Origin of the sequence: Croceitalea marina, from assembly GCF_042684265.1 — a bacterium.
Lineage (GTDB): Bacteria > Bacteroidota > Bacteroidia > Flavobacteriales > Flavobacteriaceae > Croceitalea > Croceitalea marina.
This window is the reverse complement of record NZ_JBHULB010000016.1, coordinates 1-115,343: the sequence shown is the minus strand read 5'-3', so window position 1 is coordinate 115,343 and position 115,343 is coordinate 1. Positions and strand designations below refer to the sequence as shown.

The window sequence follows — 115,343 nt, the reverse complement described above, 5'->3', positions numbered from 1 at the left end:
TGGGGTGTGGTGGTGACCGTGATAAGTCTAAGCGTCCGGTTATGGGTCATATCGCTTCAGAAATGAGCAATCAAGCCATCTTTACTTCAGACAACCCAAGAACTGAATCACCAGAAGTAATCATTGAAGAGATGGAAGCTGGGGTAGAACCTCAGAATATAAAAAAGATTTTAGCAATTGAGAATAGAAAACAGGCTATAAAAACGGCTTGTAAATTGGCTTCGGCCAACGATATCATACTTGTGGCTGGCAAGGGTCATGAGAATTATCAAGAAACCAATGGAAAGCGCATTGACTTTGACGACTTTAAAGAAGTTAAGGCTGCGCTCAACAGTTTAAATAAATAATGTAGTAATGCTATACTACCTTTTTGAATTTTTAGAACAACAATATCAATTGCCTGGGGCTTCCTTATTTCAGTTTCAGACTTTTAGGGCAGGTATGGCTGTGCTGTTGTCATTGCTTATTGCTATGATTTATGGTAAGCGCATTATTGTTTTTCTACAGGCAAAACAAATAGGTGAAAGTGTTCGTGATTTAGGTTTAGAAGGTCAAAAAGAAAAAGCGGGTACACCTACCATGGGTGGTTTGATTATCATTATGTCTACATTGATTCCAGTTATTCTATTTGCTGATATAAAGAACATCTATATCATTTTGTTGATTGTTACTACCGTATGGATGGGAATCATTGGGTTTATCGATGATTATATTAAAATCTTCAAGAAAAATAAAAAAGGTTTAAAAGGTAGGTTTAAAGTTTTAGGCCAAGTAGTTCTAGGATTGATAGTAGGAGCCACACTTTATTTTCACCCAGGGGTCACCATGAAAGAGAAAGATGGTACCATGATTACTAAAGACTTTAAAGTAGAAAAGGTAATTGGCAAAGAGAAAAAATCAACAAAAACCAATGTTCCCTTTTTTAAGAATAACGAATTGGATTATGCAGACTTTATCTCGTGGGCCGGTGAAGGAATGAAAGATTATGCTTGGTTAATATTTATTCCTGTAGTGATTTTAATAGTGACGGCGGTTTCTAATGGCGCAAACCTTACAGATGGTATTGATGGACTTGCAGCGGGTTCTTCGGCGATAATAGTGCTTACACTTGGCATTTTTACATTGGTATCCGGTAATATAGAATTCTCCTCTTATCTCGATATTTTTTATATCCCAAAGGTTGGCGAGTTACTAGTTTTTATTGCGGCTTTTGTGGGAGCCTTAGTTGGTTTTTTATGGTATAATACCTTTCCTGCGCAGGTTTTTATGGGAGATACGGGTAGTTTGACCATTGGTGGGGTAATCGCAGTGATTGCCATAATCGTAAGAAAAGAATTGCTTATTCCAATATTATGCGGAATCTTCTTTGCAGAATCACTTTCAGTGATGTTACAAGTAGGATACTTTAAGCATACAAAGAAAAAACATGGCGAGGGTAAAAGGATATTCTTAATGGCACCCTTACACCATCATTATCAAAAGAAATCTTATCACGAAAGCAAAATAGTAACCCGCTTTTGGATTATTGGGATTATGCTCGCAATTGTGAGTATTGTCACATTAAAAATACGATAAGATGCAACGATTGGTGGTTCTTGGTGGAGGAGAAAGTGGAGTAGGTACGGCCATCTTGGGGAAACAAAAAGGCTTTGAGGTTTTTGTTTCCGATAAAGGAGAGATAAAAGAAGAATACAAAAAAGTTCTTGAACATTTTGAGATTGAATGGGAAGAAAATCAGCATACGGAAGCTGAAGTTTTAAAGGCCGATGTGGTAATGAAAAGCCCTGGTATACCCGATAAGGTTGCTTTAGTGAAACAATTGGTAAATAATGGTATCCCCGTTATTTCTGAAATCGAGTTTGCATCAAAATACACCGATGCAATAATCATCGGAATTACTGGGAGTAATGGCAAGACCACTACGACAATGCTGGCTAATCACCTTTTGAAAGAAGGTGGTTTACATGTTGGAATGGCCGGTAATATTGGTGATAGTTATGCTAAAATGGTTGCCGAAAATGATTTTAGCCACTACGTGTTGGAAATAAGCAGCTTTCAATTAGATGGGGTTCTGGGATTTAAACCTAAAGTCGCCATTATAACCAACATTACACCAGATCATTTAGATCGATATGAATATCAATTTGAAAACTATATCGCCTCTAAATTTCGTATTGCAATGAATCAAGATGAAACAGATTATCTGATTTATGATGCTGATGATGAAGTTATAGTTGATTGGTTAAAAGAACATCCTGTTAAATCCAAATTAGTCCCTTTTTCGCTCAAAATAGAACAAGCGTATGGGGCTTGGTTAGATAAAAATATAATTAGAATAAACATAGAACATAATACTTTGAAAATGAGCACAGATTTTTTAGCCTTAGAAGGGCAACACAATGTAAAAAACGCTATGGCTGCAGGTCTTGCTTCACTTTTGGTGAATGTTCGTAAAGAGACTATTCTACAAAGCATACAAAATTTTCAGGGAGCGCCACACCGTTTGGAAAAGGTATTGAAAATCAACCACGTTGAATACATAAACGATTCAAAGGCAACCAATATTAACGCAACATATTACGCACTAGAGGGCATTAAAAAACCTATTGTTTGGATTGTTGGTGGTGTGGATAAAGGAAACGATTATAGCGAGTTAATGCCCATGGTCCGTGAAAAGGTTAAGGCAATTATTTGTCTGGGGGTAGATAATTCAAAATTGATTGAGGCCTTTGGTAATGTCGTTGAGCCATTGGTAGAAACTTTTTCAATGGAAGAGGCTATTAAAGTAGCATATAAAATCTCGGAGCGCGGAGATACTGTGCTGTTATCACCTGCTTGCGCAAGTTTTGACCTTTTCGAAAATTATGAGGATAGAGGCAATCAGTTTAAAGCAGCAATTAAAAAATTATAAGGAGTAATGTTGGCACTTTTGAAAAACTTAAGGGGAGATAAAGCGATTTGGGCAATTGTTGCTCTTTTGGCTTTGTTTTCATTCTTGCCGGTTTACAGTGCCAGTACCAATTTGGTCTATGTAAAAGACAGTGGGACTACTATAAGCCATTTAATAAAACATGGTGTATTACTTTTCTTAGGTTTCATGATCGTATATGCGGTACATCGTATACCTACGCATTATTTCAAGGGGTTGGTATTGATTGCAATGCCAATAATCTTGGTGCTTTTAGGCTATACTTTAACCGTAGAGACCAATATTGGTGGGGTTAGTGCCAATCGATGGATACCTATACCTTTTGTGGGGGTCAAATTTCAAACTTCGACTTTGGCTACGGTAGTATTAATGATTTGGATTGCCAGATACCTTAGTAAAATACGTGAAACTGAAATCACATTTACAGAAAGCATCCTACCCTTATGGTTGCCCGTTTGTTTAGTAGTAGGCTTAATACTTCCTGCCAATTTTTCTACCGCGGCTATTGTTGGTTTTTTGGCGCTGTTGATGTGCTTTTTAGGCGGGTATCCTCTAAAATATCTTTTTGTAATTACAGGTACGGGTATCGTAATGGCCAGTATGTTTCTATTCGTATTGTTCAATGCTACAGAAGCTTTGCCTGATAGGGCCGGTACTTGGAAAACAAGAATAGAGACGTTTATGCATCCAGAAGATGCGAGTGCCGATGCAACCCGACAAGCTAATGATGCAAAAATGGCCGTGGCTCAAGGCGGACTCTTCGGAAAGGGTGCGGGTAAAAGTGTGATGAAGAATAGTCTATCCCAAAGCGAGTCAGATTTCATATTTGCCATAATTATAGAAGAATATGGATTGATTGGAGGATTGGGATTGTTGTTTTTCTATTTGCTCTTGCTATTTAGAATTGTGGTGGTCGCGAATTCTGCAAAAACGGTTTTTGCAAAACTATTGGTCATAGGTGTTGGTTTGCCTATTGTATTTCAGGCCTTTATAAATATGGCGGTAGTAGTACAATTATTTCCTACTACGGGCCAACCCTTGCCATTAATTAGTATGGGAGGCACATCAATTTGGATGACCTGTTTGGCAATAGGTATTGTATTAAGTGCAAGCGATAAAAAACAAGAGGAAATTATGTCCTCTGAAATTGATGATACAAATCCTTTAGAAGTTCTAAGTGGGCAATTATAGGTTCATACTTTCTGGAGGTGGAACAGGCGGACATATTTATCCTGCCATTGCGATAGCAAATGAATTAAAGCAAAGATATCCTGATGCTGAGTTTTTGTTTGTTGGGGCAAAAGATAAAATGGAGATGGAAAAAGTACCTCAAGCTGGGTATAAGATTGAAGGACTTTGGATAAGCGGAATACAAAGAAGGCTGACAGTAAAAAACGTACTGTTTCCTTTAAAATTGATAAGTAGTTTGTTGAGAGCACGTAAAATAGTAAAACAGTTTCAACCTCATGTTGCTATAGGTACTGGGGGGTTTGCAAGTGGCGCATTATTAAAAATGGCCGCAAGTGCCAATGTACCATGTGTTTTACAGGAACAAAACTCATTTGCGGGTATAACCAATAAAGTTTTGGCCAAAAACGCCAAAGTTATTTGCGTCGCTTATGATAACATGGAACGCTTTTTCCCGAAAGGAACCGTAGTTGCAAAAACAGGAAACCCAGTACGTTCTGATTTGATAGACATTAAAGTTGGTAAGGATGAAGCATCTGCCTTTTTTGGACTCCAAGCTAGTCAACCAATCCTATTGGTTTTAGGGGGCAGTTTGGGTGCAAGGCGTATCAACCAATTAATAGAAAAAGAGCTCGATTTTTTCAAAGAATTGGGTATTCAAGTATTGTGGCAATGTGGTAAACTCTATTACGAGGAATATAAAAAATATGATTCTGAAAATGTAAAAGTAAAAGCCTTTTTAAATAAAATGGATTTTGCCTATGCCGCAGCTGATATCATCATTTCTAGGGCAGGTGCAGGTTCTGTATCGGAATTATGTTTGGTAGGCAAACCAACTGTTTTTATACCATCGCCTAATGTGGCGGAAGACCATCAAACAAAAAATGCAGAAGCGCTAGTAAAAGATGATGCCGCATTATTAATAGAGGAGAAAGATTTAGATGCTGATTTTGAAATGGTTTTTAAAAGGCTAGTTACATCAAAAGAAGAGCAAAAAAACTTAGCAGTTAATATTAGCAAACTGGCCTTGCCAAGCGCTACCAGTGATATTGCAGATTTAATTGAAGGCATCATGAAAATGTGTGACAGGATTAATAAAAAAAGAGAAGAAGTAAGTCATTTGCCAAGATCTAAATGGAAGTTTTGATTTTAACTTTTGAGCTTTTTGAAATAGGATAAGAGATTAAAAATGAATTTGAAAGACATACATAACGTATATTTTATAGGTATTGGAGGCATCGGTATGTCTGCTTTAGCACGTTATTTCAAGTTTATTGATAAGAATGTAGCCGGTTATGATAAAACCAAAACGCCACTGGTTGATGATTTAATTGAATTAGGCATTGATATACATCTTGAGGACAGTGTTGATTTGATTTTGCAAGATTTTAAGTCTATCGAAAACACTCTAGTTATTTACACTCCTGCTGTTCCAAATAGCCATAAAGAACTATGTTTTTTTATGGAAAATGGGTTTCAGGTAAAAAAGCGTTCAGAAGTTTTGGGAATTATAACTAAGGATACATTTTGTTTTGCGGTAGCCGGAACACATGGTAAAACAACAACATCTAGTATCCTTGCACATCTTCTTAAGGAAACGCAAACACCTTTAGTCGCATTTTTAGGAGGTATTTCTGAAGACTTCAACAGCAATTTTGTTTTAGAAGGAACAGAGTATTCCGTGGTTGAGGCCGATGAGTATGATCGCTCTTTTCTGCAACTTTCGCCAGATGTCGCTTGCATTACCTCAATGGATGCAGACCATCTTGATATTTATGGTTCTGACGAGGAAATAAAAAAGTCTTTCAATGATTTTGCTAAAAAGCTAAATCCTAATGGAAAGTTATTGGTCCGAAATGGATTACCGCTAAAAGGTATCACATACGGATTGGATGATGAATCTGATTATTGCATCACAAACATTGTAATTGAACATGGCACCTACATATTTGATTTGAAAACCCCGGAAGAAATATTGAAGAATGTTCGTTTTAATAAACCGGGTAAGCACAATTTGCTTAATGGATTAGCAGCTTTTGCAATGGCGGCGCAGGCCATTTCCCAGCCACGCCGCCTAGCTGAGGCATTAGCATCTTTTAAGGGTGTGCAACGAAGGTTTTCGTATCAAATCAAAGAAAATAACTTTGTTTTCATCGATGATTATGCTCATCATCCTACTGAAATAGAAGCGGTGCATCAGGCTGTTTCAGAGATGCATCCTAATAAAAAAGTAACGGTAGTCTTTCAACCACATTTGTATTCTAGAACTCAAGATTTTGTAGATGGTTTTGCTTCAAGCTTGGCAAGGTTTGATGCGATTTTGTTGTTGGATATCTATCCGGCAAGAGAAGAACCTATAGAAGGGGTAACATCTTCTTGGTTATTGGATAAAATAGAGAATCAAAATAAAAAATTAGTAGAAAAGTCAGAATTGGTATCCGCCATTGCAAATACCGAGCCCGAGGTTTTGGTGACAATGGGTGCGGGTGATATTGGTCTTGAGGTTTCTAGATTAAAAAAAGAATTGACTTATGCGAGTTAATTGGAATTATATAAAAATTGTAAGTCTGCTTTTGGCAATTGGAGGCCTTTATGGTTTTGCCGATCATAGAAGTAAGCAGAAAAAAGTAGATGATATCAACATTAAGTTTTTGGGAGACAACAATTTATACCTGACCGAAGATTCGGTTAATAAATTGTTAATACAAAATTATGGAAGCTTAAAAAATAGGGCAAAAGAACAAGTAGTTTTGAACTCCATAGAGACGGTGATTAAGTCTAATCCTATGGTGAAAAGTGCCCAAGTCTATCTCTCAATTGAGGGGGAGCTTATTTCTAAAATTGTTCAGCGTAAACCTATTGGAAGGGTTGAGGGAATCTCTAAATTCTATTTAGATGATACGGGAAATCGCATGCCGCTATCAAGGCATCATTCGGCAAGAGTGCCTATCATCACAGGTAAAATTACGGGTAAAACCCTTGAGGACGCTTATGTCATTTTAGAATTTGTAAATGAGGATGATTTTCTTAGAAAAAATGTAATTGGTATTCATATAGAAGATGAAAATAAGTACCAGTTAAAGCTAAGAGTCGAAAATTTTGTAGTGAATTTGGGCGGTGTGGAGAATCTTGATGAAAAGTTCAAAAACTTTATGGCTTTTTATGTAAAAGCAGCAAAGGATAAAACATTGACAAAGTACGCAGTAGTTAGTTTAGAATTTGATAATCAAGTGGTTTGCACCAAAATATAAATTATGGAACAAGGTAATTATTCAGTTGGATTAGATATTGGTACAACTAAAATTGTAGCCATTATAGGAAGAGAAAACGAGTACGGTAAAATCGAGATTTTGGGTACTGGTAGGTCTAAAAGCTTAGGTGTTCACCGTGGGGTAGTAAATAACATTACACAAACCATTTCTTCAATTCAACAAGCCGTTGAACAGGCCGAGGTAAATGCGGGGTTAAAAATAGGTTCTGTAGTTGTTGGTATTGCAGGTCAGCACATTAGAAGTTTACAACATAGTGATTACATCACGCGACCCAACGCAGAAGAAGTGATTAATGATGAAGACTTGGATAAACTCTGTAATCAGGTTTATAAGTTGGTAATGCTTCCAGGGGAAGAAATTATCCATGTACTGCCGCAAGAGTATAAGGTAGATGGCCAAAGTGAGATTAAGCAGCCCATAGGTATGTATGGAGGCCGTTTAGAAGCTAACTTTCACGTAGTAGTTGGTCAAGTATCATCCATAAAAAATATTGGTCGTTGTATCAAAAGTGCTGGGTTGGATTTAGCAAATATAACCCTTGAACCCCTAGCATCTGCAGAAGCTGTTTTAAGCCAAGAGGAGAAAGAAGCAGGCGTAGCCTTGATAGATATAGGTGGCGGAACAACTGATTTGGCCATTTTCAAAGATGGTATCATTCGTCATACCTCGGTTATTCCTTTTGGTGGTAATGTGATTACAGAGGATATCAAAGAAGGTTGTTCAATAATAGAAAAACAGGCCGAACTTTTAAAGATGAAATTCGGGTCTGCGTGGCCAGGGGAGAATAAGGATAATGAGATTGTTTCAATACCAGGTTTAAGAGGTCGAGAGCCAAAAGAAATTACATTAAAAAACCTTTCGAAGATTATTCACGCGAGGGTTGTTGAGATTGTAGAGCAGGTTTATGTGGAAATCAAAAATTACGGCCACGAAGAACAAAAGAAAAAATTAATAGCTGGTATCGTTCTTACCGGAGGCGGAAGTCAGTTGAAACACTTAAAGCAGCTGGTGGAGTACATTACAGGTATGGATACTAGAATTGGCTATCCAAATGAACATTTAGCTGGAGATTCCGATGAAGAAATTGCCAGTCCATTATATGCTACAGCTGTTGGTTTGTTAATGAATGCATTGGAAACCAGCTCAAAGAATACTGCACCAAAATTAGGGCCTCAAGAGCAAGAGTTTGAAGGTGTTTTGGTAGAAGAGAATGCACAAACAACAGTTTCAGGAAGTACGAATGCATTACAGAAAGAACGAAAGTCGATTTTTGACAAGTGGTCAGAAAAACTGAAAGACTTTTTAGATAACGCAGAATAAAATATCATCAATAAATAGAGCACCCATGAGTAAAAGCAACGAATTTGACAATATCGCTTTTGATTTACCCAAGAACAAGAGCAATGTGATAAAGGTAATCGGTGTAGGCGGGGGTGGTAGCAATGCTATCAACCATATGTTTCAAGCCGGTATCAACGGAGTCGATTTTATCATCTGTAATACAGATGCACAGGCTTTAGAGAACAGCCCTGTACCTAATAAGATTCAATTAGGGGTGTCCTTGACCGAAGGTTTAGGAGCAGGGGCAAACCCAGAAGTTGGCGAGCAGGCAGCAATGGAAAGCATGGAAGATATTAAAAGCATGCTAGAACATACGACTAAAATGGTATTTATTACTGCAGGTATGGGCGGAGGAACTGGTACGGGTGCCGCTCCGATTATTGCCAAAGCAGCAAAAGAAATGGGTGTGCTTACTGTAGGTATTGTAACAACTCCTTTTCAGTTCGAAGGAATGCCTCGTTGTAAGCAAGCCCAAATGGGTATTGAAAAGTTGCGTGATAATGTTGATTCTTTAATTGTTATTAATAACAATAAGCTACGTGATATTTATGGAAACTTAGGGTATAAAGCTGGTTTCTCAAAAGCTGATGAAGTACTTTCTACAGCTGCGAAAGGTATTGCCGAGGTAATTACACATCACTACACACAAAACATTGACCTCAGAGATGCTAAAACCGTATTGTCCGATAGTGGTACGGCCATTATGGGTTCTGCGAACGCTTCTGGGTCAGCCCGGGCGAATGAAGCTATTTCAAAGGCCTTAGATTCACCATTGCTTAATGATAATAAGATTACGGGTGCCAAAAACGTATTGTTGCTTATTGTTTCTGGTAGTCAAGAAATTACAATTGACGAAATTGGTGAAATCAATGATTTTATTCAGTTAGAGGCGGGTCATGGTGCAAATATTATTATGGGTATCGGTGAAGATGAAGCCTTAGGAGACGCAATAGCGGTAACTATTATTGCAACAGGTTTTGCAAGCGATCAACAAGATGATATTGTAAATACGGAGTCTAAACGTATTATTCACACACTGGAAGACGAACAAAAGGCGGTTCACGATTTAACTGCGGAAAAGACAAAACCAAATTTCGATATTAATGTTTCTCTTGAAGAGCCGGTTATCAAACATCAACTTGTAGAAGAAGTTGAAGAATCGGAAATTAAAATGCCCGAATCTGATCTAATTGAAACTACGAATTACATCAGAAATTTTAATGTCTTTTATGAGGAAGTTGTGGCACAACCAGTTAAAGAGACTATTGCTGAAAATCATGATGACGATTTTATCATAATTGAAGCCAAAAATATTTTAAACGATATTGACGTCGTAGACCCTGAGGTAGTTTCTGCCAAGGAGGAGGAAGACCAATTCGCCTTAACTTTCGACATGCCTATCAACAGTGGCGAAGATGACGAGAAAGAAAACACAATTACCTTTGATTTAGGCGAAGAAGTAAAAGATATCGATGTCAATGAATATGTAGAGGTTAGTCCGGTGATAGACTATAATACGGAAGGAGAGACACGCTATAATCTTGAGGAATATATGGAGCTAGAGACGAAGCTAACAGGAGCTAGGTCAGTAGCTGAAACTCATGAGCCTAAGTTAGTTGAAGACGAATTGGTTTTTGAAAAAAAGACCATTAAGGCGGAAGCTTCCGCAGAAGGAGATAGTTCAAAACAAGTAGATCCTTTTAATAGTTCAATAAACGATTTATTAAAAGACAGGGCAGACGAGCGTAGAAAGAAGCTGAAGAATTTCAATTATAAGTTTCAAAACAATCGAAACAGTATCGATGAAATTGAAAAGCAGCCAGCTTACAAGAGACAAGGTGTTGATTTAGATGACGCACCAAAAGAACAAAAAGTGTCTAGAATGAGTTTAGGAGAAGATAGTAATGATGAAATTCAATTACGTTCGAATAACTCATTTTTACATGACAATGTTGATTAGTAGTGTTTAGTTTGCTTCCATTTTAATGGAACGTTTAAACCCGAAAGATGAAACATACTTTCGGGTTTATTTTTTATCTTCGCTGCCCTAAATAAGTTTAAGATGAGTTTGCAAGAAAAGGTAATGACTGAGATGAAAGCCGCTATGAAAGCTAAAGATACAGTGGCTTTAGAATCGTTACGTGCCATTAAATCCGCAATTTTATTGGCTCAGACAGATAAAGGCGCAGGAGCAGAACTTTCTGAGGAAGATGAAGTGAAATTGGTGCAAAAATTGGTAAAACAACGTAAGGATAGTGCCGCTATTTTTACCGAGCAAGGGCGCAGCGATTTAGCGGAGCCTGAATTAGCCCAAGTTGCCGTAATCGAAAAGTTTTTACCTGAGCAACTTACAGAAGAAGAAATTGAAAAAGTTGTGGTGCAAACAATTGATAGTATCGGTGCGTCCGGTATGCAAGATATGGGTAAGGTAATGGGCATTGTTTCTAAAGAATTGGCTGGTCAGGCTGATGGCAAAACCATTTCTACGATAGTAAAAAATAAACTAAGTTCTTAATAGGTAAAAAGGCCACGTAGCTCAGCTGAATAGAGCACTGGATTTCGGCTCCAGCGGTCGGGGGTTTGAATCCCTCCGTGGTCACGAATAAATAGAAAAGCTTCACGACAAATCAAGCTTGCTTGAATTTGTTAGTGGGGCTTTTCTATTTTCAAAGCGGAGCTTTGAGGGAAAGACGGAGTCAATCCTTTGGAATTTACACTATTAATTTATTGATTAGCTTGAATTTGTTAGTGGGGCTTTTCTATTTTCAAAGCGGAGCTTTGAGGGAAAGACGGAGTCAATCCTTTGGAATTTACACTATTAATTTATTGATTAGCTTGAATTTGTAATTGGGGCTCTTCTATTTTCAAAGCGGAGCTTTGTAGGGATAGACGGAGTCAATCCTTTGGAATTTACACTATTAATTTATTGATTAGCTTGAATTTGTAATTGGGGCTTTTCTATTTTCAAAGCGGAGCTTTGAGGGAAATACGGAGTCAATCCTTTGGAATTTACACTATTAATTTATTGATTAGCTTGAATTTGTAAGTGGTGCTTGTCAATTTCTTAGGGAACAAAGAAAGAAAACTTAAACTATCATTGTTCTTGATTTAGTTGAGATAGAAATCTTTTAGTGCTAAACTAGTTTAATATACTCAAATTCTTTCGTCTTTAGTTAATCGCTATTCACCGAAACTAAAGCACCAACCATCTACAGAAATACTTCAAAAAAAGAATTATTTACGAATTTTATTTTTTAATAAGAAAATATATTATGAATATTTTATTAATAGAAGATGATGAAATTGAGGTAATGAAGTTAGAACGTACACTAACAAAACTTCAGTTAAAGCATAATTTATCAAAAGCTAAAAATGGCGAGCAAGCATTAGAAATCTTACGTGCTTCCTCCAAACTACCTGATATCATTCTTTTAGACTTAAATATGCCACGCATGAGTGGTACAGAATTTCTTCAAATTCTAAAAGAAGATGAGTTCTTACAATACCTGCCAACCATAATCCTTACCACTTCAGAGAATAGGGCAGATTTATTAAAATGCTACCAAATTGGCGTAGCAGGTTATATTATTAAACCCTTAAAATACGAGGATTACCAACTTAAACTACAGAAGGTTCTAGAATATTGGGACATCAACCAATTGGTTAAAGGCTAGAAAAAAATAACGTTTCACAACATTTTTTATAGAATACGTATTACTTTTCCTACTTTTAATATGTTATTTAATCTTATGAAAGGAATTGTTTTTACAGAATTTTTAGAAATGGTTGAATCCGAGTTCGGATTAGAGACTCTTGATGTTATCATAGAAAACTCAGATTTATCTTCTGACGGAATATATACCTCTGTGGGAACTTATGACTTTAATGAGATGGTTTCTTTAATTACCAGTCTTAGCGGTGAAGTAGGTATTCCAATAGGAGATTTAATCTATACTTTCGGATTATACTTATTTACTAGTTTAGGTAAAGCGCATCCTGAAGTAATTCAAAGCTATAATTCACCTATAGGTCTTTTATACTCCATTGAAGACCATATTCATGTACATGTGAAAAAGCTCTATCCAGATGCAGAATTGCCAACATTTAAAATTTTAGAGAAAACGGACACTTCAATTTCAATGATTTATAATTCTTCGAGAGGATTATATCGTTTAGCTCATGGACTTATCGAGAAAGCCTTTGAACATTTTAATGGTTCTGCATCTGTCAGTTATGAACTTCTAAAGGCAGATGGTACTGAGGTTAAATTTGATGTCATTCAAAATGGATAGTAAAGAAGTCATTTTACTCAAAAAAGCATTAGAGCGCCAGAAAAGAGCACGACAGCAGGCTGAAAAAATTTTAGAAGAAAAGTCTAAGCAGCTTTATGATGTTACACAACATTTGAGAGAGTCTAACAGTAGGTTAGAAAGTCTGTTGACAGAGAAAACTTCGGAGATGGATGGTGTTTTTCTAAACATTATCGACCCTTATGTAATAATGGACCTTGAATTTAATGTTGTGAACATGAACTCTTCTGCGAAAGATTTTCTTGGTTTTGATTATACTGAAAAATCAGTAAACCTAAGAGAATTGGTTCACCCAGAGTTTATTCAATATACTGCGGAATCTTTGTCGTCTCTGGTTGAGGTTGGTACATTAAAAAATTATAGAGCCAAAATTGTTTTACTTGACAAAGTAGAAAAATGGGTTCAGATTAATGCAAGTTTGGTCTATGATTCAAAACGAAAACCAATTGCGGCCCAGGGCATTATAAGAGATATTACAAATGAGATGGAAGTCAAACAGATTTTGGCAGACCAAAAAAAACAACTAGACATTATAGTTGAGAATTCTCCTTTAGGCATTGTACTGTCTTCCGAAGGTAAAATTATTAAAGCAAACAAAACTTTTATTAAGATGCTGGGGTACTCTGAGAGCGAACTAAAAGAGATGCTAATAAAAGATTACACTTACTCTGGTAATGATTTCGATAAGGCTCAAAATGATTTAATGGAACAAATGGATAGTGGTGAATTGGACCAATTTACTATGATCAAAAAATATATTAAGAAAAATGGTGAAATAGTATCAGCCAAAATCACAATAAACACCTTAAAAAGCGGTAGTGACAATAAAGATTACCAAGTTGCCATTATAGAAGATATTACTAAAGAACTAGAGGCAGAAGAGCGTATTAATGCAGAGAGGCATAAATACAGAAGTATCATAGCAAATATGAATTTAGGTTTGGTTGAGGTAGATAATAATGACTTCATACAACTAGTAAATCAAAGTTTATGCACTATGAGTGGTTTTGAAGAATCAGAACTATTAGGTAAAAAGGCGGCTGAGGTATTTAATGTTCAGAACAAAGCTATTATTGCAAACAAACATGCAGAAAGAATTTCTGGAGTCTCAGATTCTTATGAGGTTGAAGTTTTAGATAAAAATGGAGTGTTAAGACATTGGTTAATTAGTGGTGCACCCAGATATGATGAAAATAAACGTATTATTGGCTCTATAGGAATACATCTAGATATTACCAACCAAAAACAATTAGAACTTCAAAAAGAAAAGCTCCTAACCGAGTTAGAAAAGAGCAATGAGAACTTGCAAGAATATGCTCATATTGTGTCACATGATTTAAAATCACCCCTACGAAGTATTAGTGCATTGGCAACTTGGTTATATGATGATTACAATGATGTATTGGATGATTCTGGAAAAGAGAATCTTGGTTTAATGCAAGAAAAAGTGGCTTCCATGGATCGTCTTATTCATGGAATTTTAGAATACTCGACAGCAGATAATTCAGCACTGATATCAACTTCGGTCAATCTAAACGAGGTGATTTCAGAAATAAAAGATAGTATTTATATTCCAGAACATGTCGATTTAAGCATTCCTACGCCTTTACCAATTATAGATGCTGATAGAACAAAATTGCATCAACTTTTTCAAAATATAATTAGTAATGCTGTAGTACATATAGAAAAAGAAAATGGCCTTGTAGAAGTTTTATGCCAAGAAAAAAAGGCCTTCTATCAATTCTTAGTAAAAGATAACGGAGTAGGTATCCCAAAAAAATATCATAAAAAAATATTTGATATTTTTCAATCTATCGGAGACAATGAAAGGTCCACTGGTATCGGATTATCTATTGTCAAAAAGATTGTTGATCGTTACCAAGGTGAAGTATGGGTTGAGAGTGAGTTGGGTGAAGGGACGCAGTTTTATTTTACTTTAAAAAAAGAATTGTGTCAGAATCCAATAAAATAAAGGTATGAGAATAGTACAGGACATTAAAATTAAAGGGGAACAGTTTTTGAATGTGGAGCCTTTTAAAAAATTAAAGAATCCGCTACTACTTGTTTTTGGTAACAGGTATATGTTGGAAGAAGATGATATATATAAAGAAATAAAGAAAATAGTACCCTCGGGCCATATCGTATTTGGTAGTACCTCTGGAGAAATATTAGAAGATGCTGTTTACAATGATTCTGTGGTAGTTACTGCCATAGAGTTTGAAAGGAGTTCTTTCATAATCAAATGTAGTAACGTTTATGATTATAATAATAATGATGCTCTTTTAGGAGAAAAACTTATGGAAGAGTTTCCAACTAAAGACTTAAAACATGTATTTGTAGTTTCTGAAGGAAGTATAGTAAACGGTAGTGCCTTAATTAATGGTTTTGAGAGGAAAAAGGGAGCAAGTGCAGGATTATCTGGAGGACTTTGTGGAGACGATGCTCGTTTTGAACGTACCCTTGCATCTTATAATGAAAATCCTAAAGAAGGTGAAATTATAGCCATCGGTTTTTATGGTGAGGCCTTAGAAATCACAAGTGCTAATTATGGCGGATGGACACCGTTTGGCCCTGAGCGTATTATTACCAAGAGTAACAATAACGTCTTATATGAGTTGGATGGAAAACCAGCATTGGACCTGTATAAAAATTATCTAGGGGAGAAAGCAAAAGACTTGCCAGAGTCTGCTTTATTATATCCTCTAAGTGTTAAAACAAAAGTAGATGAGGAACCTATAGTACGTACCATTCTAAATATAAATCATCATGATAATTCGATGGTTTTGGCTGGTGATGTCCCTGAAGGATCAAAAGTACAATTGATGATGTCTTCGGTAGATGATATTGCAAATGGAGCGAATAAGGCAGCAAAACTAGCCATGGAAAACCGAAAAACAAAACCAGAATTGTCACTTTTGGTAAGTTGTATTGGTAGAAAATTGGTAATGGATCAACGTACCGAGGAAGAGATTGAAGAAGTAAAATCTGTTGTGGGTAAGGATTCTTTTATATGTGGATTCTATTCTTATGGTGAAATGGCCCCATTTAGTGAAAATAAAACATGTAGATTACATAATCAGACAATGACATTAACCTTATTTAGTGAATAATGCATCGATTGTTGCTACGACAAATTAGGAAATATAGCTCAACTGAGCTCTTGAAAGATTCTACATTTTCAAATTTTTTAGAGGCTATTGCTATGTCTTATGAAAATTATGATGAGAAACTTACAATGATGCAACGAGCAACAGCTATTAGTTCGGAAGAATTATATGAGGCTAATGTGAAGTTGAGGGAAGAAGGAGTGCGACAACAAAATATATTAGTTTCCTTAGAGAAAGCAATTAGTAGTTTGACCGAAAATTTTAAGAAAGATGAAATTTTTGGAAAAATAGATAAAACCGATTTTGACGCCGAGAACAGCGCAAAATACATAAGTAGTCTGGCGAAGAAAGTATCAGAAATTTCTTTAGAAAAGGATAAATTGTTGAAAGATTTAGAAGATCAAAATCAATCTTTGAATAACTATGCCCATGCAGTTTCGCATGATTTGAAGTCACCAATTAGAAATATTAACACCTTAATGAGTTGGATTTTAGAATCGGAAGAGCAAAATTTTTCTGATTCTAGCAAAGAAAACTTTGCATTGGTATCCGAGAATTTAGAAAAAATGGATAAACTCATTGACGGGATTTTAAGTCATGCTAGTTTAGGTCAAACATCAGAAAAACGCACTACATTTAATTTAAAAGATTTACTAGAAGAAATATCGCAGATAGTTTATGTGCCAGAAAATGTTGAGATAATTTTAGAAGAAAACTTACCTATTTTGCATTTAGAAAAGGAAGTTCTACAACAACTCTTCATGAATTTAATGACAAATGCTATAACTGCTACTGAACACCGTGAACATGGTAGAATTTGTATTAGTGCGGAAGAAGAAAAAGAATATTGGAAATTTAAGATTACCGATAACGGAAAAGGAATTGATTCTAAATACCAATCGGCTATTTTTAAAATGTTTAAAAAACTTGAAAATGACTCGAAAACAACCGGAATTGGTTTGGCAATTGTTAAAAAAATAGTTGAGCTATACAAGGGGAAGATATGGTTAGAAAGCGAGTTAGATAGGGGTACAACATTTTATTTCACCATAAAAAAATGAGTATGCTAGAAAAGCCTAATTTATTTTACGTGCAAGAACTTGCAGGCGATGACCTTGCTTTTGAAAATAAATTTATTGGAATTTTAAAGGATGAATTTCCATTGGAACAACAAGAATATGTAAATTGTATAGAGAAAAGTCAGCTGATAGATGCTGCTCAAATAGTTCATAAACTAAAGCATAAATTTAATATACTTAGTATGACAGAGTCTTATACCTTTGCTGTGGCTTATGAAGAGGAGCTGAAAAAAAGTAGACCACAAAAGGATAAGCGTTTTAGGGAAATTTTGAATACCATAGAAGACTATTTAAAAACAATCTAGTATGAAATGCATTATCATAGACGATGAGGTAGCGGCAAGAGCTATTGTCAAACAGCTTTGCTCAAAAGTTTCAACCTTAGACATAATTGGAGAGTTTGATAATGCCATTGAAGCAATAAAATTTTTGAACCAGTATGATGTAGACCTTATCTTTTTAGATATTCATATGCCAGGTTTTAGTGGAGTAGATTTTGTACAGACTTTAAAAAATCCACCGAAAATCGTAATGACAACTTCAGATACAGAATTTGCAATTGCTGCTTATGAGTATGAGGCTATTATAGACTATTTGGTAAAACCTATTACACAGGTACGTTTTGAAAAATGTATTCAAAAAGTTGAAAACACTTCGTTTGTGACTAATTCAAAAAATACTACTAAAGCTAATCAAGAAGATGTTGGTGAAGACTTGTATATTAATATAGATAGGAGGCTAATTAAGCTTAAATTGAACGATATATTGGTAGTTGAGGCTAAAGGTGATTATATTGAAGTTAAAACTACAAAACAAGATTATAGAGTTCACACCACCCTTAAAAAAATAAAAGAAAAACTGCCAGAGAATACTTTTCTTCAAATACATCGGTCTTACATTATTAATTTTACAAAAATTATAGATATAGAAGACAATAGTGTATTAATAGAAAAGAGTGTTATACCCATTAGCCGTTCTAATAGGCCAGAACTTATGCGGCGACTGAACTTACTCTAACACTGAGGATAACAAAACTTGTTTCTACAGTGTATACAAGATTCTTATTGCCTTAACTTTTTGTAGAATAATGGTTTTTTGGTCAATAGCCACTTTAGCTTAATTCCAATTTCGGTAAATTCAAAACCAACGGCGGTCGCTGAGGCTATATTACTATACTTACCATAGATGTTAGTGCTAAAGCGTTTAGAGAGCTGGTATTGTACACCTGCTTCACTTCTAAAAATGGCGGTTTTGGAGTCTTGCTCCACTTTTTGAAATCCTGTTGCAGCACTAAGCATATATGTTGTTTTCTCTGAAATATTACCTCTTATATCTGCAAAAAACTCAAATGCCTGGTACTTTTCTGGACTAAAATAGATGTCGGGCACCTGCTCTTTAAAAGACAGGTATTGATAGTTTATACCAATTTTTAGATTAGGCTTTTTCAATAGCTTGTAGTATAATGAACTAAACATTAGTTTTCGGGTATTTGCATCACTTTGTTCCGTATACATTAATTGAGTGTACCAACCAAGGTCAAAAGTAGTTCCCAAATTATATGTAAATCCATAATGATTTTGTACAATTTCACGTTCAATGAGGTCGGCATTAAAGTTTTGAACTTCACGCTGGTAGCTCAAACTAAGGTTTTGTAGGGCGAAAGGCTGCAATAGAAACTGTATGTCAAGAACAGGTTGCGTGTAAGCATCTTCTATAAACTTAGAATTATTTAAGCCAAGAACAGTTTTCAAGACTGTCTTTGGGAAAAACTTATATTCCATTCCGGCAAGAAGTACATGAGAATTTGCTTTGTTTCCGGTTACCGTGTTTTCTGTTGTGCGGTATAAATAAGAAATTGTAGTCTTAAATCTTGTAGATAATGAAAGGTTTATATTAGTATTAGAGAAAAAAGCCTTGTTGTTTCCATTATCAAATGTAAAGCCAGCATGCTCTTCAATATAAGGGGTATAACTTGAATTAAGTTTCTCTACAAAACTAAGGGCGTCTTTTTGATTTTCATAAACTTCAAGTGTTCTAAATGCCGCTTGATATGCTGGTACAATTTTATCAGCAGCAAATAAAGCATTTGCTTTTCCAAGATTGCCATCAAAAGATGCACTGTCTTTTTGTAAAATGGCTTCATAATTTTTAATGGCTGTTTTAGCTCTGCCGGTATATAACCCCAAAGTAGCCTTTAACGAAAAAATCCAATTTCGATTAGGATTGTGGTTTTCTAAACTATCAATTAGGTATTTAGCTTTTTTGTACTTAGCATTCCATATAAGTGCTTGTGTATACCTGTCATATGTTTGTTCTATTAATTCTACATCCTTAAAGCGAATTACATTTTTTTTAGCTTTTTTAGCCGTTATAAGTGCTTCTTTATTATTTTCATCAAGGTGTTCTGCCAATGCAATTCCGTTAAGCGCTGTGATAGAGTCTTTTGAAGTTGTAGCAAATCTTTTATAGGTGTTTTTTGCCTTCTCAACTTCTTTTATAATTAGGTAAAGGTTGGCTAAATTTAAAAGAGCATCTTTATCTTCAGGGAAATCTGTAAAAACTTCTTGTAACAATTGTTCTCCCCTAATGTAGCTTTGCTCGTTAATAAACTGGTTAGCATAACCTAGGCGTATATATTTACGCGTGGTCATGGCGCTTCTATTATTTGAATCTAATTCCAAAGCCTTTTCTACCCACTTTAATGCGGAGTTGTATTCTTTAAGATTACTTAATGTATTTGCGTAACCCAAAACTGCGGCGAAGTTGGTCGGATAATCTTCAACCATTTTTGCATATAATGGTTTTGCGGTTAGGTATTGTTTTGCCCATAAAAAGGATTCATTATAATTAATACGTACTTCAAAGTCGTTTGGATAACTTTGTAGTAGTTCTTTAAAAAGTTGCGTAGCTTTTTTTGGTTCACCGCTTAAACCTACTGCACGGGCATAACAAATTTGGGCAGTCTTATTTCCGGGGTTATCTTTTAAAAAGTCTAAGAAAAATACTTCTGCCTTATCAAAACTTCCTAATTCTAAAAGATTAAACCCCTCTTTCATGGTGTTTTGTGCCGTTAGAGAAAGAGAATAGAAGAAGCAAATGGATAGAATAATTAGTTGTTTCATTTTATGTAGGTAAATAACTACAGATAAATAACGTGAATACTTAATTTTTATTGGTTCATTATTAATAGTAAAGTTAGGACGAACGTAGAGGTATACACCATAAGCTTTTGATCATTGGTCTACAGAACAACTTGTTTGGTCTATAGCTCTTGAACTTTTTCGGATAATTGTTAGGTTATTAATATGAAATAGTAAGCCAAGGGAAGGAATTTCTCAAGATTTTAGCGCATTTGGACGAAGAACCATTGTTTAATACAATAACTGAGAAAAAAGACGTTTAAAAGTAAGAATAATCTTATAAATTATTTTGATAACATTTAGAATAGACTGCAACTTGTCGTAATCTAAACAAGAAAAAATGAAAATCCTAACAATAGACGACCAGACCCTAATTCTTTTATCAGTGGAAAAAAGATTGCAAGAACTTGGTTATACGGTAATGAAGGCTGATACTGGCAAAGATGGGCTTACTATTTTTTCATCTTTTGAACCAGACTTGGTCTTAGTCGATATTAATATGCCCGATATGAATGGGTTGGATGTTGTCGAGCGTATAAGAGCAATGGAGAAGAAAAAAACACCAATATTGGTTATGTCTGGAAATACCGATGAGGATATTATAATGAAGGGTTTTGAATTAGGTGTAGATGATTACATGAAGAAACCAGTGAGTTTGAACGAGATGGTCGCGAGAATTAAGAGATTGATCGGTAGTCCTAAACTGCAACATATTAGTATAGATGCAGATGCTCGAATGCTTCAAAAACACTGTGTGGGTGTCGTTATCCCTTGTTACAATGAGGAAGAAAGGCTGTCCAGCAAAGAATTTAAAGATTTTGCACATAAGAATTTGGGCTATCATTTATGCTTTGTTAACGATGGAAGTACAGATAATACTCTAGAAGTGCTGGAAGAGCTAAGAGCCGGTAATCAAAATAATATAAGTGTTTATAATTGCAAAAAAAACGGAGGTAAAGCAGAGGCGGTAAGACAGGGTATGTTGCATCTTGAGCAAGATTCTCAATTAGATTATATAGGATTCTTAGATGCCGATTTATCAACAGACTTTAGAGATTTCGACGAATTAGTGCAAACTTTAGAAGATTCAGAATATAAAATTGTTAGTGGATCAAGGATGAGCAGAATGGGAGCAAATATCACAAAAGAATCTGCTCGTAAGATTATAAGCATGACGATTAATCTTATTATTAGATCTATTTTAAAAATGCCTTTTAACGATACTCAATGTGGAGCAAAGATTTTGGAAAGAGATATCGTAAAAATGTTATTTGACAAACCATTTATTACAAAATGGCTATTTGATGTAGAAATATTTATGAGAATGAGAAAGCACTATGGCAAACAAGAAGTTCAAAAATATATTTGTGAGCAACCTCTTAAAAGATGGATTCATGCTGACGGTTCTAAACTGTCGATGAAAGATTCTATAAAAATTGTAGGTCAACTAGCCAAGATTGCTGTTGTCTACAAATAGTATTTTAGTTGATGTGCAAAAATTTAAACTAATTTAAAACTTAACCTAGATGAAATTAGCAATAGTAACGGCGTACCCGCCTAGTAAAGTAACCCTTACAGAATATGGTTACCATTTAGTAAAGCATTTTCGACTTCACAAAGAAATTACAGAACTTCATATATTATCTGATTTTACGGATGAGCCAAAGGATTTAGATTTTGATGAAGATGGATGTCGAATTATTGTAAGTAATTGCTGGGATTTTAACAGCTATACCAGTTTTTTTAGGATAGCTAAAACAATTTCTAAAATAAACCCAGATGCTATACTTCTCAACTTACAATTCTTAAAGTTTGGAGATAAAAAAGTTCCTGCTGCACTGGGGTTGCTTCTGCCTGCTTACTGTAAGTTAAGGAGAATTCCGACAATCTCGCTTTTACACAATATTTTAGAACAAGTAGATTTAGAGAATGCTGGAATTACAAAGAATAAGTGGCTTCAAAAGGCTTATAATTTTATAGGCACCACTTTAACAAAATTTGTCTTAGCGTCGGATGTTTTAGCCGTTACAATAAGTAAATATGTTAGGGTGCTAGAGCATAAATATAGAGCAAGAAATATTGCCTTAATTCCACATGGTTCTTTTGAGATTCCTCCAGAACCTAGTTTTGAGTTGCCAAAAGGACCAAAACAAGTAATGGCATTTGGTAAGTTCGGCACCTATAAGAAAGTAGATATTTTAATAGAAGCTGTAGAAATTGTGAGACAGCGAACAAAAGAGAATATTGAAATTGTTATCGCGGGAACGGATAGTCCAAATACCCCTGGGTATTTAGATGGAATAAAAGAAAAATACAGTCATATTCCGCAAATACGATTTACCGGTTATGTGGCAGAAATAGATGTGGCAAAAATATTTATGGAAAGTGCAGTCACTGTTTTTCCTTACACTTCGACCACAGGTAGTTCAGGCGTTTTGCATCAAGCTGGAAGTTATGGCAATGCAGTTGCTTTACCAGATTTGGGAGACCTTGGTATTCTTGTTAGAGAAGAAGGTTATGCAGGAGAGTTCTTTGATGCTTTAGATTCAGAGTCTTTAGCTATTGCTATTGAAAAAATTCTTACCAATGATGATTACAGAATTTCTTTAGGTAAAATCAATTATAAAGCGGCTTGTTCTTTACCAATGTCTGAAATCACTAAAATGTATATCGATTATTTTAAGGCAATTCAACTATCAAAGGATGAGGGCCTAAAGTTCGAACTAGAAAAAGTGAAAGAAGAGACGGCGGTTTAAGATAATTCACTGTGGCTTATAGAAATAAAACCCACATTGGTCTATAGTAAATTGCCTTCCACCTAAATCTATAATTTAAACCTTCTATCTATTAGATATTTGCGTTTAAAGTCTTATAAACTTAACCTTTTAAAAACCAAAATTATGGCTTTACAAATCACAGAAACAAGAGGAATGTTCTCCGTACATGGAGAATTGAATAGTAGTAATGCGAATATTCTTAACAGGCACATGAGCAGATTCATTAGTCCCAACAATCACATTATCTTAAACTTGGAACGTGTGACAAATATGGATAAATGTGCTGCATACGCGTTAAGAAAATTATATCTAAAAACAATGCAGTCTAATAGTATACTGTCTATAATTGGCTTACAAAACCAAAATATTTTATCTGTAATGGATGAGACGAAAACTACTTATATCTTAAGTGATGACCGTATTTAAGCTAATTGCTAAAAAAATTTCCCCAGAGCAGTTATTTATGGGTAGCGTACTTCTTGTTAATGGAGGTAACTATTTATATAACCTATTGCTGGGGAGATTATTAGGTCCAGCAGCTTTCGCCGATGCTGCTTTATTAATTACTTTGTTACTAGTACTGTCGTTCTTAGGAATGACTTTTCAATTAGCTACGGCCAAGTTTGCGGTTTTATTTTCAGACAAAAGTTGGGAAGCATTTCAACAATTAATGTATCGTTGGGCATTAAGTTTTGGAATAATAATAGGTGTACTGTTTTTTGCCAGCTCAAAAGTATTGATGAACATCTTTCAAACTGAATCAGATATTATGTTCAAAACTTTCGCGGTAGGTGTTCCCTTGTATTTTGTAATGTCTGTTAACAGAGGAAAATATCAAGGAAACCAAGCGTTTCATAAGCTGTCAGTCACCTATCAAACCGAGATGTGGAGCAGACTTTTACTTACTTTGGTTTTATTATGGTTAGTGCCTTTACCTCCGCCTTTTCTGGTAGCTTTTGGTATTGTTCTTTCTTTTGTTTTCGGATTGGTGCCCTTTAATTTTAAATGGAAGTCGATTATAACAACAATAACCCTTTCTGAGGAAAAACGAAAACAGGTTTTTAAATTCGTATTATTGACCGCTTTTTATGAACTTACCCAGATAATAATTAACAATAGTGATATTCTATTGGTCAAACACTATTTTGAGGCAGTAGATGCAGGATTGTACGCTTCTTTGGCTTTAATTGGACGAGTAGTTTATTTTGTAGCTTGGATGTTCGTAATGTTATTGCTGCCAGCTGTGGTTCAAAAACAAAAGGATGGAGAAGCAACAGCTCCTATTTTATTCAGATATGTTGGATATATTGGTATTTTATCGCTCTCAATAGTATTGCTATGTTCTCTTTTTCCGCATTTTATAATTAACATAATGTTTGGAAAGGCATATATGAGCATGGCACCCTTACTTTGGAAATATGCACTAGCTACTTCGCTTTTCGCCATATCCAATATTTTTGCCTATTACTTTTTATCTCTGGATAAATATGTGCCAGTATTGTTATCAGGTATTTTTGGACTCTCCCAGATAGGTATGATTGTATTTTTTCATACTAGCTTAGATATGGTAGTTTATGTGCAGATTATGGCGATGCTTACTTTGTTGGTGGCGCAATTAATCTATTTTCTAAACAAACATATGTAAAGTAGAAAACACCATTTTTACAAGTAAACAGAAGATTTTCTATTCTTAGGTGCTTGTTTTGGTGTCATAAATGGATATTGAATTTATTCTATATAAGTCCTGTATAAATAATATAAAATTTAGCTCATCTAAGCAAAAATTCCAATCGTCTACAGAAATATACTTGCCGCCGCGAAAATCTATAAAAGTAGGTTTGTTTGCTGGATATTTGTGTAGCAAGTTTAGCTTATAACCAATTTAAATTTTAATCTAGATGAGACTGGCAATTGTAACCGCGTACCCCCCAAGTAAAGTAACACTAACAGAGTATGGCTATCACCTAGTTAAGCACTTTAGACTACAAAAAGAAATAACGGAGATTATTTTAATTACAGATGTTACTATAGAAGAGAAAAATCTTTCTTTTGAGGAAGTAGGTTGTAAAATTATAGTAAAACAATGTTGGAATTTTAATGACTATACCAACCTATATAAAATTAATAAAGTCATTACAGACACAAAGCCAGATGGTATTTTGTTCAACCTTCAATTCTTAAAATTTGGAGATAAGAAAATACCCGCAGCTTTAGGATTAATGCTGCCGTTACTATGTAAATTAAAAGGGATTCCAACAATCTCTCTTTTACATAATATTCTAGAACAAGTAGATTTAGAAAATGCAGGAATTACTAATAAAAAGTGGCTTCAAAAAACCTATAACTCTATTGGTGTTACGTTAACAAAATTTGTTTTAGCTTCTGATGTTTTGGCAGTGACTATTAGTAAGTATGTTAAAGTTCTAGAAAATAAATACGGAGCAAGAAACATTGCTCTTATACCACATGGTGCTTTTGAAACCCCACCCCCACCAGACTATAAATTAGGTGATGGCCCAAAGCAAGTAATGGCTTTTGGTAAATTTGGAACCTACAAACGAGTAGAAATTTTAATTGAAGCTGTTGAATTAATACGCCAGCGCACTAATGAAAATATAGAGATTGTAATTGCAGGTACTGATAGTCCTAATACACCAGGATACTTAAATGAAATACAAGAGAAATATGCACATGTAGAACAGTTACGTTTTACAGGATATGTAGCAGAAGAAGATGTGCCGATTATTTTTAATCAAAGTGCTGTTGTAGTTTTTCCTTATACTTCCACAACTGGTAGTTCAGGGGTATTACATCAGGCGGGCAGCTATGGTAAAGCGGTTGCTCTACCAGATTTAGGTGATTTGAGCGTACTAGTTCGTGAAGAAGGTTATAGAGGAGAATTCTTTAATCCTAAATCGGTAGAGTCATTGGCAAATGCCATTGTTAAAATTTTAAGGGATGATGCACATAGAATAGCATTAGGTAAATCAAATTATAAAGCTGCATGTTCGTTGCCTATGGCTGACATTACCCAAATATATGTAGATTATTTTAAGGCAATTCAGAAGTCAAAAGAAGAAGGATTCGAAATAAATATTATAGATATTAAAATAGAAAGCATAGAATGAAATTTGTTTAGGTTAAGAGGGAAAGGGAGTGGTCTGGTTAGCCGCTCCTTTTCATTTACTAACTATTTTTGAGTATGCTTTCTTTTCTTTGCCTTGGGCATCTAAAATTCCAAAATGTTTTTGTTTGGTTTTTCGCCAAGGTAATCTTCCTGCTACAGAATTTGGGACCGTTTCAAAATCATGAAGCGTCCAAAATAAATAGGGAATCTCATGGGTGTTCAATATGGCTTGCATTTCTTTATAATAGGCTGCTTGATTTTCTTCAGACCCAAGAAAAGCATTCCAAAGACCATCATAAGAGGAAAACCCATACTCCTGTAACACAATTGTTTTTTCGGCTACGGCTTTTTTAAGTTGTGTATAGCTATCTAAAAAATCTAGAGGATTTTGGTAATAATGAAAGGAAACAAAATCTACTTGACTTGAAAGGTTTTTTGCGCTTTCTGGTGAAGACCAACCAATTGTTATTGGAGTTTCAGAATCCCAAGTCTTTATTTCTGAAATCATCTGGGAGAGCCAAGAAATCACCTTTTGTTTTCCTCTAGACTCAAAATCTAAATCAGGTTCATTTTTAATATCCCAAGCTTGCAGAGCCTCGTGACCTTTTAAGGTAGAAACAATTTGTTCGGCATGTCTATGAGTTAGTGTCCAATTAGCTATACTATAATCCCCATAAAAATCAAATAATGTTACGGTAACTTTTAGCTGATGCTCTAAAGCAATATCTAAAGTGTGTCTTAATTGCTGTAGTTTTTCAGTGCTTACCTCGGCCTTGCCAAAAGTGTCATAAGGCACGAATATACGAATGGTGTTCAACCCCATATTTTGGATGAGGTTAAAATCGGTTTGCAGTGTTTTCTCATCAAAGGTATTTCCAAACATATTCCATGCATGCTCTGCAGGATAGTAATTGATTCCTATTATACCCAATAATTCATCGGTTTTAAGAATATTAGAACTTTTATCTGTGTTAGAGGATGGTACCTGACTGATATGCCGAATACGCCAAAACCCATCTTCTAAAAGTAAAATAACCTTATAGGTAGCTGTAGATTTCTGTCTATAAATTAAATTATTGTTGCTGAAGGTCTCTTCGTAACGTGATACATTTTTATCTGTAATAATTGCTATTTTTCCATCTGCGCTATAAAATTCTAAATGAGGATTATGCGAAAGTGTAGTTGTTTTTATATAAATGTCTTTTTTTTTGTTTAAATCTAATAGCTGGGAGAATTTTACTTTAATACTGTCGGTATAATAATCTGCTAGTAGTAATGGATTATTGTTGGCCAGCGCACTGTTTTTTGCCAACCAGGCTTTTAAGTAATCACGTTCAATTTCATTTAAAGTTTGTTTTTCCATTGGCCTACCCTCATTTTTTAAAGGCCCCCAAATCACTTTTGGAAGGTATTCGGCTGATATCTCCTTTGGTAAGTGAAGCATGTCACCTCTTTCAGCTCCGGTTTTTAAATAAGACCATATAGAACTAATACCAATGATAAGAAGAGCAATAAGCGCTAGAAATGATATAATAAGAAATGTCCTATAAAGATTTCTGTTCATTTTCATTTCAAGATTAGTTTTTGCTTTTTAAAAATTCCTGCTGTTTCAATGGATAGGTCATATGTGCCATTAGGATGGAAATCTAGCGGAAGCTCAAATTTGGCTTCCCCAAGACGTGTACTTGTTTTTTTAGTAGTAATTACTATACCGTTTTTATCTAAAAGACGAAGAGTTATAATTAAACCATCGGGTATATATTGGCCCATAAAGCTTTGAATATTCTCCAATGCTATTTTTCTTCCATCTTCGCTAAAGGTGATATTAAAATCTTTAACCGCAGGTTTAAATTCCAAATTAATAGATTCGCTTTTGGCTGCTCCTAAAATGTATGCCGTCACCATCCACTTTTCAGCTTTGTCGGGGTGTAATAACTGTCCTGTAGCTTTACCGTTAATTGTAGTTCCCATAGTTTCTAACCTCATGCCTTTAGAATTAATTATTGAAAAGGTTACTAGAGTGCCATCACTTATAATGTTCTGAAATTCGTCTCGAATAATATCTGTCGAAAAAGAAATAACTTGGTTGCCATCTGCATAGGGGTGGTTTCGTGTATAATAAATTTTAAACTCTTCTGGCAGTGCGGGGTAGACAATAGTTGTCATTTCCTTACTTTTATGTTCTAAATAGGATGCTGTAATCAATATTCTACCTGTTTTGGTCGGACTAAATATATTTTGCCAACTAATTCCATTTTTTACTTTAACCGCACTTTCTTCAATAGAAGAGCCAAATTGATAGGTGTTGCTAATTATGGTAGAGTCTAATACAGGATTATCATAAATATCAGTAGGAGAAACTACGAACATAGAGAAATCAGTGCCACCAGCTGAGATGCTTCTTGGACCTAGAAAAGACGCAATTTTAACCCCATCTCGAAAATTGGGTATTATTGTAAGTGTTCCTTTCTTATATATTTTTTGATTGTAGATTAGATTCCAGGTGCAAAGTCCAGATTTGGTGGTGAAGGTCTTGGGGAATTCAAAATTTAAAAAGCCTTCTTTTATTTTTGGTTTAATTAAAGTGCTCCCAAGCGAATTTGTTATACTTAAGAATGCAATTTGCGTGCCCTTAAATTTTAATGAAATAGGAGAAGCGGCCACATAAATATCTTTAGTTTTAATTAATTCGAAAGATGGAGTGGAAAATGCATTCGCCACCTCTTGCTTTTGACATGTACAAAAGAAAATTATCACTAAAATATAAAGTACCTTTTTCAAAATTAATTCGGATTACCTATATAACTATTGGTTTGAACTCTTATAAATTCGTATGTTTTTCCCTTAAAAGCTTGTAATTGTTCTTTGCTATGGGACCAATCTCTTTTTGGAAATACCTTTTCAGAAATAGAGGCATTTGGCAAACCATTAACAAAACAGTATTCTAAACTACTGAATATGACTTCAATATCTGATAAATCAACTGGCTCATACTCGAAAAATTGTTTACGTTGAATTCGAACACCTTCTTCTAAAAAATGATTGTCTACCCAAATTAATTCTTTGCGGTTATCATAATAAGAAAATAGCAATTGCGGAATCGTTACTTCTTGTATACCAGCATTAAAGAGGGTGCCTGAAATCTTATTTGGAGTAAATTCCAGTTCTTGGACAGCGATTTGCTTGTATAAATCGGTTATGGCGGTGTTTCCTGCACATTGCAAATTAAATTTGGTCGGTTGTTCGGCTAAGCTAACAGGGGTAAACTGATCTGGGTCAAAAGTAGGTGGAATGGTGTCTTTTGTAGATAACCATGCGATACCTTCAAAATCTATTTTGAATGTTGTGGTTTCTTTAGGCATAAGCTTATGTTTCATGTGGTACTTTGCACTATAATTTGCAAGTTCATGATTCATGTCATTATATAGGGTTCCCTTAATTACCACATCTGCGGGAATGTCATCAACATTTTGAACTTCGCCAATAATACTATAACTTCCTTGGTGTTTTACAAGTTTGGCCTGTAGTACTTCAAGCACTGGTTGTTTCAAAACATCTTCATGATGCGTTTGTTGTGTAGTAATACGTCTTCTACCTTGGTTAAAAAATGAAGTTGTATTTGAAGATAAAAGCTGATCAGGGGGAAGGTCATTTTTTGGTTTAGAAGGTTCTAGGTACCAGCGTCTTCCTTTTTTAACAATTGTATGATAAAACACTTTGTTTATTTTTTCTAAAGGTGTTATCCAATAAGTTGAAACTTTAGTCTTTGCTAAAGAGTCGTTTTGCTCTATAATCTGAACATCAATGGCATTTAGCTTGGCGTAAGAACTTAAAATACCATCGGTTACCGAAACCTCTAACATGTATTGAGAAAGTTTGACGCCTGCGTCAGGATTTAAGTAAGAATATGCCCTTTTGAATTCTTTAAAATCCAAGGCATCGTAATAAGACATCACTACATTTGTAGGTGCAAATTGTGTGGCACTGGTTAAATAGGATTTATATATTCCAAAACCAAAAAGACAGAGCATAATTAATGCCCATAAATGATTAATTCGTATGAGGCTCTTTGAGAAAATAGTATAGTTAATCGCATATTTCAAGAAAGGTCCTTCAGGTAATCTTCTATTTTTAAGTACTCTATACCATACGTATTGTATGTTAAAAATGAATGCAAGTATTACAGTAAGTAAAGGAATAATACCCCACATTATTTTCAAACCTTTAGAGACATCGTCTTTTGGAATAATTTTAGGTAAGGGTGGTACATTTAGTTTTTCCCACACCATAATGCCATTCTCTAATTGTTGTAGACGTTGCCAGCCCGAAAAGAACAATATAGGATCATAAAATTTGTCGTTAGAGAAGACATATTTTAAATTATACTTTTCGGGAACTGTTAAAAATTGTTGCAGAGAACCTATACCTTCTACTCCTCTAAATTTCGAATTCTCTAAACGTTCAATAGCCCTTGTAGTTAATTCAGGAAGTCTTCTAGCAGAATGGTAATTTCCATCAACGGTCATAGCATTTGTTTGGGCAGAAAGCCAAGCCATCTGGTCACCAAAACCAAGCGGTAAATAGCGCCATTGGTCATGAGAATCTTGACTTAGAAAATTGACAATAGGTAATACTTTAATTTTTTTAGGCTGTGCAGGTCTAAAATAGTTGAGACTCATGGTAAAAATCACCATCAATAAAATACCTGATGCTAGACAACCTCCCAAAATGCGGTGGTAAACCGCACCCAAGTTTTTCTGAAGTGTAGCTTTTAAATCGCCTTGCACCATTCTATAAACGAATTCGCCAAAAATGGGTAATGCCATAATGGTAGCCCATAAGGTGAAACGATCTAAAGTCAAGATATTAAATGCGGTTTCTCCTAATAATTTTAATGGTATAGGGGTGGTTCCTCCAGTACCTAAAATAGCAAGTATGGTAAAAGAAAGACCAAAAAACAGGTAACGTTTACTATAGAAACGATAGAAAATATAAGGTAATAGAAATAAAAGTATACCCCAGGGAATTAGAAAAAACACCAAACCAGAAGAAGTAACCTCTAGAAAGTTATCTCTAGAACCATGTGGTATTGGAACTTGAGTAATAGGATTTTTTTTTGAATTAATCCAATATGGTAGTATACAGAAAACGATTAAGGTTAGCGATGTTATTCCAAAAAGCATAATACGCCAAAACAATTTTTTAAATTGACTCCAGAATACTTTAAAGGAGATATCCTTATTACTTTCTACTTTATCTCTTGAAGCATCCATAATTACCATCCCGATTAATGGAAATATGAAAAATACCATACCAAAAATTGGGGTGACATGATGAGAGGTTACGGTGACGGCTATTAATGAAAGACTCGTAGCTAAATAGCGAATACGACCAGTTTTTATCCAAGAATAGATTTCTGGTAGAGCATGTAATAAAACAGACAGACCTACAATACTGGGTAGTTGCCCAAATAAATGTAGGGTTTCTATAAATGTTGATGAGAAGACCGCTAGAATAGATGTATAACCTGCAATTTTACGATTTCCGGTAATTAAAAGGCCAAAGCGATATGCTCCTGTTATGAATAGAACTATAGCGATCAAGGTAACAGTGTAGAGACCAAATTTAAGACCGCCAATGAATGATAATATTGCAATGGATTGATGGGCCAAAGGAGGATACCCTTGAACTGTGAACCCGGTATACCATCTATAGTCCCAGGGCTCAAACCAACTTTGCGCATAGTGATCTGCAAAAAATAAATGAATCAATGCATCATAGGTACTCTCCAAGGTGAAGAAAATACTTGAACCATGAAAGGCTAACCCTATAAATAGAGCTAAAACCAATAGAACATTAGTTTTTTGCATTGGTAACATATTGTAAGAAAATATAACATTACAAAAGTATAGATATTGTGTATGTATCTAATAATCAGTCATCGATTTCATTTGACCATTCATCTACAGAAAAAAGCAATCTATCATTTTGAATCCTATTTGGAGGCTCACTGAAGCTACTTTTGATTTGAAATATTTAGAAATAACCAAATATTAAATTCTTAACCAATGAAAATTTTAGCAATTGATGACCAACAATTAGTTCTTTTGTCTATTGAAAAGAGACTTACCGAAGTTGGGTATGCAGTAAAGACCGCCAGTTCTGTGGAAGAAGGAATAAGAGCTTATAATTCCTTTTTGCCAGATTTGGTGCTTTTAGATATGAATATGCCCGAAATGTCTGGAAACAAAATGGTTCAATGCACTGGGACGGAGGTAGTAAAATATATAAGAGTTTTTAGGAACAAGAATACTCCAATTTTAGTTCTATCAGGTAACAATAGCGAATCTGTTATCATGGAGAATTTCAATTTGGGTGTAGACGATTACTTGAAAAAACCAGTAAGTCTAGATGAAATTACGGCACGTGTAAAAAGAAAGATCGGTGCTCCGATAGTAAAGAATTTTGCCGATAATGCTACACCGGATACTAGAATGATACAAAAAAATTGTATTGGGGTAGTTATTCCTTGCTATAATGAAGAGACACGTTTATTAAGTGATGAATTTAAGGCTTTTGCGCATAAAAATCTAGGATATCATTTATGTTTTGCAAACGATGGGAGTACAGATAATACATTAGAAGTACTTAAAGAACTAAGAAAAGGGAATGAGTCTAACATCAGTATTTATGACTGTAAGAAAAATGGAGGTAAGGCAGAGGCCGTGAGACAAGGTATTTTACATTTAACCAAAGACCCACAGTTTAATTATATTGGATTTTTGGATGCAGATTTATCTACTGATTTTAGAGATTTTGACGATTTGGTCAGTACTATTGAAAATTCTGATTTTAAGATTGTAAGTGGTTCTAGAATTTCGCGTATGGGAGCTGATATTACAAAAGAATCTGCTCGTAAAATAATTAGCATGACCGTAAATTTTATTATCCAAACCATATTAGGAATGCCTTTTAAAGACACACAATGTGGAGCCAAAATAATGGATAGAGATATTGCGAATACAATGTTTCAAAAGCCATTTATTACCAAATGGTTATTTGATGTTGAGATATTTATGCGGATGAGAAAATTTTATGGAAAAGCTCAAGCCAAAAAAATAATTTGTGAACAACCTCTAAAGAGATGGATTCATGCTGACGGCTCAAAATTAACAATGAAGGATTCTGTAAAGATTGTTGGTCAACTAGCTCAAATTGCCCTTAGCTATAGATAATAGATAAATAAATAAATCCAGTTCAGGTAATAAGTCTATTACTATTTTTGATACACTTATTTAAGTATAAAAATGAAATTTGTACTAGCTCCTGATAAATACAAAGGCTCGTTAACTGGGCTAGAATTTTGTAACGCTGTTGCCGAAGGTGTTAAAGAGGTTTTTCCAAAAGCAGATATTATGAAATTGCCTTTAGCAGATGGGGGCGATGGTACTATTGAAGTAGTTAAAGAATATTTGAATGCAGACTTAATTACCTTAAAAGTCTCAGACCCGCTGTTTAGACAAATACGATCTTCTTATTTACTTTCAAGTGATAAAAAGACTGCCTTTATTGAAATGTCTGAAGCTTCTGGGTACAAGTTGCTCCAAAGGAGCGAAATGAATTGTATGCATACTACTACAATTGGTACTGGAGAACTTATTGTTGATGCCTTGAATAATGGAGTCAAAGAAATTATTTTAGGTATTGGTGGGAGTGCAACTAATGATGGAGGTATAGGAATGGCATCGGCTTTAGGGTACGATTTTTTAGATAGTGATGGTAATATATTAAAACCAATAGGAAGCAACTTGGATATAGTAGCTACTATTAGAAAAGCTTCAGTTCATAAAAGGTTAGATGGTGTAAGAGTGAATGTTGCCTGTGATGTTTCCAATCCTTTTTATGGGCCTAATGGAGCTGCTCATGTATATGGCCCGCAGAAAGGAGTTAATTCAACAGAAGTTCAGTTATTAGATGCAGGACTCAAAAATTTGGCAAGAGTTATAAAGTCTGATTTAGAAATAGATGTTCAAAATATAAAAGGTTCTGGTGCTGCCGGAGGTTTGGGAGGCGGAGCTATAGCTTTTTTAAATGCAGAACTAAAATCAGGAATTGAGTTGATTAAAGAAATTGCTGATTTTGATAATGCTATTAAAGATGCAGATTGGATTATAACAGGTGAAGGTAAGTTAGATTTACAAACCCTTTCTGGAAAAACAATCGCTGGGGTATTAACTTCTGCAAAAAGAAAAGGTATTCCTGTTGCAGCGCTATGCGGTTCTGTAGAATTTAGTCCAAAAGATCATGAAATGACAGGTTTAAGCTATATTGCCGCAGTTTCTAATGAAACAGAAAGTTTAGAAGTTGCTATGAAGAATAGTTATAAAAACTTAGTAATAGCTACCAATAGGTTTTGCAAAACCTTAATAAAGTAATTTATATTTCAACTGAAATTACATTCGCCAACTCCTGGGCATTTCTTTTCATTTATTTACCTTAAATTACTGTGGTAAAGATATTCTCTTACTTTCAATCTAATTGAGATAACAACCTATTCTATGGCACAAAAACGTATTGAAATCACAAAGATTTCAGAACTTCAACAAAAGGTACCTAAGTACGCACTAGTTAAAAACACAGATTTAGTTATTATAAAACATGAGACCGGTATTTCGGTTCTTTATGGAAGGTGTCATCATAGAGGAGCTTTATTAGCTGATGGTCATATTGATGGTCATAATTTAATTTGTGGTGTTCATGGTTGGGATTATCGCTATGATACTGGAATAAGTGAATATAATAATGATGAGCAACTTCATAAATTTCAAGAATATATTGAAGGAGATTCGCTTCAAGTAGATGAAAATGAGATTACTGCTTTTGAAACTAATCATCCGCAGCCTTTTGATAGAGATGCCTATTTAGGTACTTATGCAGATACCCACCCAGAAGAGACCGAACCATATACAGGGTATATTAAAGAATTGGCAGTAAATGGATTAAAAAACCTTGGACATCATGGTTTTTCTGCTTCTATGGGAGTTGATAGAAATACGCTCCCCAAATGGAGCGATATTCAATTTCTTCCAGCACAATTAGCTTCTAGACCATTATTAGATGATGAAGAGGTTGTGACTAAAGTTACCATTGGCCCAAAAGCAAAGAAACCTTTAGCGTTAGATATTCCAATTTTTGTTAGTGATATGAGTTTTGGCGCCTTATCACGCGAAGCTAAAATCGCTTTGTCAAAAGGGGCCGAAATGGCTGGAACTGGAATATGTTCTGGGGAAGGAGGAATGCTGCCCGAAGAACAAAAAAATAATTCAAAATATTTTTATGAATTAGCATCAGCGCAATTCGGCTTCAGCTGGGATAAATTGGATAATGTACAAGCTTTCCACTTTAAAGGAGGGCAGGGGGCAAAAACAGGTACTGGAGGTCATTTGCCTGGTAGTAAAGTGAGTAAGGAGATTGCGGAAGTTCGCGGATTAAATGAAGGAGAGACCGCAATTAGTCCTGCTACTTTTGCACATTTTCACGGAGTAGAAGATTTTAAAAACTTTGCTAAAAAGGTAAGGAAGCTTACAGCTGGTATTCCTATTGGTTTTAAAATAGCCGCCAGTCATATCGAAAAAGATATTCAATTTGCATTAGACGTTGGCGTTGATTATATCATTTTAGACGGTAGAGGTGGAGGCACAGGTTCTGCACCTACTATTCTTAGAGATAATATTAATGTGCCCACAATACCTGCTCTAGCGAGAGCAAGAAAATATTTGGACAAGGTTGGTGCTAAAGATGTAACTTTAATAATTACAGGTGGTTTAAGAATAGCAGAAGATTTCGCTAAGGCCTTGATGATGGGTGCTGATGCTATTGCGGTTTCTAATTCTGCTTTACAGGCCATAGGCTGTTTAGGGATGCGAGCTTGTGGTTCTAATAATTGCCCAGTAGGCATTGCCACCCAAAAAGAATCTTTGCGTAACAGGCTGATTATTGATTCTTCTGCAAAACAATTATATAATTTTTTTAGTGCTACAAACGATTTAATAAAGGTAGTAGCACGTTCTTGCGGTTATGATGATGTTTCAAAATTTAACCCTAATGATTTATCAACTTTTGATAGGGATATGCACCATTTAACAGGTATTAATTATGCAGGGGTTAAAATTTAAAATAGCATTTGTTCTAATTTTTTTTGTGATTACATCTGAGCTAAGGGCGCAAATGGAGCCTCCGTTTCTTTTGCCAGGAGTTGCAGCCACTTATTCGAGTAATTTAGAAACCACAGGAATAAATGCCAGGGTATATTATGGCATAGATCATACGTATTGTTTTGGTCCTGAAATCTCGTATTTTAGAAAATCTCATGAGGATAATGAAGTGTCCCTATTTGAAGCAAATGCAAACCTTCATTACATCATTGATTTAAATAAAGGTCTAGGGTTTTATCCATTAACAGGAATTAATTACACTATTGAAACTAAAATAGAAAACCAAGGTTTTGAAGAAGAAAAATTTTCAGAAAATTCTTTCGGATTAAATATTGGTGCTGGATTTCATTACACCGTAGGAAGAATTCTCTTTTTTACAGAGTATAAATATGTAATAAGTACCTTAGAAGATCACTTTTTTACAGCAGGCGCATTGTTGAATTTTTCTCTGGCTAAAAAAGGTGGTTCTAAACAGCATAACTAGTAAATAAGTATTAATCACATGCAGAAAAAGAAAATCATTTGGCATAAAGTACTAAATAATAAGAGCGAACTTCCAGAAGGTCGCGTTAAAACGGTAACTGCTGCCCATAAAGGCATTTGTCTCACCCATTTTGAAGGTAAATTTTCTGCTTTAGATAATAAATGTCCTCATCAAGGGGGTCCTTTAGGAGAAGGTACTATTGAAAATGGAATGCTACGTTGTCCATGGCACGGGTGGGACTATCATCCTTGCACAGGAAATTCACCAGGAGGTTTTGATGATGGTATAGAAACTTTTGAAGTTAAGGAAGAAAATAATGCAATATATGTTGGGGTTGAAGAGGAAGCAGACCATCAAGCCACAGTTTCTGATATTATGGTAGAAACTATGGTCAATTGGGGAGTAACAAAAGTATTTGGTATGGTGGGGCATTCTAATTTGGGTTTTGCCGATGCTATGAAACGCCAAGAACAAAAAGGAAACTTAAGCTTTTATGGTATACGTCATGAAGGTGCTGCAGCTTTTGCTGCCTCAGCTTATGGTAAATTGACTGGCAAACCTGCAGCTTGTTTTTCAATTGCTGGCCCCGGAGCAACTAATATGTACACCGGTATGTGGGATGCTAAGGTCGATAGAGCCCCACTTTTAGCACTTACCGGTCAGGTTGCCACACAAGTGGTTGGAACCGGTAATTTTCAGGAGGTAGATTTGGTTAGAGGTTTTAGTACCGTAGCTGAATTTAATCAAAGGGTACAAAGCGATAGTAAACATGCAGAATTAATGTCTTTAGCAGTGAAAAGTGCCATTCTAAAACGTGATGTTTCGCATTTAACTTTTCCCGATGAGGTACAAGAGAAATTGGCGAAGCCCAATGCTATTGCCCAAACTCCAGATAAGAGAATTACCCAGATGGAGATTGCACCGCCAAAGGATGCGGTAAATGATGCGATTGAATTAATCAAAAAATCGAAACGTCCGGTAATCATCATGGGGCACGGGGCTAGGGCGCATAAAAAAGAAGTTGTAAAATTTGCTGAAAGTTTAAATGCGGCAGTAGTTACTACCTTTAAGGGAAAAGGACTTATTGCAGACAGTCATCCTTTAGGTGGTGGTGTTCTAGGGCGCAGCGGAACCCCAATTGCTTCTTGGTTTATGAACGAAGCTGATTTGTTATTAGTATTTGGTGCCTCTTTTTCAAACCATACGGGCATAACACCCAAAAAACCAATAATTCAAATTGATTTTGACCCAATGGCCTTAAGCAAGTTCCATAAGGTTGAGGTAGCCGTTTGGGGCGAAATTTCAAGAACTCTTGAGATTTTTAATAGGGAACTAAAAGGAAAAGTAAATACACTGAATCAAACCGAGGAAATTGCAGCGAGATGGAAGATATGGAAGGAAGAAAAAGCAAAACGCCTTTTAGAAACTTCAGATAAGGGAATTAGTTCAATTGCTGTTTTTGAAACAATGAATAAGTTAACTCCTGAGAATGCTGTTATGTGCGTAGATGTTGGTAATAATGCCTATTCTTTTGGACGATATTTTGAACCTACAAATCAAGATTTTTTAATGTCAGGTTATCTAGGGTCTATTGGTTTTGCCTTACCAGCAGCCATTGGGGCATGGTCGGCGGTTGGTAATTCAAGACCGGTCATCGCAGTTGCCGGTGATGGGGGTTTATGTCAATACTTGGCAGAAATAACTACCCTTGTTAAATACAATATGCCTGTAAAGTTAATTGTTTTGAATAATCATGAACTAGGTAAAATTTCCAAAGAACAAAGGGCCGGCGAGTTTGATGTTTGGAAAACGTCACTTTCTAATCCTAATTTTGCAGAATTTGCAAGTTCATGTGGTGCTTGGGGCAAACGTGTTGAAAATCAGGATGATTTAGAAAAAGAAATGAAGAATATGTTTGAACAAGATGGTGCTGCAATACTAGAAATAATGACCGATGTAAACCTTATTTAAGATGCAGATAATTATTTCTATTTTTTTAGCGGTATTAGGTATTTACTTTAGTATTGGGTTACTTTTTGGACTGTATTTTGTTTTTGCAGGAGCAGTTAAAATAGACCCCCTATTAAAAGAAAGTAAAAAGAAAGTTCGGTTGTTATTACTTCCAGGGACAATCGCTACATGGCCTTTTTTAATGGGAAAACTTCTTAAATCAAGAACAAGATGATTTCAAGTCAAAGAAAATCCCATAAGTATATATGGTTGGTCATAGTACTAGTAATACCAATACTGCTGACTATGGCACTGAAAGATTTAAATTTTCCTTCAACATCTGGAAGTGTCAATACCGAACAGCTCACGGCTGCGTTAAAAAGTAATGTAGTACAAATAGAACTAAAACAACCATTTCAGAGTCCTTCTCCTCTGGTTTATGAATTAGATGCTCAGGGATATTCAGGAAGGTTATTAGGGCAGTTAAGAGGAACAGGAAAATATGAATTTTCGATTTCTGAATCAACTAAGGGAGTAGTGGTTATAGATGGAATCAGGAAAGAAGAACTTTTTAAAATTGTATTTTAATGGGACTCGATTATAAACTAGTACTCTGGAATAAGCATAAGAAAGTCTACGATAAATGGATTGCCATAGCAATGGTAATGTATTTGGTAATATTTTTTGTATTGAGTTTTGTGACCAATCCTGAAATGACTGCAGAGACTATAATTATTCGAGCTTTTGGGTCTTTGGCGATTCTAATGCTGCATATCATTTTAGTCATTGGCCCGCTAACAAGATTGAATTCTCAGTTTATGCCGTTGCTCTATAATCGCAGGCATTTTGGGGTCAGTATGTTTTTAGCAGCGTTAATACACGGTGTGTTTGCGACTATTCAATTTCATGCAATTGGCAATGTAAATCCTATTTATGCCATTTTTACTTCGAACATGGATTATGGATCATTGACCAATTTTCCATTTCAAGTACTTGGCTTTTTAGCATTGTTGATTTTATTCGTGATGGCATCAACAAGCCACGATTTCTTTTTGCACAATCTATCGGCAAAAACCTGGAAACGGCTACACATGATGGTTTATTTGGCCTATGCATTAGTAGTTATGCATGTTTCTTTAGGAGCTTTTCAACAAGAAACATCACCTTTTACTATTAGTGTATTGTTGGTTGGTTTTGTAGTGATTTGCGGATTACATCTTAAGACGGCCTTTAAAGAATCAAAAGTAGATAGATGTATTGCTGTTCAAAAAGATGGCTGGTTAGAAGTTTGTCACCCTAATGAGATTGAAGAAAGTAGAGCTAAGATATTTACCGTAGAAAATGAGCGTGTGGCTATTTTTAAAAATGAAGGAAAACTTTCTGCGGTTCATAATGTTTGTAAACATCAAGGAGGGCCTTTAGGAGAAGGTAAAATTGTTGATGGGTGTATTACTTGTCCTTGGCACGGATATCAATACTTGGCACATAATGGGCAATCGCCACCTCCATTTACCGAAAAGGTAAAAACCTATGAATTAAAAATTGAGAATGATATGGTTTACATTAATCCAGAAGCATTTGCCGAAGGTACCGAAGTAACCCCAATTACCTGTTAGCTATGAAGAATGACGAGTTTTATATCGGTTATGTTGATGAGGTTGGTTCAAAAACGAAAAAATCGTTAAAAAAATTTGTTATCGCATCCTTATTGATTCTTGCTGGTGGAGCATTTTTGTTCGGATTTTTTCAAAAATCAGCTGTGAACAGTGCTTTCGACTTTGGTAATCCTACTAAACTTTCTGGTATTTACCATGAATCGCCTTATCCAATGCTCCGTGTTTCCCTTTCAGGTAGTGAATTTAAAGATTTGGTCTTATTAGGTTTTGGCAAATTTGGACCAAATGCCTATTTAAAAGACCTTCGAGAGAAAGAGGGTAACCTAAACGGAAAACATCTAAATATCGAAGGTCAATTGATTTACTATAATGGTAAAACCTTATTGGAAATTGATGATAGTCAAAAAGTGAGTATCGGTAATCGTAGGAGTTCAATAAATTTTTCGCCCAATTCACTAGGGCAGTTAAAAATTGAAGGGGAAATTATAGACCCAAAATGCTATTTTGGGGTAATGAAGCCCGGTTTTGGTAAAATTCACAGAAGTTGTGCTTCTCTTTGTATTTCGGGTGGAGTACCACCTGTATTGGTCTCAAGTGATGAAAATGGTATTGAAGACTATTTTTTGTTAACTGATTTGAAAGGAAATCCTATTCATAAAGACATACTACCATATATAGGTCAACCATCCATTATTTCTGGTGTGGCAGATGAAATTGGCGATTGGAAAGTGATGCGCGTTGATGTTGGCCAAATTGAAAAATTAGACAAAAAATCTTTAATTTATTAAGATGAGTAGAATAGTTGTTGTAGCTTTTTTAATTGGGTTTAACAGTATTGCCCAATCTATAGATTATAATACAAAGAAGGGTTATGTTGCTAAGGGCTATGATGTAGTTGCCTATTTTGATAATAAGGCTACTGTTGGTGATGAGAAATACACCGCGGAATATGATAATGTAAAGTTCAAGTTTTCAAGTCAAGAGAATCTTGAAAAGTTTAAGGGTAATCCAAAAAAGTATCTTCCCAAATATGGAGGTTATTGTGCATATGCTGTTGCTGTTTCAAGTAAAAAGGTTTCCGTTAACCCTGAGACTTTTGAAATACGAGATGGAGAATTACTGCTGTTTTATAATTCTGGCAAAACAAATACTTTGGCGCTTTGGAACAATGAGTCTCCAGAAGTACTAAAAATTAAGGCGGATAAGAACTGGGAAAAAATCAAGAATTAAGAACTTTCTTCTTGATTTGAAATGTAGTTTATGTTTAAAATTTTGAAAGTTTGTGTTGCCGGTCTTTTAATTAGTTTTCTTGGAGCATTACCTCTAGGAAGTCTAAACATAACTGCTTTTGATATTTCTGCTACCCAAAGCATTAACAACGCTTTGTTATTTGCTTTCGCAGCTATTTTTGTTGAGCTGGCTTATGTTCGCCTCACCCTTTGGGGCAATCAAAAGGTTAAGCTCGAGGGTAAATGGATATACATTGCATTTCCACTGGCATTTTTCTTACTATTATATTTGGCATTTTCTAGTCTGACAACGGCTTTACATTTTAATGATGTAACTCCAACGAAATCAGTTTTACCTAAAATTACGTCCCCTATATTACTGGGTTTATTGCTTAGTGCATTGAATCCATTACAAATACCTTTTTGGTTAACATGGAACAAGGTTTTGGAGTCAAAGAAAATTCTTGAAGACAATACAGTATCATTCATCGGTTATATGTTTGGTATTGGTGCTGGTACCTTAATAGGTTTATTAGTGTTCATTTATGCAGGAAAATTAATTGTGGATAATTACACACAGTATGCCCAAATCAGTAATTTAATATTGGGTTTACTTTACCTCGGTTTTTCTTTCTATCTTTTATTTTTATTATACAAAAAGCATCATCAACTAAAAATACAATAGGCTATGTTTAACTCCTCAATTCAAACAATTGAGCAATTCAAAGAAATATTATCTCAGCTCTCGAAAGATTGCTACGCAGAGCCTTGTGAATCACTTTCTCATGCAACTATAGGTCAGCATACAAGACATATTATAGAATTATACCAATGTTTGATTAACGGTTATGGTGAAGCTGATGTTTGCTATGACAAAAGAGAACGGAATAAAAGAATCGAAGAGGAGATTGGTTATGCCGTAACGCTACTAGAAAATATTCAAGAAAACCTCGAGAAGCCTAATAAAGAGCTTCAAATTCGCTATGAGTTGGGTGAAGAAGAAATCTGTCTTACATCAAATTATTACAGAGAAGTAATGTATAATTTAGAGCATGTAATCCATCATCATGCTTTGATTAAGGTTGGAATTAAGACAATGACCAATATAGAACTGCCAGATTCTTTTGGTGTTGCGCCTTCTACAATTCAGTACAGAAAGGTATGTGTACAGTAAGTTTCATTCCCAAAGGAAATACCTTTGTCTTTACATCGAACAGAGATGAACATATTTCTAGACCATCGGCATTTTTTCCAAAAAAAGAAATAGTAAATAATAAAAGAATCGTCTTTCCCAAAGATCCCAAAGCTGGTGGTACATGGTTTGCCATTAGTGAAAGCGGGGCTGTAGTAATTTTATTAAACGGTGCTTTTGAAAAGCATGTGCCCAAAGATAATTATGCCAAAAGTAGAGGGTTAGTTGTTTTAGACATCGTGAGTCACAATAATCCCCAAGATTATTTGAAAGAAATCGACCTTATCAAAATTGAACCGTTTACGGTTTTGGTTTTTGAGAAAGAAAAATTGGTGGAATTACGTTGGGATGGGAAAAACAAGCACCTGAAAACGCTAAAAAGTGACCAAGCTTATATCTGGTCGTCAGCCACACTTTACGACAAAGAGATAATTCAAAAGCGAGAAGAACTTTTCTCCAGTTTTATGAATAAAGCAGAGGTAGATGCAAAGTCTATCATTGACTTTCATTCGAACAATCATCAGGATTCGCAGAACGGGTTTATAATCGATAGGCAAACAGGCTTGAAAACCTTTAGTGTTACTCAAGCAGTTCTTGAAAAGAGGAGAGTCGCTCTAAAACATATTGATTTGTTGAAGCAAGAGACCAATAAGTTAGAAATGATTACCAGTCAATTGATTAGTCAATTCTGATGAGCTCTTTTAAACTAAAATGGCACAAACTTACCCATTGGGAATATTGGCCGCTTTGGGCAGTATATTATCCTCTATTTCCGGTTTGGCTCTTTTTTTCCCTTAAAGCACGTTCTTTTTTCTTTTTTAACACAGCCAACCCCTTAATGAAAAATGGGGGTATGGCCATGGAGTCAAAAAAGGAAATCTATGATATGATTCCAGAAGAATACATACCAAAAACAGTTTTGATTGAAAAGGAAAGCGTTACTATCGATAGCGTAGAAAAGCTTTTAAGTGAAATGAACCTGCAATATCCGCTAATAGCGAAGCCCGATATTGGAATGAAGGCTTTTGGCGTGGATAAAATTAAAAGTAAATCAGATTTAGAATCCTACATAAATAGAACTCCCGAAGATTTTTTGATTCAAGAGTTTATAGCCTACCCAGATGAGGTAGGTATTTTTTATGTGCGAGTTCCGGGTGAAGAAAAAGGAAAGATTACGGGTATTGTTGCTAAAGAATTCCTCTCCGTAACGGGTGATGACCGCAGTAGTATTTTACAACTGATAAAACAAAATCCTAGAAGTCATTTGCAACTGAAAGCTTTGGTCAAAAAGTTTGGAAACAAGTTAGATACTGTACTAAAGGATGGTGAGGAGTTTATTTTGGTTCCTTACGGTAGCCATACCAGAGGTGCAAAGTTTATTGATAGAAGTAATCGGAATAATAAAGATTTAGAAAATTTAATTGATGGTATTTGTACCCAGATACCCGAATTTTATTATGGTAGGTTAGATGTGTTATATGCTGATTTTGATGGACTTTCTAAGGGGAATGACTTTAAAATAATTGAAATAAATGGCGCCGGTGGCGAAGCTACACACATATATGACCCCAAGCATTCTTTGTTTTTTGCTTGGAAAGAAATTTTTAAACACTGGAATTATTTGTGCAAGATTAGTATTATAAACCATAAGAGAGGCTATCCCTATTTGAGTTTTAAAGATGGTCGTGCTATGTTAAAAGCAAATAGTTTGTTAGAAGAACAATTAAAATTGGTATAGAATGAAGATATATATAGCACTTTTTTTGGTAGTAGCATTTGGCTTTATTTCGTTAAACGCACAAGATGATCAAGATAATAGAACCGATTTAGGAGTATCGCTACAACTATACCCTGCAGGTATAATTCCTACTTTAAATTTGGAACATTATTTTGATAAAAAATCGTCGTTGCTTTTAAGAGTGGGTTTGAATATTGTTGACCGAAAGGATTTTAGTGATTTTAATCAAACTGAGACGGGTACTGGTTTCGGGGGTTCAATAGGATATAGAAAGCATTTTCCTTCAGGAAAAGGGAAGTTTATAGCGGGGATAAACCTTGATATTTGGAGTTTAACCATTGATTGGACGGATATTGGCCCAACTGATGCACCAACCTCTGGAGGCACTTATACTTTGGTAATTCAACCCTGGTTAGAGGGCGGTTACTTTTTGCCCATAAAAAATACTAAGTCTCAGATTGGGCTAACTGTTGGCTTTGGAAGAGAAATAAATGCCATAACAAGCGGTGATGAAGTAGAACAAGGTTTTATTGGTAGTGTTTCACTGCAATACATGTTTGCGCTTTAGGTTTTAAAACAGGCAAAAGCTTCTTGAAAAAAATTGGTCGCTGTTTTTTCATCAGTTGCTACGGCATCTAAAACGGCACCTTTAAAGCCATTGTTTTTCCATTCACCATGGCTGAGTTCAGAAAATTTATCGGTTTCTAAGCTGTCATGACCTTTATAACCACTGATGTAGAAGTAATGTTTGTCCATAACTGAATCGGGTATGGCCATACCAAGACCAATCGATTTGCCAGAATTATCGGTTAGTTCTGCAAAAGCACCAATATCGAAATGATGGGGCCAAACCCGGATAGTAGAAGTCAAGCCTTCTTTTTTCAAAAATGTATCCATGGCGTTTTGAGCAAGTTCTGTAAGCTTTGCGAGCTTTTCTAACTCTTTATTTGATTTGCAATTAAATACGGAATTATCATCTATTTCATAAGGCAATTCATAATGAAGATGGTATTGATACGATTTTGAAAAATCAAACTCTTCAGCAGTAGTTGCTACCCATGCGGTAATCTCTTTATGAGATTTGCCATTAATGTAGATTCGCTTTCGTTTCGTAATTTCTATCCACTCTAAAGAAAAATCGTCATACCTCAATGACAAATATGCGTTCTTATCATTTAGGGGCCAAGTGCGCAAGGTATTATCTTCTGGAAAAAAGCCTAAATTGGTATGACTGTCATCTGACCTCTCCTTTAAAAAACTTTTCCCCGCTGTTGCCAAATATTGAGAGGCTAAATGTAGTTGCGCTAATGTATCCATACTCTAATGTATGGTTTTTTAAGCGTACTTGATTTCTATATGAAAATATTGTCTTTTAGACTTTTTTAGAAAGGATGTGTTTTACAATAGTCGGCGCGTGGACCCTAGAGTTTTCTATAAACCATTTATGGGTTTCCATACCTCCGCAAATAACGCCGGCCAAGTAAAGACCTTCAATATTCGATTCCATGGTATCTGGGTTATACGTTGGTAATAGCTTTTCATCATTGGAAAGTTGAATACCTAGTCGTTTGAGAAATTCAAAATTGGGCATGTACCCTGTAAGCGCAAGTACAAAGTCATTTGGTATGGTAACCAGGCTTTCACTTGTATTAATGTCAAGATTGTTTTCTCGAATTTCATTTACGGTTGCATCATAATAAGCCTTAATGCTACCTTCTTCAATACGGTTAATAATATCAGGTCTAACCCAATATTTAACGCGTTTTCCAACTTCTGGGCCTCTAATGATCAAGGTGACTTCAGCCCCTTTTCTGTAGCATTCCAGAGCAGCATCTATAGCAGAATTACTGGCCCCGATTACTGCAAGTTTTTGACTAGCATAAAAATGGGGGTCTTTATAATAGTGCGACACCTTTGCTAGGTCTTCGCCGGGCACATTAATTTTATTGGGTAAATCGTAAAACCCGGTAGCCACTATAACGTTTGAAGCCTCGTAAGCAGATTTAGAGGTTTCTACAATAAATTTTTTATCTCGTTGTTCAACTTTTTCTACTTCTTCAAAAAGATGAATTGCCAATTTATTTGAAGTTACTATTCTGCGATAATACTCCAGTGCTTCATTTCGTTTGGGTTTTGCTTCTTTGCTGATGAACGGAATCTCATCAATCTCCAACTTTTCCGAAGAGGAAAAAAATTGCATATTTATGGGATAGTTGAAGAGGGAATTTACAATAGGCCCTTTTTCAATAATAAGATAAGAGAGTCCAGCTTTTTTGGCTTCCAGCCCACAAGCTATGCCAATAGGGCCTCCACCTATTATGATTACATCAAATCTTTGCATTAAGCTATAATTTGCTTCAAATCTTTAATGGTTTCAGTTGGGTTTTCGCTTTTGAAAACAAAACTACCAGCTACTAAAACATCTGCGCCTGTATCTAAGAGTTTTTTTGCATTGTTAGCGTTAACCCCGCCATCGATTTCGATAAGGGTGTTTGCATTTTTCCTAATAATGAGTTCTTTTAAATCAGCAACTTTCTGATAGGTATTTTCAATAAAAGATTGCCCGCCAAAACCTGGGTTTACACTCATTAAGCAAACGACATCGATATCTTGAATGGTATCTTCCAGCAGCTTGATAGATGTGTGTGGATTTAAAGCTACACCTGCCTTCATTCCTTCTGCCTTTATAGCCTGTAAACTTCTATGTAAGTGTGTGCAGGCTTCATAATGAACAGAAAGAACATTGGCCCCCAGTTCGGCAAATGTTTTAATATAGCGGTCAGGATCAACAATCATTAAATGTACATCAAGTGGTTTTGTTGCATGTTTGGCAATGGATTTAACTACTGGCATACCATATGATATGTTCGGTACGAAAACGCCATCCATAACATCAATATGATGCCAGTCAGCATCACTATTATTGACCATTTCAACATCCCGTTGCAGATTTCCAAAATCTGCGGCTAGTAAAGAAGGTGCTATTTTTTTACTCATTAGTGCATTGTATACTGCAAAAATAAGGAAATGGATTTTGGCTCGTCTCCCAATTTTATTAATCTATAAACGCAGATTTTGGAAGAACAATAGGGTCGCATCGTAATATCTTGCTGCTGCACATTTTACATTGGTTATTTTCATTTAAGGCCTTTAGCTGTTTTAGCGTGGAAGGGATCGGTAAATTATAAGTGTCTGCCATAGAATAATCTACCGCATAGCCCATATCTTCAAAAGCAGCTATCGATAAGCGACTTATGGGGTTGATACCAGTATTGATAAACCCTGTCATTAATTCATTGATAAATACTTGTTCCCTCCAATGTCCATCGCGTGTGCCCGCTCCACCCGTGTTGGCCAACGGAACACTTAATAGGCTTTCATCGTTGGTCAGTAGTTGATATTCACGAATACTATTTGTTCCGGTAAAAATGGGATTTTCAGAACCGGAACCTGAAATCAAAGTCAAAAATTGAAATGACCAGAGGGTACCAAAACCTAAAACGTGCCCCATTTCATGAATAATCACATCTTTTAAACTATTTTCTGCCTCTAATCGTGCTAAATCCGAAGTATCAAATTGCATGATTCCTGTAGCGGGCAAAAAACTTCCTGCTCTAAGTTGGGTGGGTCCGGCCTGACCCAAAATCCCCAAAGCACCATCAATATTAACCGCTTGGGCATCAATACGTACATTTTCTATGATTTCACCATTTGCCAATTGAACCCTTGGCAGCTCTCCTACAATTAGCTCTGACCATCTAGTACTTGCCTCTGCAAATACTATTTCTTGACTAGGGGTCAGACCACCTAAAAACCGAATTTCAATGGTGAAGCTCATAATTACGCGATTTAAAATTAAATTTTACAGGTCTGATATTTACCTGACAATAGAACAATACTGAATATTTACGAGTAAAAAATAGATTTAAGTTTTAACAGATTAAAACTTTAACAGAATAACCTTCAGTATTAAATACTATCTAGCTGTCTTAATCCTTCATAGATGATGACGCCTACAGCATTTGCTAGGTTTAAACTGCGGATATGCTCACTATACATGGGGATTTTGTATAGCTCATTCGTATTGTTTTCTGTAAGAGTAGGGGGTAGGCCAACAGATTCTTTTCCGAAGACTAGAAACATATCATTTTCAAAGGGAATTGTCCAATGGCTTTTGGTCGCATGACTAGAAAAATAGACAAGATTTTTATTGGTATGTTCGGTCATAAATGCTGCCAAATTTTCATAAATAAAGACGGATAGATGCTGCCAATAATCCAATCCTGCCCTTTTAAGCCTTGAATCGTTTAATTCGAACCCGAATGGTTTAATTAAATGTAAATCAGCACCAGAGGCAAGACATAGCCTACCAATATTACCTGTATTATTTGGTATTTCAGGCTCGACAAGAACAACATTAAAAGCCATTTAACTTTCTTTTGATTTCAAGTGAAGATACAACTGCTCTACCTTTTCTCTTGCCCAGGGGGTTCTCCTTAAAAATTTTAGACTCGATTTTATAGATGGATTACTTTTAAAACAATTTATATTAATCTGATTGGCCAGATACTCCCATGAATAAGCCTTAGTGAGTTCTTCTAGTATGGTAGCCAGTTTAACCCCATGTAGCGGATTGTTAGGTTGTTCCATTTTTTACTTAAAATGAGTAAGGTGAATAGCCCAGAAATATTTTCTTGTAAGGACTAAGCCTAAGTTTATAAAATGAAAAACTCCGGTAATCAGCCGGAGTTTATTCATCAATCAAAAAACGAACAGTCATGATAAACTGTTGTAGCATACTAAATTACAATATTCTTGCCAAAAAAAAAATTTAAGCTTTATTTAACTGTAATTTATTCGGTTTTAACCTAAATATGTCTTTAAAATCTTACTTCTTGAAGTATGTTTCAATCTTCTAATTGCTTTTTCTTTGATTTGACGAACACGTTCTCTAGTTAAATCAAAAGTTTCGCCAATTTCTTCTAAAGTCATAGAGTGTTGACCGGCAAGACCAAAATATAAACGAATAACATCTGCCTCACGAGGTGTTAAGGTTTCTAAGGCACGTTCTATCTCGGTACGTAATGATTCGTGTAACAATTCTTTGTCGGGATTTGGAGACTCACCGCTACGAAGTACATCATAAAGGTTAGAATCTTCTCCATCGATAAGTGGTGCATCCATCGATACGTGACGCCCAGAATTCTTCAAAGATTGCTTAACATCCTCAACGGTCATATCCAACTCTTTTGCAATTTCTTCAGGAGAAGGCATACGTTCGTGTGCTTGCTCTAAAAAGGCAAAAGTTTTATTGATCTTATTGATAGAACCAATTTTGTTCAATGGTAATCGCACAATACGTGATTGCTCTGCTAAGGCCTGCAAAATAGATTGACGAATCCACCAAACGGCATAAGAGATAAATTTAAAACCTCTTGTTTCATCAAAACGTTGTGCGGCTTTTATTAGTCCTAGGTTACCTTCGTTGATTAAATCTGGTAAGGTTAATCCTTGATTTTGATATTGTTTAGCAACCGAAACTACGAACCTTAGATTCGCTTTTGTTAGCTTCTCTAAGGCAATTTGATCACCAGCTTTTATTCGTTGTGCCAATTCTACTTCTTCATCGGCAGTAATTAAATCTACCTTTCCGATTTCTTGTAAATACTTGTCTAACGATGCGGTTTCCCTATTGGTTACCTGTTTTGTAATTTTTAACTGTCTCATCTAAATTTCTCCTTCAAATTAAGTTCAAAAGCTTGCGCTCATATACTTATACGTAAGAAAACTAAAAAAGTTACAATTTGGTAAAATTAAATCGGATTGTTTTAGTTTTGGGAGTTAGTTAACGATGAATCTTTACTTTATTTTTATTATCGAATTATTTCTTTATTAGGTTTTATAATTATGCGTAAACTCTGGAAAATTAAGTTATCAATATTAATTATTGCACTTTGTTTAAGTTGCTCATCCTCTGGTCCGGAAACAGGGAATGAAACAATTCCAATTGATGATGATTCTGTCTCAGAGGATCCATGTATTGGAAACTCAGGTATTATTAGATTGAATAATATTGAAGAGTTGAGAGGCTTTATAGATACTTTCAAGGACTGTAAAATACTTGATGGAACAATTTCATTGGCAATAAGGGATAGCATTCCCGCTAATTTAGTTAGTTCCATAGAAATAATAACGGGTGACTTAAATATAAGCGACTTATCCTATTCTGGAGAAAGTATTAGACTATTTCAAAACTTGAATGAAATACAGGGTGACGTTCTAATTCAAAATAATAGAAACGAAAATTTTATGGGGCTTTCAGGCTTGAATATTATCGGAGGAAACATGACATTTAGGCAAAATACAATTTCTCAAACTATAGGAGGTTTTAATGATTTACGAGAAATAAAAGGTGATTTGATTATCAATAACAATAATTTTAAGACCTTAAACGGATTCGATAATTTATCCAGCATAAATGGAAGTTTTGAAATTACGGACAACGATAATCTTGAAACAATAAAAGGATTTGCGAATATATCTTCTTCGGGAAATATTACGATGCGGATAAATCCTAATTTAACTGAAGTTGCCGGAATAAACGGACCTTTGAATCTAAATGGCAATCTATTCATCAATTCTAATTTTTCATTAGAAAGTATTAGTGGTTTTCAGTCTATCACGTCTATATCAGGGACAATGGAAATTTCTAATAACAGCGCTTTGCAAGTCTTAGGTGGATTTGAAAACCTGCGGATAGTTGGTGGTAGTTTTATGTCAATAATGAATAATACAGTTTTAAATGATATTCCTTCCTTCAGTTCTTTGACAGAAGTGATAGGTGAAATACAAATTGAGTTTAATAATTTAATGAAGCTTAATAGCTTCAATGCTTTGGAAAACTCAGGTGGAATCTTGTTAGGTTTAGGGACAGGCTTAACTCTTTTTAACTCCTTTAATTCTTTAACTCGCATTCAAGGTAACTTGGTAATTGGTAATATGAATATCATTGAGATTGAAAGTTTTCAAAATTTGAATGTTATTGAAGGTAGACTAGCTTTGACCTCATTATTTGAATCAGAGAATATTAATTTCTTGGGTAGTCTTTCTAGAGTTGACGGAGATTTCATGATAGGATCAATTCCAAACTTAAACGACCTTCAAGCTTTGAATCAGTTAAATATAGTAGGAGGAAATTTTTCTATATCTAATATGGAATCATTAACGGAATTATTTTCACCTCCGAACTTACAAGCGATAGGAGGTGAAATCAACATAACTTCAAATGAAGCGCTTCAAACTATTTCAGGTTTTAATAATATTGTTGATACAAAATCAGTAAAAATAATTGCCAATACTAGTTTAACTATGCTCGAAGGGTTTAATGACCTATCAGTAATTACTGGCAATCTTGAAATCTCTGGTAATTTTAATTTAGAAGAAATCACCAATAGTTTTAATAATCTCTCTTTGATTGAAGAAAGTCTATTTATTTCTGATAACAATGCACTAAATAACATTTCAGGCTTTTCAAGTCTAGAAACTATAGGTGAAAATGTTGTTTTAGATCATACTCAGATATCTAATCTTGATTTCTTTAAATCTTTAAATTCGATAGGAAACAATTTAGTCATAAACCTCAATTTTAATATTCAAAACCTCAGCGGTTTAGATGGAATAGACTCATCGATTAACAATTTAGAAATTACGAGAAATGAAAGTTTAACGGATATTCTGGGGATTCAAAACATACCTGTGATTAATGAACAATTAACAATTTCCCGAAATTCACTATTAACTGATTGCGCTATTGATTTAGTTTGTGACCACCTATCAGCTTCTGGTGCAAATGATATAAGACTAAATAGTCCAAATTGTAACTCAAGTTCGGAGGTATTGGCCAATTGTAATTAGTCTACTTGTGCCATTTTTAGTTTATTTTTCTTAAATTCTTTTGCTTTTTAAATAATTAAAGTCTTAGAATACTAGTAATCAATCATTAAACTATTTAAGGAGAAAAGAGGATGCCCATAAAATAAAGACACCCTCTCTTTCAAACTTTAAAAACAATTAAAGATTCAAAGAATTGATAAGTATATAGTTAATCTCTTCTTGGTTTTCTATCGCGATTATCTCTTCCGCCGCGACGGTCACCACCTCTTCTATCTCCACCTCTATCGTTTCTTGGTGGTCTTTCTACATAACCTTCAGGTTTCGGCAAAAGAGCCTTTCTTGAAACTTTCTCTTTTCTTGTTCTAGAATCAATACCAAAGTATTTTACATCGAAAACATCACCCATGTTAACTACATCGGAAACATTTTCTGTACGTTCCCAAGCCAGTTCAGAAACGTGAAGCAATACTTCGTTGCCTGGTGCATCTATATACTCTACAACAGCACCAAAGTCTAGCATCTTGATTACTTTTACTTCGTAAACGCTACCAACTTCAGGCTTAAATAGTAAAGAATCTATTTTTGCCATTACCGCGTCGATACCTTTACTACCTACACCGAGTACTTCAACAATACCTTCTTCAGTTACGGGGTCTTCGTTGATAACGATGGTCGTTTCAGTTTCTTTTTGAAGTTCTTGAATCACCTTTCCACCAGGTCCGATCAAAGCACCAATAAATTCATTTGGAATACGTCTTGTAACCATTGTTGGCGCATGATCTTTGACGTCTGCATTCGGGGCCGCTATCGTATCGGTAAGTTTTTCTAAGATATGTAAACGTCCATCACGGGCTTGTTTTAAAGCATTAACCAAGATTTCATAAGAAAGCCCTTTTACTTTAATGTCCATTTGACAAGCAGTAATACCATATGCGGTACCCGTTACTTTAAAGTCCATATCCCCTAAATGATCTTCATCACCTAAAATATCAGATAAAACAGCATATTTACCAGATTCTGTATCGGTTATCAATCCCATGGCTATACCAGAAACTGGTTTTTTCAATTGTACACCGGCATCCATTAAGGCCATTGTACCAGAACAAACCGTTGCCATAGAAGAAGAACCATTAGATTCCAATACTTCTGACACTACCCTTACGGTATAAGGGCAATCTTCAGGAACCATTCCCTTTAAAGCACGTTGTGCCAGGTTACCATGACCAACTTCTCTACGAGATGTTCCACGAATTGGTCTAGCCTCTCCAGTTGAAAAAGGAGGGAAGTTATAATGTAAGTAGAAACGTTCTTCACCTTCAAAAGATGGCATGTCAATCTGATTGGCCTCTCTAGAAGTTCCTAGAGTAACCGTTGCAAGAGCTTGAGTTTCACCTCTTGTAAAAATTGCAGAGCCATGTGTAGAAGGTAAATAATCAACTTCACACCAAATAGGACGAATTTCGTCTGTCTTACGACCATCTAAACGCAAACCTTCATTTAAGGTAAGGTCACGAACGGCCGCTTTTTCAGCTTTGTAAAAATACTTGGATATTAATCCACCATATTCTTCTTGCTCTTCTTCTGAAAAAGAAGCAATTATTTCTTCTTTAATTTCACTGAAAGCAGCGCTTCTCTCATGTTTTGCAGAGCCTGCCTTGGCTACAGCATAAACTTTGTCATAAGCAAGGTCATGTACTTTTTTAGCCAAATCTTCATCTTCTCGTTCTGGCTCGTACTCACGCACCTCTTTCTTTCCGAAAGCTTCGGCAAGTCGTATTTGTGCAGCACATTGTACTTTGATGGCTTCATGGGCGAATTTGATGGCTTCTGTCATTTCTTCCTCAGAAATTTCATCCATCTCACCTTCGACCATCATCACAGAGTCTGCAGAGGCACCGATCATCATGTCGATATCCGATTCTGCTAATTGCGCTCTTGTAGGATTAATAACGAATTCACCATTTACTCGACCTACTCTTGCTTCAGAAATAGCGCATTCAAATGGAAAATCTGATAATTGAATAGCAGCTGAAGCGGCTAAACCTGCCATTGCATCTGGCATAACATCGTCGTCATGAGACATTAATTGAATCATCACCTGAGTTTCAGAATGATAATCTTTTGGGAATAACGGACGCAATACGCGATCTACTAAACGCATGGTCAAAACCTCACCATCGCTTGGTCTCGCTTCTCTTTTAAAAAAACCGCCTGGGTAACGCCCTGCAGCAGCGAATTTTTCACGGTAATCTACAGTAAGTGGTAGAAAATCTACATCTGCTTGCTTGTAGTTAGATACAACTGTACATAATAACATACACTTGCCAGATTGTACAACAACAGAACCGTGTGCCTGTTTTGCCAATTTTCCAGTTTCGATAGAAATTTCTCTACCGTCACCGAGGTCTATGACCTCTTTAAAAGTTTTTGGAATCATAAAATTTTGTGTTGCCCTCTAATAGCGAAGGACTTGTTAAACATTTGGTCTACCGTCATCCGGACGGTCGGGTTGTGTTGTTGTGTTGACCAATGAAAAACTAAATGTAGCTTTTTGTGTTGCCTCCGTAGAGGACTTTGTAAAAATAAGGGGAAGCAAAAGCTTCCCCGTAAATTATTATTTTCTAATACCCAGCTCTTTAATAAGCTCACGATATTTTACAACATCTTTCTTTTTAAGATAGTCTAAAAGACTACGTCTTTTACCTACCAGTTTAACCAAAGAACGCTCTGTATTGTAATCTTTGTGATTTCTTTTTAAGTGCGTTGTTAAGTGGTTGATACGATGTGTGAATAACGCGATTTGCCCTTCAGTAGAACCTGTGTTGCCTTCAGAGCCGCCGTGTTTCTTAAAGATTTCGGCTTTTACTTCTTTTGTTAAATACATTCCAATATTATTTTAAATGATTTTTATGTATCTGACTGTTTCTCAATCAGGGCGCAAAGATAATTCTTTTTTTTAAAGAAAGAATCAAACATGAAATTAAACCTTTTTGCTTTTGTATTGTCATAACTACAAACGTTAAAGAATTGTTAGCGTTGTTGTAGGTTTTAAGCAAATACTAGTTCGTCTTGAAATTTACAGATTAAGCCTCATTAACAAACATTAAAATTAGAAAAGATGAAAAAGAATAGTAGAAAAGTACACTTGGTAAAAGTGTTGGTATTAGCTGCATTTACAGTAGTTTCTTGTAGTAAAGATGAAGTATCGATAGAAGAAGAAGTGGTCGCTGAAGCGGTAATTACAACTGTTGAATTAAAGTATAGTGATGAATCTGAAATGATTTCTGAAGAGATTTCTTCGATAGCGGAAGATGTTTACGCAGCAGATGAAATTTCAAGTACTTCAAAGTTCAATTATTCTTCAGATTACTTACCCGATTGTATTACGATTACAACAGTAGTAACGGATACGACCAAAGAAAAAACTATTGATTTTGGTGATGGTTGCGAATTGCCAAACGGCAATGTTATTAGTGGAACCATTAATTTGAGCTACGCTAAAGATATGGAGTTGGCCCAAAAAACATTGGCAATATCCCTTGAAAATTTTACATTCAACGGTGTTGCCGTAGAGGGTGGTGCCGATGTATTACGTTTGCGGTCTAACCAAAATGGAAACCCTCAGGCAGTTGCAAATGCCTCATTTAATGCTGCATGGCCAGATGGGGAAACAGCTTCTTTTGAAGGTACAAGAACGCGAGAATGGATAGAAGGTTATGGTAGCGGATTTTGGGGAGATAATGTTTTTTTAATAACGGGAAAAAGAACCTTTACCAATCGAGCTGGAAATTCTTTTACCAAAGAAATCATCACTCCTTTAAGGCGCGAGTTATCATGCCGGTTTATTGTAAGTGGTGTATTGGAGATTACAAGAAATGATGCTACAGCGAGTTTAGATTTTGGTGATGGTAGTTGCGATGCAAAAGGTATTCTTACCTCGCCAGATGGTTCTAGTGAAGAAATATTCTTGAGAAGGTTTTTGAAAAATTAGTAAATATTAAAAAAAAAGAGTTGGCTAACTAGCCAACTCTTTTTCTTTTCTTACTGGCTGATTGGTAATTAAATCTATGTACAAATTGACTTTGTTCTTTAAATCGCGTCGATGTGCTATAAAATCTAAGAAACCATGCTCCTTTAAGAACTCCGAAGTCTGAAAACCTTCTGGCAATTCTTTACCAGTGGTATCTTTAACAATTCTTGGGCCTGCGAAACCTATTAAGGCCCCAGGCTCCGAGATATTGATATCTCCAAGCATTGCGTATGAAGCAGTAGTGCCGCCTGTAGTTGGGTCCGTGCACAGCGATATGTATGGTATTTTGGCTTCAGCCAACTGCGCTAGTTTTGCAGAGGTTTTGGCTAATTGCATTAAGGATAGTGCTGCCTCCATCATACGTGCTCCACCCGATTTTGAAATCATCAAAAAAGGCACTTTCTTCTTTTTGGCAACATCTATAGCTCTCGCTATTTTTTCACCAACAACGCTTCCCATGGATCCTCCGATAAAGCTGAAGTCCATACAAGCTACGACCAAGTCTTTACCCATAGATTTTCCGATAGCGGCGCGAACTGCATCATTGAGTCCGGTTTTAGCTTTTGCAGCTTTTAATCGATCCGAGTATTTTTTGGTATCCTCGAATTTTAAAGGGTCTTTTGAACTGAGTTTCTCATCAAGTTCTTGAAATTTATTGTCATCAAAAAGAATTTCAAAATATTCTTTACTCCCGATGCGAACATGATAATCATCTTCTGGACTTACATAAAAGTTCTTAGCAAGATCATCAGATTCAACAATTTTTCCGGTAGGGGACTTGTACCAAAGTCCTTTAGGGGTGTCTTTCTTTTCCTCCGTCGCTGTTTGTATTCCCTTTTCCTTTCTTTTAAACCAAGCTGTCATAAAGTTAGATATTAAAGGGTGTTTACATTATTTAAATCTTCAAAAGCCTGTTTCAATCTTGCAACGAATGTCTTTTCGCCTTCACGCAACCAAACCCTAGGGTCATAGTGTTTTTTGTTAGGAGCATCGTCACCATCTGGATTACCGATTTGAGATTTTAAATACTCCGATTTTGTACCGATGTAATCTCTGATTCCGCTCATAAAAGCGTACTGTAGATCCGTATCGATGTTCATTTTAATAACACCATAACTTATTCCTTCACGAATTTCTTCAACGGTAGAACCCGACCCGCCATGAAAAACAAAATCAATATGATTGTGTTCTACTCCATATTTTTCAGAAATGAACTCTTGAGAATTCTTTAGAATCTTTGGAGTCAATTTTACATTACCTGGCTTGTATACGCCATGAACATTACCAAAAGCAGCGGCAATTGTAAATTGAGGGCTAACTTTACTTAATTCTTCATATGCATAAGCTACCTCTTCTGGTTGTGTATATAATTTAGAATCATCTACATCTGTATTGTCCACACCATCTTCTTCCCCACCTGTAATACCCAATTCAATTTCTAAGGTCATATCCATTTTACTCATACGCTCAAGATATTGCTTGCAGATAGCTATATTTTCCTCGATTGGTTCTTCAGAAAGATCTATCATATGTGAGCTGAACAATGACTTGCCCGTTTCCTCAAAATGTTTTTCACTAGCGTCCAATAGACCATCAATCCAAGGTAATAGCTTTTTTGCGCAGTGATCAGTATGCAGAATCACTGAAACACCATAAGCCTCAGCTAAGGTGTGAACATGTTTTGCGCCGGCAACAGCACCTGCTATAGCTGCTTTTTGACCATCATTGCTTAAACCTTTTCCGGCATTGAATTGGGCACCACCATTCGAAAATTGAATTATTACAGGAGCATTTAAATCTCTCGCCGTTTCTAGAACACCATTTATAGTGTCTGATCCAATTACGTTAACGGCAGGTAATGCATAGTTGTTGGCTTTTGCGTGATTAAAGATGTTCTGTACTTCTTTACCGGTTGCAACACCTGGTTTTATGTTGTGGGACATATGATTTTTGTTAGTTAGCGATTTAAGTAAGAAACAAAAGTAATAAAATAATTAGGCTTAAAAAGGATAATTAATTCCGATATTGAAGACAGACTCATTGAGATTAAAATCGGTAAACCATCTTTCTGAACCAATGCGCGCCGGGTTGTGGGTTTTAAAGCCTAAATCAAATCTGAAAACAAAATAGCTTAGGTCATACCTAAGTCCAAAACCGGTGCCTAAAGCAATATCCCCTAAAGAACTAAAACCATTGAACGTGGCTTCTGTATCGTTTACATTGTCAAAAACATTCCAAATATTGCCTGCATCTGCAAAAAGAGCACCTTTGATATCTCCTACAATCGGGAAACGGTACTCTAGGTTAAAACCAAGCTTAAAATTAGCTTCATTAAAGTCGTTTACATTTTCAGTTCTTCCAGGTCCTAAAGAATACACTTGCCAGGCACGATTATCATTTGCACCTCCTCCGAAATAACTACGAACAAAAGGTATGCTGCTCGAATTGCCATAGGGTACAGCTAGACCGAAAAGACTTCTAAATGCCAAAACGCTACCTTTATCCAAGTCCCAATGTTTTATGTATTCCATATCGGTTTTAAAATACTGAGAAAATGGTATGCCGTAAACCAGCTTTTGGCCATTATCATCGGTGTTAAAAGGAATAAAGCTTGAGAAGGCGGACAAGACGTTTCCTGCACTTTCTAGTTGAAGTCTGTATTGATAAAAACTATTGTCATTGGTGTCGATACGGTTGTTCTTCTGAAAAGTGAAGTTAGAAGAGAAAATAAGGTTGTTTTCTGTTAAACGTCTTTGGCGTTCTTCAATACTTCTTACATTGCCAAGATCTTCATTATCAATGGGAAAACCAGCTGCGGTCACCGAATTTATAAATCCAGTTGTACCATTGGGAATGCCCAGTCTAAATGGATTTGCAGGATTATCGGCATCGACTACAAAAAAATCGGCAAGTTCAGGAAACTCTGTTGGGTCATCAAAATTATCAGCAATTGCATCTAATTGTTGATATGAATTATTGTAAACATTAAAAAAGTTTTCGGCATTTGTATTACGAACAAACTCAATCGATATTAATTCTAAGGTGTTTTTTACAAAGTTAGATGGTGACCAATTATAGGCAAGTGAAGTGTTAAAAACCTGTTTGTCCAAACCAATGTTTTGTTGAAAATTGGTTCCGATAGATAATCGTGTTTGGGGCAACATGTAATATGGAATTACCTTTTCTGTATTCAGTGGAAACCAAATTCTAGGAAAAGTAAGGTTGATGTCTCCTCCAATTTCTGAGGTGAACGTTTCTTCAGAAAGTGATTGATCACTTAAAACACCAATGGAGCCTCTCACTGAAAAACTAAGTGTTTCCGCGCCTCCAAAGACGTTTCTGGCAAAAACAGAGCCACTTAAAGCCGTGCCTACTACTTGAATGTCGGATCTTGAAATATCAAAATCAAGCCCCAAAGAATATTTAGATCTTGCAGCCAAATAGATATTCGTAATCAAACGAGATTGAATTGTGTCTTGCTCAAAATCGATATTCGGATACTTGAAGGTATTGAGGTTGGTAATCTGTCTTTGGGTTCGAATTCTATCCAAATCCCTATAAATGCTATCTTTTTCAAAGAAAATAGCGTCTGTCAAGGCATTAGGCTTATATCGAAGTCGATCTTTGTAATAAATAGTATAGCCTTCGTGTTCAATAGACTGCATTGAGTCTATGTCTTGATTAAACAAATAATCTGCGTAAATATTTATTTTTTCGAAACGATGAACCTTGTATTCTTGCGATTTTGATTGGTCATTGGAGCCGACAAAGTTTTTAATGTTCAACTGAACATCCATTTTCTGGTCATCCCTAAGTTTTGTAGTGTCCCTTAAAATGTCAAAACTTATTGAGCTTTCCTGAAAATTATAAACACCAGAATTTCTAAAGACCGATGTTAATCGTTGGCGCTCTCTGTTGAAATTAGCTAAATCAAACTGTTCTTTTTCTTTGACAAAAGAACCTTCTTTATTGTCTAGATATAAAGAGTCTATGTCTGATGACAGAATGCGGGTTGATAACGAATCGACACTGTAGGGCTTGCCAAGAATAACATTGTAGTCAATTTCGGCCCGCTTTCTTTTTTTCTTAGGTAGAATGGTATAAGAAGCGGTGTTGTTAAAATAACCTTTACTGCCATAGTAGGCCTGTAAGCGTTCTGTAGACTTTCTTGTTTTAGTGGTATCTATAATTGCAGGTGCCTCACCTACACGTTTCAAAAAATTACTGTAACCTTTTACAAAGAAAGATTCTCCTAAACGGTTGACTTGCTTTTTTGATAAAAAAGAATTTAACCGCTGTTCGCGCTTTTCTTTTCTATGCAACCAATTTTGATAAGAAGAATCAGGATTTTCTTTTGCAAGATTGTATAGATTCAATCTAAGAGGATAACCAAAAAGGCTGCTATTGGGTTTTTGCGAAATAAGGTTTTTGACCTGGTCTTCACTTATTTTGATGCTATCTGCATAAATGGTGTTCTTTGTGAGCAGAAATTCATTTTCGCCTACTTTTTTAATTGCATTGCATGAAGATAAAATAAGTAGTAGCAAGAATACTCCTATTTTTGCCCTGAAATGACCAAGAACGTTTATTATCTTCATTGGGGGTAAAATTACATGATTTAACATGGTTAGCAAAAACCAACTCAAACTGATTAAGAGCTTACATCAAAAAAAGTACCGAAATGAACACGGTCTCTTTTTTGTTGAAGGATTAAAGACTGTCAAAGAGCTTCTAAATTCAGATTTAAACCTTTTTGAACTTTATGCAACAAAGCAATATAGTGGAGATTTTCTAGAATTGGAGATTCATGATATAACTGAAAACGATTTAAAAAAGATTAGTGCTTTGCGCCAGCCGAGTGGTGTTTTGGCAGTTTTTCAGATGCCAAAAACTAGAAAAGTGGATTTTGGCAATTGGGTGATGGTGCTAGATGATGTGAGAGACCCAGGAAATCTAGGGGCCATTATACGACTTTGCGATTGGTTCGGAATTGAACATATCGTATGTTCTAATGAAACAGTAGATGTGTTTAACCCTAAAGTGCTTCAAGCTACTATGGGTTCAATCGCCCGAGTAAATGTGGTTTATCAAGATTTAGAACCGTTTTTGGCGAAAGCTAGCTTGCCCGTTTACGGAACTTACATGCAAGGAGCTTCCATTTATAAAGAAGATTTTCCCAAATCAGGAGTTTTAATTATGGGTAATGAGGCTAACGGAATAGCACCTAAACTTAAAGCTAATATAGATAAGAGCGTAACGATACCACAATTTGGTAATCTAACAGCGGAAAGCTTGAATGTAGCCACCGCGACCGCAATTGTACTCAGCGAAATTAGGAGTAACAGTTAAATTTTTCGGCCAGGCTTACTCAAAAGTAAAGTTAATAAAGATTCCGCGTGTTCTAACGGCATTAAGGTTGCCTGTCCATGGACTGCTAGGGTCGTCATCAGCTACCAATTCATTGGTCAAGGCAAAAACACCTCTGATGGATGGAGTGAACTTAAAAAATTCAGTATAAAAATCTACGCCGAACCCAAGTTCGTAACCGTAGACATTCTTTTTCATTCTAAAAGTGCCGCTACTATTATCATCTAAGCTATCTTCATTGGCGCCTAAATTAACGGCAGCATAACCTCCTCCAATGATAAAAGGCTTAAAATTGTTAAAACGCTTTGTGCTAAGTTTTAGTAATAGTGGAAATCGAATGTAAGTGGATCGAACTTCCCTTATAGCTTCATTCTCAGTCGTAAAGCCGGGAAACCCAAGAATTCTCTGTGAATAGAGTAAACCTGGTTCAAATCTAACATCAACAAATTCATTGATGCGCATTTCGCCAATGAGTCCCACATTAAAACCAAAAGTTTTGTCTACGAGTACGTCTTGACCGATGTCATTTTCATATTCAAACTGAAAATCGTATTGGTTGACACCAAGGTAGTAACCCCAGTTCAATAGGGTCTTATCCTCATTTTGAAGATTTATGATGGGGTCTTTTTTAAACTGCGCATGAAGATTGTTTGTGACCAGAATAAGGGCCAGCAAGACAAGTAAGTTTTTCATCTATTTATTTTGACGCTACGTATATAGTTGCCACCCCAAATGTCTGAGGTTTGTTCTCTATACCTATAAACCCGATTTTTGCCAAAATATTGTTGAAAGCTTTACCATGAGGAAAGATAGCTGCCGATTCTGAAAGATAATTGTAGGCAACTTTGTCTTTTGAAAATAACTTTCCGATGGCAGGTAAGATATATTTGGCGTAAATGGTATAACCTTGCTTAAATGGTGTTTTGGTAGGAACGGAAGTTTCTAAAATTGCTAAAGTGCCGTTTGGGGCCAAAACGCGATAAATTTCTTGAAGTCCTTTTTCTAAATTTTCAAAATTCCGTACTCCAAAGGCCACTGTTATGGCATCGAAAGCATTATCCTTGAAGTCTAGATTTTCACTATCACCAACAACCATTTCAATAGTGTTATCTAGTTTTTTTTCGTTCACTTTATCAATTCCGACTTCTAACATCCCGGTAGAAATATCTAGGCCTACTATTTTTTTTGCCCCGGTCTTTACCATTGCAATGGCTAAATCACCAGTACCGGTCGCAATATCAAGAATACTATTTGGTTTGGCACTACCGACAAGTTTTACTACTCTTTTTCGCCATTTGGTATCTATGCCTAAAGAAATAACCCTGTTTAATCCATCATAATTTTTTGAGATGGCATCGAACATTTTGGTCACCTGTGCCTTTTTGTCTAAATTGGAATCTTTATATGGAATTACTTTTTTTGCCATTTCGAAAATTGAGATGCAAAGATACAACTTGAACGAAGAGTCTTCGATATCGTTTAGAAGCAAAATAAAATGTGTAATTTTGCCTATAAATCTGAAACTATCCCGCTGTATGGGCGAAAGTTTTGACCAACGAACAAACTATTCCTTTCCTCAAACTGCTCAATTTATTGAAATTGTTTATAGTTAAAAAAATCATTTTAGGTTAATGAAGATAATTATTGCAGGTGCTGGAGAAGTAGGCTTCCATTTGGCTAAACTATTGTCTTATGAGTCTCAAGACATCACCTTGATCGACACGGATAAAGAAAGTCTTTCTTATGCTGATAATCACCTAGATATTAGAGTTTTAAAAGGGGACGCTACTTCCGTTTCCGTATTGCAAGATGCCAATGTTGAAAACTCTGATTTGGTAATTGGGGTTACGGCTTCTGAGACAACCAATCTCACCTTGTGTTTTTTGGCCAAACAATTAGGTAGTAAAAAAACTATTGCTAGAATTTCGAATACCGAATTTGTAGATAATAAAGAGCTTATAAAATTTGATGAGTTAGGTGTTGATGAGCTCATATCACCAGAAGAACTGGCAGCAACGGAGATACAGTTGTTGCTGAACCAATCTGCATTTAACGATACATACGAGTTTGAAGAAGGTTTATTGACCATGGTGGGCGTGTTTTTGCCTAAAAACGCTCCTTTTGTTGGTAAGATGGTGAAGGAAGCTGCCAATATTTTTCCGGAGCTTCATTTTATGCCCATTGCCCTGCAAAGAATGGGCACGCAATATACGGTAATACCAAGAGGAGATACTATTTTTAAAGAGGGTGACCAATTGTATTTTATCACCTCTGCCGAAGGTGTAGATGAGTTGTACAAACTCATTGGCATGAAAAAGAAAGAGATAAAAAACGTTATGATTCTTGGTGGTAGTAAAGTTGGCTGTAAAACCGCACATTACCTCTGTAATAAAAGATTTAATGTAAAGCTCTTCGAAAAAAATAAGGATAAAGCTTTTGAAATAGTAGATAATTTGCCCAATGCCTTGGTGATTAACGGTGATGGTAGAAATGTGGAGCTATTGGACGAAGAGAGTATTGAGTCGATGGACGCGTTTATAGCTGTTACCGGTAATTCTGAGACAAACATTATGTCTTGCCTAGTGGCAAAGTCCAAAGGGATCAAGAAAACAATTGCTTTAGTGGAAAACATGGATTACTTTCAGCTTTCGCAGTCAATAGGCATAGATACTTTGATCAATAAAAAGCTGTTGGCCGCAAACAATATTTTTAGGTACATACGTAGAGGCGAGGTCTTGGCCTTGACTAGGTTAATCAACTTAAATGCTGAAATTTTAGAATTCGAAGTAAAGCCGACATCCCTTGTAAATGGAGAAATTATAAAAGAATTGGATTTTCCCAGAGATGCTATTATCGGTGGTGTAATAAGAAATGGAAAAGGAATTATCGCTTTGGGAGATTTCAAGATTTTACAAGGCGATAAGGTAGTCGTTTGTAGTCTTCCAAAGGCAATTTCAAAAATTGAAAAACTGTTTTTATAATGGGACTTAATCTAAGGATTATTGTTCATATAATGGGTTTATTGCTGCTATGTAATGGTGGTTTTATGCTCGTGGCCGCTTTGGTAAGTGGTATTTATATGGATGGCGCAACCTTAGATTTGGCAATGGCGGCAATTGTTACTCTACTGGTTGGGGTAATGGCTATGTTCTATACCCGAGGACATCGTAAAGAAGTGAAACGTAAAGAAGGATACATTATCGTCACTTTTGGATGGTTGGTCATGTCATTGTCTGGCGTACTACCTTATCTTTTTTCTGGGGCGGTACCCTCGGTTACAGATGCTTTTTTTGAAACTATTTCGGGTTATACAACTACTGGAGCATCAATTTTGAATGATATAGAGAGCTTGCCAAAAGGTATTTTGTTTTGGCGAAGTCTTACCCATTGGATAGGAGGTATGGGTATCATTGTGCTGGCCATTGCAATACTACCGTTATTAGGTATTGGTGGCATGCAATTATTTGCGGCTGAAGCTCCCGGCCCAGGAGGGGATAAGCTTCATCCTAGAATTACCGATACTGCAAAACGACTTTGGTTTATTTATGTTGGTTATACTGTTGCGGAGACTATTCTGTTAAAACTAGCGGGCATGTCTTTTTTCGATGCGATGAACCATGCATTGGCAACTTTGTCGACAGGTGGGTTTTCTACAAAAAATGGAAGTGTCGCATACTGGAACAATCAGCCCATAATTCAATATATTATCATTGTATTTATGTTTTTGGCGGGCACTAATTTTGTGATAAGTTACTTTGCTTTTACCAAAAAAATACAACGTGTTATTAAAGATGAAGAGTTTAAGGTCTATTCTTTTTTTATAATCGGATTTACTTTAGTGGCTTTCTTTATTGTACTGCTTCAGGCAGATGTTCAAATTTCAGAATATCATCCACAAGTTTGGGGTAAGACCGAAAGTGCTTTTAGGCATGCCTTATTTCAGGTGTTGGCAATAGTCACTACCACAGGTTTTGTTACTGCAGATTTCACCAATTGGACGCCTTTTCTTACCGTATTTTTCTTTGGTTTAATGTTTTTAGGGGGTTCCGCTGGTTCTACTTCTGGAGGCATAAAAGTAATGCGTCATCTATTAATTATTAAGAACGGAATTTTAGAGTTTAAGCGAACACTTCATACGAATGCCATTATACCGGTTAGATATAACAACAAAACGGTCACAGAACATATTGTATACAATATCATTGCCTTTTTTGTGCTGTATATGTTACTTTTTATCATTGGGGCACTGGTCTTGGCATTTTTAGGTTTGGACTTTGAATCTGCAATCGGAGGTGCTGCGTCATCTCTTGGGAATGTAGGGCCCGCTTTAGGGGACTTAAACCCAGTGGTGAATTTTAGTGAATTACCTGCGTTCGGAAAATGGTGGTGCGGCTTCCTTATGTTGTTAGGAAGGTTAGAGTTATTTACCGTGCTAATTTTATTTACGCCTTTCTTCTGGAAGCGTACTTGAGTATTATACTACAGCTTTGATCCGAGCAACAGCCTCTTTAATCTCTTCTTGTGACGCTGCGTAAGAAATCCGTATTCCCTTTGGATTGCCAAATGCATCACCTGTAACAGTAGCTACATTGGCATTTTCGAGAATATACATGGCAAAGTCAGAAGCATTATTTATTTGGGTACCATTTAAGGTTTTACCGAAATAGGCAGATACATCGGGGAAAACATAGAATGCGCCTTCTGGTTCGTTGCATTTGAACCCTTCGATGCCATTTAGTAATTCAAGAATCAATTTTCTTCTAACCTTAAACTCATCTACCATATATTGAACACGGTCAGGAGATTCTGTCAATGCTGTAATTACGGCACGTTGGGCAATACAGTTAGCTCCACTGGTCACTTGCCCTTGTAGTTTATTGCAAGCACGAGCGATGTAAGAGGGCGCGCCAATGTAACCAATACGCCATCCCGTCATAGCGAAGGCTTTTGCGACACCGTTTACGGTTACCGTTCGATTATACATATCCTCAAATTGCGCCATTGAAGCGTGCGAAGTAACACCGTAATTGATGTGCTCATAAATTTCATCACTTACCACAATGATTTGAGGGTGCTTTTGAAGAACATCGGCCAAAGCCCTAAGTTCTTCTTTACTATAAATTGAACCACTTGGGTTGCATGGTGAGCTATACCATAACATTTTGGTTTTTGGAGTGATGGCACCTTCCAATTGTTCAGCGGTCATTTTAAAATCGTTCTCAATTGAAGTCGGCACTTCAACGGGTACACCGTCGGCTAATTTTACAATATCACTATAACTTACCCAGTATGGGCAAGGCAGAATAACTTCATCACCCTTATTTAAGATTACTTGGGCAACGTTGTACAAAGCTTGCTTGGCCCCGGTAGAAACTACAATTTGCGAAGGTTCGTACGTTATTGAATTGTCTCTTTTGAACTTTGTAATGATGGCTTGTTTTAGTTCAACATAACCATCAACAGGTGTATAAGAATTATAACCATCGTTAACGGCTTGAATAGCCGCATCTTTTATATAATCTGGCGTGTTAAAGTCAGGTTCCCCTAAACTCAAACCAATAATGTCTTTACCTGAAGCTCTTAATTCACGTGCCTTAGCTGCCATTTCAAGGGTAGCGGAAGGAGTAACGCTATTTATCCTGTCCGAAAGTTGGTTGCTCATTATATGATGTGATTTCTAATATTGTAAAGAAGGTTGTTTACCCAGTTCTCTCAAATGTTTGAAGTGCGAAATTATTGCTTTTCTTGTAGTTTTATATTCATTATAAGGCAAATCGAACTCCTTAGCCGTTTGTTTCACAATTTTAGAGATTTTTGTGTAATGTACATGGCTGATATTCGGAAAAATATGATGTTCGACCTGATGGTTTAAACCACCTGTAAACCAATTGATAATTCTATTTTTAGTACCGAAATTTACTGTCGTGAACAACTGGTGAATTGCCCAAGTGTTTTTCATGGTTCCACTTTCGTCTGGTAAAGGAGTCTGGGCGTCGTCAACGATATGTGCTAATTGAAATACAACGCTCAAAATTACCCCGGCTACGTAATGCATAATAAAAAAGCCCAATAAGACCTGCCACGATGGAATATCAACAAGAACTAGCGGAAGTATGATCCAAATCGTTACATATAATATCTTGGTAATAACCAATGTACTCCAATTAATAACCGGGCTAGGTAATTTGCCATAAGACAACTTACGTTTCATATATCTGTACATCTGTTGAAAATCGGTTGTTATCGCCCAATTAAAGGTCAACAAACCATATAAAAAGATAGAATAGAAGTGTTGAAATTTATGATGTTTTTTCCACTCTGCATGTTTTGAGAAGCGCAGTATTCTGCCAGCTTCCATATCTTCATCATGTTCGTGAATATTGGTATACGTGTGATGCAAAACATTATGCTGAACTTGCCAGTTGTAAACATTACCGGCCAGAATGTAGATACTACTGCCCATCAGCTTATTTACCCATTTTTTGTTCGAATATGCACCGTGGTTGCCATCATGCATTACATTCATTCCAACACCGGCCATACCTACGCCCATAACTATGGACAAAAGCAAGTAGCCCCAAAAAGGAAGGTCAAGGGTTAGTATTAAAAAATATGGTGTTAGAAACAGTGAAAACATCACGATTGTCTTCAAATGAAGTCTCCAATTGCCAGTTTTCTTGATTTTATTTTCGTTGAAATATTGATTGACTCTTTTATTAAGCGTTCTAAAGAATTGTGCGGAATCTTTTCTTGAAAACCTGATTGTATCCTTCTCCATTTACTAAAAATTTTACATTACAAAGGTAACTAAATTGAAAGTCTGAAAAGTTAGTGTTTTGTGAAAACGTTTTTAAGGTGTTAAAAGTATTATTTTTACCGAGTTTAACATACATCGATGACTGCCGAAATTGTCTTTAAATACTTTACAGATCTTACAGAAATCCAAAGAGCGCAATTTATACGATTAAATAGCCTTTATCAAGATTGGAATCAAAAAATTAATGTGGTTTCTAGAAAAGATATTGATGAGCTTTATGTCAGGCATGTACTTCATTCTCTGGGAATAGCCAAAATTCAACGATTTAATGAGGGTGCTCAGGTTTTGGACGTTGGAACAGGAGGGGGCTTTCCAGGAATACCGCTGGCCATTCTATTCCCAGAAACCAAATTCACGCTGGTTGATGCAATCGGGAAAAAAATTAAGGTGGTGGAAGAAGTCATAGAAGGACTTCAACTTGAGAATATAAGTGCACATCATTCAAGAGTTGAAGATTTGCCTGGGCAGTTCGATTTTATCGTTAGTAGAGCGGTAGCAGCTATGCCTACATTCGTGCATTGGACCAAGGGCAAAATAAAAAAAGATTCTGTTCATGAGCGAAAAAACGGTATTCTTTACCTTAAGGGAGGTGATTTGACCAATGAATTGAAAGACTACAAGAACGCACAGGTTTTTGCCCTGCCTGAATTTTTTGAAGAGGATTTTTTTGAAACCAAAAAAGTGGTATACCTACCCCAGAAGTATAAAGCTAACTTGTGAGAAAAGTTTTAGAGGTACTGTGTTTTAGTTGCCTTGGCATGAAAAGTCTTCACGTTTAAAAATAATACGGGTATTTGAAAGTTCGTTTGGTAAAATATCTGAGCCTAATAAACCTAATGATCGCCCTTCACAATCGAATACCGGAACTACAGTATTACAGACGGGGCAACAGTTGTTTGAAATAAAAACTGTCTGACTATTATAGTCGGCTATTTCAATGAAGAAATATTTTGCGATATCACCTTCATTATTTTCTATATCATCTACTTGGTTTTTTAACCAAGGTAACTCTTCAATAGGGTTATTTACCTCACAAGCTGCAATAATGGTAAAATCATTGTCGTCATCTCCGCATCCTATTAAACTCAAAAAACTTAACACTAAAATTGCCTTTTTCATCATACCATGTTTTTTAATGGATGGTTTTGTATGAAATAGGTTGCTTGTGTCTATGTTTCTTTAGGGTTAAATCAGTTCATAAAAAAAGCACTGTAAAGCGCTTTTTAAATTTTAAGTAGTGTTTTTTATTTGCTCCAAGGTGGTACAACTCCGTTTGAACGTGCATAGGCAATGAGTTGCCCTTTGTGTTCTCCATTGTGTTCCATCATGGCTAAAAGACCACCCATCTTGTTCATTTTGGCAAAGCCAAAATCTACCTCTGTGGTTAAGTCTTCAGTCTTGACTTCCATTATCTTTTCAAGAACAAATTCATTTGATTTCTTAAGCGTGGCAATAATATTTTCCTTGCCTGAAATTTTACCCAAATTCATCATATCTACATCTTCAGGTGGTGGAAAGCCCATTTTCATTGCCAGATAATAATTGCCACCGGCTACGTGTAAAAGTGCCTCGCCTACGGAGTTTACACCTTCCGCAGGTCTCCAATCATACTGTTCTTCAGAAAAGGCTTCGGCTAGTTGTATAACCTGCCCTTGGTTACCTGCCAAAACCCCTTTTATGGTGTTTTGGGCCAAATTGTCTTGCGCATACGTGATAACTGTTGTTATCAGCATACATAGTGTTGCTATTTTTTTCATTGTTATGGATTAAGGTTGTACTAAGAATCTAAAACTTAGCATAAGCTTAAAAGTAATGAAAATTTTTAGTGATTACACCAGGTGTCTCACTGTGGTAGAAGTTTTAGCTAAAAAATACATTGGCATATACCAATCGGCACTTATATGCATAGTTTTTTAGACGATACCAAAGCTTATCGATTCCGTTTCCAAGGCCAATAAATATATTTCCTAATGAAGTCATAGTAGCAATAAACTTAAGTTAATAATAATTAATAAACAATTAATTAACGTTAAATTTACATAAGAATTGTGTTCAACCTAATTACAAAACAAAAAAAATGCATTTAACAGCCTCCTGGTTTAGGTGTCAAATGCACTTTTAAATGTGTTGATTTTTAATTGACTATCCTAAAAACGGATATCTATAATCTACGGGTGTTACAAAAGTTTCTTTTATTAATCTGGGCGATACCCAACGCAACAAGTTCTGCGCAGAACCAGCTTTATCATTTGTTCCAGACGCCCTAGCACCTCCAAAAGGCTGTTGACCAACAACGGCGCCAGTAGGTTTGTCGTTGATATAAAAGTTGCCGGCGCAATTTTGCAACGCTTTAGTTGCTTCATCGATAGCATATCTGTCTTGAGAGAGCACGGCTCCTGTAAGTGCGTACTCAGATGTGCCATCTACCAATTGTAGCGTTTTTGACCAATCTTTGTCTTCATATACATAAACCGTTACTACTGGGCCAAAAAGCTCGGTGCACATGGTCGTATATTTTGGGTCATTTGCAACGATTACGGTCGGTTCTATAAAATACCCTTTTGATTTGTCGTAATTACCACCAGCAAATATTGTTGCATCTTGGTCCGCTTTGGCTTGGTCTATAAAACTCGCTAGCTTATCAAAAGAACCTTCATGTATTACGGCAGTGATAAAGTTACTCATATCTTCTGGTGAGCCAGGTTTATTGAAGCTTTCAATATCTTTTTTAACCAGACCGAGAATCTCGTCAGCAGTGGATTTTGGAAGATATACCCTTGAGGCTGCACTACATTTTTGTCCTTGAAATTCGAATGCTCCTCTGGTGATAGCTGTTGCAACCTGAGCAGATTTTGCAGATGGATGGGCAATGATGAAATCTTTCCCCCCTGTTTCACCAACTATTCTTGGGTAGGTTTTATAGTTGTGAATGTTCGTTCCGATCTGTTTCCATAACTCTTTAAAAACATGGGTAGAGCCTGTGAAGTGAAGTCCGGAAAAATCTGGGCTTGCAAGTACTGTGTCGGTAATCATTACAGGGTCGCCCATAACCATATTAATAACACCATCTGGAAGTCCAGCTTCCTTAAAAACGTCCATAATTACTTTGGCTGAGAATACTTGGCTGTCACTTGGCTTCCAAACTACAACATTACCCATCATTGCTGCGCTAGCAGGTAAATTCCCAGCAATGGCGGTAAAATTAAAAGGAGTGATGGCATATACAAAACCTTCTAATGGGCGGTATTCTACCCTGTTCCAGATACCTTCTGCAGAATCTGGCTGTTCCTCATAAATCTGGCTCATATATTCCACATTAAAACGTAGAAAGTCTATGAACTCACATGCGGCATCAATTTCGGCTTGATGAATGGTCTTCGACTGCGCCATCATCGTAGCTGCATTTATTTTTGCACGGTAAGGTCCTGCGATTAGTTCAGCCGCTTTTAAGAAAATGGCCGCCCGTTGTTCCCAAGTTAGGTTGGCCCAAGCATCTCTTGAAGCCAAACAGTTGGCGATGGCTTTTTCTGCATGCTTTTTTTCGGCAGTATGGTAATGGCCCACAATGTGTTTATGGTCATGAGGGGGAGACATAGGTTTTGTTGCCCCCGTCTTTATCTCCTCTGAGCCAATGTATAATGGAACTTCTACTTGGCTATTGTAATATGTTTTGTATTGTTTAAGAACAGCTTCGCGCTCAGGACTTCCTGGAGCGTAGCTTTTTATCGGTTCATTAATTGCGGTTGGAACTTGAAAAAAACCTTTACCCATTTCGGAAAATTTAAGTATTAAATAGTTCCGGCAAAGGTAATAAACGGTAAGCTAAAAAGCGACTAGTTAAGAGCGAAAGGAGCAGCGAATTTAAAGGTAGGTACTTCAACTAGAAATTCTTCCGTAGAACTTAAATTTACCATTTGGTAAAAACCTTTCATCGCACCTATCGGTGAAGCCAAAAGTGAACCAGAACTATAGGTGTGCGCTTTACCTGGTTGAATTACCGGTTTTTTGCCAATGACCCCTTCACCATCTACGGTTTCCATTTCCTTTAGAGAGTCAAAAATATCCCAATGGCGTGCTGTTAATTGAACGCTTTCTTTACTCTGATTTTCAATTGTAATGGTATACCCGAAAGCATAGTGCATTTTATAATTTTTGAAGAAGGTGCCTTCAAAAGTTGTTTGCACTGAAACTTTAATTCCTTTGGTTACTTGTGTGATCATATTCAATATGTAAATACACTTCCTATTCCTAATAATAACACCGTAATTATGGCTAAAAAGGTAAATACCGAGTTTAGAAATAAATACTTGATGCTTGTTTTGAAAAATCCTTGGTTGTAAAACTTTCGCATTGATTGAAAAAGATAGACTCCAAAAATTAAAAGGAATATTATCGCTGTTGACCAATCAAAAATTGAATCTATTATCCAACTAAGGATGAGCAAGATAAATAATAAGGACTGGTTGTGAAAACTGAAGATCAAATGATCGGTATAGGTATATTTTTTACGGATGTAAACCACAGAAATGAAAATTGTGAAGATGGGTAAAAAGAAAAATATGACAAAAGGTAGTTTTGCGATTGTATCATTTAACCAAGTTCCAGGTTGCCTCCAAGCCCTTAAACTACTCTTCGAAGCATTGAAGGCCAATTTTGTTTTCCAAGAATCATCTATATCATATTTAGCTTTTGCTTCGGCATAACTGGTTATAGAATCATTACGGAGTTGAACAAAAAAGAATTCCATTCTTTTTAAAAAGCCACTATCTGGATCTTCCTTAAGTCTTTGAAAATAACTGCGCGGGTCAGCAGTCATAAAAGAATCTTTCTGTTTTTCTTTTAGTTCTTGCGCTCTGATCAAATATTCTAAGGTATCCAGACCCTGTATGCCCTTGTCGATTTCTGGATTATTTGTTTTTATGGAATCTAAGCCTCTAAAAAGCTTGTCCAATTTCACTTCGGATTCAATACTGTCCTTTTTCCGTTCTTCTGCCGTCTTATCCCCATCAAAAGAAAAAGATAAAGGACCAGTTTGATTTATTTTCTCATCTAATTTTAGGTCATCTAAATTCGAGAATGCCCCTCCATAACTCACCATTAAAAAATATAGAAAAGCCAAACTTAAAAGAAACCGAAACGGGTTGGTATACGAAACTCTTTTCCCTTTTATATAATCTCGTGTTATAGTGCCAGGTTTGACCAACAGGGCGTAAAGCGTTGCAAGAAGTTTAGAATCGTAATTAATGAGGTTGCATAAAAACTCGTCAAAAAAGTCTTTGATGGTCAATTTTTTGGTGCTATTGGCCTGAGCGCAATTTGGGCAGTATTTATCGCTCATGCCCAAGGGATGTCCACAATTAAGACATTCGGTGCCTCTAAATTTTAGTTCGTAACGCCCTCTACTGATTAGGCCTTTTTCTTCCCCTTCGTCCATTTGGTCGGTTCTGGGATTAAAGATAATTTAATTACTGATATTTCTCGAATTTGCTGTGCCAATACCAATAATGCTATCGTACATATCGCCAAAGTTTCGATAGTAAACCAAAATCAGATAACTATTTTCGGTAAAATGCGAGTTGCCCGAAATGCTATTTAGGTCTACAACACCTTCTTTGTTTTTCGTAACATATTTATAGTTGTAGAAACCCTGTTTAAAAGGATACATCAATTCTAAATTCCCAGTATCCTCGTTGTAAACCATTTTATTCTCGTCGCTCAAATCATAGTTGTTGAATTTTCCGAATACATAGACATCATCTAAACCAAATTCTGGGTTATAAGGAATACTAAAATGTACTTTGGTATATTCGGCTTCTCTAGAGACATCTTCACCCTGCAAGGTTCTTACCACAAAATCACCGTTAACATCTGGGAAATAGGTGTATTCCCTATCATAGCGATATTGATTGGTGAAAAGATAATGATTGTACAACTCTTTGAAATCTATTCTTGAAATCGCCGCTGACGGAGCTCTAAGGTCTTTTGTGTCGAAATTCAAATACTCGTTACCGCCATAGAAGCTAGTTTCTTGGTCGTATTTGTATACAAGCTCATTGCCTAAAGTAAACTGAGGTTTAATATTATAAATAGCCGTTGGCCAAAAATAATTTTGAATAATAGCAACTTTTACCTCTTTTTTCGGGTTTACAATTTCAAATCCTGAAGTATTAATGTTGAATTGAACTACCTGTTTTTCGTTCAGAAAATTAAAGTCCCTTGAACGTTTTACAACACCCCCGACCGTAACTGCATTTTGGTATATGATGAATCTTCGTGAAAACTGTAATTCACCCACCATGTTATAAACTTCGATTAGATAATTTCCACTAACCCTGAATTTAAGCTGGTCGTTTGGTAATGTTAACCTATAGTTGGAGTAGGGTTGTAATGTTGTTAAACTATTTTCATAGTCGATGATTCTTTGGTTGTCGGTGCCAATAAGGTATTGTGATTTTAAAAGTTCGGAAGGTGTCCAATCATAATCGCAGTGTACTATTTTAAAATAGTAATCTTGTTCGCTTGCCGTAATATCATCAAACTCTAAAAGTAATTGTTCCCCCAACTCAATCACCGGAAATTGATCCTCTGTTGGGCCTTTAAAGACTATTGTTTTGATGTTATAAGGAGGTTCGACCTCTTGTTGTACTTGGGCAACCAGACTTAAAGTAAAAAAAATCAGCAGAAGCTGTTTAATGAAAAAGCGCATTAAAAGCATATTTTGGTGGTAAAGGTAAACAAAAAGCATGCCCGACAAATTTCGGTCGATGTAATACCAATTTTATAGCCGATTAATTATAATAATTATTGTTTTAGTAGTAAATTTGCATGCAATTTTGTTAACAAAAGGTCCACAATAATATGTCTAAAGACATCCGAATTAAAAAAGGGTTGAACATCAACCTCGTCGGGGCTGCTGAACAAACTACATCTAAGGCTGTTTTAAGCAACGTTTATGCCCTTAATCTAGAAGATTTTCACGGAGTTACCCCAAAAATGTTGGTTAAAGAAGGAGCTGAGGTAAAGGCTGGCGAAGCTATTTTTTACAACAAGAATATTGAAGACATGCGCTTTGTTTCTCCGGTTAGTGGAGAAATAGTTGAGATTTTAAGGGGTGCTAGACGTCGTATTTTGACAATAAAGATTCTTGCAGATAAAGAACAGAGCTATCAAAAAGACACTGCCATCGATGTGAATGCTGTTGATGGGGAATCCATTAAAAAAGTGCTGCTTCAATCAGGTTGTTGGGCATTTGTAAAGCAACGTCCTTACGATATTGTTGCCAATCCTGATGCAACTCCGAAAGCTATTTTTATTTCGGGATATGCTACTGCACCATTAGCTGCTGAAACCGATTATGTGCTAAGAGGTAAAGAGAAGGAGATACAAGCGGCAATTACTGCACTTGCTAAAATGACGCCTGGGCAGGTTCATGTTTCGGTTGGCAATACCGAAACATCGCCTTTTACAAATATCAACGGTATTACGCTACATAAGGTATCTGGTCCTCATCCTTCAGGCTTGGTGGGAACCCAAATTAATAAAATCGACCCTATTAATAAAGGAGAAACGGTTTGGACCGTTGCACCACAAGATTTGGTAATTATCGGAGAGTATCTTTTGACAGGCCAATTCAATGCAGAGCGCACGGTTGCTCTTGCAGGTTCATCGGTAAAAGCCCCTAAATATTATAGCACTAAAATAGGTGCTGAAATTTCTACCTTCTTGTATGCAAGTGGTGTCAATCAAGATAAATTTCGTCTAATAAACGGAGATGTACTTACGGGTGCAAAAACGACTCCAGAAGGTTACCTAGGTTTTTATAACAATACGGTTACGGCTATCCCAGAAGGTGACGACTACGAATTCTTTGGATGGAACAAACCCGTTTTTAATAAAATATCATCAACAAGGGCATTGACATTCTCTTGGTTGAACAAGAATAAGAAGTACGATTTAGATACCAATACCAATGGAGAGCATAGAGCTTTTGTAGTAACTGGTAGATACGAAGAAGTTTTTCCATTAGATATTTACCCGTTACAGCTTTTAAAGGCCTGTATGGTTAAAGACTTGGATGAAATGGAGCAATTGGGGCTCTACGAAGTGGCTCCAGAGGATTTCGCACTTACTGAATTCATTTGTATTTCTAAACAACCGCACCAGCAGATAATCAGAGAAGGACTCGATTTAATGTATCAAGAAATTGGATAAAAATGGGCATGAAAGAAAAATTACATCAGCTTAAATTAAAATATCAGGGTAAAAAAATGGCTCCGGCCTTTAATGCCCTTCATACCTTTTTATACACACCGAACGAAACCACCCATTCTGGGGGGCATGTTCGTGCTGTGGACGATTTAAAAAGAACGATGAATACCGTTATTTTGGCTTTGGTGCCATGTTTGCTTTTTGGTATGTTCAACGCTGGCTACCAGCATTACTCGGCAATCAATGGCTTTCCGGCTGAATTTTCCTTATTCGAACACTTTATTACTTGGGATAATTTCTGGTTGGGCGCAATAACCATTTTACCCTTAGTTGTCGTTTCATATGGTGTCGGTTTATTGATTGAATTCATATTTGCAGTAATAAAAGGACATGAGGTTGAAGAGGGCTATTTGGTAACCGGAATGCTTGTGCCACTTATTATACCTGTAGATACACCGCTTTGGATGCTGGCTGTAGCCGTTGCTTTTGGGGTTGTAATTGGTAAAGAAGTTTTTGGGGGTACAGGTATGAATATCCTTAACCCTGCATTGACCATTAGAGCATTTTTGTTCTTTGCTTACCCAACATGGATGAGTGGTGACAAAGTTTGGGTACACGATGCTGTTAATCTCGCAGGTACTCCTGACGCCATTTCTGGTGAGACCATATTAGGGCATTTAGCGGCCGGTAATACAAGTGAGTTTTCATATTCTATTTCAGATATGTTCTTTGGCTTTATTCCGGGTTCCGTTGGCGAGACATCAACATTTTTAATACTTCTTGGAGGTTTGTTCTTAATCTTTAGCAAAATTGCCAGTTGGAGGATTATGCTTAGTGCTGTAATCGGTTCTTTGGTAATGGGATTAGTATTTAATGGAGCGGTTGCTTGGGAGTGGATTCCTGAATACAGCAAGTTCTATGGCTTAATGAGTTTCGATTTTTGGAAACACTTAATTGTCGGGGGGCTCGCTTTTGGTATCGTCTATATGGCGACAGATCCGGTTACTGGTTCTCAGACCAATAAAGGAAAATGGATTTATGGATTTTTGATAGGATTCATTTCGGTAATGATCAGGGTATTTAATCCCGGATATCCAGAAGGAGTATTCTTGGCAATATTATTAATGAATGTTTTTGCACCAACAATTGACCACTATGTGGTTCAGGGTAATGTTAAAAAACGTTTGAAACGATTAAAGAACGCAACTATTCTTCCAAAACCATCTGATGGTAAGGCAGAAGAGTTAAAAGTAGAAACAGTATAACATGGCAGTAAATACAGAGAAAAACACGTATACCGTAATTTTTGCAATAATTATGGTTGTGGTTGTTGGGTCTATTCTTGCCTTTTTGGCCTCCGGCTTAAAAGATAAGATTGGAGAAAACGAACGTTTTGAAAAGCAACAAAATATTCTTTACGCCATGGGCGTAAACGAGAACACTGAGGACAGTGGGGTTAATTTTATTCCTACAACCGAGGTTGAAGGTGAGTTCACGAAGTTCATCACAAAGCAATTGGTGGTTTCGCCAGATGGTAGTGTAGAAGAGCAAAATGATGCCTATCTGATAGACATGAAAAAACAACTATCAGCTTTAAAGAATGGTGGAGATGCTCAATTTCCACTATTTGTTGGAGAAAAAAATGGTAAAAAGTTCTATATATTACCAATGTATGGAAAAGGGCTTTGGGATGCCATTTGGGGCTTTATGTCCCTTGATGAGAATATGATTGTTCAAGGTGCTTATTTTGACCATAAAGGAGAGACGCCAGGTCTGGGAGCTAATATTAAGCTTCGCTACTTTATGGATGATTTTATCGGTGAATCAGTATTAGATGGTAATCGATACGCTGGTATAGCTGTGGCCAAAGGAAATAACGATCCGTTGAATAATGATAAAGAAGACAACGAGGTCGATGCTTTGGCTGGTGCCACCATTACAGGTAATGGTGTAGCGGCAATGATCAAAGAAACATTGAATATTTACAAACCCTATCTAGAAACGATTAGAACCAATTAATATGGCGCTACTTTCAAAAAAAGATGCAAATCTTATATTAGATCCACTAGCCGATAATAACCCAATTACTATTCAAGTTTTAGGTATTTGTTCGGCTTTAGCAATTACGGCAGAGCTTAAAGCTTCAATCGTAATGGCGATATCGGTAATATTCGTACTTGGTGTGGGTAATGTTGTTATCTCCTTGATGCGTAACATCATACCATCTAAAATTAGAATTATTGTACAACTAATCGTGGTTGCAACCCTTGTAATTATAGTAGACCAGGTATTAAAAGCCTTCGCCTACGAATTAAGTAAGACACTTTCTGTATTTGTGGGTCTTATAATTACAAACTGTATTATTATGGGGCGTTTTGAGGCTTTCGCTTTAGGTAACGGTCCTTGGAAATCATTCTTGGATGGTATTGGTAACGCCTTGGGTTATGGGGTAATACTAATTATAGTTGGCTTTTTTAGGGAATTATTTGGTACAGGAACATTATTAGGGTATCCCGTTTTCGGTGACCCAATTGCCAAAACAGGATTATACGCTACAGGATATGAGAATAATGGTTTTATGATTATTCCTCCTGCCGCCTTAATTGTAGTTGGAATTATTATCTGGGTACAACGTTCAAGAAATAAAGCATTAATCGAAGAAGCATAAATAAAGAACTATGTTAGAGCATGTAGAATTATTTTTCAAATCCATTTTCATAGACAACATGGTTTTTGCTGTCTTCTTGGGAATGTGTTCTTATTTGGCGGTTTCCAAAAAAGTAAGTACCGCAGTCGGCTTAGGTGCCGCGGTAATCTTTGTATTGGCCGTTACGGTGCCTTTAAATTGGTTGCTTGATCAGTATTTGTTGCAAGATGGTGCATTAGCTTGGTTAGGCCCTGAATATGCAGATTACAACTTAAGTTTCCTATCTTTCATATTATTTATTGCGACCATTGCCACAATGGTGCAATTGGTAGAAATAGTAGTAGAGAAGTTTTCGCCATCATTATACAATTCCTTAGGTATCTTCTTACCATTGATTGCTGTAAACTGTGCTATTCTTGGAGGTTCTTTGTTTATGCAGGCAAGAGAAATACCAACTTTGGGCTTAGCCTTTAATTATGGTGTTAGTTCAGGTATAGGATGGTTTTTAGCGATTCTGGCTATCGCCGCTATTCGCGAGAAAATTAGATATTCAAATGTTCCTGCACCTTTAAGAGGATTGGGAATCACTTTTATCATTACTGGATTAATGGGTATCGGTTTTCAAAGTTTTGGGGGAATGTTGACTGGTGACAATGAGCCACCTGAAGAAACAGCTCCTACTACAGCAGAAAAAATTGAAGAAAAAGAAATAAAAAAAGAGATTGAAGATGAAAAAGCAATCTCTTATAACGAGGTTAAAAACAAATAACAAATGATTTTAGCTACAAGTACGGGAGGTACTATACTAATTACGGTAGTTGCGTTTCTAGTTTTATTATTAATGCTAGTTGCATTGCTATTGTTTACAAAAGAAAAATTATCACCATCTGGCCCTGTTACACTGACTATCAATGGTGAAAAGAAAATAGAGGTTTCCTCAGGGGGTACGTTATTATCTACCCTAGGAAATCAAAAAGTGTTTCTGCCTTCTGCTTGTGGAGGAGGGGGTACCTGCATCCAATGCGAGTGTCACGTGCTTTCTGGAGGTGGGGAGGCTTTACCAACTGAAACACCACATTTTTCCAGAAAAGAATTACAGCACGGAGCGCGTTTGGCTTGCCAAGTAAAAGTAAAGCAGGATATGGAGATTACCATTCCTGAAGAAGTTTTCGGCATTAAAAAGTGGCCTGCTAAAGTTGTTCGTAATTATAATGTTGCGTCATTTATTAAGGAATTTGTTGTTGAGATTCCTGAAGATATGGGCTATAAAGCTGGAGGGTATATTCAAATTGAAGTTCCAAAATGTGAAGTGAAGTTTGCTGATATGGACATCACCGCGCATCCTGAGGAGCATGATAAACCTGATAAATTTCAAGCAGAATGGGACAAATTTAATCTTTGGCCCTTGGTTATGAAAAACCCTGAACTGGTAGAAAGAGCATATTCTATGGCTTCTTTCCCCGCTGAAGGGAGAGAAATTATGCTAAATGTTCGTATTGCAACGCCACCATGGGATCGTTCTAAGAACGGTTGGATGGATGTTAATCCTGGTGTAGCTTCTTCGTATATTTTTGGTCTAAAACCTGGTGATGATGTCGTAATTTCAGGACCTTATGGTGAGTTCTTTATCAATGAGTCTGATTCTGAGATGTTATACGTTGGAGGTGGAGCTGGTATGGCACCAATGCGCTCACATTTATATCATTTGTTCAAGACCTTAAAAACAAATCGTAAAGTTACCTATTGGTATGGTGGTCGTTCAAAACGTGAACTATTCTACTTAGATCATTTTTATAAATTGGAGAAAGAGTTTCCGAATTTTAAATTCTATTTAGCGCTTTCTGAGCCTTTAGAAGAAGATAATTGGAAGGTTAAAGAGAGCATAGATGCCCCTGGTGATGGTTTTGTCGGATTTATACACAATTGTGTAATAGACCATTATTTGAACCATCATGAGTCTCCAGAGGACATTGAGTTGTATTTCTGCGGTCCTCCATTAATGAACAAGGCTGTTCAAAAAATGGGTGAAGATTTTGGGATACCAGATGAGCATATCAGATTCGATGATTTCGGTGGATAAATAGTAAATATAATTCTTGTTATACAAGAATCTAAATATAAGCCGATACAACCCGTATCGGCTTTTTACATATGGAACGAAGAGAACTTACGGAACAAGAATTGCATAATTTGGCAATGAATATTGTTGGGAAACAACTCGAAGAAAATGGTTACGAATTTTTAGCCGTAAATAGTGAGTTGAAAAAGAATCCTCAATTTGTTTGTACTAAAGATAAAAAGCTAAGTTTTATAGTGGTCAAAAGCATTGAATACCCAGGAGACCCAAGGGACAAGGATTTCTTTATGGCCGACTTAAATAAAATGAAAGACCATGCTTTAAAGTTTGAGGCGAGAACCTTTTATGCCGCTGTCGGCTTGGTCAATGCGTCTGATTATTACCTGCCCGTGTATTTGAATGAGGAGTATGTCGTTGATTATGAAGGTTTAATTGAAATTTAACTGCGAGAAGATGAAAAACCTACTTTTAGTTGTTCTAGTACTGATTTTGTTTGGGTGCGATACTAAGCCAAATTTAGTGAAGAATCAAAACACCGGACCAGCCCTCGGAACGAGTTATGCAATTCAATATATATCCGATAAAGAACTTGATTTTCAACGCGAAATTGATTCTGTTTTTACCGTATTCAATAAATCAATGTCTACCTATATTACTGATTCTGATATTTCGAAAATCAACGGTGGGGATACTACGTTAATAGTAGATCAAATGTTTAGGGACATTTTTTTTCAAAGTCAAGTTATTAATAGTGAGACGGACGGCTATTTCGACCCAACTGTAGGTGTTCTTGTAGATGCTTGGGGTTTTGGTCCTGAAGATAGTACAATGAAAATGGACAGTACTAGGGTAGATAGTCTTATGCAATATGTGGGCTGGAGGCATATAGGTTTAACAAGAGATTTTAGAATCACAAAAAGCAAACCCGAAGTACAGTTTGATTTTAATGCAATTGCCAAAGGTTATGCCATTGATCGTTTGGGAAGAATGCTTGACAAGCATCAGATAAAAAACTATTTGGTTGAAGTAGGAGGGGAGGTTCTTGCAAAAGGAACTAATATAATCTCTGGCAAGCCTTGGAAAGTTGGTATAGATAAGCCTAATAATTTTATGAAAAGAGGGTCCGCAGCTGTGGTTAACTTAAAAGACAAAGCTTTGGCCTCTTCTGGAAATTATAGAAAGTTTAGAATAGACCCCGAAACTGGTGAAAAGTATGTGCATACTATTGACCCAAAAACGGGCTACACAAAAAATTCCAATGTACTTTCGGCGACTGTTGTAGCAAACAGTTGTATACAGGCTGACGGTTATGCCACAGCTTTTATGGCAATGGACTTAAATGCATCTAAAGCCTTGTTAGAACTTAAGAGAAAGGAGTTGGACGCCTTTATTATTTATTTGGATGAAGAGGGTACTATGAAAAACTTCATGACTTCAGGATTCGAGGCGATACTGGCAAAGTAATTATTTACTCACTACAGGAATTATCTCTCCTTTTGCCAAACGATAACGATTTATGCTATAGTTGGATTAAATTTCCGGCCCAATTAAAGGACTCTTTGTTTACTTTTGAGGCTTTGTTATAATCTTCATCGGTATTTACGTTTTCCCCTTCTACAAGTACATTGACCGTTTCAACATTGTCAGTGAGCATAAATGAAGGAGCAAAACCAACCATTGATAAATCCGTTATATTCGCTCCAGAATCACCCCCAAACGAAAATCCAAGAGCACTTTGGTCAGTTCTGGCTGAAAATTTGTCAATAGTGGGTCTACCGTTAGGGCCGCTAGCGGAAACTATTGAAGTATAAGGCTTGTCATTTGCAACATACGAATAAGATTGAACACCGCTCCAACCCTCATCTATTACGATACTGGAACCTGAATTGTTTTCAAAATAAATATTTGAAGAGGATACTGTTCCCCCAGTATATTTAATTCCTTCTACAGAATTAAAGAAAGCCACATTTTCTATGGTCGTGCCAGAACCAACGCCAAATAGCGATAGAGCAGCACTGTTATTATTTGATAGGCCACCGGCATTCTTAAGAATCAAATATTTTATAGTGCCAGAATTTTCACTAAAGTCATTCCCTCCATAATCTATGTTTACTTTACCTATCGTTTTTGAAATGTTTTCACCTTTTGATGAAAAGGAATTTCCTGCTATTAGTATCCCTCCCCATGAATTTGTACTTCCTTCTGGCGTTGTCATCAAAACTGGCAGGTCAATACTTCCATTAATTACAATGTCTGCACCTTTTTTTACTAAAATGTAGGAATCACCCGGTTCGGCCTCAATTGTGGTTCCAGCAGGAACGATAAGTGTTGCACCAGGCTCTAGGATCAACCCTCCGGTTAAATTGTAAATTATACTTGGATCTAGTTCCAATTCTCCCGTAATTGATCCGTTAAAATTTGAAGAGTCAATAAAATTTTTATCACCTTGTACCTGTTCGCTATTCTTACTACATGCATTTAGGCATATTGCACAAATAATAAAAAGAATAGAATTCCAATTTCTGCTCATATTAAAACTATTTAAAAAAATACCCTTTATCATGGTTTAAACCGTATTCTCATGGTTAAAGAACTTGAGCGATTTAAAGAAGATAGGCCATTAAGCACGATTTATCTTAGTTTTATTGTTTATTTCATGATAAGGATTCCACCTATATTTTCTTCCTTGTTCAATTTTACCTCATAGGAGTAATTCCCGGCCGGTAAATTGCCCCTTTCTATGCTCACCCTGTTTAAACCTTGATTCAAAGTTCCTTCACTTGTATGCACGGTTCTGCCCATCATATCATGAACATATAATTGATACGTATTGGAAATCTTGCTTTCAAATGCAATTGTTGCCTTAGAGATCATGGGATTTGGATATGCCCTGTTTAAACGTTCTTGCCCATTAATTTGGGCCATGGCTTTACCGGATTGTGAGCTTGCCAATCGCAAGCGAGTAAGTTCTAGAATAAAATGTGTTGGTTCGTTTTCCCAATTTGGTACTTCAAAAACCATCATTGTGATATTATCCAGATTTTTTAGATTTCCTTCAAAGGCGCTGAAATCTATGTAGTATTGGTCAGTTTCAGTGTTTAAGACAATTCGAGCTTTCATTTGTTCTTCGTAAGGCAGATCGGGGTTGATCAAACGCACATCCATCTCTCGAATCTTGTTTGATTTTGCATTAAAGGCTAATCCATTAAATTCTGAAATGTCTAATGCCTCAAATTTAGCTTGGATAGCCCGGTAGAGCACAAATTTTTCATTTAAAAGCCCTCGAATTTTGGCACCTCGCTCTATGTAAAGGTCACCGTCGTTTTGGCTTTGAAAATCTCGATATGTCTCAAAAATTTGAAGATCTTCCTTGCTCTCATCAACATCGTAACCCCAAACTCCATCTGCAAAAAAGACATTGTCTGTTACAGCGCCTTCTTTTTCATTAATGGTAAAACCAATGGAATAAACGCTATTAGTATCGTAAACCACTTGTTCAAAACGTTCTCCGGTTAATGAGAACGTGTCGTAAAAAACTCTATCAGTACTCGTTTCTGAATCTGAAACAAGACCTTTGATGTTCACGGATTTTTGCCCACTGCCGTTGATAAAGTTTAATACCAAATTGTTGTTTTTGTAAACAACATCTTGTATATAAACTTCGGGTAGTTGGCCCATTTTAAAGTCAAGGGGTTCCTCGTTCAGATTTTCAATGTTATAAAGTAGTTCCCAAGTTACCTTCATTAGATTAAATGAGCTGTTGGCCCAAACCTGAAAGTTATAGTACTCCCCGTTAGAATGGTAATCAGATACATTCCAGTGGTTTTCAACGGTAACCCCATTGGTTTCATCAATAAAGAATGAGAATGTACACCCATATTCAATTTCACCTTTTTTGCTTTCAAGTTTTGTTATAATGAACTCCTTATTTCTATAGATTGGTATTTTCCACATATCCAATATTTTAGAGCCCACGACCCTGTCACATACTGCCTTTGTATGTTCATAAACACCGTTTTCTGATATTGTTGCCAAGACAGCACCTTTTCTTATGTCTCCATCGAAATAATCAACGGACAAAGTCTCAACGGCATTAGTAATAGCATTTAAATCTGTTGGGGTACTGTTGAAAGAGGTGGTATTTGGTATGGCATCAACAGGTATAAGACTAAATAAATCGATCCTGTCCTTAGTTCGGCTCGTATGAGTACCTTTTTTTATGGATAGACCTTTTTTGTGTAAATCAACTTTTTTTGCAAAATTTCTTTCTTCGGTTTTAACATTTAAGCGATGTGTATTGTTCTTTATGCGTTCAAAGTGTCTTTTATTTATTTTTTCAGCTAGACGGGCATTACTTTCCAATCCGCTATCATTACCGCCCGTAGTAGAGGTAAAGGTACATTCGCTTTCGTCCGGGCAGCCCATATCATCACAGTCTGTTAATCCGTTATTATCGTCGTCAATTCCATTGTTGCAAATTTCAGTACCAAAAACTGGTGGTGTTTCAACGGGTAGCTTTATATACAATGGTATGTTATTGTAGTCACCACATTTTCCCGATGGAATGAGCTTGTTGCAAGTTGTTGCTCCGTAAATATCATCACATACTTTTGAAGATACGTTCCAACCTATCCAAATATTGTTTAATGAAAATTCGTCACCAAAGGTATGAGTGAAAGATTGTGGGCTCACATAGATTTTGGTTTGATTGGCCGGCAAAGTACCATAACAAGTGCTCATTAGGCTGAACTCACTCCCATTTTCTACTTGTGTATGTATCATAGGGGTATACCTATCTGTTCCAGTGGTGTTGACCAGTGAAAATGCAATATAACCTGTTACCGTATCACCAATGGAGTAGAGGTAGGGTTGAAAAGGTGTGCCTTGGTCGTCTACCGCGAAATACGGTTCTTGGATAATAACATCTTGGGCACTACATGCATAGCCGCAATCCAATGGATTTATGGGTAAATCTTGTCCATTTAGATTGTTTGTTGTTAGATAGCAAATTATGATGAATAAGTGGCCAACAATTCTTGAAGTAGTAATTTTCTTCATGCAACTAAGATTTGGGTTTTATTTTATTAAAACTATTATGTAGGATAAATATTGTTAATTATTTTAAAATTAAATAGTGTGTATAATCTCTTGTTTAGAGAAAAAAATAATTAACTAATTAAAAATCAAGTAATTGAAGGTGTATGTATGGATGATTATTGTGGCCGGATGGATGATAAATTTCGACGAACGGTACTATTTTTTAACAAGAGGAATAATCTCTCCTTTTGCCAAACGATAACGATTTATGTTCTCAGAACTTAATTTACTGGTATAGTCCACTTCATCAACCTTAAAACCAATACTTCGAAGTTTGTCAAAAAAGTCTCTGCCGTATATACGTACATGGTCGTACTGGCCAAATATCTTTGCACGTTCCTTTTTGTCAGTAATCGAATCGTCTTCAAAAGTTTTTTCCCTATTCAAGTCTTGAGGTATTTGAAAAATACCGAATCCCCCAGGTTTTAAAACACGATACAGTTCTTGCATAGCCTTGCTGTCGTTCGGAATGTGTTCGAGGACATGATTGCATAAGATGACATCATAAGCGTCATTGTCAAAGGGAAGATTGCAAATATCCGCTTTAATGTCTGCGATGGGCGAGTTAAGGTCCGTAGTAGTGTAATCGATGTTCTTAAGTTGTTTAAAACGCTTATGAAATGCTTGTTCAGGGGCAAAATGTAACACATTTAATGGGGCGCTAAAAAAGTTGGTTTCGTTCTTTAGATATAGCCAAAGTAGTCGATGGCGCTCTAATGATAGGGTAGAAGGCGATAAAACACCTTCTCTCGGATTTTCGTATCCGTAAGGTAAAAACTTACGAAACCCTTTTCCGTCTATAGGGTCAATATAAGTGTTGCCACGATAGTAAAGGGCCAAAAAGGGTCTTATCCAATAGCTTAAGCTAATAAGCCAAGGCCTCGGAACTAAGTTTAAAATGGATTTAAAGATTTTGGACATAACAAAGAAAGTTATACAAAACTTGGGAAGGCACGATTTTTGCCAAAAATAAGTGTTTGAGTTAAATATGGTGATGTATTTGACTACACTTTTTTAAATTAACGTTAATGGTTATTTCATAATATGAGGAATAGGTTCATTTTAATTTTTTTCTTCTCAATTACGCTTTCATTTTCTCAAAGTGTCGAAGGTGTAGTTTTAGATAGCATAACAGGAGTTGGTATTGCAGATGTTCATGTTCAAAGTTTGTCAGGTAATCATGGCACTATAACAAATGAAGAGGGAAGGTTTAGGATAATAAACTCATCAAATGAAAAAGATTCTTTGAGAATATCCCATATAGGATATGAAGTATTAGAATTGTCTGTCAAAGAGTTTTCTATAAACTATTCCGATACACTGTATTTAAAACCGAATTTGTTAGAATTACAAGGAGTTACGGTTACAAATGATGGGGTTTCTGAAATGATTCGGGATATTATGGAAACCCTAAAGAAAAGTCAGATTAGAAATAGTTATGCATTCTATAGACAAACTTCATTTAAAGATACTATAGCGATGGAATGGATAGAGGCTTTTTATAAAATAACGCACTCTAAAAATGGAATAGATAAAATTAAAATAGACCAGGCAAGATTTGCAAGAAAAAGAAGTGATTCTACCTCACTATTTTTAATCCATTCAAATTTTTCCTCTCTCACCTTAACCCCTCAACTATATTCACCTGTACTTAAAACTAATGAGGTTACCGTAGGCAAGCCATTTGGGGAAAGTTTTATTAAAAACTATCAGTTTTATATTGAAAAGAGTTATCAAAAAAATAAAAGTACATATCATGAAATACATTTTGAGCCTGACGATGATATAACAAATCCAATCAACAGTTATGGGAGTTTTGTATATATACCCTCTGAAAAAAAACTTGTTCAGTATACCGTTTTTATTGACCACGCTTTGGGCTCTGATGATCTATCTAATTATAAAGGAGATAAAAAATTGGCAATTGATAATGCTCGACACAAGTTACAGTTTAACTATTCTGAAATAACAGGACACTTAGATTTTATAAATGTAGAATACTTCTATGATTTTATTGAAAATGATGTAGTATTTCCTTGTAGGGTGGCTTCAAAATTTATTATATACAAAAATGCAATAAAACCGCATAAAAAGCTTAGGACTTCAAGTTTGGAGCTTGAAGATGTAAGAAATTTTGAAAAAGCTAAATACAAGCCCCGTTTTTGGAGAGATAATCCAGTTATTTATCGAACAGAAAGAGAAAACTTAATCATATCCTCGTTTGAAAAAGAGAATGCCTTTGGAACTTATTTCAAAGGAAATTAAAGATGATGTTTTTTAGATTTTAACTTGCAAATTCTTCTTCTTCGCGCGAGGTAATGCCCAAAGCATCATAGATGTATTTAAAAGTAGAAAGAAGCTCCGGTTTACCATCTATTAATGCTACGTCATGTTCAAAATGTGCACTAGGTTGTCCATCGGCTGTTAAAATCGTCCATCCGTCCCTAAGTTGTTTTATGCGTTTCGTACCCATATTTACCATAGGTTCTATGGCAACGACCATACCATTAACAAATTTTTTGCCTCGACCTCTTTTGCCATAATTTGGCATTTGAGGGTCTTCATGAAGTTCTTTACCTAGTCCATGACCCACCAATTCACGTACAATGCCGTAACCCTGATTTTCACAATAATTTTGTATGGCATAACCAACGTCACCAACACGATTACCAAGTTTGAATTCACGTATTCCTACATACAGGGATTCTTTGGTAATTTTTAAAAGTTTCTTGGTTTCTTCGGCTACTTCGCCAACTTCAAAAGTGTAGGCATGATCACCATAATAGCCATTTTTTAGGGCGCCACAATCTACTGAGATGATGTCGCCATCCTTTAGATCATCGTTATTTGGAATACCATGAACTACTTGCGCGTTTGGGCTCCAGTTTAGCGTATTAGGAAAATCATACATGCCTAAAAAACCTGGTTCGGCACCTTGGTCCCGAATAAATTCTTCAGCAAGTTTATCTAGCTTTAATGGATTTGCTCCAGGCTTAATTTCAGAGGCGATCATCCCTAAGGTTTTAGAAACTACCAATGCACTCTCGCGCATGAGTTCAATCTCTTCTGCCGTTTTGATTTTAATCATAGCCGCAAAGATAAGATGAATTGCATTAATCAATTACGATTATTCATGCCTAAACCAGTGCTTTTTGTGTCATTAATTTGGGCTGAGAGATTCCCATCATTTTTAGAATTGTTGGGGCAATGTCGCCAAGAACACCATTTTTAATTTCTTTGATATCCTTGTCAACTAAAATCAGAGGCACGGGATTTGTCGTGTGTGCGGTATTTGGGCTTCCATCAGGATTTATCATAGTGTCGCAGTTGCCATGGTCGGCAATGACAATTGTACTGTAATGATTTTTGAGACCAGCTGTAATAACAGCTTTCGCGCATTCATCCACTACTTCACAGGCCTTAATGGCAGCTTCCATACTGCCCGTATGCCCGACCATATCAGGATTTGCAAAGTTGAGACATACAAAATCTACATCTCCTTTTTCCAATTCAGGAATAATAGCATCACGTATTTCATATGCGCTCATTTCGGGCTTTAGGTCATAGGTCGCTACTTTAGGTGAGGGGCATAAAATACGTTGTTCGCCTTCAAAAGGTTCCTCACGCCCTCCATTAAAAAAGAAGGTTACATGAGGGTATTTTTCAGTCTCTGCTATCCTTATTTGTTTTTTACCAGCTTTGGCAATCGTTTCTCCCAAGGTATTTTCAATGTTGTCTTTATCATAGATTACTTTGACACCTTTGAAAGAATCATCATAATTGGTCATGGTCACATAATACAAATCAAGCTTTTTTATATCGTGTTCCGGGAAATCTTCTTGATTTAAGACCTGTGTCAATTCTCGACCTCTATCTGTTCTGAAGTTGAAGAAAATAATAACATCATCTTTATTTATTTTCCCCTCTTCGTTCAGAATTATTGGTTCTATGAATTCATCCGTTTTGCCGTCTGCATAGCTTTTTTCCATAGCAGTGGAAATATCGTCTGAGAAGATGCCAATTCCATTTACCAAAAGATTATAGGCTTTTTTAACACGTTCCCAACGCTTATCCCTGTCCATTGCAAAATAGCGTCCAACAACCGATGCTAGCTTTGTATTCTTGGTGCTACAGAATTTTGAAAGATCTTCTAGAAAACCTTTACCACTTTTTGGGTCAACATCGCGCCCATCAGTAAATGCATGTACAAAGGCTTTTTCTACACCATAACTTTCTGCAGCGTTTATTAGAGCCTTTAAATGGCTGATATGACTATGAACACCGCCATCACTTACCAAACCAAGAAAATGGACAGGTTTATCGTTTTTGTTGGCATATTCAAAAGCCTCTTTTAAAACAGTTTCATCTTTTAAGGTATCCTCTTTAACAGCTTTATTAATTTTAGCCAAATCTTGATAGACTATTCTGCCTGCCCCCAAATTCATATGACCTACTTCGCTATTGCCCATTTGCCCTTCAGGTAGCCCAACGTTCATACCATCGGTTAATAAATCGGAATTAGGGTATGATTCGTAAAGAGCGTCGACGAATGGTGTATTGGCATTTTCTATTGCCGAAACTTCAGGATTAGGAGATTTGCCCCATCCATCTAGAATCATAAGGATAACTTTTTTGTTCATGCTATGGTTTTGAATTATCAAAAATAAAGCCTCTGATAATACTTGTTGCGTTTTTTTTAATGCGAATTTGTTAAATATTTATGTTAAAAAATAAGGCCTTGTTAAAGTTTAGTTATTTAAGTGTTAATCCTGTAACAATCCATTATCGACGCAGTCTATATTTATATCAATATAACTTATAATCACTTCATTAATCAAAATTCATTCATCATGAAAAAAACAATCCTAACTATCGCTGTTGCAATTTCTTGCGCAGTAACCGGCATTTATGCCAATGAAACAAACAATGACCCAGTTTTGAATACTGAGGTTTCTACAAATCTTGAACTAAGTTCTTTTTGTAAGGCGATTATGAAAGGAGACCTTGAAACTGTTCAAAAATTAATTGACCTTGGCGAAGATGTAAACAAAAAATCTTTGGGTATGACACCAGCTCATTTTGCGGCTCGTTACAATAAACCAGAAATCTTGAAAGTGCTCATTAATAATGGGGCCGATCTCAAAGCACGCTGTGATAAAGGGTATACTGTTAAAAAGTACGCAGAATTATCAAATGCTATGGAAGCATTAAAGGTATTAAAAGTAGCTATGAAAGGATAAGGAGTTTATTCATTTCATCAAAAAACCCATTGCAGCGCAATGGGTTTTTCATTTACCTTATAGTGTTCAAGTAAAAGAGTAAATATATTTTCTTGATTTTTAAAATTCAAAACCGGTAAAAGCACGATATAAAAATGCATATAGCGCCATAGAAATCATAACTGCACAAAATGCAGAATACGCCTTTAATATGATGACCAAAAATTCTGGTTTGCAATTTGCAAATGCCTCAGAATAAAGGCTTTTAAAATGTGTAAGTGTTCCCATTAGTTATGTCTTTTGTTTGTAAAACGACTTAGCTAATTAGGTTTAAGTGGGTTGTGATTTGGAAATTTAAAGGTACAAAAATAGAACCAAAGTCACTTATTATTCGATAAAGTTCTTGTTTTATCTTTTAACTGCCTTGATATTTGATAATCGCCTCTTTTATCTTTTCAATACGATTTTCAGGATCAGGATGCGTACTTTGAAATTCTGGTACACGATTGGGTCCCGCAGCTGCTTTTAAAATTTTCATCACTTGAATCATTTCATAGGGATCGTACCCTGATTGAATCATGAATAGTACCCCAAGTTCATCGCTTTCTAATTCATCACCTCTACCATTGGTTAAGAGCGTATTTTGCCCGATTCCACCAACAACACTTCCTAAATCCCCTGCGCCTACGGTAGCTCCCATAGTTGCGGTTCTCCAAAAATTGCTATCTGCTATGCGTTCGGCAGAGTGTCTACCGATTACGTGACCTATCTCATGGCCTAAGACCCCTGCAAGTTGAGCCTCGTTTAACTGAGAGAAAAGTGCGTAGGTGATAAAACACTGACCGCCGGGCAATGCAAAAGCATTTATGGTTCTATCATCTGCTAAAAGATGAAAGTCGTACTTATAAGGTGTTTCTCTGGCAACACTATTGTTTACTAGTTTCTGCCCAACGGCATCAACAAAAGCTTGCAAACGTTCATCGGGGTAGAGCCCCCCGTGTTGCTGTGCCATTTCAGGCGCACTTTGTAAGCCGATGGCAATTTCTTGTTCCGTAGACATATTAATGTGCTGAGACCTACCTGTATAAGGGTTTTCTTCTGTGTTATTACATTTTTTGATAAATGCAAACGCCACGATGGCCAAACCGATAAATATTCTAATTTTCCAGCTACCTCTATTTCTCATTTTGCGCTAGTGTTCTAGTTGTCTGAAAGATATAAAAAAAGAATTATAACAAATCCTCATTAATCCCTAGAATATTGTTTTGAATATAGGTTTTTAAAAACCCAGTAGTAAAGTGTTCGCTGCCTTCAAATTCTTCACGAATTAGCTGTCTAAAGATATTTACACCCCTAAACTGTTCGAGCATCGGCTTTGAAAGCGGTGCATAACTATAGTGCCAAGGCTCGTATTTAAAGCCTTTTCTAAAATAATCATCTGTATATACCAGATAAAAGCCAAATTTTTGTGCATTGGCATCCAACCACTTTTTAAAAGCTTCAAAAGGACCTCCCTCCTCAAATTTTTCAGGAACCAACACATCGCCCGATACTTTTGGGTAACCATCTATAATGTCTATATCGGTACCCCAATGGTGTCTACTAGTTCCCGGTATGGTAGAGTATTCAATGATTTTATCAATGGCATCGATAGGTTTCATGCCATCAGTTTCAGTGTACTTGATGAATTTTCTTTCAAAAATAGCTTGTTGCCGGTCAAAACTACGGTAACTGGAAACCATTTTAATATCGAAACCGGCACTATAGGCCGCTTTTTTCATATCAAGAAAAGCATCATACGCTTCTTTTCTAAGATTGATGCCTTCACCAAAAAGTTCGATATCGGCCTTTCCCATTAATTCTTCTATAGAATATTCAGGGTCATTACTAATAGTTAGAGAGGGTATGGTAGCTAAGGCAATTCCGCCTATGCTGGTTTTTTTTAAAAAAGTTCTTCTTTGCATATTGTACTAATCAGGTCTAGTTATTTACTATAATATGGAGCAAAAGATATGCCACAACTAAGACTTTCTTCAAAGTTAAGAAGTTTTATAGAAGAAACTACTTGTCAAGAAACAAGAAGCCCTGATAATTTAATTCTAGGTCAAATAGTGTTACAATATAGAAGTAGACCCCTTCTGCCAACCCTTGTGATTTATTGATAACGAGATTATTTTGATTAGAGAAACCATTGAACTCATCGCTATAATTGTCCATTTCAAATACCTTCTGACCGAATCGATTGTAAATCTGAAGATTGTTGCTTTCCGATTCGCCAAGATTATCGATAATAAGCACATCATTGATTCCATCGCCGTTAGGTGATACAAAGTAGTTGCCTAATGTAGGGTTGTTAACCGCAAATGTATCTAAAGGTAAGGGTACGGTACCAAAAGTAATTGCCGCATAGTCGCTAGGTACAAACTTTTCTGAAACCAAAAAACCTTGGTTCAAATCACCGCTAAAAGCGGTATTGCCAATTACAGTCCATAAATTACCGGTTTTTGACCAGCCCACTAGAATAATATCTTCAACGGTATTGCCCAAATTCACTAAATCACTTTCTGGGTTCCAACTTAGTGTTACGGTCGATGGAACATCACCTTGCAAAATCCAAAACTCTTTATCGGTTATAGCGCCTATGTTTCGTACCTTTTCTTCTATGTCAAAATTCTCTGAGATAGCGGAAGGATTGCTTGGATCTTGCCTCAGATAAGCACAAATCGCCAATTCATTATTACTATCGGATTCCAGCATTAATGGCCGTAATTGGGATTGATCCCCAACAGGGAACGAAAAAATAGTTTTATTGGTAATCGCGGCGAACCCGGTGACTTTTGAAGCATCGTTTTCGCCTGTGAAAAAAGTATTATCCAAAAAATTTAGGTAAACTACTTGGTTGTTCAAAGAACTTAGTACGTTCCCTTCAACAAAATTGAAATTATTCGAAATATTAAGTGTAGTACCCAAAAAGAGGTTACTTGGTAAAAATATTTCGGCGTCAAATAGAGTAGGAGCGATGGAACCACTTACCTGTATGGGGTTATTGCCATAAAACCCAACCAGACCCGAGGTGGTCTCAAAGGTGCTTTCATTGATCAGGTTAGTATGAAAGCCTAGTTCTGCATTACCATGTAACTGCATATTACCGCTGTTATAGAGGGCAGTTTGGGCCGTTGCGAAAAAACCGACCAGTAAAAACGATATGTGGAGTAGTTTTTTCATTACTCAAAAATCAAGAATTGTAAAGTGCCAATCAGCGACTACTAAAAGTCCAGTTGCATTACTTCTAATTTCCACCGTAAAATTTCCAGGGTTTTGAGAAGTTATATAAATTCTATTATCTCCAACGACAGATAATTGGATTATATAATTGTCATCTGGCCTAGCAGTTGACAAGGTTACTGTATTTATTCCAGCTCCACCGCCTATAGTTGCCCCGTTAACACTAATTGAGTTAGCACCATTTGCTTTCCCCATAGCTACAACAGCAGGTTCTTTCCACTCTGTACCGGTTGCTGTTGCGGTTAAAATATCACCAGCATTTCCTGTTGCTCCAGTTTCATCTAATAACTGCTCTGTAAGTTCCAAGCTTCCATTAACAACTAATTCCGAATCTGTTGTTCCCTCATCTCTTATTCTCAACGCTTCAATACCTCCAACGGAAAATCCTAATTCATCCGCAGCACCTCCCCAAAACATACCGGTATTGGGATCGCTATTAAAGCGATATGAAGGAGCATTTGCACTTCCGTCTGAAGTAATAAAACCTCCCGATCTAGTGCTACCATTAACTTGAATTCTTATGTTACCTGAAGTGTCGGGTGTATTGGTCCCTATACCTAAAACATTATTTGTGTCATCCCAAAATAGCTGTGTGTTATCTTCAGTTGGTTCAAATGTAGTTGGTGCTGCAAAGAATATAGATCCTGCTGCAGTACCAGCGGTAGTAACATTGCTTCTATCGGTCCATTCCACATCGGTTCCAGCAGCGTTTGTTACCAATACCTGGTTAGCATTTCCATTTAGAATATTTTCTACTTGAACAGCATCGTCCGCAATTTTTGTATTATCAATTGCATCGGCTCCAATATCAGTAGTTTGTACCTGTCCGTCAACAATGTTTTCTGTTCGTATTGCATTGTCGGCTACCTTGGTATTATCAACGGCATCGGCTGCCAATTCGGTTGTGCCGATGCCTCCATCGGCTACATCAAGGGTAAACGGCGTTGCCGTTGCGCCAGTTCCGGACCTTATAAGAGAACCTCCTGTGGTTGCATCGGTAACTTCGTTACCAATAACCCCATCGACTTCTGTAATAACTAGTGCGGAATCATCAACAAGAACCCAGTTAGTTCCATTCCATTGAAGAATTTCACCGGCTGCTGTTCCATCAGCAAGTTTTGCAGAGGTCACGTTCGCATCGGCAATATCATCGGTCTGAACCTGTCCGTCAGTAATATTCTCTGTGTTTATTGCATTGTTGGCTACCTTGGTATTATCAACGGCGTCGGCTGCCAATTCGGTTGTGCCGATACCTCCATCGGCTACATCAAGAGTAAATGGAGTTGCTGTTGCGCCCGTTCCGGACCTTACAAGAGAACCTCCTGCCGTTGCATCGGTAACTTCGTTACCTATAATCCCATCTGTTTCTGTAATAGCTAGTGCGGAATCATCAACAAGAACCCAGTTAGTTCCATTCCATTGAAGGATTTCACCCGCAGCTGTTCCATCGGCAAGTTTTGCCGTGGTAACCGCATTGTCTGCTAAATCTAGTGGAGTTGCAGCAAGCCCATCCCCGTCAAGAGCCGTTGTGGTAGCTACTGCCAAAGGTGCTGGATTTTGCCAAGTGGCATTTCCAGCCCCGTCATTAGTAAGTATTTGTCCATTTGTTCCAGCTGCAGCTGTAATAGTGCTTGCTCCAACGGTCACTGTTCCTGTTGTTGCAATGTTTTGTGTTCCAAAATCAGGATTGATTTTTGTTCCGGCAATGGCGGCCGCTCCCGATACATCAGCATCAATGATTTCACCATCGTTTATCTTAGCAGAAGTAACTGCATTATCGGCGATTTCATTTGTTTCAATTGCATTGGGTTCAATCGTCAAAACCCCAGCGTTGTTTATAGTAGCGTCGCCGCTCATTGCAACACCAGTTGCAACACCAGTTGCGCTTCCTACAAAAATATTTGTATTTGCAAGTGCATTTGAGCTAGCAATAGAATTGTCGACATAGTTTTTTGTTGCTGCATCTTGGGCATCGGTAGGTTCAGCAACATTTTTTAATTGGAAACCACCTAAGGCCACATCCGCTGCTGCATCACCAAAACCACTTAACGGAATATTCACCTTGTCTAGTTTGGAGTTTGTAATGTTAGCATCGATAATTTCAGTTGTTCCCACCGCATCAGGTTCAATCGTCAAAACCCCGGCATTATCCATAGTAGCATCACCACTTATTGCGATTTCTTGGGCTTGATTTCCGGCATCACCAATATATATGGTACCATCCGCTAGATTGCTTAATCCGCCAACGGCGTTATCAACATAATTTTTATTGGCAACGTCGGTAATGTCCACAGGATCAACCACATTGAGCAATCTATTGTTCCCAAAATCAACATTTGCCGCTGCAGGGGCAAAACCGCTAATAGGAATTGTTGGCTTGTCCAGTTTTCCATTCGTGATACTTGCATCTAAAATCTTATCGGTGGTCACGGCATCATTAATAATTTCAGCGGTACCAATGGCATTTTCAGCCATTTTAATCTGGGTTATCGCGTTATCGGCAACATCAAGGCCCACACTATTAAAAAGGGCGTTGGCAGGGTCACCTGAAATGGTCAAGGTGTTTGCAGGTGATGAAAGCACGCCTTCGCCTGAAAATTCGGTTACATCAACATCTAGCGAACCGTCAGGTGCCTGTGTAAGACCAATTCCGGCAACGTTTGCCGCTATTTTGGAACGATCTACGGAATCATCTTGAAGTTTAGAACTCACAATAGACCCATCTTGTATATCTAAAAATCCATTAATACTCGAATCGACGATATTAAAACCAGTAATTTCACCCACTTCAATGTTCACATTATCACCAGTTTCTGTAATTACAATGGTATTGTCATTATCTACCGGATTGAAAACGGGATCAGCGCTAAACGTAACTACTCCTAAATCCGATAATGGTACTGAAACCGTATCACCCTGACTGTCGGTTAATACCAGTTCTTCGCCTACTACTTCAAAATTCGTATTAAAAATTCCTTCTTCACAAAGGTTTAGCCAAGCAACGCCATCAAAGTAGAAAACACATGCTTCATCAGTATTATAGACCAAAGCGCCCTGTAAAGGAGTGATGGAGTTCATTTGGGCAGCACTCACTCTGGTAATGACCAGAACACGACTATTGCTTTCTAGTTCCAAAACCGAGGAAGCATCAATATTCTGAGGGTTGTTACCGATTTTAATTTGCGACTGAAGAAAACTCATCGCAAAAATACCTAGCATAACGCTTAAGAAATACTTTTTCATAAATAGGTTTAATGAGGGGTGACTCAACCGTAAAAATAATGCAATCCTAATATTCACCTAATTTTATACGTTCAAATACCATTGTGATAGCTGAACGGAAAGAATATTTGCTCACTGATTAAAAGATTAACAAAAGTTTAGAGTGCCTTTCCTTTTTTAAATGAACTTTAGCCACTTTCTTTATAGCTTACTGACTAACAGCTATATTTATGAAAAACCCATTTTTATCCATACTTCTTTTACTCTTTACTTTGGCGATAACCGCACAAGAAGACAATAGACAAATCTTGCGAGGCCAAGTGATCTATAGGGGTAGTAATGTAGCCAATGAGAATGTTATTAATTCAAATACAGAAATGGCAACCATCACTAATGATGATGGCCGATTTGCAATTCGGGTAAAGGCGGGGGACCAACTGGTTTTTACGGCGGTCAACTACCAACTTATGGTCGTTAAAATTACACAGGAGATTTTAGATAATAATCGATTGGTGGTCGAAGTAAATGAAAAAATAACCCAGCTGGACGAGGTAGTGGTTAGTCCTGAAAATCAAGAGAAGTTTCTAGAGGTAAATAATGAAAAATTTAAAGATTTTGAATATGAGATTGACCGAAGCACCGAAGTTCAAAATGTAGCGCAATCACAGATAGAAAGGGGTATGACGGATGGTATCAATTTTGTAAATATTTTTAAGGCAATCTTCAATTCTAAAAATAAAAATAAAGAAGAAAGCAAACCGCTAAAGGTTAGTGAAGTAATGCGCCAAGTGTATGATGATGAATTTTTTGTTTCAGATTTAAAGTTGCCACAAGATAAAATAGATGCTTTTTTGTTGTATTGTGACGACAAAATGGGTTCGCAATCGCTTTTAAAAAAAGAAAATGAGTTTCAATTGATCGACTTTTTGGTGACCCATAGCAAAACTTTCAAAGCTAGTCTAGAAGAAGAGTAGTCTTATAACCATTCAATTTTGGGTTTAAATATTTCACATATCCGGCAAAAATTACTTTTTGTCTCGGTGCTTATCTTACCTTTTGCCCTTTTAGGACAGACAAAAAAACAGCTATCGGGTAAGGTAATCGCAAAAGACAAAGACGTTACTGGGGTCGTGGTACAAAATAGTACTTCTGGTAAAGCCACAATTACCGATGTTGATGGTAGTTTTATAATACAAGTCGCGTTGAACGACACCTTGGTCTTCTCTGCAGTTCAGTTTAAGCGAAAAGTACTGCCAATTACTGAACCATTTTACAATTCAAGTTTTTTAACTGTGCCTTTAGAAGAGTTTGTAAATGAACTAAGAGAAGTTGTTGTACAGCCTTATAATCTATCCGGTAATTTAGACGCTGATTTAGGCGGTTTAAACTTAGAAAAAGATGTAAGTGCCGAAGCCCTTGGTCTACCCAATTCTTATCGAAAGATTCCGACGCAAAGCGAACGTAAATTACAGCAAGCTACTATGGGTAAGTTTAACGTTGGTATGCTGTTGAGCCCACCTCTGGACCCTCTTATCAATGCAATAACAGGTCGAACAAAAATGCTTAAGAACAGGGTAAAAGTCGATAAGGCTTATGCCAGAACACAGCGGGTGCAAAATTTTTATGTGGATTCTATTTTTACGCAGGATCTAAAGATTCCGTATGAAAAGATACCCGACTTTATGTATTTCTGTGAAGTGGACAGTGCCTTTCAAGCTACCGTTGACACACATGACAAACTTAAAATTTGGGAATTTTTAGTCCAAAAAAGTGCTAGTTATAGGGCGAACAATAAATTGGACTAATGAATGCGCCCTACTTTAAACTGATACTATTTATAACGCTGTCTCTCAGCTGTTCTTTGTCAATCGGGCAGTCATCAAAAATTATAAAAGGAAAAGTTGCCGCCAAGGATAAAGACGTGGCAGCGGTAGTTGTACGAAACATGTCTACTAAAAAGGCTACAATAACCAGTGAGGATGGTAGTTTTTCGATACAAGCTTCTTTGAACGACACCTTGGTTTTTTCTGCCGTTCAGTTCAAACAGAAAGAAATACCCATCACTACATCTTTTTACAATTCTAGTTTTATAAACGTTCCGCTTGAAGAATTTGTAAATCAGTTACGAGAAGTTGTGGTGCAGCCGTTTAACTTATCCGGAAATCTAGACGCTGACCTATCTCATCTCAAATTAGAAAAAGATGTAAGTGCCGAAGCCCTTGGCCTGCCTAATGCAGACGTTCGGGTAGTAACCCAGAGTGAAAATAAACTCTATGATGCCGATCACGGTAAGTTTGCCTATTATTATGTAATTGCACTAACTATAAATTTAAACAAAGTGCTCAATCGCCTTAGTGGTAGAACCAAAATGTTGAAGGAACGTCTAGCTCTAGATAAAAAGTATAAGACAACACAAAAGGTTGAGGCAGCTTTCGTTGATTCACTCCTTGTACATCATTTGAAAATACCAGAAGAAAATTTTTATGAGTTTATTCGTTTTTGCGAATCTGATAAAAATTTCTTTGTATTGGCCGAAGGTAAAGATGAACTGAGATTATGGGATTTTCTGATACAAAAAAGTCTAACCTATCGTGAAAATAACAAGTTGGACTGAATCTACTTGGCATGGCCTTTGTGTATCTTTAACATGTATTTTTAAACTATGAAAAAGACAATTCTTTCGCTATTAAGTGTATTTATTCTATTTACTTCTTTTACCATTGCACACAAGTTTTATGTGAGTGTGACCAATATTAACTACTCAGAAAAGACCGATGCCCTGCAGATTACATCTCGCATTTTTATTGACGATCTGGAGGCCCTGCTGCAAGAGCGTTATGAAATAACTGCAGGTCTTGGTACAAAAGAAGAGTCTGAACTTGCTGATACCTATATTGAAAAGTATTTAAAGGCAAAGTTCGTATTGGAGTTAAATGAAGAGGGGGTGAGCTATGATTATATTGGCAAGAAGTATGATAATGATGTTGTTATCTTTTATTTAGAGCTGCCAAATGTCGGTTTTGAAGGTTTAAAATCTATTGGAATACAAAATGATGTCTTATCCGATCTTTATGAGGAACAAAAAAATTTGGTACACATTAAATGGAAAGGAAAAAAGAAAAGCTTTGTGCTCATCAGAGAGAATAATAAAGGAATGTTAAACTTATAATGATCTCTTAAAGTTTACTTAAAAAAGGAGTATTTTACCGCGTCAAAAAATCAAAAAAAAGATGAATAAACTAAAGTATTGTTTTGCTTCCATGCTGTTCCTTTTCGGGGCGGTTGTATTTGCGCAAGAAGTAGAAGAAAAGAAAGAGCGCGAACCTGGTCATACCAACCAGAGCAGGTTTAAACAATTGTATGAAGAATTTTCGACACCGAACACTTATCGTTCCGCCTCTGGTGCACCCGGGCCAGATTATTATCAGCAGCAGGCCGATTATAAAATGGATATTGAACTAGACGATAAAAATGCTAAGATTTACGGTAACGAAACCATAACGTACACAAACAATTCTCCAGATGATTTAGAGTTTTTATGGGTACAGTTAGATCAGAATGTTAGAGAAAAAGATACCAAGTCGGCACTACGTAATGGTAATGGGGTAAACTTCGCATACAGTGCTAGTAACTTTGCCCAAACGTATATCACTGAATCTTTTGATGGCGGTTTTAATATTGAGTCTGTAAAAGACGCTAGCGGGAAGCCATTATCATACACCATTAACCAGACGATGATGCGTATTAACATTCCGCAAGCCCTAAAGAGTGGAGACCAGATGTCTTTTTCCATAAAGTGGTGGTACAACATTCCGGATCATACCGTTAATCGCGCAAGATCGGGATATGAGTATTTTCCAAAAGATGGCAATAGAGCTTATGTAATAGCCCAGTTCTTTCCTAGAATGGCGGTCTATAACGATGTTGAAGGTTGGCAAAACCATCAATTTTGGGGTAGCGGCGAGTTCGCTTTACCTTTTGGAGCTTACGAAGTGAATATTACGGTACCAGCTGATCATGTTGTGGATGCCACAGGGGTGCTTCAAAATAGAAAAGAAGTCTTCACCAAAGAAATGATGAAGCGTTACGAGCAGGCAAAAAAGTCTTACGATAAACCGGTTCTAATCGTTACTCAAGCTGAGGCTGAAGCTAAAGAGGGTAGTTTTTCGGAAAAGAAAAAGACCTGGAAGTTCAAAACTGAACCAGGCAACTTGGTACGTGATTTTGGATTTGCTTCTTCACGTAAGTTTATCTGGGATATGCAGGCAGTTAAATTGGCAAACAGAGATGTTATGGCCGTTTCTTTGTATCCAAAAGAAGGGAATCCTCTTTGGGAAGAGCAGTCTACAAAGGCAGTTGCCCAGACTTTGGTGACCTATTCAAAGCACACATTTGATTATCCATACCATAAGGCTATTTCGGTGCATGCAAAAAATCAAGGTATGGAGTACCCAATGATTTGTTGGAACTATGGACGACCAAACGAAGATGGTACGTATTCTGATAGAACTAAATATGGTATGATCAGTGTAATTATACATGAAGTTGGGCACAACTTTTTTCCAATGATCGTTAACTCCGATGAGCGCCAATGGGGTTGGATGGATGAAGGATTGGATACTTTTATGCAATATTTAGCGGAGCAAGATTTTGGTAAAAATTACCCAGATGTTATTGCACCTAATGCCAAATATCCTTCTAGAAGGGGAGAGGCCTCAAAGATTGTTCCTTATATGAGCGGGGATCAAAGTAGAATTGCTCCAATAATGTCAAATCCAGAGAATGTTTACCAATTAGGCCCGAATGCCTATGGAAAACCTGCCACGGCATTGAACATCTTAAGAGAAACCGTAATGGGTGAAGAATTGTTCGATCATGCCTTTAAAACCTATGCGCAGCGTTGGAAGTTTAAGCACCCGACACCAGAAGATTTTTTCCGCACTATGGAAGATGCTTCTGCTGTTGATTTAGATTGGTATTGGAGAGGTTGGTTTTATACAACCGACTATGTTGATATAGGTGTTAAGGGAGTGAAAAAATATTATGTTAGTGGTGATAAGACCAAGCAGATGAAAGAATATATGGCTGCCCGTAATTTAACCGATGCAGATTTACCACCGTTGGTTTATTTGGTTGAAGAAGGTAGCGAAGATTACAATGAAGGTCTTAAAGGAAAAGCACCATCTGAAGTTGCTCTAACGTTAAAAGAGTTTATGATGGACAACTTGACCGCAGAAGAAAGAGCTCAAGTTAAAGAGCCTAAATTTTTCTATGAAGTTACTTTTAACAAACCAGGAGGCATACCAATGCCATTGATTGTAGAATACAAATATGCTGATGGTACTACCGAAAGTGTTACTTATCCTCCTGAAATTTGGAGAAAAAATGATGCTGAGGTTAAAAGAGTGCTTTCTTCAGAAAAAGAATTGGTAGGTATTGTGATTGATCCAAAGCTGGAAACTGCCGATATCGACACGACAAACAATTCTTGGCCTATAAAAGACGAGAAATCTGATTTTGACCAGTTTAAAGAAAAGGTAAAAGGAAAATAATTTTCTTCGAGCCTAAAACAAAAAGCCCTGCAAATCGCAGGGCTTTTTTTAGTTTACAAACAACTTCTCTTTATATTTGCACTATGCATTTTTTATTTATCAGCGGAGGTGAAATTTTCTTTATCATGTTTATCGTGGTAATGGTTTTTGGCGCCGATAAAATTCCCGGTATAGCCAAAGGCTTAGGAAAAGGTATGCGACAACTTCGAGATGCTACCGATGATATAAAACGTGAGATTCAAAAAAGTGCCGATAAACAAGGAATTGACACCGACTTCACGAAAGACATTAAGAAAAGCATAGACGATGTTAAGAAAAATGTCGAAGAAGTTACCGGAGCGGTCAAAAGAGGTGTCAAGTAGATGTTTGAAAAACTGCTTAAATGGGATCGGGAGACCTTTTTATACCTGAATAGTTTAGGCATAGAGAAATATGATGCCTTTTGGTCTATAGTAACTGATATCACAACTTGGATTCCGCTCTATCTTCTATTCATTTTTCTTTTTTTTTATAAAACCTCAAGTGCAGAGGGCCTAAGAAAGACTAGTGTATTTTTGGCACTGACCATATTCATTCTTTTGATAACAGATTTGACAAAAAATTTTGTTGCCAGGTTAAGACCGAATAATGATGAAGAAATAAATGCTTTGATTCGGATTTTAAAAAGTCCTATGGATTATAGTTTTTTTTCTGGCCATGCGGCCAGTTCTTTTGCAATAACTGTTTTAGTATTTCTTTTGCTAAGAAAAAAGTATAAATGGGCCATTTTGTTCTTTATATGGCCTCTATTATTCGCAACTAGTAGAATTTATGTCGGAGTGCACTTTCCTCTAGACATACTCGTTGGGATTTTTGTAGGTGTTGCCTCTGGGTTGTTATTCTATGCTTTGTATAAACGTTTTCTAGAAAGGAAGAAAATACCTGTTTCTTAGTTATAAAACCCTGCTCAAGGTGAGCCCGTCGCGCACAGGCAACAGCACCGTTTCTACCCGAGCATCTTCCTTAAGTTTTTTATTGTATTTGAGCAGTGCTTCGGTAGCTTTATCTGATTTCTCGAGCGGCTCTATGACCTTGCCTGACCAAAGCACATTATCTGATAGAATAAGACTCCCAGGGCGGCATTTTTTTAAGGCAGCTTCAAAATAAGCGTCATATTGTTTTTTTTCTGCGTCAATAAATACCAAATCAAAGGTTTCATTTAGCCTAGGAACAATATCTAAAGCATCACCTAAATGTTGAATTATCTGCTTACCGAACCCACTTTTATCAAAGTACTTTCTTTGTAGGTCACTTAATTCCTCATTCACATCAATGGTATGAAAATGTCCATCTTTTCTTAAGCCTTCGGCAAGGCAGATGGCCGAATACCCGGTGTAGGTGCCGATTTCCAAGATAGCTTTTGGAGCTGTTATTTTTGATAACATACTTAAGACCCTGCCCTGAAAATGACCCGTTATCATTCTCGGTTGTATAACTTTTAGATGGGTCTCCCTAGTTAGTTCTTTTAGCAGTTCAGGTTCTTTTTCAGTATTTTGAGCAATATAGTTTTCTAATGTATCTGATAAAAAATGCATTTTTTGCTTTTGGTAAAATTAACCAAATAAGGATTATTTTAGGAACATGAAAGATTTACTTATAAGAGACGCAAGACCGGTCGATTTACCTGTACTTTTAAAGTTCGAACAAGAACTGATAAAAGCTGAAAGACCCTTTGATGTAACGATAAAAGACACTCCCATCAGTTATTATGATATTGAATCTTATATAAAGAATCACGATATTAAGGTTGTGGTGGCTGAATATAAAAATCAGGTAATAAGTTCTGGGTATGCCTTAAAAAAGCGAGCAAGTGATTTTCTAAAACATGACTTTTATGGACATTTAGGGTTTATGTATACCGTTGAAGCATTTAGGGGTAAAGGGGTAAATAAGAAAATAGTGGAAGTACTAAAAGACTGGTGCTTTGCAAATAACTTAAATGAAATTAGACTCAAAGTTTATTATGAAAATGAGTCGGCGATCAAGGCTTATCAAAAAGCAAAGTTCGTTTGCCATATGATAGAAATGCGTCTTGATAATTAAACGGTGGATACAGCTTTTAAAACCAATAATCAAAAAAATTGAAATCACTCTTTTTAATACTCTCCAATCCGCGATATTTTGCTCCCGCTTTTGTATTTACTAGTCTAAATATTTGGTTCGGTACCTGGGCAATTTATATACCCACGGTCAAGGAAAAGTTGGCCATTGACAAAGCGGACTTGGGTATTGCCATTTTCTTTTTATCACTTGGTGTTTTTACTGTTTTTCCTATCGCATCAAAAATTATAAATCGTTTAGGAGTAGGTAAGGCGACATGGTTCGCAGTGGTTTTGAATAGTGCAATGGCGCTTTTTCCTTTGCTGGCTCCAAGCTATTATTCACTTTGTGTTGCTTTGTTTTTTCTGGGAGCTTCAAATGGTCTTTTAGATATTGCAATGAATACTTTGGTTACCGAAATTGAGAAAGAAGATAAGAAGAACTTTATGTCTGCGGCACATGGTTTTTTCAGTCTTGGAGGTATTTTGGTTGGTCTGGGCAGTTTTTTAATTCCTTTAATAGGTAATCCTTTTTTGCATATGTTAATTACCACTATTATCGTTTTTAGTATTAATTTTTCTTTAAAGAAGCACTACTATCAGGTAAAAGCGGCACCAATAGAAAAAGAACCGTTCAGTTTTAAATTGTTTAAACCACTTTTAATATTAGGTATCATTGGTTTTGTAAGTATGGGCAGTGAAGGGGCTATCATAGATTGGAGCGGTTTATATTTAAAAGAGATTACTCTTGCACCTGAATTTTTGATAGGGGCTGGTTTTTTGGCATTTTCTATCACAATGACCTTGGGTAGATTTTTTGGCGATTGGATAAGTGGAAAAATAGGTTCGGTTAAAATTGTTGGAGCTGGGGCTGTAATAGCAGCAATTGGCTACGCTTTTGTACTATCAGGAAATACTGTTTTGGCTATCATTGGGTTCGCCTTAAATGGCCTGGGCTTTTCGGTAATGGTGCCCGAACTTTTTAGAATTGGTGGAAACGTAAAAGGCGTAGAATCATCGCAGGGCGTTGCATTTATAGCCGGTACGGGATATCTTGGTTTTCTGTTAGGCCCGGTAATTCTCGGCTTTACCGCAGAAAAGTTCTCGCTGGTCACAAGTTTTTATGGATTGTTAGGTTGTGCAGCTTTAGTACTGGCTACTACATTTATCTTGAATGCGAAAAAGAAATGATCTATTTCATAACGGTTTGAATTCTATCAAAAAATAGATTAAAATTTTCTTCTGGTTTTTTATGGTCCATAGCAAAATGGAATCCATTATGATCGATATAATTTTCCCAAGTAGTGGTCATAGATGGTTCTTCTTGATTGGCTTTTCTAAATACCCATTCCTTAATTAAATAATCATCTTCAAAATAGAAATCATAGGCATCACCAGGGGTATATCCACCTTCAGTATTGTACACTATAGTTAACTTGTTCATAGGTTTTTTGGCGATTGGCGCCATTTCACCCTCAGAATGTGTGTATTCAAAATTAGCTGCATCCCAAATCAGATTAAAAGGGGCCAATAACCAATACCTGTCATTAATAAAGCCGCCATTGGTTTTATAGGCAATGCTGTCCATTTTTTTTCTATTGTAGAATAATGAATCACCGTTAGAAATGTGTATGACATCGTTGGTTTTTGGCTTCCATACCCAACTCCGTTCAAAATGAGCAGAGTCTCTATCTACATTGAACGTGAACGCAATCTGTTTTACTTTTTTCCAATTTTCATACCCATGGGCATTGGCAACTTTTTCTAAAATCGAAATAGCTTCAGTTTCTTTTCTAGCCTCTTCTTTTTTATCGGTTTTACAGCTAATAGTGAGCAGAAATAAAAAGCAGATTATTGTAGTATTAATGTATTTCATGAGGTAGTTTTATCAAATATAAGCGGTTTTTAGCCTATATTGAAAATTAGCAGTAAGCCTGTCGAATTAAAACCCAAGTAAAAGTGACTTTTTTAAAACGTCTGTTTCTAATCTTAATAAACCATGATAAGAGGTCATTGAAAGCTGACGACGCTTATAGCCAATTCACCGACGAAGAATTAGTACAAAAGATTGTTGCTAATAACAATGCGCTATTTTTTGGGGTATTGTACGATCGTTATTCGAAAATGGTCTACAATAAGTGTTACGGTTTTGCAAAATCTAAAGATGAGGCTGAAGATCTTACCCAAGATGTTTTTTTGATGTTATTTGTTAAACTGGCTTCTTTTAAGGGCCGTTCAAAATTTTCAACTTGGTTATATTCTTTTACCTATAATTTCTGTGTTAATTACGTGAACAGAAACAAACAGCGTAAAATGAGCGATAACTCGATACCAATGGATGATGCTGAATATAGGTTGACGGAAGAAGTGCCTGATGAGAGTATTTACGAACTAAAGGCCAGTAAGCTTGAGAAAGCCTTAGAACTGGTTTCACCAGAAGATAAATCCATCCTTTTATTAAAATACCAAGATGGGGCTTCTATAAAAGAATTAAGTGAAGTACTCGAGTTGGGCGAGAGTGCTATTAAAATGCGATTGAAACGCGCAAAGGCTAAACTATTGGAAATCTATAATACCTTATCATAGATGGCAAACGAATTTAAAAATCCGTTTAAGGAGCTGGATAGAAAGTTACGGGAAGTACCGCCAGAAATGCGGCAGAAGGTAATGAACGATATTGCCGTTGCTAAGCTTATCATGGATATGGCTATTTTGGTAACCTCAAACTATTCATCACTTATATCAGGAATGTTCAAAACCAATAAAAGAAAATAATCGACCAAAAATATAAAATCAGGAAGCATGGAAAAATATCAAAAAGTATTATCGGATAGTCTAGGTGATATGCTATCCAATGTAGTACAGTTACTACCGCAGTTAATAATTGGTGTTCTAGGTCTTATCGTAGCATGGATACTATTAAAAGTAATTTTATTTGTTGTAAAACGTGTTTTGAAGGCGGCTAAGATAGATGCACTTTCTAAGAAGATTACCGATGCAAAACTCATGGGAGACAAAGAAATCAAAGTTGATTTACTCAAGATAATTCTTGGTGCGGTCAAAATACTTTTGATTTTGGTTTTTACCATCGTCATCGCAGATGTAATTGGCTTAAAAGCCATTTCCGAAGGTATTATTTCAATTTTAGCATATTTGCCAACTTTATTAAGTGCCATTTTTATTTTTGCAGGAGGCCTGTATTTGGCAAATCTGGTAAAGAAAGGTACCCTGGCCTTATTTAACTCTATGGGTATTGGAGGGTCAAAAGCGATAAGTAGCATTTTGTTTTATTTGATTACTTTCTTTATATCTATCACCGCGCTTAACCAAGCAGGTATTGATACAGAGATTATCACCAGCAATTTTACAATGATTCTAGGAGCCTTTTTATTTGCGGCAGCACTTGGTTTTGGTTTAGGTTCTAGAGATGTTTTCTCAGATGTGCTGAAGATGTTTTACACCAGAAAAAATTATGCTGTAGGTGATAAAATTGCTATTGGTGATATAGAAGGTACCATTGATGCTATCGATAATATCACATTGACGCTTAAAACTAAGACTGGTAAAACGGTAATACCTATAAACGATGTAGTCTCACAGCACGTTGAGATAAAATCTTAAATAAAAAAGCATCCGTTTTGAGCGGATGCTTTAATTACTTTCAACTCTAATGTTACTTGGCGTTCACTGCCTGCCCTTTTATTTGAATTACCGGGAATTCTGTTCTTCTGTTCAGTTCCAATTCTTCTGGCGAGCAGTCTTCCTTACTGGTACACTCATTAATGGGCTTACGTTTTCCGTACCCTTTAAAGGATAGGATATGGTGTTTTGGAACACCATTGGCAATGAGATAGTCATAAGTGGATTTTGCCCTTCTTTGAGATAATCCATCATTATAGGCATGACTACCAACAGGGTCTGTATGCGCTTCTAATTTTATGATCATTTGGGGATATGTTACGGTCATTAATTTTACAACCTTATCCAATTCTTGGGCGGCATCAGGTCTTATGTCACTTTTATTAAAATCAAAGTAAATTTTATTGAGACCTGCCAAAAGTTTTACATCCAAAACAGGTTCCAGCATAATGTCCACTGTTTTTATTTTTGTTGACCGGCTAACATCCTGTGTGTTAAAAAAGACGTTTTTATGGGGGTGAGTCTTTCGTACAGCTTCAATCATATAGTTCCTTTTTCTGCTGATAAACATTCTATATTTTCCATTCTCATCAGTTAAGGTCTCCCCAACCTTTTCTTTGGTCTTTTGATCAAATAAAGAAATTGCAACGTTATCTAGCGGTTGATTGTTTACGGCATCTCTTACGATACCTTCTACCGCTAGCGATGGTGTAAACTCGAATCTATAAATATCATCACTTCCTTTTCCTCCCTTTCTATTAGAACTTATATAGCCGTTTATACCGTTTTTCTCAGCATAAAAACTAAAGTCATCGGCGCTACTGTTAATGGGTCTCCCCAAATTTATTACGTCCACAAAATTACCGTCCACATCAACAATAGTAGAGAATATATCTAGTTGTCCAAACCCTACATGACCATCTGAGGAAAAGAAGAGTTTGCCCTCCGGATTCACAAATGGGAACATTTCATCGCCTTCAGTATTAATGATTGGTCCTGCGTTTACAGGTTTCATGATTCCGCCCCTATCATGTATTTCAGAATAGTAAATGTCCGTTCCACCGTAACCCCCTGGTCTATCGGAAGCAAAATACAGGCGTTTTCCGTCTGGGCTTATAGCAGGATGTCCCGTAGAATAATAATCACTATTGATACGTAAGCTTTTAACGGTTTTCCACTCACCATCAATATATTCAGCTTTAAATATTTTTAAGTTGTTGTCTTTCTCCAGACCATAACTTTCTTTGTTTTTAAAGTAGTTGTTCCTGGTAAAATACATGACCGTGTCTTTTTTGTAATCTGTAGTAAAGACCAAAGAACTTTCATGGTATTTTGAGTTTACATCCCCTCCCAAAAGTTTAGGAACTGCCGAGGTGCTTCCTTCTGGAACGGTAAAGATATCCAACCATGGTTCGTTGTTCCAACCATAGAGTTTTTCTGAACCCTCATCTTCTCTTGTTGAGGAAAAGTATAATTTTCCTTGGTGTACAAAAGAGCCAAAATCACTTCCAGATGTATTAAAATGAAGCTCTGTTACATCATAGCGTTCTCTACTGTTAAAGACCACAGATGCAAAATTCCCGTCTTCAAGAAACCTTTTGGCCCTAGAATCTTGCTTGTTGTGCCTTTTATATTTCTTTAACCATTTTGATGCTTCATCTATTTGCCCATCACTATGCAATGCCATTGCATACTTAAAATAATAGTCTGTGGGTATGTCTGGGTTGTTGATAACCGCCTCAAAATGTGGCATTGCTTTGTTAAAATCCCTTATCAACAGATAAGATTCCGCCAATTGCTTGTGTGCGTGGGTAGTGTTGAACCCTCGCTCCAACATATGTTCATATAATGGAATTGCCTTGGCATAGGAAAACAAGCTAAAATAGTAATCTGCTTTTCTCTGTACTCCTGATTGAGCGGCTATTTGTTGTGTTGATACTGCAAGAATCAGTATCAAAGAAAATTTGATAAATGTTTTCATAGCGTAGGTATTTGGGTTAGAAGTATCTTGGAGACTTGAATACACCGGGATTGCGTTTGCCCAACTCAAAAATTAGTATTATTTCATGGGTTCCGCTTGCTCCAAGACTATTCCTAAAGTCCCCCCTTGGAAGGTCATATGCATACCCCAATCTAAAATCCTTACTGATTTGATAGTCCATAAAAGCACCAAAGTTGGAAGCATCATTAAAACGATAAGAAGCTCCAAACCAGAATTTTTCATATGCTAAAAAGCCTGCGGTTACGTCATAAGTTGCAGGTGATCCATTAGTAAATTTTGAAATTACAGAAGGTCTAAATTTAAAATCTAGAGAAAGGTCCATTACTATTCCTGCAATTGCATAATAACTTACATTACCGACTCCTTCAAACTCTCCATCCATAAAATTGGTTTCAAAAAACCTAGGTGCAGAAAATCCTGCATACCACCTGTCTGAACTAACATATACACCAGCTCCCATATTAGGAGTCCATTGATTTACTGGAACTAATTCTGAATCAGAACCATCACCAATTTGCGGACGGGAGTAATTTGTAAACCCTCCTTTTAAACCAAATGAAAGATTTGCTTCATAAGAAATAGGCAAAGTATATGAAAAATCTCCATATAAAAAATTAGTGTCTTCAAAACCCAAATGATCATTGATATAGGTAAAACCAATACCTATTTTGTCATTACGTAAAGGTGAATGTATAGAAAATGTACTTGTTACCGGGTTTTCCTCAACACCTTCCCATTGTTGTCTATGTAATGCTGTTATATTCAATTTTTCCCTACTACCAGCGTAAGCAGGGTTTATAGAGATGGTATTAAACATGTACTGCGTAAACTGTGGAAGTTGCTGTGCGCTCATAATGGAAGACAAAGAGAGCAGCAAAAACAACAAAATAGCATTTACAATTTTCATGCGCTTGGGTTAAGTTTTATTTAATGGTGAAAATAAATTGGGGTCTATTTTCAGTACAAATAGCGTAAAAATTACTCATAATCAATAATTTATACGTCTAAATAGATTTTATTGTCGTTGTAGGAATATAGTTTCGTTTAAAGGTTTTTTTCTCACGTTGAATGTAAATACTAATTACATATGGCATACTCAGATAAATTAAAAAGGTTTGATAAAAGGGGCTAATTATAGCCCCTTATAATTTTTACTTGGTTCCTAGATAAATAAAACCGTTAAAGGGTTTTAGTGGTGTTCCAAGTTCGTTATCAACGGCATTGATAACGTAATAGTATGTTCCGGAGGGTAAAACTCCTGAGGAACCAAAAGAACCACTTGGTGAAGAACCGTTCCAATCATTTTGATAATCTTTGGCCTCATACACTTTGTCTCCCCATCTGTTGAATATCTCAACATCAAAAGTAAACTGGCAGAATTCTACACCCCGTATTTCAAAATAATCATTAATTCCGTCTCCATTTGCGGTTACAGCTTCAGAAATTTCAATTTGATCTCTACTGCACGGTACACAATCTGTATTAACTACTATAGTAAAGTCTACATAATATTTACAGTCCCCTTCAATAGAGCTGTAGGCTATTTTGTACTCACCAGGTAAATGGTCAAGCGGGTCAAACAAGCTACCATTAAGCGTAACATCACCTTCAAGCACTTCAAAGGTTCCATTGGTATCAAAAGACTCAGGTAGGTAATTGATTAAATCAATAGCCTCATCTTCAATACAGATATCTATAGTAACCTCTTCCAACTGGGGTTGGAATACAAATATGATTTGTTCAAAAGAAGCTGTATTACCACAAGAATCAGTTACATTCCAAGTTCTGATTAACATAAAATCTTCAGAACCATCAGTAGCATCTTGTCTTACTTCGTTAAAGACTACAGTATAGTTACCGCAACCACCCATAAAGGTTAATTCTGGTACAGGAGGTATTTCCTCTCCACAAAGAATAGTAACCTCCTCTTCATAATCACTAGCTGTAATAGGTCCAGTAGGCTCAATAGTGATTATTTGAGTATGTGAAACGGTATTTCCGGCACAATCGATAGTAGTCCAAACTCTTGTAACAGTATACCCGCTCAAACAATTTGCATCATTAGTTGTAGTTTCTGTAAAGTCTACCACAATGTTACTATCGCAATTGTCAATGGCGGTAAGGGTTACTGCATCAGGAACTTCGTTACAAAGTACTGTCATGCTCTGAGGTAACTCTTCTACAAAAGTTGGAGCTACAGTATCTTCTACTATGATGGTTTGTGTATGTGAAACATTATTACCGGCACAGTCAGAAACTGTCCATGTTCTAGTAATGATATAATCTGAAGGACATGAATCACTATCAGTGATAGTTTCCGCAAAATCAACTACCATGTTAGGTTCACAGCTATCAATAGCAGTCAATACATCAGCATCAGGTACACTATCACATTGTACAGTCATATCCGTAGGAAGTGCTTCCACAAAAGTAGGTGCAATAGTATCTTCTATGGTAATTATTTGAACATGCTCACGAACATTACCAACACAATCGGTAATAGTCCAAGTTCTGGTAATTGTATATTCTGTAGGACAAGAATCTGTATCCCCATCAACAGTTTCTACTAGTACTACAGTAATAGTACAAGCACTAGTTGAAGTAATATCCTCAGCAGGAGGAATAGTATCGCAAGCCTCAATAGTCATATCTTCTGGCCAACCTTCGTTACCATCATTATCGATGATATTTACAGTAGCCGTATCATTCGTAAGAATAGTTACAAGAGTTGTTGATATATTACTTAATATAACATTAAAGTCTTCAGTATCTTCAATGATGACATCATCAATGATAGGGATAGTAATTGTTTGTGTATTAGCATTAGCCCCACCAAAAGTTAATGTTTGTGTACCACTGACAATACCGGTATAGTCAAAAGCATCAGTAGCTGTACCGGCAGTAGAGTGATATTCTACAGTAAATTCATCTTGCACATCAGCATTTAAGACAACATCAAGAGAAACGGTACCTGCATCTTCATTTACATCAATACTGGTGATATCGAACTGAACACCTAAAGATGGGTCGCTATCATCATCATCATTAATAGTACCCGTAGCAGTATTGGTAGTGTTGCCGTCTACAAAACCGATTCCTAAATTAGATTGAATATTAGAAAGTACAACTGTAAATTCCTCAGTTGGTTCAATGATGTTGTCATTTAAAATTGGAATATCAATATCAAATGAATTCACGGTGGGCGTAAAGGTAATAGTGCCTGATTGAGTGGTCATATCGCTGCCGTCCATTGCAGTACCATTATTCGTTACATAATCTACAGTGACATTTTCTGAAATATTACCAGTAATTGTTACTGTGAATCTAGCGAAAGCATCGCTACCCTCAGTAACAATTACATTGGTGTTGGTAAAGGCAATGCCAGTCACTCCCGGATTGTTGTCATCATCGTTGATGATACCGTTTGCTGTACCATCGTTGATAGGCACCAGTGGATCGGTGGTACTATTTAGAGTTACCGTATAGGCCTCTTGTGGCTCAATGATGTTATCGTTAA

At 36.4% G+C, this 115,343-nt stretch carries 106 protein-coding genes and 1 tRNA gene (1 of these 107 running past the window's edge); 66 read left to right on the top strand and 41 right to left on the bottom strand.

Going from position 1 to position 115,343, the window contains the following annotated elements; translation table 11 throughout:
* The 18 genes from ACFSQJ_RS12090 to ACFSQJ_RS12005 form a co-directional block, all read left to right on the top strand.
* Nucleotides 1-347, top strand: the end of a protein-coding gene (locus ACFSQJ_RS12090; protein ID WP_377767228.1) for a UDP-N-acetylmuramoyl-L-alanyl-D-glutamate--2,6-diaminopimelate ligase. Its footprint begins 1,117 nt before the window's first position; the window shows 347 of its 1,464 coding nt (coding positions 1,118-1,464); the start codon falls outside the window, past its left edge; it ends in the stop codon at nucleotides 345-347.
* Nucleotides 348-354: 7 nt separating this feature from the next.
* Nucleotides 355-1,575: a phospho-N-acetylmuramoyl-pentapeptide-transferase gene (gene mraY / locus ACFSQJ_RS12085; RefSeq protein WP_377767227.1), complete on the top strand. Its 1,221-nt coding sequence runs from the start codon at nucleotides 355-357 to the stop codon at nucleotides 1,573-1,575.
* Between the two features lies 1 nt (nucleotide 1,576).
* The gene (gene murD / locus ACFSQJ_RS12080) at nucleotides 1,577-2,911 is read left to right on the top strand and encodes a UDP-N-acetylmuramoyl-L-alanine--D-glutamate ligase (protein WP_377767226.1); all 1,335 of its coding nucleotides are present in this window, start codon (nucleotides 1,577-1,579) and stop codon (nucleotides 2,909-2,911) included.
* Nucleotides 2,912-2,917: 6 nt separating this feature from the next.
* Nucleotides 2,918-4,120 (top strand): FtsW/RodA/SpoVE family cell cycle protein, encoded by a 1,203-nt coding sequence (locus ACFSQJ_RS12075; RefSeq protein ID WP_377767225.1) that lies wholly within the window; start codon nucleotides 2,918-2,920, stop codon nucleotides 4,118-4,120.
* The gene (murG, locus tag ACFSQJ_RS12070; protein WP_377767224.1) at nucleotides 4,107-5,264 is read left to right on the top strand and encodes an undecaprenyldiphospho-muramoylpentapeptide beta-N-acetylglucosaminyltransferase; all 1,158 of its coding nucleotides are present in this window, start codon (nucleotides 4,107-4,109) and stop codon (nucleotides 5,262-5,264) included. Before ACFSQJ_RS12075 ends, murG begins: the two co-directional genes overlap by 14 nt.
* A 42-nt stretch (nucleotides 5,265-5,306) precedes the next feature.
* Complete coding sequence (gene murC / locus ACFSQJ_RS12065) at nucleotides 5,307-6,659, top strand: UDP-N-acetylmuramate--L-alanine ligase (RefSeq protein WP_377767223.1); 1,353 nt, start codon at nucleotides 5,307-5,309, stop codon at nucleotides 6,657-6,659.
* Nucleotides 6,649-7,368, top strand: coding sequence for a cell division protein FtsQ/DivIB (locus ACFSQJ_RS12060; protein ID WP_377767222.1), 720 nt, complete (start codon nucleotides 6,649-6,651; stop codon nucleotides 7,366-7,368). The genes murC and ACFSQJ_RS12060 overlap by 11 nt, the downstream gene beginning before the upstream one ends.
* Nucleotides 7,369-7,371: 3 nt before the next feature.
* Nucleotides 7,372-8,709 (top strand): cell division protein FtsA, encoded by a 1,338-nt coding sequence (gene ftsA / locus ACFSQJ_RS12055; protein WP_377767221.1) that lies wholly within the window; start codon nucleotides 7,372-7,374, stop codon nucleotides 8,707-8,709.
* A 25-nt stretch (nucleotides 8,710-8,734) separates the two neighbouring features.
* Nucleotides 8,735-10,690, top strand: coding sequence for a cell division protein FtsZ (ftsZ, locus tag ACFSQJ_RS12050; RefSeq protein WP_377767220.1), 1,956 nt, complete (start codon nucleotides 8,735-8,737; stop codon nucleotides 10,688-10,690).
* A 102-nt stretch (nucleotides 10,691-10,792) separates the two neighbouring features.
* The gene (locus ACFSQJ_RS12045; protein WP_377767218.1) at nucleotides 10,793-11,245 is read left to right on the top strand and encodes a GatB/YqeY domain-containing protein; all 453 of its coding nucleotides are present in this window, start codon (nucleotides 10,793-10,795) and stop codon (nucleotides 11,243-11,245) included.
* 10 nt (nucleotides 11,246-11,255) lie between these two features.
* Nucleotides 11,256-11,329: transfer RNA gene (locus ACFSQJ_RS12040), tRNA-Arg, on the top strand.
* A gap of 673 nt (nucleotides 11,330-12,002) precedes the next feature.
* Nucleotides 12,003-12,404, top strand: coding sequence for a response regulator (locus ACFSQJ_RS12035; RefSeq protein ID WP_377767216.1), 402 nt, complete (start codon nucleotides 12,003-12,005; stop codon nucleotides 12,402-12,404).
* 75 nt (nucleotides 12,405-12,479) lie between these two features.
* Nucleotides 12,480-13,022 carry a heme NO-binding domain-containing protein gene (locus ACFSQJ_RS12030; RefSeq protein WP_377767215.1) on the top strand — a complete coding sequence of 181 codons (543 nt, stop codon included), beginning with the start codon at nucleotides 12,480-12,482 and terminating at the stop codon, nucleotides 13,020-13,022.
* On the top strand, nucleotides 13,015-15,012 hold the full coding sequence (locus tag ACFSQJ_RS12025; protein ID WP_377767214.1) for a PAS domain-containing sensor histidine kinase: 1,998 nt from the start codon (nucleotides 13,015-13,017) through the stop codon (nucleotides 15,010-15,012). Before ACFSQJ_RS12030 ends, ACFSQJ_RS12025 begins: the two co-directional genes overlap by 8 nt.
* A gap of 4 nt (nucleotides 15,013-15,016) precedes the next feature.
* The gene (locus tag ACFSQJ_RS12020; protein WP_377767213.1) at nucleotides 15,017-16,150 is read left to right on the top strand and encodes an FIST signal transduction protein; all 1,134 of its coding nucleotides are present in this window, start codon (nucleotides 15,017-15,019) and stop codon (nucleotides 16,148-16,150) included.
* 50 nt (nucleotides 16,151-16,200) lie between these two features.
* A complete protein-coding gene (locus ACFSQJ_RS12015) occupies nucleotides 16,201-17,208 on the top strand; it encodes a sensor histidine kinase (protein ID WP_377767211.1) in 1,008 nt (335 codons plus the stop codon).
* Entirely contained in the window at nucleotides 17,205-17,531 is a 327-nt protein-coding gene (locus ACFSQJ_RS12010; protein WP_377767210.1) for an Hpt domain-containing protein, read from the top strand. The genes ACFSQJ_RS12015 and ACFSQJ_RS12010 overlap by 4 nt, the downstream gene beginning before the upstream one ends.
* A gap of 1 nt (nucleotide 17,532) precedes the next feature.
* Entirely contained in the window at nucleotides 17,533-18,243 is a 711-nt protein-coding gene (locus tag ACFSQJ_RS12005) for a LytR/AlgR family response regulator transcription factor (RefSeq protein WP_377767209.1), read from the top strand.
* A gap of 44 nt (nucleotides 18,244-18,287) precedes the next feature.
* On the opposite strand, the gene ACFSQJ_RS12000 is transcribed toward ACFSQJ_RS12005, so the two are convergent.
* A complete protein-coding gene (locus ACFSQJ_RS12000; protein WP_377767208.1) occupies nucleotides 18,288-20,348 on the bottom strand; it encodes a tetratricopeptide repeat protein in 2,061 nt (686 codons plus the stop codon).
* A gap of 358 nt (nucleotides 20,349-20,706) precedes the next feature.
* Between ACFSQJ_RS12000 and ACFSQJ_RS11995 the strand changes: the two genes are divergently transcribed.
* The 5 genes from ACFSQJ_RS11995 to ACFSQJ_RS11975 all read left to right on the top strand — a co-directional run bounded on the left by ACFSQJ_RS11995 (nucleotide 20,707) and on the right by ACFSQJ_RS11975 (nucleotide 26,271).
* Nucleotides 20,707-21,843, top strand: a complete 1,137-nt coding sequence (locus ACFSQJ_RS11995) for a response regulator (RefSeq protein WP_377767207.1) — start codon at nucleotides 20,707-20,709, stop codon at nucleotides 21,841-21,843.
* A gap of 49 nt (nucleotides 21,844-21,892) precedes the next feature.
* On the top strand, nucleotides 21,893-23,122 hold the full coding sequence (locus ACFSQJ_RS11990; RefSeq protein ID WP_377767206.1) for a glycosyltransferase: 1,230 nt from the start codon (nucleotides 21,893-21,895) through the stop codon (nucleotides 23,120-23,122).
* Between the two features lie 144 nt (nucleotides 23,123-23,266).
* Complete coding sequence (locus ACFSQJ_RS11985; RefSeq protein WP_377767205.1) at nucleotides 23,267-23,569, top strand: STAS domain-containing protein; 303 nt, start codon at nucleotides 23,267-23,269, stop codon at nucleotides 23,567-23,569.
* Nucleotides 23,556-24,788 carry an oligosaccharide flippase family protein gene (locus tag ACFSQJ_RS11980; RefSeq protein ID WP_377767204.1) on the top strand — a complete coding sequence of 411 codons (1,233 nt, stop codon included), beginning with the start codon at nucleotides 23,556-23,558 and terminating at the stop codon, nucleotides 24,786-24,788. Before ACFSQJ_RS11985 ends, ACFSQJ_RS11980 begins: the two co-directional genes overlap by 14 nt.
* Nucleotides 24,789-25,041: 253 nt before the next feature.
* Entirely contained in the window at nucleotides 25,042-26,271 is a 1,230-nt protein-coding gene (locus ACFSQJ_RS11975) for a glycosyltransferase (RefSeq protein ID WP_377767203.1), read from the top strand.
* Nucleotides 26,272-26,322: 51 nt separating this feature from the next.
* On the opposite strand, the gene ACFSQJ_RS11970 is transcribed toward ACFSQJ_RS11975, so the two are convergent.
* From ACFSQJ_RS11970 to ACFSQJ_RS11960, 3 genes are all read right to left on the bottom strand, one after another.
* The gene (locus ACFSQJ_RS11970; RefSeq protein ID WP_377767202.1) at nucleotides 26,323-27,834 is read right to left on the bottom strand and encodes a cellulase family glycosylhydrolase; all 1,512 of its coding nucleotides are present in this window, start codon (nucleotides 27,832-27,834) and stop codon (nucleotides 26,323-26,325) included.
* 2 nt (nucleotides 27,835-27,836) lie between these two features.
* Nucleotides 27,837-28,991 (bottom strand): hypothetical protein, encoded by a 1,155-nt coding sequence (locus tag ACFSQJ_RS11965; protein WP_377767201.1) that lies wholly within the window; start codon nucleotides 28,989-28,991, stop codon nucleotides 27,837-27,839.
* 62 nt (nucleotides 28,992-29,053) lie between these two features.
* Nucleotides 29,054-32,140: a hypothetical protein gene (locus ACFSQJ_RS11960; RefSeq protein ID WP_377767199.1), complete on the bottom strand. Its 3,087-nt coding sequence runs from the start codon at nucleotides 32,138-32,140 to the stop codon at nucleotides 29,054-29,056.
* Between the two features lie 198 nt (nucleotides 32,141-32,338).
* On the opposite strand from ACFSQJ_RS11960, the gene ACFSQJ_RS11955 reads away from it, so the two are divergent.
* From ACFSQJ_RS11955 to ACFSQJ_RS11885, 15 genes are all read left to right on the top strand, one after another.
* Nucleotides 32,339-33,505: a glycosyltransferase gene (locus tag ACFSQJ_RS11955; protein ID WP_377767198.1), complete on the top strand. Its 1,167-nt coding sequence runs from the start codon at nucleotides 32,339-32,341 to the stop codon at nucleotides 33,503-33,505.
* Nucleotides 33,506-33,577: 72 nt separating this feature from the next.
* Nucleotides 33,578-34,705: a glycerate kinase gene (locus ACFSQJ_RS11950; protein WP_377767196.1), complete on the top strand. Its 1,128-nt coding sequence runs from the start codon at nucleotides 33,578-33,580 to the stop codon at nucleotides 34,703-34,705.
* A gap of 123 nt (nucleotides 34,706-34,828) precedes the next feature.
* The gene (locus tag ACFSQJ_RS11945) at nucleotides 34,829-36,445 is read left to right on the top strand and encodes a glutamate synthase-related protein (RefSeq protein WP_377767195.1); all 1,617 of its coding nucleotides are present in this window, start codon (nucleotides 34,829-34,831) and stop codon (nucleotides 36,443-36,445) included.
* 25 nt (nucleotides 36,446-36,470) lie between these two features.
* Entirely contained in the window at nucleotides 36,471-36,968 is a 498-nt protein-coding gene (locus tag ACFSQJ_RS11940) for a hypothetical protein (protein ID WP_377767194.1), read from the top strand.
* 18 nt (nucleotides 36,969-36,986) lie between these two features.
* The gene (locus ACFSQJ_RS11935; RefSeq protein WP_377767192.1) at nucleotides 36,987-38,939 is read left to right on the top strand and encodes a thiamine pyrophosphate-binding protein; all 1,953 of its coding nucleotides are present in this window, start codon (nucleotides 36,987-36,989) and stop codon (nucleotides 38,937-38,939) included.
* 1 nt (nucleotide 38,940) lies between these two features.
* Entirely contained in the window at nucleotides 38,941-39,153 is a 213-nt protein-coding gene (locus ACFSQJ_RS11930) for a hypothetical protein (RefSeq protein ID WP_377767191.1), read from the top strand.
* A 71-nt stretch (nucleotides 39,154-39,224) separates the two neighbouring features.
* On the top strand, nucleotides 39,225-39,506 hold the full coding sequence (locus ACFSQJ_RS11925; protein ID WP_377767189.1) for a hypothetical protein: 282 nt from the start codon (nucleotides 39,225-39,227) through the stop codon (nucleotides 39,504-39,506).
* Nucleotides 39,506-40,534: a Rieske 2Fe-2S domain-containing protein gene (locus tag ACFSQJ_RS11920; RefSeq protein ID WP_377767188.1), complete on the top strand. Its 1,029-nt coding sequence runs from the start codon at nucleotides 39,506-39,508 to the stop codon at nucleotides 40,532-40,534. The genes ACFSQJ_RS11925 and ACFSQJ_RS11920 overlap by 1 nt, the downstream gene beginning before the upstream one ends.
* Nucleotides 40,535-40,536: 2 nt before the next feature.
* Nucleotides 40,537-41,322: a hypothetical protein gene (locus ACFSQJ_RS11915; protein WP_377767186.1), complete on the top strand. Its 786-nt coding sequence runs from the start codon at nucleotides 40,537-40,539 to the stop codon at nucleotides 41,320-41,322.
* A 1-nt stretch (nucleotide 41,323) separates the two neighbouring features.
* The gene (locus tag ACFSQJ_RS11910; RefSeq protein ID WP_377767185.1) at nucleotides 41,324-41,764 is read left to right on the top strand and encodes a YHS domain-containing (seleno)protein; all 441 of its coding nucleotides are present in this window, start codon (nucleotides 41,324-41,326) and stop codon (nucleotides 41,762-41,764) included.
* A 30-nt stretch (nucleotides 41,765-41,794) separates the two neighbouring features.
* Entirely contained in the window at nucleotides 41,795-42,448 is a 654-nt protein-coding gene (locus ACFSQJ_RS11905; protein WP_377767184.1) for a LysE family transporter, read from the top strand.
* Between the two features lie 3 nt (nucleotides 42,449-42,451).
* Nucleotides 42,452-42,937, top strand: a complete 486-nt coding sequence (locus ACFSQJ_RS11900; RefSeq protein ID WP_377767183.1) for a DinB family protein — start codon at nucleotides 42,452-42,454, stop codon at nucleotides 42,935-42,937.
* Entirely contained in the window at nucleotides 42,925-43,647 is a 723-nt protein-coding gene (locus ACFSQJ_RS11895; RefSeq protein WP_377767182.1) for an NRDE family protein, read from the top strand. The genes ACFSQJ_RS11900 and ACFSQJ_RS11895 overlap by 13 nt, the downstream gene beginning before the upstream one ends.
* Nucleotides 43,647-44,693 (top strand): D-alanine--D-alanine ligase, encoded by a 1,047-nt coding sequence (locus ACFSQJ_RS11890; protein ID WP_377767181.1) that lies wholly within the window; start codon nucleotides 43,647-43,649, stop codon nucleotides 44,691-44,693. Before ACFSQJ_RS11895 ends, ACFSQJ_RS11890 begins: the two co-directional genes overlap by 1 nt.
* Nucleotide 44,694: 1 nt before the next feature.
* Complete coding sequence (locus ACFSQJ_RS11885) at nucleotides 44,695-45,261, top strand: hypothetical protein (RefSeq protein WP_377767180.1); 567 nt, start codon at nucleotides 44,695-44,697, stop codon at nucleotides 45,259-45,261.
* Here ACFSQJ_RS11885 and ACFSQJ_RS11880 read toward each other — a convergent pair.
* The 7 genes from ACFSQJ_RS11880 to ACFSQJ_RS11850 all read right to left on the bottom strand — a co-directional run bounded on the left by ACFSQJ_RS11880 (nucleotide 45,258) and on the right by ACFSQJ_RS11850 (nucleotide 50,420).
* Entirely contained in the window at nucleotides 45,258-46,010 is a 753-nt protein-coding gene (locus ACFSQJ_RS11880; RefSeq protein ID WP_377767179.1) for a hypothetical protein, read from the bottom strand. The genes ACFSQJ_RS11885 and ACFSQJ_RS11880 overlap by 4 nt on opposite strands.
* Nucleotides 46,011-46,065: 55 nt before the next feature.
* Complete coding sequence (locus ACFSQJ_RS11875; protein WP_377767178.1) at nucleotides 46,066-47,034, bottom strand: YpdA family putative bacillithiol disulfide reductase; 969 nt, start codon at nucleotides 47,032-47,034, stop codon at nucleotides 46,066-46,068.
* Nucleotides 47,034-47,690 (bottom strand): ribulose-phosphate 3-epimerase, encoded by a 657-nt coding sequence (gene rpe / locus ACFSQJ_RS11870; RefSeq protein ID WP_377767177.1) that lies wholly within the window; start codon nucleotides 47,688-47,690, stop codon nucleotides 47,034-47,036. The genes ACFSQJ_RS11875 and rpe overlap by 1 nt, the downstream gene beginning before the upstream one ends.
* A gap of 58 nt (nucleotides 47,691-47,748) precedes the next feature.
* A complete protein-coding gene (locus ACFSQJ_RS11865) occupies nucleotides 47,749-48,531 on the bottom strand; it encodes a leishmanolysin-related zinc metalloendopeptidase (RefSeq protein WP_377767176.1) in 783 nt (260 codons plus the stop codon).
* 131 nt (nucleotides 48,532-48,662) lie between these two features.
* Entirely contained in the window at nucleotides 48,663-49,121 is a 459-nt protein-coding gene (locus ACFSQJ_RS11860) for a tRNA (cytidine(34)-2'-O)-methyltransferase (protein ID WP_377767174.1), read from the bottom strand.
* Nucleotides 49,122-49,343 carry a VF530 family protein gene (locus tag ACFSQJ_RS11855; RefSeq protein ID WP_377767173.1) on the bottom strand — a complete coding sequence of 74 codons (222 nt, stop codon included), beginning with the start codon at nucleotides 49,341-49,343 and terminating at the stop codon, nucleotides 49,122-49,124.
* A gap of 213 nt (nucleotides 49,344-49,556) precedes the next feature.
* Complete coding sequence (locus ACFSQJ_RS11850) at nucleotides 49,557-50,420, bottom strand: sigma-70 family RNA polymerase sigma factor (protein WP_377767172.1); 864 nt, start codon at nucleotides 50,418-50,420, stop codon at nucleotides 49,557-49,559.
* 180 nt (nucleotides 50,421-50,600) lie between these two features.
* Between ACFSQJ_RS11850 and ACFSQJ_RS11845 the strand changes: the two genes are divergently transcribed.
* Complete coding sequence (locus tag ACFSQJ_RS11845; RefSeq protein WP_377767171.1) at nucleotides 50,601-52,607, top strand: hypothetical protein; 2,007 nt, start codon at nucleotides 50,601-50,603, stop codon at nucleotides 52,605-52,607.
* A 187-nt stretch (nucleotides 52,608-52,794) separates the two neighbouring features.
* Here the strand turns inward: ACFSQJ_RS11845 and ACFSQJ_RS11840 are convergent, their stop codons facing one another.
* The gene (locus ACFSQJ_RS11840) at nucleotides 52,795-55,023 is read right to left on the bottom strand and encodes a polyribonucleotide nucleotidyltransferase (RefSeq protein WP_377767170.1); all 2,229 of its coding nucleotides are present in this window, start codon (nucleotides 55,021-55,023) and stop codon (nucleotides 52,795-52,797) included.
* Nucleotides 55,024-55,200: 177 nt separating this feature from the next.
* Nucleotides 55,201-55,470: a 30S ribosomal protein S15 gene (rpsO, locus tag ACFSQJ_RS11835; RefSeq protein WP_377767169.1), complete on the bottom strand. Its 270-nt coding sequence runs from the start codon at nucleotides 55,468-55,470 to the stop codon at nucleotides 55,201-55,203.
* A 234-nt stretch (nucleotides 55,471-55,704) separates the two neighbouring features.
* Here rpsO and ACFSQJ_RS11830 point away from each other — a divergent pair, with 234 nt between their 5' ends.
* On the top strand, nucleotides 55,705-56,577 hold the full coding sequence (locus ACFSQJ_RS11830) for a hypothetical protein (protein ID WP_377767168.1): 873 nt from the start codon (nucleotides 55,705-55,707) through the stop codon (nucleotides 56,575-56,577).
* Nucleotides 56,578-56,601: 24 nt separating this feature from the next.
* On the opposite strand, the gene accD is transcribed toward ACFSQJ_RS11830, so the two are convergent.
* The 3 genes from accD to tamL are packed head-to-tail and all read right to left on the bottom strand — an operon-like array spanning nucleotide 56,602 to nucleotide 61,214.
* Nucleotides 56,602-57,480 carry an acetyl-CoA carboxylase, carboxyltransferase subunit beta gene (accD, locus tag ACFSQJ_RS11825; protein WP_377767167.1) on the bottom strand — a complete coding sequence of 293 codons (879 nt, stop codon included), beginning with the start codon at nucleotides 57,478-57,480 and terminating at the stop codon, nucleotides 56,602-56,604.
* An 11-nt stretch (nucleotides 57,481-57,491) separates the two neighbouring features.
* Nucleotides 57,492-58,559, bottom strand: a complete 1,068-nt coding sequence (gene fbaA, locus ACFSQJ_RS11820) for a class II fructose-bisphosphate aldolase (protein WP_377767166.1) — start codon at nucleotides 58,557-58,559, stop codon at nucleotides 57,492-57,494.
* A gap of 57 nt (nucleotides 58,560-58,616) precedes the next feature.
* Nucleotides 58,617-61,214: a translocation and assembly module lipoprotein TamL gene (gene tamL / locus ACFSQJ_RS11815; RefSeq protein WP_377767165.1), complete on the bottom strand. Its 2,598-nt coding sequence runs from the start codon at nucleotides 61,212-61,214 to the stop codon at nucleotides 58,617-58,619.
* Nucleotides 61,215-61,239: 25 nt separating this feature from the next.
* On the opposite strand from tamL, the gene ACFSQJ_RS11810 reads away from it, so the two are divergent.
* Nucleotides 61,240-61,965: a TrmH family RNA methyltransferase gene (locus ACFSQJ_RS11810; RefSeq protein ID WP_377767164.1), complete on the top strand. Its 726-nt coding sequence runs from the start codon at nucleotides 61,240-61,242 to the stop codon at nucleotides 61,963-61,965.
* A 15-nt stretch (nucleotides 61,966-61,980) separates the two neighbouring features.
* Here ACFSQJ_RS11810 and porT read toward each other — a convergent pair whose 3' ends face one another.
* Nucleotides 61,981-62,676, bottom strand: a complete 696-nt coding sequence (gene porT / locus ACFSQJ_RS11805; RefSeq protein WP_377767163.1) for a type IX secretion/gliding motility protein PorT/SprT — start codon at nucleotides 62,674-62,676, stop codon at nucleotides 61,981-61,983.
* A gap of 4 nt (nucleotides 62,677-62,680) precedes the next feature.
* Nucleotides 62,681-63,409 (bottom strand): bifunctional demethylmenaquinone methyltransferase/2-methoxy-6-polyprenyl-1,4-benzoquinol methylase UbiE, encoded by a 729-nt coding sequence (gene ubiE, locus ACFSQJ_RS11800; RefSeq protein WP_377767162.1) that lies wholly within the window; start codon nucleotides 63,407-63,409, stop codon nucleotides 62,681-62,683.
* A gap of 205 nt (nucleotides 63,410-63,614) precedes the next feature.
* Here ubiE and trkA point away from each other — a divergent pair, with 205 nt between their 5' ends.
* Together trkA and ACFSQJ_RS11790 are read left to right on the top strand one after the other, a co-directional pair.
* A complete protein-coding gene (gene trkA / locus ACFSQJ_RS11795) occupies nucleotides 63,615-64,964 on the top strand; it encodes a Trk system potassium transporter TrkA (protein ID WP_377767160.1) in 1,350 nt (449 codons plus the stop codon).
* The gene (locus ACFSQJ_RS11790; RefSeq protein ID WP_377767159.1) at nucleotides 64,964-66,454 is read left to right on the top strand and encodes a TrkH family potassium uptake protein; all 1,491 of its coding nucleotides are present in this window, start codon (nucleotides 64,964-64,966) and stop codon (nucleotides 66,452-66,454) included. The genes trkA and ACFSQJ_RS11790 overlap by 1 nt, the downstream gene beginning before the upstream one ends.
* Nucleotides 66,455-66,457: 3 nt before the next feature.
* Here ACFSQJ_RS11790 and ACFSQJ_RS11785 read toward each other — a convergent pair whose 3' ends face one another.
* On the bottom strand, nucleotides 66,458-67,645 hold the full coding sequence (locus ACFSQJ_RS11785) for a pyridoxal phosphate-dependent aminotransferase (RefSeq protein ID WP_377767158.1): 1,188 nt from the start codon (nucleotides 67,643-67,645) through the stop codon (nucleotides 66,458-66,460).
* Nucleotides 67,646-67,660: 15 nt separating this feature from the next.
* Nucleotides 67,661-68,761 carry a fatty acid desaturase family protein gene (locus ACFSQJ_RS11780; RefSeq protein WP_377767157.1) on the bottom strand — a complete coding sequence of 367 codons (1,101 nt, stop codon included), beginning with the start codon at nucleotides 68,759-68,761 and terminating at the stop codon, nucleotides 67,661-67,663.
* A 117-nt stretch (nucleotides 68,762-68,878) separates the two neighbouring features.
* Between ACFSQJ_RS11780 and rsmG the strand changes: the two genes are divergently transcribed.
* The gene (gene rsmG / locus ACFSQJ_RS11775) at nucleotides 68,879-69,520 is read left to right on the top strand and encodes a 16S rRNA (guanine(527)-N(7))-methyltransferase RsmG (protein ID WP_377767155.1); all 642 of its coding nucleotides are present in this window, start codon (nucleotides 68,879-68,881) and stop codon (nucleotides 69,518-69,520) included.
* A 24-nt stretch (nucleotides 69,521-69,544) separates the two neighbouring features.
* Here rsmG and ACFSQJ_RS11770 read toward each other — a convergent pair whose 3' ends face one another.
* The 6 genes from ACFSQJ_RS11770 to ACFSQJ_RS11745 form a co-directional block, all read right to left on the bottom strand.
* Nucleotides 69,545-69,922, bottom strand: a complete 378-nt coding sequence (locus tag ACFSQJ_RS11770) for a hypothetical protein (RefSeq protein ID WP_377767154.1) — start codon at nucleotides 69,920-69,922, stop codon at nucleotides 69,545-69,547.
* A gap of 122 nt (nucleotides 69,923-70,044) precedes the next feature.
* Entirely contained in the window at nucleotides 70,045-70,557 is a 513-nt protein-coding gene (locus ACFSQJ_RS11765; protein ID WP_377767153.1) for a DinB family protein, read from the bottom strand.
* Nucleotides 70,558-70,942: 385 nt separating this feature from the next.
* Nucleotides 70,943-72,571: an L-glutamate gamma-semialdehyde dehydrogenase gene (gene pruA / locus ACFSQJ_RS11760; protein WP_377767152.1), complete on the bottom strand. Its 1,629-nt coding sequence runs from the start codon at nucleotides 72,569-72,571 to the stop codon at nucleotides 70,943-70,945.
* A 62-nt stretch (nucleotides 72,572-72,633) separates the two neighbouring features.
* Complete coding sequence (gene apaG, locus ACFSQJ_RS11755) at nucleotides 72,634-73,020, bottom strand: Co2+/Mg2+ efflux protein ApaG (protein WP_377767151.1); 387 nt, start codon at nucleotides 73,018-73,020, stop codon at nucleotides 72,634-72,636.
* Between the two features lie 2 nt (nucleotides 73,021-73,022).
* Nucleotides 73,023-74,234 (bottom strand): DUF3667 domain-containing protein, encoded by a 1,212-nt coding sequence (locus ACFSQJ_RS11750; RefSeq protein ID WP_377767150.1) that lies wholly within the window; start codon nucleotides 74,232-74,234, stop codon nucleotides 73,023-73,025.
* Nucleotides 74,235-74,261: 27 nt separating this feature from the next.
* Entirely contained in the window at nucleotides 74,262-75,506 is a 1,245-nt protein-coding gene (locus tag ACFSQJ_RS11745) for a type IX secretion system plug protein (protein ID WP_377767149.1), read from the bottom strand.
* 152 nt (nucleotides 75,507-75,658) lie between these two features.
* Between ACFSQJ_RS11745 and ACFSQJ_RS11740 the strand changes: the two genes are divergently transcribed.
* The 8 genes from ACFSQJ_RS11740 (at nucleotide 75,659) to ACFSQJ_RS11705 (ending at nucleotide 83,196) form a co-directional block, all read left to right on the top strand.
* Nucleotides 75,659-77,011, top strand: coding sequence for a Na(+)-translocating NADH-quinone reductase subunit A (locus tag ACFSQJ_RS11740; RefSeq protein ID WP_377767148.1), 1,353 nt, complete (start codon nucleotides 75,659-75,661; stop codon nucleotides 77,009-77,011).
* 2 nt (nucleotides 77,012-77,013) lie between these two features.
* Nucleotides 77,014-78,273, top strand: a complete 1,260-nt coding sequence (locus tag ACFSQJ_RS11735) for an NADH:ubiquinone reductase (Na(+)-transporting) subunit B (protein ID WP_377767147.1) — start codon at nucleotides 77,014-77,016, stop codon at nucleotides 78,271-78,273.
* 1 nt (nucleotide 78,274) lies between these two features.
* The gene (locus ACFSQJ_RS11730; RefSeq protein ID WP_377767146.1) at nucleotides 78,275-79,027 is read left to right on the top strand and encodes a Na(+)-translocating NADH-quinone reductase subunit C; all 753 of its coding nucleotides are present in this window, start codon (nucleotides 78,275-78,277) and stop codon (nucleotides 79,025-79,027) included.
* 1 nt (nucleotide 79,028) lies between these two features.
* On the top strand, nucleotides 79,029-79,676 hold the full coding sequence (locus ACFSQJ_RS11725) for an NADH:ubiquinone reductase (Na(+)-transporting) subunit D (protein WP_377767145.1): 648 nt from the start codon (nucleotides 79,029-79,031) through the stop codon (nucleotides 79,674-79,676).
* A 10-nt stretch (nucleotides 79,677-79,686) separates the two neighbouring features.
* Complete coding sequence (gene nqrE, locus ACFSQJ_RS11720) at nucleotides 79,687-80,424, top strand: NADH:ubiquinone reductase (Na(+)-transporting) subunit E (protein WP_377767144.1); 738 nt, start codon at nucleotides 79,687-79,689, stop codon at nucleotides 80,422-80,424.
* A 3-nt stretch (nucleotides 80,425-80,427) separates the two neighbouring features.
* The gene (gene nqrF / locus ACFSQJ_RS11715) at nucleotides 80,428-81,735 is read left to right on the top strand and encodes an NADH:ubiquinone reductase (Na(+)-transporting) subunit F (protein WP_377767143.1); all 1,308 of its coding nucleotides are present in this window, start codon (nucleotides 80,428-80,430) and stop codon (nucleotides 81,733-81,735) included.
* 71 nt (nucleotides 81,736-81,806) lie between these two features.
* Nucleotides 81,807-82,175 carry a Na(+)-translocating NADH-quinone reductase subunit F gene (locus tag ACFSQJ_RS11710; RefSeq protein WP_377767142.1) on the top strand — a complete coding sequence of 123 codons (369 nt, stop codon included), beginning with the start codon at nucleotides 81,807-81,809 and terminating at the stop codon, nucleotides 82,173-82,175.
* A 10-nt stretch (nucleotides 82,176-82,185) separates the two neighbouring features.
* Nucleotides 82,186-83,196, top strand: coding sequence for an FAD:protein FMN transferase (locus tag ACFSQJ_RS11705; RefSeq protein ID WP_377767141.1), 1,011 nt, complete (start codon nucleotides 82,186-82,188; stop codon nucleotides 83,194-83,196).
* Nucleotides 83,197-83,251: 55 nt separating this feature from the next.
* On the opposite strand, the gene ACFSQJ_RS11700 is transcribed toward ACFSQJ_RS11705, so the two are convergent.
* From ACFSQJ_RS11700 to ACFSQJ_RS11690, 3 genes are all read right to left on the bottom strand, one after another.
* Nucleotides 83,252-84,262 (bottom strand): hypothetical protein, encoded by a 1,011-nt coding sequence (locus ACFSQJ_RS11700; RefSeq protein WP_377767140.1) that lies wholly within the window; start codon nucleotides 84,260-84,262, stop codon nucleotides 83,252-83,254.
* 119 nt (nucleotides 84,263-84,381) lie between these two features.
* Complete coding sequence (locus ACFSQJ_RS11695) at nucleotides 84,382-86,790, bottom strand: T9SS type A sorting domain-containing protein (RefSeq protein ID WP_377767139.1); 2,409 nt, start codon at nucleotides 86,788-86,790, stop codon at nucleotides 84,382-84,384.
* A 195-nt stretch (nucleotides 86,791-86,985) separates the two neighbouring features.
* Nucleotides 86,986-87,750, bottom strand: coding sequence for a class I SAM-dependent methyltransferase (locus ACFSQJ_RS11690; RefSeq protein ID WP_377767138.1), 765 nt, complete (start codon nucleotides 87,748-87,750; stop codon nucleotides 86,986-86,988).
* Between the two features lie 123 nt (nucleotides 87,751-87,873).
* Here ACFSQJ_RS11690 and ACFSQJ_RS11685 point away from each other — a divergent pair, with 123 nt between their 5' ends.
* Complete coding sequence (locus tag ACFSQJ_RS11685; RefSeq protein WP_377767137.1) at nucleotides 87,874-89,094, top strand: carboxypeptidase-like regulatory domain-containing protein; 1,221 nt, start codon at nucleotides 87,874-87,876, stop codon at nucleotides 89,092-89,094.
* A gap of 19 nt (nucleotides 89,095-89,113) precedes the next feature.
* Here ACFSQJ_RS11685 and map read toward each other — a convergent pair whose 3' ends face one another.
* Together map and gpmI are read right to left on the bottom strand one after the other, a co-directional pair.
* Nucleotides 89,114-89,917 carry a type I methionyl aminopeptidase gene (gene map / locus ACFSQJ_RS11680; RefSeq protein WP_377767135.1) on the bottom strand — a complete coding sequence of 268 codons (804 nt, stop codon included), beginning with the start codon at nucleotides 89,915-89,917 and terminating at the stop codon, nucleotides 89,114-89,116.
* Nucleotides 89,918-89,966: 49 nt separating this feature from the next.
* Entirely contained in the window at nucleotides 89,967-91,469 is a 1,503-nt protein-coding gene (gene gpmI / locus ACFSQJ_RS11675) for a 2,3-bisphosphoglycerate-independent phosphoglycerate mutase (RefSeq protein ID WP_377767133.1), read from the bottom strand.
* Between the two features lie 210 nt (nucleotides 91,470-91,679).
* On the opposite strand from gpmI, the gene ACFSQJ_RS11670 reads away from it, so the two are divergent.
* Nucleotides 91,680-92,069 carry an ankyrin repeat domain-containing protein gene (locus ACFSQJ_RS11670; RefSeq protein ID WP_377767132.1) on the top strand — a complete coding sequence of 130 codons (390 nt, stop codon included), beginning with the start codon at nucleotides 91,680-91,682 and terminating at the stop codon, nucleotides 92,067-92,069.
* 99 nt (nucleotides 92,070-92,168) lie between these two features.
* Here the strand turns inward: ACFSQJ_RS11670 and ACFSQJ_RS11665 are convergent, their stop codons facing one another.
* The 5 genes from ACFSQJ_RS11665 to ACFSQJ_RS11645 all read right to left on the bottom strand — a co-directional run bounded on the left by ACFSQJ_RS11665 (nucleotide 92,169) and on the right by ACFSQJ_RS11645 (nucleotide 98,576).
* Nucleotides 92,169-92,336, bottom strand: coding sequence for a DUF6747 family protein (locus tag ACFSQJ_RS11665; RefSeq protein ID WP_377767130.1), 168 nt, complete (start codon nucleotides 92,334-92,336; stop codon nucleotides 92,169-92,171).
* 127 nt (nucleotides 92,337-92,463) lie between these two features.
* Entirely contained in the window at nucleotides 92,464-93,234 is a 771-nt protein-coding gene (locus ACFSQJ_RS11660) for a M48 family metalloprotease (protein ID WP_377767129.1), read from the bottom strand.
* Nucleotides 93,235-93,277: 43 nt separating this feature from the next.
* The gene (locus ACFSQJ_RS11655; RefSeq protein WP_377767128.1) at nucleotides 93,278-94,012 is read right to left on the bottom strand and encodes a M15 family metallopeptidase; all 735 of its coding nucleotides are present in this window, start codon (nucleotides 94,010-94,012) and stop codon (nucleotides 93,278-93,280) included.
* A 97-nt stretch (nucleotides 94,013-94,109) separates the two neighbouring features.
* The gene (locus ACFSQJ_RS11650) at nucleotides 94,110-95,273 is read right to left on the bottom strand and encodes a gliding motility-associated C-terminal domain-containing protein (RefSeq protein ID WP_377767127.1); all 1,164 of its coding nucleotides are present in this window, start codon (nucleotides 95,271-95,273) and stop codon (nucleotides 94,110-94,112) included.
* Nucleotides 95,274-95,276: 3 nt separating this feature from the next.
* Entirely contained in the window at nucleotides 95,277-98,576 is a 3,300-nt protein-coding gene (locus ACFSQJ_RS11645) for a beta strand repeat-containing protein (protein WP_377767125.1), read from the bottom strand.
* Nucleotides 98,577-98,785: 209 nt separating this feature from the next.
* Between ACFSQJ_RS11645 and ACFSQJ_RS11640 the strand changes: the two genes are divergently transcribed.
* From ACFSQJ_RS11640 to ACFSQJ_RS11610, 7 genes are all read left to right on the top strand, one after another.
* Nucleotides 98,786-99,529 carry a carboxypeptidase-like regulatory domain-containing protein gene (locus ACFSQJ_RS11640; protein ID WP_377767123.1) on the top strand — a complete coding sequence of 248 codons (744 nt, stop codon included), beginning with the start codon at nucleotides 98,786-98,788 and terminating at the stop codon, nucleotides 99,527-99,529.
* 18 nt (nucleotides 99,530-99,547) lie between these two features.
* Nucleotides 99,548-100,360 (top strand): carboxypeptidase-like regulatory domain-containing protein, encoded by an 813-nt coding sequence (locus tag ACFSQJ_RS11635; protein ID WP_377767122.1) that lies wholly within the window; start codon nucleotides 99,548-99,550, stop codon nucleotides 100,358-100,360.
* The gene (locus tag ACFSQJ_RS11630; protein WP_377767121.1) at nucleotides 100,360-101,169 is read left to right on the top strand and encodes a carboxypeptidase-like regulatory domain-containing protein; all 810 of its coding nucleotides are present in this window, start codon (nucleotides 100,360-100,362) and stop codon (nucleotides 101,167-101,169) included. The genes ACFSQJ_RS11635 and ACFSQJ_RS11630 overlap by 1 nt, the downstream gene beginning before the upstream one ends.
* A gap of 48 nt (nucleotides 101,170-101,217) precedes the next feature.
* Complete coding sequence (locus tag ACFSQJ_RS11625) at nucleotides 101,218-101,724, top strand: DUF6702 family protein (protein ID WP_377767120.1); 507 nt, start codon at nucleotides 101,218-101,220, stop codon at nucleotides 101,722-101,724.
* Between the two features lie 61 nt (nucleotides 101,725-101,785).
* Complete coding sequence (locus ACFSQJ_RS11620; RefSeq protein WP_377767119.1) at nucleotides 101,786-104,107, top strand: M1 family metallopeptidase; 2,322 nt, start codon at nucleotides 101,786-101,788, stop codon at nucleotides 104,105-104,107.
* Nucleotides 104,108-104,190: 83 nt separating this feature from the next.
* The gene (locus ACFSQJ_RS11615) at nucleotides 104,191-104,469 is read left to right on the top strand and encodes a Sec-independent protein translocase subunit TatA/TatB (protein WP_377767118.1); all 279 of its coding nucleotides are present in this window, start codon (nucleotides 104,191-104,193) and stop codon (nucleotides 104,467-104,469) included.
* Nucleotides 104,470-105,039 carry a phosphatase PAP2 family protein gene (locus tag ACFSQJ_RS11610; protein ID WP_377767117.1) on the top strand — a complete coding sequence of 190 codons (570 nt, stop codon included), beginning with the start codon at nucleotides 104,470-104,472 and terminating at the stop codon, nucleotides 105,037-105,039. It begins immediately after the preceding gene.
* Here ACFSQJ_RS11610 and ACFSQJ_RS11605 read toward each other — a convergent pair whose 3' ends face one another.
* Nucleotides 105,040-105,681 carry an O-methyltransferase gene (locus ACFSQJ_RS11605; protein ID WP_377767116.1) on the bottom strand — a complete coding sequence of 214 codons (642 nt, stop codon included), beginning with the start codon at nucleotides 105,679-105,681 and terminating at the stop codon, nucleotides 105,040-105,042. It abuts the gene before it with no gap.
* 46 nt (nucleotides 105,682-105,727) lie between these two features.
* Between ACFSQJ_RS11605 and ACFSQJ_RS11600 the strand changes: the two genes are divergently transcribed.
* Entirely contained in the window at nucleotides 105,728-106,189 is a 462-nt protein-coding gene (locus ACFSQJ_RS11600) for a GNAT family N-acetyltransferase (RefSeq protein WP_377767115.1), read from the top strand.
* 38 nt (nucleotides 106,190-106,227) lie between these two features.
* Nucleotides 106,228-107,376, top strand: coding sequence for an MFS transporter (locus tag ACFSQJ_RS11595; protein WP_377767114.1), 1,149 nt, complete (start codon nucleotides 106,228-106,230; stop codon nucleotides 107,374-107,376).
* Nucleotide 107,377: 1 nt separating this feature from the next.
* Here the strand turns inward: ACFSQJ_RS11595 and ACFSQJ_RS11590 are convergent, their stop codons facing one another.
* Nucleotides 107,378-108,061, bottom strand: a complete 684-nt coding sequence (locus ACFSQJ_RS11590) for a hypothetical protein (protein WP_377767113.1) — start codon at nucleotides 108,059-108,061, stop codon at nucleotides 107,378-107,380.
* An 83-nt stretch (nucleotides 108,062-108,144) separates the two neighbouring features.
* On the opposite strand from ACFSQJ_RS11590, the gene ACFSQJ_RS11585 reads away from it, so the two are divergent.
* From ACFSQJ_RS11585 to ACFSQJ_RS11575, 3 genes are read left to right on the top strand one after another with little or no spacing between them, the layout of a single operon-like run.
* A complete protein-coding gene (locus tag ACFSQJ_RS11585) occupies nucleotides 108,145-108,771 on the top strand; it encodes an RNA polymerase sigma factor (protein WP_377767112.1) in 627 nt (208 codons plus the stop codon).
* Nucleotides 108,772-108,960, top strand: coding sequence for a hypothetical protein (locus tag ACFSQJ_RS11580; RefSeq protein WP_377767111.1), 189 nt, complete (start codon nucleotides 108,772-108,774; stop codon nucleotides 108,958-108,960).
* A gap of 27 nt (nucleotides 108,961-108,987) precedes the next feature.
* Complete coding sequence (locus tag ACFSQJ_RS11575; protein ID WP_377767110.1) at nucleotides 108,988-109,806, top strand: mechanosensitive ion channel family protein; 819 nt, start codon at nucleotides 108,988-108,990, stop codon at nucleotides 109,804-109,806.
* A 52-nt stretch (nucleotides 109,807-109,858) separates the two neighbouring features.
* On the opposite strand, the gene ACFSQJ_RS11570 is transcribed toward ACFSQJ_RS11575, so the two are convergent.
* The 3 genes from ACFSQJ_RS11570 to ACFSQJ_RS11560 form a co-directional block, all read right to left on the bottom strand.
* Complete coding sequence (locus tag ACFSQJ_RS11570; RefSeq protein WP_377767109.1) at nucleotides 109,859-111,805, bottom strand: OmpA family protein; 1,947 nt, start codon at nucleotides 111,803-111,805, stop codon at nucleotides 109,859-109,861.
* Between the two features lie 16 nt (nucleotides 111,806-111,821).
* Nucleotides 111,822-112,733 carry a PorP/SprF family type IX secretion system membrane protein gene (locus tag ACFSQJ_RS11565; RefSeq protein ID WP_377767108.1) on the bottom strand — a complete coding sequence of 304 codons (912 nt, stop codon included), beginning with the start codon at nucleotides 112,731-112,733 and terminating at the stop codon, nucleotides 111,822-111,824.
* A gap of 244 nt (nucleotides 112,734-112,977) precedes the next feature.
* Nucleotides 112,978-115,343: Calx-beta domain-containing protein (locus tag ACFSQJ_RS11560; RefSeq protein ID WP_377767107.1), on the bottom strand; the 2,366-nt coding region annotated here is incomplete at its 5' end.

Bases quoted from the DNA above. Each gene is read 5' to 3' on its own strand.
- mraY (WP_377767227.1), top strand. From the start codon at position 355: ATGCTATACTACCTTTTTGAATTTTTAGAACAACAATATCAATTGCCT.
- murD (WP_377767226.1), top strand. From the start codon at position 1,577: ATGCAACGATTGGTGGTTCTTGGTGGAGGAGAAAGTGGAGTAGGTACG.
- ACFSQJ_RS12075 (WP_377767225.1), top strand. From the start codon at position 2,918: ATGTTGGCACTTTTGAAAAACTTAAGGGGAGATAAAGCGATTTGGGCA.
- murC (WP_377767223.1), top strand. From the start codon at position 5,307: ATGAATTTGAAAGACATACATAACGTATATTTTATAGGTATTGGAGGC.
- ACFSQJ_RS12060 (WP_377767222.1), top strand. From the start codon at position 6,649: ATGCGAGTTAATTGGAATTATATAAAAATTGTAAGTCTGCTTTTGGCA.
- ftsA (WP_377767221.1), top strand. From the start codon at position 7,372: ATGGAACAAGGTAATTATTCAGTTGGATTAGATATTGGTACAACTAAA.
- ftsZ (WP_377767220.1), top strand. From the start codon at position 8,735: ATGAGTAAAAGCAACGAATTTGACAATATCGCTTTTGATTTACCCAAG.
- ACFSQJ_RS12045 (WP_377767218.1), top strand. From the start codon at position 10,793: ATGAGTTTGCAAGAAAAGGTAATGACTGAGATGAAAGCCGCTATGAAA.
- ACFSQJ_RS12035 (WP_377767216.1), top strand. From the start codon at position 12,003: ATGAATATTTTATTAATAGAAGATGATGAAATTGAGGTAATGAAGTTA.
- ACFSQJ_RS12030 (WP_377767215.1), top strand. From the start codon at position 12,480: ATGAAAGGAATTGTTTTTACAGAATTTTTAGAAATGGTTGAATCCGAG.
- ACFSQJ_RS12025 (WP_377767214.1), top strand. From the start codon at position 13,015: ATGGATAGTAAAGAAGTCATTTTACTCAAAAAAGCATTAGAGCGCCAG.
- ACFSQJ_RS12020 (WP_377767213.1), top strand. From the start codon at position 15,017: ATGAGAATAGTACAGGACATTAAAATTAAAGGGGAACAGTTTTTGAAT.
- ACFSQJ_RS12010 (WP_377767210.1), top strand. From the start codon at position 17,205: ATGAGTATGCTAGAAAAGCCTAATTTATTTTACGTGCAAGAACTTGCA.
- ACFSQJ_RS12005 (WP_377767209.1), top strand. From the start codon at position 17,533: ATGAAATGCATTATCATAGACGATGAGGTAGCGGCAAGAGCTATTGTC.
- ACFSQJ_RS12000 (WP_377767208.1), bottom strand. From the start codon at position 20,348: ATGAAACAACTAATTATTCTATCCATTTGCTTCTTCTATTCTCTTTCT.
- ACFSQJ_RS11995 (WP_377767207.1), top strand. From the start codon at position 20,707: ATGAAAATCCTAACAATAGACGACCAGACCCTAATTCTTTTATCAGTG.
- ACFSQJ_RS11990 (WP_377767206.1), top strand. From the start codon at position 21,893: ATGAAATTAGCAATAGTAACGGCGTACCCGCCTAGTAAAGTAACCCTT.
- ACFSQJ_RS11985 (WP_377767205.1), top strand. From the start codon at position 23,267: ATGGCTTTACAAATCACAGAAACAAGAGGAATGTTCTCCGTACATGGA.
- ACFSQJ_RS11980 (WP_377767204.1), top strand. From the start codon at position 23,556: ATGACCGTATTTAAGCTAATTGCTAAAAAAATTTCCCCAGAGCAGTTA.
- ACFSQJ_RS11975 (WP_377767203.1), top strand. From the start codon at position 25,042: ATGAGACTGGCAATTGTAACCGCGTACCCCCCAAGTAAAGTAACACTA.
- ACFSQJ_RS11970 (WP_377767202.1), bottom strand. From the start codon at position 27,834: ATGAACAGAAATCTTTATAGGACATTTCTTATTATATCATTTCTAGCG.
- ACFSQJ_RS11960 (WP_377767199.1), bottom strand. From the start codon at position 32,140: ATGCAAAAAACTAATGTTCTATTGGTTTTAGCTCTATTTATAGGGTTA.
- ACFSQJ_RS11955 (WP_377767198.1), top strand. From the start codon at position 32,339: ATGAAAATTTTAGCAATTGATGACCAACAATTAGTTCTTTTGTCTATT.
- ACFSQJ_RS11950 (WP_377767196.1), top strand. From the start codon at position 33,578: ATGAAATTTGTACTAGCTCCTGATAAATACAAAGGCTCGTTAACTGGG.
- ACFSQJ_RS11945 (WP_377767195.1), top strand. From the start codon at position 34,829: ATGGCACAAAAACGTATTGAAATCACAAAGATTTCAGAACTTCAACAA.
- ACFSQJ_RS11935 (WP_377767192.1), top strand. From the start codon at position 36,987: ATGCAGAAAAAGAAAATCATTTGGCATAAAGTACTAAATAATAAGAGC.
- ACFSQJ_RS11930 (WP_377767191.1), top strand. From the start codon at position 38,941: ATGCAGATAATTATTTCTATTTTTTTAGCGGTATTAGGTATTTACTTT.
- ACFSQJ_RS11925 (WP_377767189.1), top strand. From the start codon at position 39,225: ATGGCACTGAAAGATTTAAATTTTCCTTCAACATCTGGAAGTGTCAAT.
- ACFSQJ_RS11920 (WP_377767188.1), top strand. From the start codon at position 39,506: ATGGGACTCGATTATAAACTAGTACTCTGGAATAAGCATAAGAAAGTC.
- ACFSQJ_RS11915 (WP_377767186.1), top strand. From the start codon at position 40,537: ATGAAGAATGACGAGTTTTATATCGGTTATGTTGATGAGGTTGGTTCA.
- ACFSQJ_RS11910 (WP_377767185.1), top strand. From the start codon at position 41,324: ATGAGTAGAATAGTTGTTGTAGCTTTTTTAATTGGGTTTAACAGTATT.
- ACFSQJ_RS11905 (WP_377767184.1), top strand. From the start codon at position 41,795: ATGTTTAAAATTTTGAAAGTTTGTGTTGCCGGTCTTTTAATTAGTTTT.
- ACFSQJ_RS11900 (WP_377767183.1), top strand. From the start codon at position 42,452: ATGTTTAACTCCTCAATTCAAACAATTGAGCAATTCAAAGAAATATTA.
- ACFSQJ_RS11895 (WP_377767182.1), top strand. From the start codon at position 42,925: ATGTGTACAGTAAGTTTCATTCCCAAAGGAAATACCTTTGTCTTTACA.
- ACFSQJ_RS11890 (WP_377767181.1), top strand. From the start codon at position 43,647: ATGAGCTCTTTTAAACTAAAATGGCACAAACTTACCCATTGGGAATAT.
- ACFSQJ_RS11885 (WP_377767180.1), top strand. From the start codon at position 44,695: ATGAAGATATATATAGCACTTTTTTTGGTAGTAGCATTTGGCTTTATT.
- ACFSQJ_RS11880 (WP_377767179.1), bottom strand. From the start codon at position 46,010: ATGGATACATTAGCGCAACTACATTTAGCCTCTCAATATTTGGCAACA.
- ACFSQJ_RS11875 (WP_377767178.1), bottom strand. From the start codon at position 47,034: ATGCAAAGATTTGATGTAATCATAATAGGTGGAGGCCCTATTGGCATA.
- rpe (WP_377767177.1), bottom strand. From the start codon at position 47,690: ATGAGTAAAAAAATAGCACCTTCTTTACTAGCCGCAGATTTTGGAAAT.
- ACFSQJ_RS11865 (WP_377767176.1), bottom strand. From the start codon at position 48,531: ATGAGCTTCACCATTGAAATTCGGTTTTTAGGTGGTCTGACCCCTAGT.
- ACFSQJ_RS11860 (WP_377767174.1), bottom strand. From the start codon at position 49,121: ATGGCTTTTAATGTTGTTCTTGTCGAGCCTGAAATACCAAATAATACA.
- ACFSQJ_RS11855 (WP_377767173.1), bottom strand. From the start codon at position 49,343: ATGGAACAACCTAACAATCCGCTACATGGGGTTAAACTGGCTACCATA.
- ACFSQJ_RS11850 (WP_377767172.1), bottom strand. From the start codon at position 50,420: ATGAGACAGTTAAAAATTACAAAACAGGTAACCAATAGGGAAACCGCA.
- ACFSQJ_RS11845 (WP_377767171.1), top strand. From the start codon at position 50,601: ATGCGTAAACTCTGGAAAATTAAGTTATCAATATTAATTATTGCACTT.
- ACFSQJ_RS11840 (WP_377767170.1), bottom strand. From the start codon at position 55,023: ATGATTCCAAAAACTTTTAAAGAGGTCATAGACCTCGGTGACGGTAGA.
- rpsO (WP_377767169.1), bottom strand. From the start codon at position 55,470: ATGTATTTAACAAAAGAAGTAAAAGCCGAAATCTTTAAGAAACACGGC.
- ACFSQJ_RS11830 (WP_377767168.1), top strand. From the start codon at position 55,705: ATGAAAAAGAATAGTAGAAAAGTACACTTGGTAAAAGTGTTGGTATTA.
- accD (WP_377767167.1), bottom strand. From the start codon at position 57,480: ATGACAGCTTGGTTTAAAAGAAAGGAAAAGGGAATACAAACAGCGACG.
- fbaA (WP_377767166.1), bottom strand. From the start codon at position 58,559: ATGTCCCACAACATAAAACCAGGTGTTGCAACCGGTAAAGAAGTACAG.
- tamL (WP_377767165.1), bottom strand. From the start codon at position 61,214: ATGAAGATAATAAACGTTCTTGGTCATTTCAGGGCAAAAATAGGAGTA.
- ACFSQJ_RS11810 (WP_377767164.1), top strand. From the start codon at position 61,240: ATGGTTAGCAAAAACCAACTCAAACTGATTAAGAGCTTACATCAAAAA.
- porT (WP_377767163.1), bottom strand. From the start codon at position 62,676: ATGAAAAACTTACTTGTCTTGCTGGCCCTTATTCTGGTCACAAACAAT.
- ubiE (WP_377767162.1), bottom strand. From the start codon at position 63,409: ATGGCAAAAAAAGTAATTCCATATAAAGATTCCAATTTAGACAAAAAG.
- trkA (WP_377767160.1), top strand. From the start codon at position 63,615: ATGAAGATAATTATTGCAGGTGCTGGAGAAGTAGGCTTCCATTTGGCT.
- ACFSQJ_RS11790 (WP_377767159.1), top strand. From the start codon at position 64,964: ATGGGACTTAATCTAAGGATTATTGTTCATATAATGGGTTTATTGCTG.
- ACFSQJ_RS11785 (WP_377767158.1), bottom strand. From the start codon at position 67,645: ATGAGCAACCAACTTTCGGACAGGATAAATAGCGTTACTCCTTCCGCT.
- ACFSQJ_RS11780 (WP_377767157.1), bottom strand. From the start codon at position 68,761: ATGGAGAAGGATACAATCAGGTTTTCAAGAAAAGATTCCGCACAATTC.
- rsmG (WP_377767155.1), top strand. From the start codon at position 68,879: ATGACTGCCGAAATTGTCTTTAAATACTTTACAGATCTTACAGAAATC.
- ACFSQJ_RS11770 (WP_377767154.1), bottom strand. From the start codon at position 69,922: ATGATGAAAAAGGCAATTTTAGTGTTAAGTTTTTTGAGTTTAATAGGA.
- ACFSQJ_RS11765 (WP_377767153.1), bottom strand. From the start codon at position 70,557: ATGAAAAAAATAGCAACACTATGTATGCTGATAACAACAGTTATCACG.
- pruA (WP_377767152.1), bottom strand. From the start codon at position 72,571: ATGGGTAAAGGTTTTTTTCAAGTTCCAACCGCAATTAATGAACCGATA.
- apaG (WP_377767151.1), bottom strand. From the start codon at position 73,020: ATGATCACACAAGTAACCAAAGGAATTAAAGTTTCAGTGCAAACAACT.
- ACFSQJ_RS11750 (WP_377767150.1), bottom strand. From the start codon at position 74,234: ATGGACGAAGGGGAAGAAAAAGGCCTAATCAGTAGAGGGCGTTACGAA.
- ACFSQJ_RS11745 (WP_377767149.1), bottom strand. From the start codon at position 75,506: ATGCGCTTTTTCATTAAACAGCTTCTGCTGATTTTTTTTACTTTAAGT.
- ACFSQJ_RS11740 (WP_377767148.1), top strand. From the start codon at position 75,659: ATGTCTAAAGACATCCGAATTAAAAAAGGGTTGAACATCAACCTCGTC.
- ACFSQJ_RS11735 (WP_377767147.1), top strand. From the start codon at position 77,014: ATGGGCATGAAAGAAAAATTACATCAGCTTAAATTAAAATATCAGGGT.
- ACFSQJ_RS11730 (WP_377767146.1), top strand. From the start codon at position 78,275: ATGGCAGTAAATACAGAGAAAAACACGTATACCGTAATTTTTGCAATA.
- ACFSQJ_RS11725 (WP_377767145.1), top strand. From the start codon at position 79,029: ATGGCGCTACTTTCAAAAAAAGATGCAAATCTTATATTAGATCCACTA.
- nqrE (WP_377767144.1), top strand. From the start codon at position 79,687: ATGTTAGAGCATGTAGAATTATTTTTCAAATCCATTTTCATAGACAAC.
- nqrF (WP_377767143.1), top strand. From the start codon at position 80,428: ATGATTTTAGCTACAAGTACGGGAGGTACTATACTAATTACGGTAGTT.
- ACFSQJ_RS11710 (WP_377767142.1), top strand. From the start codon at position 81,807: ATGGAACGAAGAGAACTTACGGAACAAGAATTGCATAATTTGGCAATG.
- ACFSQJ_RS11705 (WP_377767141.1), top strand. From the start codon at position 82,186: ATGAAAAACCTACTTTTAGTTGTTCTAGTACTGATTTTGTTTGGGTGC.
- ACFSQJ_RS11700 (WP_377767140.1), bottom strand. From the start codon at position 84,262: ATGAGCAGAAATTGGAATTCTATTCTTTTTATTATTTGTGCAATATGC.
- ACFSQJ_RS11695 (WP_377767139.1), bottom strand. From the start codon at position 86,790: ATGAAGAAAATTACTACTTCAAGAATTGTTGGCCACTTATTCATCATA.
- ACFSQJ_RS11690 (WP_377767138.1), bottom strand. From the start codon at position 87,750: ATGTCCAAAATCTTTAAATCCATTTTAAACTTAGTTCCGAGGCCTTGG.
- ACFSQJ_RS11685 (WP_377767137.1), top strand. From the start codon at position 87,874: ATGAGGAATAGGTTCATTTTAATTTTTTTCTTCTCAATTACGCTTTCA.
- map (WP_377767135.1), bottom strand. From the start codon at position 89,917: ATGATTAAAATCAAAACGGCAGAAGAGATTGAACTCATGCGCGAGAGT.
- gpmI (WP_377767133.1), bottom strand. From the start codon at position 91,469: ATGAACAAAAAAGTTATCCTTATGATTCTAGATGGATGGGGCAAATCT.
- ACFSQJ_RS11670 (WP_377767132.1), top strand. From the start codon at position 91,680: ATGAAAAAAACAATCCTAACTATCGCTGTTGCAATTTCTTGCGCAGTA.
- ACFSQJ_RS11665 (WP_377767130.1), bottom strand. From the start codon at position 92,336: ATGGGAACACTTACACATTTTAAAAGCCTTTATTCTGAGGCATTTGCA.
- ACFSQJ_RS11660 (WP_377767129.1), bottom strand. From the start codon at position 93,234: ATGAGAAATAGAGGTAGCTGGAAAATTAGAATATTTATCGGTTTGGCC.
- ACFSQJ_RS11655 (WP_377767128.1), bottom strand. From the start codon at position 94,012: ATGCAAAGAAGAACTTTTTTAAAAAAAACCAGCATAGGCGGAATTGCC.
- ACFSQJ_RS11650 (WP_377767127.1), bottom strand. From the start codon at position 95,273: ATGAAAAAACTACTCCACATATCGTTTTTACTGGTCGGTTTTTTCGCA.
- ACFSQJ_RS11645 (WP_377767125.1), bottom strand. From the start codon at position 98,576: ATGAAAAAGTATTTCTTAAGCGTTATGCTAGGTATTTTTGCGATGAGT.
- ACFSQJ_RS11640 (WP_377767123.1), top strand. From the start codon at position 98,786: ATGAAAAACCCATTTTTATCCATACTTCTTTTACTCTTTACTTTGGCG.
- ACFSQJ_RS11630 (WP_377767121.1), top strand. From the start codon at position 100,360: ATGAATGCGCCCTACTTTAAACTGATACTATTTATAACGCTGTCTCTC.
- ACFSQJ_RS11625 (WP_377767120.1), top strand. From the start codon at position 101,218: ATGAAAAAGACAATTCTTTCGCTATTAAGTGTATTTATTCTATTTACT.
- ACFSQJ_RS11620 (WP_377767119.1), top strand. From the start codon at position 101,786: ATGAATAAACTAAAGTATTGTTTTGCTTCCATGCTGTTCCTTTTCGGG.
- ACFSQJ_RS11615 (WP_377767118.1), top strand. From the start codon at position 104,191: ATGCATTTTTTATTTATCAGCGGAGGTGAAATTTTCTTTATCATGTTT.
- ACFSQJ_RS11610 (WP_377767117.1), top strand. From the start codon at position 104,470: ATGTTTGAAAAACTGCTTAAATGGGATCGGGAGACCTTTTTATACCTG.
- ACFSQJ_RS11605 (WP_377767116.1), bottom strand. From the start codon at position 105,681: ATGCATTTTTTATCAGATACATTAGAAAACTATATTGCTCAAAATACT.
- ACFSQJ_RS11600 (WP_377767115.1), top strand. From the start codon at position 105,728: ATGAAAGATTTACTTATAAGAGACGCAAGACCGGTCGATTTACCTGTA.
- ACFSQJ_RS11590 (WP_377767113.1), bottom strand. From the start codon at position 108,061: ATGAAATACATTAATACTACAATAATCTGCTTTTTATTTCTGCTCACT.
- ACFSQJ_RS11580 (WP_377767111.1), top strand. From the start codon at position 108,772: ATGGCAAACGAATTTAAAAATCCGTTTAAGGAGCTGGATAGAAAGTTA.
- ACFSQJ_RS11575 (WP_377767110.1), top strand. From the start codon at position 108,988: ATGGAAAAATATCAAAAAGTATTATCGGATAGTCTAGGTGATATGCTA.
- ACFSQJ_RS11570 (WP_377767109.1), bottom strand. From the start codon at position 111,805: ATGAAAACATTTATCAAATTTTCTTTGATACTGATTCTTGCAGTATCA.
- ACFSQJ_RS11565 (WP_377767108.1), bottom strand. From the start codon at position 112,733: ATGAAAATTGTAAATGCTATTTTGTTGTTTTTGCTGCTCTCTTTGTCT.